The organism is Roseovarius arcticus, from assembly GCF_006125015.1.
GTDB lineage: Bacteria > Pseudomonadota > Alphaproteobacteria > Rhodobacterales > Rhodobacteraceae > Roseovarius > Roseovarius arcticus.
On sequence record NZ_SZZN01000001.1, the window covers coordinates 1,663,127 to 1,778,469 of the forward strand.

100 protein-coding genes, 1 tRNA gene and 13 pseudogenes (1 of these 114 cut by a window edge) are annotated in these 115,343 nt (G+C 57.1%); 58 read left to right on the top strand and 56 right to left on the bottom strand.

Annotated elements, in window-relative coordinates; all coding sequences use genetic code 11:
- Positions 1–12 precede the first annotated feature (12 nt).
- Complete coding sequence (locus tag MK6180000_RS07835) at positions 13–738, bottom strand: 50S ribosomal protein L21 (RefSeq protein ID WP_138934227.1); 726 nt, start codon at positions 736–738, stop codon at positions 13–15.
- A gap of 331 nt (positions 739–1,069) precedes the next feature.
- Between MK6180000_RS07835 and MK6180000_RS07840 the strand changes: the two genes are divergently transcribed.
- Both MK6180000_RS07840 and MK6180000_RS07845 read left to right on the top strand, forming a co-directional pair.
- Positions 1,070–1,159, top strand: a tRNA-Ser gene (locus MK6180000_RS07840).
- 145 nt (positions 1,160–1,304) lie between these two features.
- Positions 1,305–2,576, top strand: coding sequence for a DUF6538 domain-containing protein (locus tag MK6180000_RS07845; RefSeq protein ID WP_138934228.1), 1,272 nt, complete (start codon positions 1,305–1,307; stop codon positions 2,574–2,576).
- On the opposite strand, the gene MK6180000_RS07850 is transcribed toward MK6180000_RS07845, so the two are convergent.
- On the bottom strand, positions 2,516–2,830 hold the full coding sequence (locus tag MK6180000_RS07850) for a hypothetical protein (protein ID WP_138934229.1): 315 nt from the start codon (positions 2,828–2,830) through the stop codon (positions 2,516–2,518). The two genes, MK6180000_RS07845 and MK6180000_RS07850, sit on opposite strands and share 61 nt — an antisense overlap.
- Positions 2,831–3,180: 350 nt before the next feature.
- Between MK6180000_RS07850 and MK6180000_RS07855 the strand changes: the two genes are divergently transcribed.
- From MK6180000_RS07855 to MK6180000_RS07875, 5 genes and pseudogenes are all read left to right on the top strand, one after another.
- Positions 3,181–3,435, top strand: a complete 255-nt coding sequence (locus MK6180000_RS07855; RefSeq protein WP_138934230.1) for a hypothetical protein — start codon at positions 3,181–3,183, stop codon at positions 3,433–3,435.
- Positions 3,436–3,461: 26 nt separating this feature from the next.
- Positions 3,462–3,749, top strand: a complete 288-nt coding sequence (locus MK6180000_RS07860) for a hypothetical protein (protein ID WP_138934231.1) — start codon at positions 3,462–3,464, stop codon at positions 3,747–3,749.
- A gap of 187 nt (positions 3,750–3,936) precedes the next feature.
- Positions 3,937–4,598: pseudogene (locus MK6180000_RS07865) on the top strand (efflux RND transporter permease subunit); the annotation flags it as partial.
- Between the two features lie 192 nt (positions 4,599–4,790).
- Positions 4,791–5,856: pseudogene (locus MK6180000_RS07870) on the top strand (IS110 family RNA-guided transposase).
- 328 nt (positions 5,857–6,184) lie between these two features.
- A pseudogene (locus MK6180000_RS07875) lies at positions 6,185–6,571 on the top strand (IS5 family transposase); the annotation flags it as partial.
- A gap of 119 nt (positions 6,572–6,690) precedes the next feature.
- Here the strand turns inward: MK6180000_RS07875 and MK6180000_RS07880 are convergent.
- The gene (locus MK6180000_RS07880) at positions 6,691–7,638 is read right to left on the bottom strand and encodes a GlxA family transcriptional regulator (protein WP_138934232.1); all 948 of its coding nucleotides are present in this window, start codon (positions 7,636–7,638) and stop codon (positions 6,691–6,693) included.
- Positions 7,639–7,952: 314 nt separating this feature from the next.
- Here MK6180000_RS07880 and MK6180000_RS07885 point away from each other — a divergent pair, with 314 nt between their 5' ends.
- From MK6180000_RS07885 to MK6180000_RS07900, 4 genes are read left to right on the top strand one after another with little or no spacing between them, the layout of a single operon-like run.
- A complete protein-coding gene (locus tag MK6180000_RS07885; RefSeq protein ID WP_425466831.1) occupies positions 7,953–8,663 on the top strand; it encodes a GntR family transcriptional regulator in 711 nt (236 codons plus the stop codon).
- 7 nt (positions 8,664–8,670) lie between these two features.
- Positions 8,671–9,594 (top strand): dihydrodipicolinate synthase family protein, encoded by a 924-nt coding sequence (locus tag MK6180000_RS07890; protein WP_138934233.1) that lies wholly within the window; start codon positions 8,671–8,673, stop codon positions 9,592–9,594.
- Entirely contained in the window at positions 9,591–11,087 is a 1,497-nt protein-coding gene (locus tag MK6180000_RS07895; protein ID WP_138934234.1) for an aldehyde dehydrogenase, read from the top strand. The genes MK6180000_RS07890 and MK6180000_RS07895 overlap by 4 nt, the downstream gene beginning before the upstream one ends.
- Positions 11,084–12,424 carry an NAD(P)/FAD-dependent oxidoreductase gene (locus MK6180000_RS07900; protein ID WP_138934235.1) on the top strand — a complete coding sequence of 447 codons (1,341 nt, stop codon included), beginning with the start codon at positions 11,084–11,086 and terminating at the stop codon, positions 12,422–12,424. Before MK6180000_RS07895 ends, MK6180000_RS07900 begins: the two co-directional genes overlap by 4 nt.
- Positions 12,425–12,613: 189 nt before the next feature.
- Here MK6180000_RS07900 and MK6180000_RS07905 read toward each other — a convergent pair whose 3' ends face one another.
- Both MK6180000_RS07905 and MK6180000_RS07910 read right to left on the bottom strand, forming a co-directional pair.
- Entirely contained in the window at positions 12,614–14,170 is a 1,557-nt protein-coding gene (locus MK6180000_RS07905; protein WP_138934236.1) for a trimethylamine methyltransferase family protein, read from the bottom strand.
- 162 nt (positions 14,171–14,332) lie between these two features.
- Positions 14,333–14,686, bottom strand: a pseudogene (locus MK6180000_RS07910) (DDE-type integrase/transposase/recombinase); the annotation flags it as partial.
- Between MK6180000_RS07910 and MK6180000_RS07915 the strand changes: the two are divergent.
- Positions 14,645–15,616: a LysR family transcriptional regulator gene (locus MK6180000_RS07915; RefSeq protein WP_138934237.1), complete on the top strand. Its 972-nt coding sequence runs from the start codon at positions 14,645–14,647 to the stop codon at positions 15,614–15,616. The pseudogene MK6180000_RS07910 and the gene MK6180000_RS07915 overlap by 42 nt on opposite strands.
- Positions 15,617–15,626: 10 nt before the next feature.
- On the opposite strand, the gene MK6180000_RS07920 is transcribed toward MK6180000_RS07915, so the two are convergent.
- From MK6180000_RS07920 to MK6180000_RS07945, 6 genes are all read right to left on the bottom strand, one after another.
- The gene (locus tag MK6180000_RS07920; RefSeq protein ID WP_138936404.1) at positions 15,627–16,556 is read right to left on the bottom strand and encodes an aminotransferase class IV; all 930 of its coding nucleotides are present in this window, start codon (positions 16,554–16,556) and stop codon (positions 15,627–15,629) included.
- Position 16,557: 1 nt separating this feature from the next.
- Positions 16,558–17,247, bottom strand: coding sequence for a GntR family transcriptional regulator (locus MK6180000_RS07925; RefSeq protein WP_138934238.1), 690 nt, complete (start codon positions 17,245–17,247; stop codon positions 16,558–16,560).
- Between the two features lie 66 nt (positions 17,248–17,313).
- The gene (locus tag MK6180000_RS07930; RefSeq protein WP_246040461.1) at positions 17,314–18,165 is read right to left on the bottom strand and encodes a transporter substrate-binding domain-containing protein; all 852 of its coding nucleotides are present in this window, start codon (positions 18,163–18,165) and stop codon (positions 17,314–17,316) included.
- 32 nt (positions 18,166–18,197) lie between these two features.
- Positions 18,198–18,971, bottom strand: a complete 774-nt coding sequence (locus MK6180000_RS07935) for an amino acid ABC transporter ATP-binding protein (protein ID WP_138934239.1) — start codon at positions 18,969–18,971, stop codon at positions 18,198–18,200.
- A gap of 8 nt (positions 18,972–18,979) precedes the next feature.
- On the bottom strand, positions 18,980–19,645 hold the full coding sequence (locus tag MK6180000_RS07940; RefSeq protein ID WP_138934240.1) for an amino acid ABC transporter permease: 666 nt from the start codon (positions 19,643–19,645) through the stop codon (positions 18,980–18,982).
- Between the two features lie 10 nt (positions 19,646–19,655).
- The gene (locus MK6180000_RS07945) at positions 19,656–20,333 is read right to left on the bottom strand and encodes an amino acid ABC transporter permease (RefSeq protein ID WP_138934241.1); all 678 of its coding nucleotides are present in this window, start codon (positions 20,331–20,333) and stop codon (positions 19,656–19,658) included.
- 131 nt (positions 20,334–20,464) lie between these two features.
- Here MK6180000_RS07945 and betC point away from each other — a divergent pair, with 131 nt between their 5' ends.
- On the top strand, positions 20,465–21,973 hold the full coding sequence (gene betC / locus MK6180000_RS07950; RefSeq protein WP_138934242.1) for a choline-sulfatase: 1,509 nt from the start codon (positions 20,465–20,467) through the stop codon (positions 21,971–21,973).
- A gap of 261 nt (positions 21,974–22,234) precedes the next feature.
- A pseudogene (locus MK6180000_RS20605) lies at positions 22,235–22,636 on the top strand (IS21 family transposase); the annotation flags it as partial.
- A gap of 343 nt (positions 22,637–22,979) precedes the next feature.
- Here MK6180000_RS20605 and MK6180000_RS07960 read toward each other — a convergent pair.
- A complete protein-coding gene (locus MK6180000_RS07960) occupies positions 22,980–23,234 on the bottom strand; it encodes a helix-turn-helix domain-containing protein (protein ID WP_138934243.1) in 255 nt (84 codons plus the stop codon).
- Between the two features lie 102 nt (positions 23,235–23,336).
- Between MK6180000_RS07960 and MK6180000_RS07965 the strand changes: the two genes are divergently transcribed.
- The 3 genes from MK6180000_RS07965 to MK6180000_RS07975 all read left to right on the top strand — a co-directional run bounded on the left by MK6180000_RS07965 (position 23,337) and on the right by MK6180000_RS07975 (position 27,487).
- Positions 23,337–23,957 (top strand): hypothetical protein, encoded by a 621-nt coding sequence (locus MK6180000_RS07965; RefSeq protein WP_138934244.1) that lies wholly within the window; start codon positions 23,337–23,339, stop codon positions 23,955–23,957.
- 116 nt (positions 23,958–24,073) lie between these two features.
- Positions 24,074–25,096 (top strand): GIY-YIG nuclease family protein, encoded by a 1,023-nt coding sequence (locus MK6180000_RS07970; RefSeq protein WP_138934245.1) that lies wholly within the window; start codon positions 24,074–24,076, stop codon positions 25,094–25,096.
- 96 nt (positions 25,097–25,192) lie between these two features.
- Complete coding sequence (locus MK6180000_RS07975) at positions 25,193–27,487, top strand: AAA family ATPase (protein ID WP_138934246.1); 2,295 nt, start codon at positions 25,193–25,195, stop codon at positions 27,485–27,487.
- On the opposite strand, the gene MK6180000_RS07980 is transcribed toward MK6180000_RS07975, so the two are convergent.
- The 3 genes from MK6180000_RS07980 to MK6180000_RS07990 form a co-directional block, all read right to left on the bottom strand.
- Positions 27,484–27,702: a hypothetical protein gene (locus tag MK6180000_RS07980; protein ID WP_138934247.1), complete on the bottom strand. Its 219-nt coding sequence runs from the start codon at positions 27,700–27,702 to the stop codon at positions 27,484–27,486. The two genes, MK6180000_RS07975 and MK6180000_RS07980, sit on opposite strands and share 4 nt — an antisense overlap.
- Positions 27,703–27,967: 265 nt before the next feature.
- On the bottom strand, positions 27,968–28,357 hold the full coding sequence (locus MK6180000_RS07985; protein WP_138934248.1) for a hypothetical protein: 390 nt from the start codon (positions 28,355–28,357) through the stop codon (positions 27,968–27,970).
- A 77-nt stretch (positions 28,358–28,434) separates the two neighbouring features.
- Positions 28,435–28,650: a hypothetical protein gene (locus MK6180000_RS07990; protein ID WP_138934249.1), complete on the bottom strand. Its 216-nt coding sequence runs from the start codon at positions 28,648–28,650 to the stop codon at positions 28,435–28,437.
- 774 nt (positions 28,651–29,424) lie between these two features.
- Here MK6180000_RS07990 and MK6180000_RS07995 point away from each other — a divergent pair.
- A complete protein-coding gene (locus tag MK6180000_RS07995; protein ID WP_138934250.1) occupies positions 29,425–29,706 on the top strand; it encodes a hypothetical protein in 282 nt (93 codons plus the stop codon).
- Between the two features lie 642 nt (positions 29,707–30,348).
- Positions 30,349–31,479 carry a TauD/TfdA family dioxygenase gene (locus MK6180000_RS08000; RefSeq protein WP_138934251.1) on the top strand — a complete coding sequence of 377 codons (1,131 nt, stop codon included), beginning with the start codon at positions 30,349–30,351 and terminating at the stop codon, positions 31,477–31,479.
- A gap of 113 nt (positions 31,480–31,592) precedes the next feature.
- On the opposite strand, the gene MK6180000_RS08005 is transcribed toward MK6180000_RS08000, so the two are convergent.
- The 3 genes from MK6180000_RS08005 to MK6180000_RS08015 all read right to left on the bottom strand — a co-directional run bounded on the left by MK6180000_RS08005 (position 31,593) and on the right by MK6180000_RS08015 (position 34,116).
- Positions 31,593–32,753: an IS30 family transposase gene (locus MK6180000_RS08005; protein ID WP_138933174.1), complete on the bottom strand. Its 1,161-nt coding sequence runs from the start codon at positions 32,751–32,753 to the stop codon at positions 31,593–31,595.
- 144 nt (positions 32,754–32,897) lie between these two features.
- Positions 32,898–33,284 carry an ankyrin repeat domain-containing protein gene (locus MK6180000_RS08010; protein WP_138934252.1) on the bottom strand — a complete coding sequence of 129 codons (387 nt, stop codon included), beginning with the start codon at positions 33,282–33,284 and terminating at the stop codon, positions 32,898–32,900.
- A gap of 286 nt (positions 33,285–33,570) precedes the next feature.
- Positions 33,571–34,116, bottom strand: coding sequence for a YaeQ family protein (locus MK6180000_RS08015; RefSeq protein WP_138934253.1), 546 nt, complete (start codon positions 34,114–34,116; stop codon positions 33,571–33,573).
- 625 nt (positions 34,117–34,741) lie between these two features.
- Here MK6180000_RS08015 and MK6180000_RS08020 point away from each other — a divergent pair.
- Positions 34,742–35,092, top strand: a complete 351-nt coding sequence (locus MK6180000_RS08020; RefSeq protein ID WP_138934254.1) for a hypothetical protein — start codon at positions 34,742–34,744, stop codon at positions 35,090–35,092.
- A gap of 210 nt (positions 35,093–35,302) precedes the next feature.
- Positions 35,303–35,482 carry a hypothetical protein gene (locus tag MK6180000_RS08025; protein WP_138934255.1) on the top strand — a complete coding sequence of 60 codons (180 nt, stop codon included), beginning with the start codon at positions 35,303–35,305 and terminating at the stop codon, positions 35,480–35,482.
- A 256-nt stretch (positions 35,483–35,738) separates the two neighbouring features.
- On the opposite strand, the gene MK6180000_RS08030 is transcribed toward MK6180000_RS08025, so the two are convergent.
- Positions 35,739–36,185, bottom strand: a complete 447-nt coding sequence (locus tag MK6180000_RS08030) for an acyl-CoA thioesterase (RefSeq protein ID WP_212751887.1) — start codon at positions 36,183–36,185, stop codon at positions 35,739–35,741.
- A gap of 767 nt (positions 36,186–36,952) precedes the next feature.
- Positions 36,953–37,612 (bottom strand): rhomboid family intramembrane serine protease, encoded by a 660-nt coding sequence (locus tag MK6180000_RS08035; protein ID WP_138934256.1) that lies wholly within the window; start codon positions 37,610–37,612, stop codon positions 36,953–36,955.
- A 325-nt stretch (positions 37,613–37,937) separates the two neighbouring features.
- Between MK6180000_RS08035 and MK6180000_RS08040 the strand changes: the two genes are divergently transcribed.
- The 3 genes from MK6180000_RS08040 to MK6180000_RS08050 are packed head-to-tail and all read left to right on the top strand — an operon-like array spanning position 37,938 to position 43,444.
- Complete coding sequence (locus MK6180000_RS08040; RefSeq protein ID WP_212751888.1) at positions 37,938–38,702, top strand: Tll0287-like domain-containing protein; 765 nt, start codon at positions 37,938–37,940, stop codon at positions 38,700–38,702.
- A 46-nt stretch (positions 38,703–38,748) separates the two neighbouring features.
- Positions 38,749–41,913, top strand: a complete 3,165-nt coding sequence (locus MK6180000_RS08045; RefSeq protein ID WP_138934257.1) for a hybrid sensor histidine kinase/response regulator — start codon at positions 38,749–38,751, stop codon at positions 41,911–41,913.
- A 10-nt stretch (positions 41,914–41,923) separates the two neighbouring features.
- Complete coding sequence (locus MK6180000_RS08050; protein ID WP_138934258.1) at positions 41,924–43,444, top strand: response regulator; 1,521 nt, start codon at positions 41,924–41,926, stop codon at positions 43,442–43,444.
- A gap of 461 nt (positions 43,445–43,905) precedes the next feature.
- Here the strand turns inward: MK6180000_RS08050 and MK6180000_RS08055 are convergent, their stop codons facing one another.
- A complete protein-coding gene (locus MK6180000_RS08055) occupies positions 43,906–44,784 on the bottom strand; it encodes a DMT family transporter (RefSeq protein WP_138934259.1) in 879 nt (292 codons plus the stop codon).
- A gap of 132 nt (positions 44,785–44,916) precedes the next feature.
- On the opposite strand from MK6180000_RS08055, the pseudogene MK6180000_RS08060 reads away from it, so the two are divergent.
- Positions 44,917–45,054, top strand: a pseudogene (locus tag MK6180000_RS08060) (SDR family oxidoreductase); the annotation flags it as partial.
- An 802-nt stretch (positions 45,055–45,856) separates the two neighbouring features.
- Here the strand turns inward: MK6180000_RS08060 and MK6180000_RS08065 are convergent.
- Positions 45,857–46,168, bottom strand: a complete 312-nt coding sequence (locus tag MK6180000_RS08065; RefSeq protein WP_138934260.1) for a bacterioferritin-associated ferredoxin — start codon at positions 46,166–46,168, stop codon at positions 45,857–45,859.
- A gap of 168 nt (positions 46,169–46,336) precedes the next feature.
- On the opposite strand from MK6180000_RS08065, the gene MK6180000_RS08070 reads away from it, so the two are divergent.
- The gene (locus MK6180000_RS08070) at positions 46,337–47,425 is read left to right on the top strand and encodes an AI-2E family transporter (RefSeq protein ID WP_281284898.1); all 1,089 of its coding nucleotides are present in this window, start codon (positions 46,337–46,339) and stop codon (positions 47,423–47,425) included.
- Between the two features lie 122 nt (positions 47,426–47,547).
- Positions 47,548–47,769: an integrase core domain-containing protein gene (locus MK6180000_RS21005; protein WP_138936408.1), complete on the top strand. Its 222-nt coding sequence runs from the start codon at positions 47,548–47,550 to the stop codon at positions 47,767–47,769.
- Between the two features lie 220 nt (positions 47,770–47,989).
- Here MK6180000_RS21005 and MK6180000_RS20860 read toward each other — a convergent pair whose 3' ends face one another.
- From MK6180000_RS20860 to MK6180000_RS08095, 5 genes are all read right to left on the bottom strand, one after another.
- Positions 47,990–48,115: a hypothetical protein gene (locus MK6180000_RS20860; RefSeq protein ID WP_281284298.1), complete on the bottom strand. Its 126-nt coding sequence runs from the start codon at positions 48,113–48,115 to the stop codon at positions 47,990–47,992.
- A 36-nt stretch (positions 48,116–48,151) separates the two neighbouring features.
- A complete protein-coding gene (locus MK6180000_RS08080) occupies positions 48,152–51,331 on the bottom strand; it encodes an efflux RND transporter permease subunit (protein ID WP_138934262.1) in 3,180 nt (1,059 codons plus the stop codon).
- A complete protein-coding gene (locus MK6180000_RS08085; RefSeq protein WP_138934263.1) occupies positions 51,328–53,325 on the bottom strand; it encodes an efflux RND transporter periplasmic adaptor subunit in 1,998 nt (665 codons plus the stop codon). Before MK6180000_RS08085 ends, MK6180000_RS08080 begins: the two co-directional genes overlap by 4 nt.
- 1,139 nt (positions 53,326–54,464) lie before the next feature.
- Positions 54,465–54,755, bottom strand: a complete 291-nt coding sequence (locus MK6180000_RS08090) for an HdeA/HdeB family chaperone (RefSeq protein ID WP_138934264.1) — start codon at positions 54,753–54,755, stop codon at positions 54,465–54,467.
- Positions 54,756–55,103: 348 nt separating this feature from the next.
- Positions 55,104–55,757, bottom strand: a complete 654-nt coding sequence (locus tag MK6180000_RS08095; protein ID WP_246040462.1) for a cysteine hydrolase family protein — start codon at positions 55,755–55,757, stop codon at positions 55,104–55,106.
- A gap of 300 nt (positions 55,758–56,057) precedes the next feature.
- Here MK6180000_RS08095 and MK6180000_RS08100 point away from each other — a divergent pair, with 300 nt between their 5' ends.
- Both MK6180000_RS08100 and MK6180000_RS08110 read left to right on the top strand, forming a co-directional pair.
- Positions 56,058–56,978 (top strand): AraC family transcriptional regulator, encoded by a 921-nt coding sequence (locus tag MK6180000_RS08100; RefSeq protein ID WP_138934266.1) that lies wholly within the window; start codon positions 56,058–56,060, stop codon positions 56,976–56,978.
- 262 nt (positions 56,979–57,240) lie between these two features.
- Positions 57,241–57,594: an FCD domain-containing protein gene (locus MK6180000_RS08110; RefSeq protein WP_138934267.1), complete on the top strand. Its 354-nt coding sequence runs from the start codon at positions 57,241–57,243 to the stop codon at positions 57,592–57,594.
- A gap of 133 nt (positions 57,595–57,727) precedes the next feature.
- Here the strand turns inward: MK6180000_RS08110 and MK6180000_RS20610 are convergent.
- Positions 57,728–57,871, bottom strand: a pseudogene (locus tag MK6180000_RS20610) (integrase); the annotation flags it as partial.
- Between the two features lie 484 nt (positions 57,872–58,355).
- Here MK6180000_RS20610 and MK6180000_RS08120 point away from each other — a divergent pair.
- Positions 58,356–58,820 (top strand): GFA family protein, encoded by a 465-nt coding sequence (locus tag MK6180000_RS08120; protein WP_138934269.1) that lies wholly within the window; start codon positions 58,356–58,358, stop codon positions 58,818–58,820.
- Between the two features lie 172 nt (positions 58,821–58,992).
- Positions 58,993–59,624: pseudogene (locus tag MK6180000_RS08125) on the top strand (tyrosine-type recombinase/integrase).
- Positions 59,625–59,787: 163 nt separating this feature from the next.
- Here the strand turns inward: MK6180000_RS08125 and MK6180000_RS08130 are convergent.
- A complete protein-coding gene (locus MK6180000_RS08130; RefSeq protein ID WP_138934270.1) occupies positions 59,788–60,180 on the bottom strand; it encodes a response regulator in 393 nt (130 codons plus the stop codon).
- A 234-nt stretch (positions 60,181–60,414) separates the two neighbouring features.
- Positions 60,415–60,678 carry a PIN domain-containing protein gene (locus MK6180000_RS08135; protein ID WP_138934271.1) on the bottom strand — a complete coding sequence of 88 codons (264 nt, stop codon included), beginning with the start codon at positions 60,676–60,678 and terminating at the stop codon, positions 60,415–60,417.
- A 379-nt stretch (positions 60,679–61,057) separates the two neighbouring features.
- On the opposite strand from MK6180000_RS08135, the gene MK6180000_RS08140 reads away from it, so the two are divergent.
- Together MK6180000_RS08140 and MK6180000_RS08145 are read left to right on the top strand one after the other, a co-directional pair.
- Positions 61,058–62,617: an ABC transporter substrate-binding protein gene (locus MK6180000_RS08140; RefSeq protein WP_138934272.1), complete on the top strand. Its 1,560-nt coding sequence runs from the start codon at positions 61,058–61,060 to the stop codon at positions 62,615–62,617.
- 404 nt (positions 62,618–63,021) lie between these two features.
- Complete coding sequence (locus tag MK6180000_RS08145; RefSeq protein WP_138934273.1) at positions 63,022–63,441, top strand: antitoxin Xre/MbcA/ParS toxin-binding domain-containing protein; 420 nt, start codon at positions 63,022–63,024, stop codon at positions 63,439–63,441.
- A gap of 114 nt (positions 63,442–63,555) precedes the next feature.
- On the opposite strand, the gene MK6180000_RS20280 is transcribed toward MK6180000_RS08145, so the two are convergent.
- A complete protein-coding gene (locus MK6180000_RS20280; protein WP_171054576.1) occupies positions 63,556–63,693 on the bottom strand; it encodes a hypothetical protein in 138 nt (45 codons plus the stop codon).
- Positions 63,694–64,772: 1,079 nt separating this feature from the next.
- On the opposite strand from MK6180000_RS20280, the gene MK6180000_RS08150 reads away from it, so the two are divergent.
- From MK6180000_RS08150 to MK6180000_RS08160, 3 genes are all read left to right on the top strand, one after another.
- Entirely contained in the window at positions 64,773–65,741 is a 969-nt protein-coding gene (locus MK6180000_RS08150) for an ABC transporter substrate-binding protein (protein ID WP_138934274.1), read from the top strand.
- Between the two features lie 176 nt (positions 65,742–65,917).
- Complete coding sequence (locus tag MK6180000_RS08155) at positions 65,918–66,946, top strand: ABC transporter permease (protein ID WP_138934275.1); 1,029 nt, start codon at positions 65,918–65,920, stop codon at positions 66,944–66,946.
- A 10-nt stretch (positions 66,947–66,956) separates the two neighbouring features.
- Entirely contained in the window at positions 66,957–68,063 is a 1,107-nt protein-coding gene (locus MK6180000_RS08160) for a quaternary amine ABC transporter ATP-binding protein (RefSeq protein WP_138934276.1), read from the top strand.
- Between the two features lie 185 nt (positions 68,064–68,248).
- Here the strand turns inward: MK6180000_RS08160 and MK6180000_RS08165 are convergent, their stop codons facing one another.
- Entirely contained in the window at positions 68,249–69,022 is a 774-nt protein-coding gene (locus MK6180000_RS08165; protein WP_138934277.1) for a potassium channel family protein, read from the bottom strand.
- Between the two features lie 35 nt (positions 69,023–69,057).
- Between MK6180000_RS08165 and MK6180000_RS08170 the strand changes: the two genes are divergently transcribed.
- On the top strand, positions 69,058–69,576 hold the full coding sequence (locus MK6180000_RS08170) for a DUF2061 domain-containing protein (RefSeq protein WP_138934278.1): 519 nt from the start codon (positions 69,058–69,060) through the stop codon (positions 69,574–69,576).
- A 131-nt stretch (positions 69,577–69,707) separates the two neighbouring features.
- Here MK6180000_RS08170 and MK6180000_RS08175 read toward each other — a convergent pair whose 3' ends face one another.
- Complete coding sequence (locus MK6180000_RS08175) at positions 69,708–70,151, bottom strand: phasin family protein (RefSeq protein WP_138934279.1); 444 nt, start codon at positions 70,149–70,151, stop codon at positions 69,708–69,710.
- Between the two features lie 431 nt (positions 70,152–70,582).
- Here MK6180000_RS08175 and MK6180000_RS08180 point away from each other — a divergent pair, with 431 nt between their 5' ends.
- From MK6180000_RS08180 to MK6180000_RS08190, 3 genes are all read left to right on the top strand, one after another.
- Positions 70,583–70,900, top strand: coding sequence for an HPF/RaiA family ribosome-associated protein (locus MK6180000_RS08180; RefSeq protein ID WP_138934280.1), 318 nt, complete (start codon positions 70,583–70,585; stop codon positions 70,898–70,900).
- A gap of 83 nt (positions 70,901–70,983) precedes the next feature.
- A complete protein-coding gene (locus MK6180000_RS08185) occupies positions 70,984–71,331 on the top strand; it encodes a hypothetical protein (protein ID WP_138934281.1) in 348 nt (115 codons plus the stop codon).
- Positions 71,332–71,995: 664 nt separating this feature from the next.
- The gene (locus MK6180000_RS08190; RefSeq protein WP_138934282.1) at positions 71,996–73,030 is read left to right on the top strand and encodes an IS110 family RNA-guided transposase; all 1,035 of its coding nucleotides are present in this window, start codon (positions 71,996–71,998) and stop codon (positions 73,028–73,030) included.
- A gap of 112 nt (positions 73,031–73,142) precedes the next feature.
- Here MK6180000_RS08190 and MK6180000_RS08195 read toward each other — a convergent pair.
- Positions 73,143–74,307 (bottom strand): annotated as a pseudogene (locus MK6180000_RS08195) (IS3 family transposase).
- A 347-nt stretch (positions 74,308–74,654) separates the two neighbouring features.
- On the opposite strand from MK6180000_RS08195, the gene MK6180000_RS08200 reads away from it, so the two are divergent.
- The 3 genes and pseudogenes from MK6180000_RS08200 (at position 74,655) to istB (ending at position 77,514) form a co-directional block, all read left to right on the top strand.
- Positions 74,655–76,088, top strand: coding sequence for a sensor histidine kinase (locus MK6180000_RS08200; RefSeq protein ID WP_138934283.1), 1,434 nt, complete (start codon positions 74,655–74,657; stop codon positions 76,086–76,088).
- Between the two features lie 158 nt (positions 76,089–76,246).
- A pseudogene (locus tag MK6180000_RS08205) lies at positions 76,247–76,750 on the top strand (IS21 family transposase); the annotation flags it as partial.
- Positions 76,707–77,514: pseudogene (gene istB, locus MK6180000_RS08210) on the top strand (IS21-like element helper ATPase IstB). The pseudogenes MK6180000_RS08205 and istB, both read left to right, overlap by 44 nt.
- A gap of 159 nt (positions 77,515–77,673) precedes the next feature.
- Here istB and MK6180000_RS08215 read toward each other — a convergent pair.
- The 12 genes and pseudogenes from MK6180000_RS08215 to MK6180000_RS20630 form a co-directional block, all read right to left on the bottom strand.
- Complete coding sequence (locus tag MK6180000_RS08215; protein ID WP_138934284.1) at positions 77,674–78,276, bottom strand: ANTAR domain-containing response regulator; 603 nt, start codon at positions 78,274–78,276, stop codon at positions 77,674–77,676.
- A 3-nt stretch (positions 78,277–78,279) separates the two neighbouring features.
- On the bottom strand, positions 78,280–79,440 hold the full coding sequence (locus tag MK6180000_RS08220; RefSeq protein ID WP_138934285.1) for a transporter substrate-binding domain-containing protein: 1,161 nt from the start codon (positions 79,438–79,440) through the stop codon (positions 78,280–78,282).
- Between the two features lie 14 nt (positions 79,441–79,454).
- The gene (locus tag MK6180000_RS08225; protein ID WP_138934286.1) at positions 79,455–80,576 is read right to left on the bottom strand and encodes an AAA family ATPase; all 1,122 of its coding nucleotides are present in this window, start codon (positions 80,574–80,576) and stop codon (positions 79,455–79,457) included.
- A 75-nt stretch (positions 80,577–80,651) separates the two neighbouring features.
- The gene (locus tag MK6180000_RS08230) at positions 80,652–81,695 is read right to left on the bottom strand and encodes an aliphatic amidase (protein WP_138934287.1); all 1,044 of its coding nucleotides are present in this window, start codon (positions 81,693–81,695) and stop codon (positions 80,652–80,654) included.
- A gap of 51 nt (positions 81,696–81,746) precedes the next feature.
- Complete coding sequence (gene urtE, locus MK6180000_RS08235; protein ID WP_138934288.1) at positions 81,747–82,448, bottom strand: urea ABC transporter ATP-binding subunit UrtE; 702 nt, start codon at positions 82,446–82,448, stop codon at positions 81,747–81,749.
- 3 nt (positions 82,449–82,451) lie between these two features.
- Positions 82,452–83,180, bottom strand: a complete 729-nt coding sequence (locus MK6180000_RS08240) for an ABC transporter ATP-binding protein (RefSeq protein WP_138934289.1) — start codon at positions 83,178–83,180, stop codon at positions 82,452–82,454.
- 2 nt (positions 83,181–83,182) lie between these two features.
- Entirely contained in the window at positions 83,183–84,280 is a 1,098-nt protein-coding gene (gene urtC / locus MK6180000_RS08245) for an urea ABC transporter permease subunit UrtC (protein ID WP_138934290.1), read from the bottom strand.
- Between the two features lie 11 nt (positions 84,281–84,291).
- Positions 84,292–85,161, bottom strand: a complete 870-nt coding sequence (gene urtB / locus MK6180000_RS08250; protein WP_138934291.1) for an urea ABC transporter permease subunit UrtB — start codon at positions 85,159–85,161, stop codon at positions 84,292–84,294.
- Between the two features lie 86 nt (positions 85,162–85,247).
- The gene (locus MK6180000_RS08255) at positions 85,248–86,492 is read right to left on the bottom strand and encodes a transporter substrate-binding domain-containing protein (protein WP_138934292.1); all 1,245 of its coding nucleotides are present in this window, start codon (positions 86,490–86,492) and stop codon (positions 85,248–85,250) included.
- A gap of 468 nt (positions 86,493–86,960) precedes the next feature.
- Positions 86,961–87,167: a recombinase family protein gene (locus tag MK6180000_RS20620; RefSeq protein WP_246040463.1), complete on the bottom strand. Its 207-nt coding sequence runs from the start codon at positions 87,165–87,167 to the stop codon at positions 86,961–86,963.
- Positions 87,168–87,205: 38 nt separating this feature from the next.
- Entirely contained in the window at positions 87,206–87,475 is a 270-nt protein-coding gene (locus MK6180000_RS20625) for a recombinase family protein (protein ID WP_246040464.1), read from the bottom strand.
- 184 nt (positions 87,476–87,659) lie between these two features.
- A pseudogene (locus MK6180000_RS20630) lies at positions 87,660–87,755 on the bottom strand (IS6 family transposase); the annotation flags it as partial.
- A gap of 391 nt (positions 87,756–88,146) precedes the next feature.
- On the opposite strand from MK6180000_RS20630, the gene MK6180000_RS08270 reads away from it, so the two are divergent.
- Positions 88,147–90,108 (top strand): lysozyme inhibitor LprI family protein, encoded by a 1,962-nt coding sequence (locus MK6180000_RS08270; RefSeq protein WP_138934293.1) that lies wholly within the window; start codon positions 88,147–88,149, stop codon positions 90,106–90,108.
- Positions 90,109–90,605: 497 nt separating this feature from the next.
- Here the strand turns inward: MK6180000_RS08270 and MK6180000_RS20635 are convergent.
- Both MK6180000_RS20635 and MK6180000_RS08280 read right to left on the bottom strand, forming a co-directional pair.
- A pseudogene (locus tag MK6180000_RS20635) lies at positions 90,606–90,779 on the bottom strand (ATP-binding protein); the annotation flags it as partial.
- Between the two features lie 504 nt (positions 90,780–91,283).
- A complete protein-coding gene (locus MK6180000_RS08280; protein WP_138934295.1) occupies positions 91,284–92,642 on the bottom strand; it encodes a formimidoylglutamate deiminase in 1,359 nt (452 codons plus the stop codon).
- 85 nt (positions 92,643–92,727) lie between these two features.
- Here MK6180000_RS08280 and hutI point away from each other — a divergent pair, with 85 nt between their 5' ends.
- Genes hutI through hutU form a run of 4 tightly spaced genes read left to right on the top strand, consistent with a single transcriptional unit; the run spans position 92,728 to position 97,278 of the window.
- On the top strand, positions 92,728–93,939 hold the full coding sequence (hutI, locus tag MK6180000_RS08285; RefSeq protein WP_138934296.1) for an imidazolonepropionase: 1,212 nt from the start codon (positions 92,728–92,730) through the stop codon (positions 93,937–93,939).
- Positions 93,936–95,474 (top strand): histidine ammonia-lyase, encoded by a 1,539-nt coding sequence (hutH, locus tag MK6180000_RS08290; protein WP_138934297.1) that lies wholly within the window; start codon positions 93,936–93,938, stop codon positions 95,472–95,474. Before hutI ends, hutH begins: the two co-directional genes overlap by 4 nt.
- On the top strand, positions 95,471–95,614 hold the full coding sequence (locus MK6180000_RS20290) for a hypothetical protein (RefSeq protein WP_171054578.1): 144 nt from the start codon (positions 95,471–95,473) through the stop codon (positions 95,612–95,614). Before hutH ends, MK6180000_RS20290 begins: the two co-directional genes overlap by 4 nt.
- The gene (gene hutU, locus MK6180000_RS08295; RefSeq protein WP_138934298.1) at positions 95,611–97,278 is read left to right on the top strand and encodes a urocanate hydratase; all 1,668 of its coding nucleotides are present in this window, start codon (positions 95,611–95,613) and stop codon (positions 97,276–97,278) included. Before MK6180000_RS20290 ends, hutU begins: the two co-directional genes overlap by 4 nt.
- Before the next feature lie 46 nt (positions 97,279–97,324).
- On the opposite strand, the gene MK6180000_RS08300 is transcribed toward hutU, so the two are convergent.
- Complete coding sequence (locus MK6180000_RS08300; protein ID WP_138934299.1) at positions 97,325–98,014, bottom strand: histidine utilization transcriptional repressor HutC; 690 nt, start codon at positions 98,012–98,014, stop codon at positions 97,325–97,327.
- A gap of 594 nt (positions 98,015–98,608) precedes the next feature.
- Here MK6180000_RS08300 and MK6180000_RS08305 point away from each other — a divergent pair.
- From MK6180000_RS08305 to MK6180000_RS08320, 4 genes are all read left to right on the top strand, one after another.
- Positions 98,609–99,445 carry a transporter substrate-binding domain-containing protein gene (locus MK6180000_RS08305; RefSeq protein WP_138934300.1) on the top strand — a complete coding sequence of 279 codons (837 nt, stop codon included), beginning with the start codon at positions 98,609–98,611 and terminating at the stop codon, positions 99,443–99,445.
- A gap of 64 nt (positions 99,446–99,509) precedes the next feature.
- On the top strand, positions 99,510–100,292 hold the full coding sequence (locus tag MK6180000_RS08310; protein WP_171054579.1) for an amino acid ABC transporter ATP-binding protein: 783 nt from the start codon (positions 99,510–99,512) through the stop codon (positions 100,290–100,292).
- 11 nt (positions 100,293–100,303) lie between these two features.
- A complete protein-coding gene (locus MK6180000_RS08315; protein WP_171054580.1) occupies positions 100,304–101,074 on the top strand; it encodes an amino acid ABC transporter permease in 771 nt (256 codons plus the stop codon).
- 18 nt (positions 101,075–101,092) lie between these two features.
- Positions 101,093–101,437 carry a carboxymuconolactone decarboxylase family protein gene (locus MK6180000_RS08320; RefSeq protein ID WP_138934301.1) on the top strand — a complete coding sequence of 115 codons (345 nt, stop codon included), beginning with the start codon at positions 101,093–101,095 and terminating at the stop codon, positions 101,435–101,437.
- Between the two features lie 144 nt (positions 101,438–101,581).
- Here MK6180000_RS08320 and MK6180000_RS08325 read toward each other — a convergent pair whose 3' ends face one another.
- The 5 genes from MK6180000_RS08325 to MK6180000_RS08345 form a co-directional block, all read right to left on the bottom strand.
- Complete coding sequence (locus MK6180000_RS08325; RefSeq protein WP_138934302.1) at positions 101,582–102,412, bottom strand: 3-oxoadipate:acetyl-CoA acetyltransferase; 831 nt, start codon at positions 102,410–102,412, stop codon at positions 101,582–101,584.
- A 29-nt stretch (positions 102,413–102,441) separates the two neighbouring features.
- Positions 102,442–103,770, bottom strand: a complete 1,329-nt coding sequence (locus MK6180000_RS08330) for an aspartate aminotransferase family protein (RefSeq protein ID WP_138934303.1) — start codon at positions 103,768–103,770, stop codon at positions 102,442–102,444.
- A 5-nt stretch (positions 103,771–103,775) separates the two neighbouring features.
- Positions 103,776–104,207, bottom strand: a complete 432-nt coding sequence (locus tag MK6180000_RS08335) for a universal stress protein (RefSeq protein ID WP_138934304.1) — start codon at positions 104,205–104,207, stop codon at positions 103,776–103,778.
- Positions 104,208–104,218: 11 nt separating this feature from the next.
- On the bottom strand, positions 104,219–106,990 hold the full coding sequence (locus tag MK6180000_RS08340) for a TRAP transporter permease (protein WP_138934305.1): 2,772 nt from the start codon (positions 106,988–106,990) through the stop codon (positions 104,219–104,221).
- Positions 106,991–107,124: 134 nt separating this feature from the next.
- A complete protein-coding gene (locus MK6180000_RS08345) occupies positions 107,125–108,081 on the bottom strand; it encodes a TAXI family TRAP transporter solute-binding subunit (RefSeq protein ID WP_138934306.1) in 957 nt (318 codons plus the stop codon).
- Positions 108,082–108,550: 469 nt separating this feature from the next.
- Here MK6180000_RS08345 and MK6180000_RS08350 point away from each other — a divergent pair, with 469 nt between their 5' ends.
- Positions 108,551–109,486 carry a YihY/virulence factor BrkB family protein gene (locus tag MK6180000_RS08350; RefSeq protein ID WP_138934307.1) on the top strand — a complete coding sequence of 312 codons (936 nt, stop codon included), beginning with the start codon at positions 108,551–108,553 and terminating at the stop codon, positions 109,484–109,486.
- Positions 109,487–109,561: 75 nt separating this feature from the next.
- Here MK6180000_RS08350 and MK6180000_RS08355 read toward each other — a convergent pair whose 3' ends face one another.
- The gene (locus MK6180000_RS08355; protein WP_138934308.1) at positions 109,562–110,236 is read right to left on the bottom strand and encodes a hypothetical protein; all 675 of its coding nucleotides are present in this window, start codon (positions 110,234–110,236) and stop codon (positions 109,562–109,564) included.
- 264 nt (positions 110,237–110,500) lie between these two features.
- On the opposite strand from MK6180000_RS08355, the gene MK6180000_RS08360 reads away from it, so the two are divergent.
- From MK6180000_RS08360 to MK6180000_RS08380, 5 genes are all read left to right on the top strand, one after another.
- A complete protein-coding gene (locus MK6180000_RS08360) occupies positions 110,501–111,604 on the top strand; it encodes a patatin-like phospholipase family protein (protein WP_138934309.1) in 1,104 nt (367 codons plus the stop codon).
- Positions 111,605–111,616: 12 nt separating this feature from the next.
- A complete protein-coding gene (locus tag MK6180000_RS08365) occupies positions 111,617–112,369 on the top strand; it encodes an acetoacetate decarboxylase (protein WP_138934310.1) in 753 nt (250 codons plus the stop codon).
- Complete coding sequence (locus tag MK6180000_RS08370; protein ID WP_138934311.1) at positions 112,366–112,986, top strand: cytochrome b/b6 domain-containing protein; 621 nt, start codon at positions 112,366–112,368, stop codon at positions 112,984–112,986. The genes MK6180000_RS08365 and MK6180000_RS08370 overlap by 4 nt, the downstream gene beginning before the upstream one ends.
- Complete coding sequence (locus MK6180000_RS08375; protein WP_138934312.1) at positions 112,983–113,765, top strand: 3-hydroxybutyrate dehydrogenase; 783 nt, start codon at positions 112,983–112,985, stop codon at positions 113,763–113,765. The genes MK6180000_RS08370 and MK6180000_RS08375 overlap by 4 nt, the downstream gene beginning before the upstream one ends.
- Positions 113,766–114,104: 339 nt before the next feature.
- The gene (locus MK6180000_RS08380) at positions 114,105–114,782 is read left to right on the top strand and encodes a hypothetical protein (RefSeq protein WP_138934313.1); all 678 of its coding nucleotides are present in this window, start codon (positions 114,105–114,107) and stop codon (positions 114,780–114,782) included.
- A gap of 77 nt (positions 114,783–114,859) precedes the next feature.
- On the opposite strand, the gene MK6180000_RS08385 is transcribed toward MK6180000_RS08380, so the two are convergent.
- Positions 114,860–115,343: the 3' portion of a sensor histidine kinase gene (locus MK6180000_RS08385; protein ID WP_138934314.1), read on the bottom strand. It continues 893 nt past the right edge of the window; the window shows 484 of its 1,377 coding nt (coding positions 894–1,377); the start codon falls outside the window, past its right edge — the gene reads right to left on this strand; the stop codon is at positions 114,860–114,862.

Below are 115,343 nucleotides of genomic sequence, written 5' to 3' on the forward strand. Positions count from 1 at the left end.
GCGAGAAACACGTTAGCCTTTGGCCAATTCCTTGGCTTGATCAATCCAGCCTTCGCGCTCGATACGGCCTTTGAAGGACAACTTCTCGTCCATCTCGGCCACGTCGGCGTCGCTCCACTTGGCGATCTGGGCAAAGCTCGTAACACCGTTTTCGTGCAACTTCTTCTCCAGCGCGGGGCCAACGCCCGACAGCTTTTTCAGATCGTCGTCGCCGGATGCCTTTGCGGGCGCCGCCTTCTTAGGCGCGGCCTTCTTGGCGGGGGCTTTGGTCTCGGCCGATTTCTCTTCGGCTTCGCCTACCTTCACCCGCTTTTTCATTTCGGCTTGCTCGCCTTTATTCTTGGCGTACTGACCGTCCGAAACGACAGCCGAGCCAGAAACAGAACCTGCGCCGATTGCGGCCTTGACGCCAGACTTCTCCGCGCCCTCGCCCAAGATGTCGGTGATCCGAAGCAGCGTCAGCTGCTGGCGGTGACCCTTGGTCCGCTTAGAGCTGTGCTTGCGGCGACGCTTGACGAAGTGGATGACCTTGTCACCCTTGATCTGGTCAATGACCTCGGCCTGCACGCAGGCATCGCCGATTAGCGGTGCGCCAACAATGGGGCTGTCTCCGCCCAGCATCAGAATCTCGTTGAATTGGATTGTCTCGCCTGCCTCAGCGGCCAGCTTCTCGACACGCAGCATATCACCGGACTTGACCCGGTACTGCTTGCCTCCGGTTTTGAGAACCGCAAACATCTGTCTTTCCTTTACTTTTCCGCGTCCGCCGGTCCCCGATACGGGTGTTCGCGGCCTTGTGGCCACCTTGGACAGCGCGCCCTTGGGGCGTCATAGAATACAAACCATGCAGGGCTCACCCCTGCCGGGATGGGGGCTTATCGGGTGATCCACCTGCCAAGTCAAGCAGGTTTCGCCTGTTCTACGTCATCCGTGAGGCAATGTGGAAATCTGCTGACCGCAGGGTTTTTCCGCACGCAGCGTGAAAGCAGTACGATTTCATCCAGATTTTCCCAAAGGCCCCTTGCGAGCCCGTGAAAACCACTCTAACACCCGCCCACCAGACCCCCGCGGAGAGGTGCCGGAGTGGTCGAACGGGGCGGTCTCGAAAACCGTTGAGGGTGCAAGCCTTCCCAGGGTTCGAATCCCTGTCTCTCCGCCACTAATTTTCCCTTTATAAATTATTTTTACCTTATAACTCAGATAGTTAATCATATTTCTGACACTGACATCTACGCAGTTCTCTTGATGTGCTGAACATTTTGCCACACATTCTGCCACACAAGTTGGTCGGAAGGTGACGCAGAATGAAGCTTCAGAAACGCAACAACACCTATCATCTGCGTAAGCGTGTGCCCGCCCGATTTCAGTCGGTCGAAAGCCGCGCGTCTTTCTACGTGAGCCTCAAGACGGATTCGGAGACCTTGGCGCAGCAAAAGGCAGCCGCACTCTGGAACGAGCAGGTCGAGCTCTGGGAAGCTCGCCTGGCTGGGGATGACGTGGAGGTTTCGAGGCGCCATGCCTCGGCGCAGGCGATCGCGCTGAGTCGGGGATTTCGATATCTGCATGCGGCGGACGTCGCGGACTTGCCGCGGCGGGAGGTGCTGGCGCGGATCGATGCGATCCCTGATCACGAAGGCACACCAGACAAGGCAGTTGCAGCGGCTGTTTTGGGAAGCGTGCCCGCTCCCGTGATCACCGTGTCCCACGCGCTTGAGCTGTATTGGACTCTGGCGAAGGACAAAACGCTTGGCAAAAGCGAGGACCAGCTGCGCCGCTGGAAGAACCCGCGCAAGAAGGCGATCCAAAATTTTCTGGATGTCGTCGGGGACAAGCCGCTCGCGGAAATTACAGGGGACGATATGCTCGACTTTCGGGAATGGTGGTATGATGGGCTGGAAACGCGCGGTCTTACGGCGAACAGCGCCAATAAAGATTTTACGCATCTGGGCGATGTCCTAAAGACGGTCAATCGCATGAAACGCCTGAACTTGGCGCTGCCACTGTCGGGGCTAGCCTTCAGAGAGGGGGAGGCAAAGAAGCGGCCTCCGTTCTCGCGCTTGTGGATTGAAGAGCATCTTTTGCGCCCCGGCGCACTAACTGGCCTCAATGACGAGGCGCGGGCCATCCTGCTCGCCATGATCAACACAGGGTTGCGCCCGAGTGAACTTGCCGGGCTGACGCCCGAGGAGATCCGGCTTGATGCCAACACGCCGCATATCGCGCTCGCGCCACATGGGCGGCAACTCAAGACGAAGAGCTCGCGGCGGACCATCCCTCTGCTTGGCGTCTCGCTCGAAGCTATGCGTGCCCATCCAGACGGCTTCGCGCGCTATCGGGGAAGCTCGGCCAGCCTCAGTGCGACGATCAACAAATACTTGCGGGACAATGACCTGCTGGAGACGCCTGAGCATAGCCTCTACGGCCTGCGTCACAGCTTCGAAGACCGGATGTTGGCGGCTCGCATCGACGAGCGCATCCGGCGCGATTTGATGGGTCATTCTCTCCGGCGCGAACGCTACGGTGACGGCGGGTCGCTGGAGATGCTGAGCGCGTTGCTGGTGCCGGTGTCCCTCTGACGCAGGAGCGCACGGGCTCGGGCCTGCGCCGCCGTCTGACCGGATAGCGCTGTCGTCTCGATCTTGATCTCATGTTCGAGCCGCTCGAAGATGAGTGTGTAGCCGGGATCGTCGATCATCAGCTCCGCGACGACCTCGATCGCTGCATGAAGGCGTTCGAGGTCGCTCTTGGGCGCCGCGCGCGCACCAAATTGCCGAGACCCTTTCGAGGCGCCCGAGGAACTGGCTTGGATATGACATCTCGGATCGCGCAAACGCGTTACTCACTGGATGGTGAAAGTCTGAATTTTCGATAGCGAGGCGCGTGCCTGCTGTGAGATCCACATTAGCAGAGCAAGACTTCAAACAGATGGGGAAATTTGTGCTAACGGCAAGGAACCTGTGGAAAACTATGGAAATTACGAAGAAGTCACGTTTGACTTAACACGGTCAACACTCAGGATTGGGATGGCATCCTCAAGCGATTTCAAGCCAGCGTGCCGTGATCCGGATTAATCCGCCACATCTTTCGACATTCTATTCTTCTCTAAATTTCACATGCCAAGCCGGTCTGTCCGAGCCCGTGACGGTGGTCCCCATCACATGAGACCTTGCACGAGGAAAAATGCTGCATGACGACACGGTGAGCGATGTTACAATTGCTCAGGCAGAGCTTAAGCGCTTGGTCTTGGATGCGTTGCAGAACAACCTGATGGATCAGGATGCGCTCACCATCTTTTGTCAGGAATACGCCAAGGAAAAAAATCGCCTTCAGGCTGAGTCCTCCCTCAATCGCACCTCCTTGGAAAAGGAGCTGGCAACGACCAAGAAGGACCGCGCCAAGCTTGTTGGATGCGATCATAGCTGGGATTCCGGCTGAGCAAGTCAAAGACCGGATGCTGGCGCTTGATGCGCGACGCATCGAATTGGAAGGCAGTAGCGCGCGAGGCAACTCCCTCCCCCATCCGGATCCACCCAAGAATGGCGGATAGCTACAGGGAGAGGATCATCACCCTGATCGCACAGCTTCAAAACCCCGACGGAATGCTGGAGGCGAAGGAAGCGTTGCGCGGCCTGATTGACCGGATCGTGCTTCAGCGCTTACCGACGGGCGGCAAGCTGGGCATTCATTTGGAAGGAGCCCTCGCGGCGTTGCTAACCTCAGCTCAGGAACCAAACGCCAAAAAGGCCTGAGTGGAAAAACTCAAGCTTTTGAAGAATTAGTGTTGGTTGCGGGAGCTCGATTTGGACACTGTTTCACGAAACTCTGCGAAAGTCGCATCGCACGGTGACAGAATTGCGTAGGACAAAAACGATATCATAGTGCTCCGATATACCTCCTTCCTGACCCGAGGCTATGTTTCGCATGAACCAAATTCCCACCTGCGAGCCGAGCCCGCGCAGCGGCACCGTCACCCGCGTCGACCAACGACGCGTCATCACAATCGAGGCCAACGTCGCCCCCGGCGTGCTGGTCAATGATCAAGTGACGCAGGGGCAATCCACCATCAACACGATGGACCTGCCGGACGGCGTCGAGGCTGCCTTCGCGGGCGAGGCGCAAAATCAGACTGGATCGATGATCTTTCTGGTCGGGGCGTTTGCGACTGCGATCGTGCTGATGTTCATCATCCTCTCGATCCAATTCGACAATTTCTACCAAGCTTCCGTGGTGATGAGCGCCATCGTTCTCTCGGTGGCAGGCGTCCTTTTTGGCCTCATCGTCACGGGTCGCCCCTCCGGCGTGGTCATGGGCGGCATTGGAGTGATCGCGCTCGCCGGGATTGTCGTGAACAACAAAATTTTGTTGATCGACACCTACAACGATCTGCAAAAGTCCGGCTTGTCGCCGCTAGAATCCGCATGCGCACCGGCGCGCAGCGTCTGCGCCCGGTGGTGAGGACCTCGGTCACGACGGCGCTTGGCTTCATGCCAATGGTGATCGGCGTGAACCTCAATCTCTTCACCCGCGAGATCGTCTATGGTGCGCCGTCAACGCAATGGTGGACCGAGCTGAGCTCGGCCATCGCTGGGGGCCTCGTCGGCCCCGACCAGATCGAGTACTTCCTTGGCGTCACGATCGATCTGATAAACGTAATCGCCAAGCCGATAATAGGTCGCACCGGGATTCAGACCGTAGCGGGGCTTTGTTGATGTCGTGGATGCCCCTCCCGACGGCATCGGAATGTGCCATTGTGGTGAGTGTTAGAGCCATCACAAAAGGAAGGAGCATCCATGTCCGAAGTTACTATTATCGGTGTCGACCTGGCAAAGCGCGTTTTCCAGTTGCACGGTGCCCACAATGACGGGTCGGTCGCGTTTCGTAAGAAGCTTTCATGAGGTCAGGTTCTCACGTTCGTGTCGCAGCAGCCCAAATGCCTGATCGCCATGGAGGCGTGTGCGACGGCGCATGGCTGGGGTCGGGCGTTTGAAGCGCTGGGGCACGACGTGCGGTTAATCCCGCCGTCCTACGTAAAGCCTTTCGTAAAACGCCAGAAGAACGATGTGGCCGATGCAGAGGCCATCGTGGAAGCTGCATTGCGTCCAACAATGTATTACCCGGCAGGCGATGCACGCATCGCCGAGAGGGCGCTTTGTTGCAGTGAAGTCCGAAGATCAGCAGGCCCGCGCCATGCTGTTTCGCACGCGGCAGATGTTTGTTGGTCAGCGCACCCAGATGATCAACGCTTTGCGCGGCCACCTCGCCGAACACGGACTGGTCGCAGCCAGAGGGCCTGCCCATCTCAAGCAGCTCGTGGACGCACTCGCAGATAATGACACGGCGCTGCACATCGAGGTTCGTGAACTTGGCCGGATGTATCTGGAGCAGATTGAGGGAATGAATGCGCGTGTTGCAGAGCTTGACGCGAAGATGAGATGTGCCGCCAAGAAAGCGGACTTGGTGCGCCGCGCACAAACCATGCCGGGCGTAGGCCCTGTCACGTCGCTTGCGATCGAGACGTTTGCCCCTGACCTGGCCACCTTCCGGCGCGGTCGTGATTTTGCCGCGTGGCTGGGGCTTGTGCCGAAACAGCACTCGACGGGCGGCAAGGCTCGGCTCGGGAAGACCTCGAAGTTGGGACAGCGTGACATCCGCACCCTTCTGGTCTCTGGCGCCATGGCTGTTCTCCAGGCTGTGGAGCGGTTCAACACACCGAATAATGGCTGGCTGAAACGCCTGCTGACGCGCAAGCCACGCATGGTCGCCGCGATTGCGCTGGCCAACAAGATGGCGCGTGGCCTCTGGGCCATGATGACAAAACAAGAGGATTACCGGAATCCGGTAGCGACGATGGCATAGCGAAGATTGCGTGTCACGGCGTCCCGGTGAGTTGGGGGTGTGAGGAGGTCACTGAACAGTAAGGGCAAAGGATCGATCAGATCCGGGTCAGAGAAAGCAGCATTTGTGCAGGAGCCACCGAGCTCGGTTTGTTGATATGCCTCTGGTCCGCGCATCGCCAAACCGGCCCGCGGTCAAGATATCACCGCACACAGAGGCCTGATACATGACCGCACCCGATCACATGCTCGCGCCGTTCAAAAAATCACTTGCACCAATAGGGGCATCCATACATGCACAAATCCGATGAGGGATTCATCTGGTGGATCCAGCGTGGTAGCTGGTCGACATGAGCAGACCCACACCCCCAACCTACAAGACCCGGAACTGGCCTGCATATAACGAAGCGCTCAAGCGCCGTGGCTCGCTAACGATCTGGTTCGACCCCGAGATGAGCTGGGATGCCGCGCCATCAGGCCGGCGTGGCCGCCAGCAGACCTACAGCGATGCTGCGGTCCAGACATGCCTTACGATGAGGGTGCTGTTCGGCATGGCGCTGCGCCAGACGAACGGGTTCGTCGAGAGCCTGTTGCGTCTGACCGGTCTGACCTGGGCGGTGCCCGACTTCAGCACGCTATCGCGCCGCCAGAAGACGCTGTCCGTGAACATCCCGTATCGTGGCTCCAACGGCCGGCTGCACCTGCTGATCGACAGCACGGGCATCAAGGTCGAGGGTGGCATCAGGGCAGCTACAACGACTGGGCCTTCGCCTATCTGCCCGTGCAGAAGGATGCGGCCGAGTAGCGTTCAGTTCAAGTTCAGCCCGCCCCCGCTCGCGGAAGATCGACCGTCATATCAGGCGATCCTTCCGCGCTGCATGCTCGGCGTTGTTCCGAACGATTTGCGATACAGCCGGGAAAAATGCCCGATGCTTTGGAATCCGCTGGCGATCGCGATTTCGGAAATCGACATCTCTGTCTGCAGCAACAGGTTTCGCGCACGGTCAAGGCGAAGTTCCATATAGTAGCGGCTGGGGCTGGTGTTGAAATATCGCCCGAAGAGGCGCTCAAGCTGACGGGCTGAAATTCCCAGATCCTGCGCAATGTCCATCGGGGAGACCGGCTCTTCGAGCGCGCCGCGCATGATCTCTATTGCCCGAGCGACATGTGGGTTGCGCATGCCCCAACGGGATTGAAGCGAAATGCGCTGGTCAACCGACGCTTCGCGTGCCCCCGCATAGACCATCATGTCCGACACGGCGACCGACAAGTCATAGCCGTGGTCTTGGTCAATCAGATGCAGCAGCAAATCCGCCGTCGCAGTTCCTCCAGAGGCCGTGATATATTTTTCGTCCGCGACAAAGACGCTGCGGACCAGGGTGACATCCGGAAAGCGTTCGGCGAACGCATCGTGGTATTCCCAATGTATCGCGGCCTTCATCCCGTCGAGAAATCCGGCCTCCGCGAGAATCCAGGCACCAGAACACAGTGCCCCCAATTGAACGCCGACCGCGCGCGCTTTGCGGAGGCTGGTCAGCAGCGAGGGCGTGATGAGCTCCGTCATTCCGAGGCCAGGTATGACGAACAGGCGATCGCATTTAGGCAGATCGCTGAAGGCATGCTGCACGAGCGTCACGGAGCCGTTCGACGCGGTCGCCGAGCTACCGTCTTCGGACGCATACGACCACCGATAAAGATCCTCGCCGCTGATCATGTTGGCGATGCGCAACGGCTCGATTGCGCAGGCAAGCGTCAGATGCGTGTGATTCTCGACCAGCAGAAAGACGAAATGCTGCGCGCTCATACTGTGGACTCCCAGAAATTAAATGGCCTCATATTGATGACCGTGCGCTAGGCGAGAAAGGCTCGACGATGCGTGGGGTTGCTGTTGAAGACCGAGTATTCCCTTTATTAATTGGGCAATCTCGGGTGCAAGCGCATAGCACTGCACCCGCTCGGTTGGCGCCGGGCGCCCGTGCCGACAGTCCACGTATAGCAGTATTATATTGTATGTAGCAAAACTTTATGCAAATGTTATACAGTAAATGCTGCTGCCTTGGGAAGTGCGAGAACGATACCGGAGGCCGCCCAGGAGTAACCAAAGCAAAGGAGTGGGGTGTGTTGACCGATATTAAAAAGTCCAAGACGGCACTGATCGAGCATCTGCGCAGAGAGATCCTCTCGACCCGCATGGCGCCCGGCTCTGATGTGGACGAGGCTGTTTTGTCGGTGGAACTGTCGGTGTCGCGTACGCCACTGCGAGAGGTATTGCGCCAACTTGCGGGAGAAGGCTTCGTGGTGATGCGCGAAAACCGCTCGGCGCGCGTGGCCGACATGTCATTTGCGACGATACGGGATTTCTTTGTGGCCGCGCCGATGATCTATGGTGCCGTGCTGCGCCTCGCCGCAGAAAATGCCAAGGCCAATCAGATCGAGGCGCTGCGCGCGGCGCAAGATCGGTTTCGGCAATCGCTGCGCAACGGCACGGCGGTGGACCGCGCGCTGACCAATAACCGTTTTCACGAAATCACCGGAGAGATGGCCGACAACATTTATCTGCTGCCGTCCTTTCAGCGGCTGCTGATCGATCACGCGCGGATCGGCACGACCTTTTACCAACCACAATCGAACGGCATGGCCGAAAACTTGGATAAGGCCAGCCGCCAACATGACGAAATTATCGCAGCCATCGAGGCGCGCGACCCAGATCGCGCGGGGCAACTGGCGGACGAGCACTGGAGTCTGTCGCGCGGACAGATCGAGCTTTTCGTGATGCCAGCCAGCCTCGACCTACCCCTTGGGGCGCGCCCGAGGATGACAAACGGATGAGAGACACATGACCCCAATTTTCAAGTTTGACGGTATCTACACACCCGTCGTGACACCTTTTGCCGATGACTGCTCCGTCCGTTGGGACGCGCTGGAGGAGGTTATCGACTGGTTGATTGCCCAAGGGGTTCATGGCCTGATCTCGGGTGGCTCGACCGGCGAGAACTTCGCGCAAACCGTTGCCGAGCGGATAGAGATCGCGCAATTCACCGTCGAGAAGGCAAAGGGCCGTGTGCCTGTGGTGATCGGAACGGGGGCCATGCTGACTGGCGATTCTATCGCACTGGCGCGGGCCGCGCGCGACATGGGGGCGGATGCGATCCTGCTGGCCTCCCCGCCTTATTCGGTGCCGACGGACCGCGAGAACGCGCTGAACGCGCTGGCCATCGATAAGGCGGCGGACCTGCCGATCATGCTTTATAACTATCCACACCGGACCGGCACCATGATGGGCGAGGAGTTCCTGGACCGCGTCGGACGGTCACGGAATTTTTGCGGGATCAAGGAAAGCTCTGGCGATATCAATCGCGTGCATCTTTTGGCGCGGGACTATCCGCATATCCAACTGGGTTGCGGGATGGACGACCAAGCGCTGGAGTTTTTTGCCTGGGGGGCGCCCTTCTGGGTCTGTGGCGGGTCCAATTTTTTGCCGGCCGAACATGTTGCGCTCTATGAGGCCTGCGTGATCGAAAATGATTTTGTCCAAGGGCGGCGCATCATGTCAGCGCTGCTGCCGCTGATGAGTGTATTTGAACAAGGCGGCAAGTTCATTCAGACGATCAAGCATGGTGTGACGCTGAACGGCATCGACTGTTCAGTAGTGCGCCCACCGCTCAAGCCGCTGAATAAGGACGACAAACGCGCCTTGGAACAGGTTGTCCGGGTGCTGAAAGAAACGATTTCTGATATCCGCGCGGAGGGCACGAAATGAGCTTGCTGACAAAAGACGAGTACCAGGCCATCGCCGCCGGTCTGGATTTTCCCACGATGGCCTATATCGACGGCCGCTACCGCCCTGCGACCTCGGGTAAGACCTTCAGTTCGATCAACCCCGCGACGGGCAAGGAATTGGCGCAGGTCGCCGCCTGCGGGGCCGAGGACGTAGACTTTGCCGTGACCAAGGCGCGCGAGGCATTCGAGGATGGCCGCTGGTCCCGCCTGCACCCCTCGGACCGCAAGGACGTGCTGATCCGGTTGTGCAAGCTGATGACGCGAAACGCGCGCGAACTGGCCGTGATGGAAAGCCTCGACAGTGGCAAGACCATCTACGATTGCGAAACCGTGGACGTGCCCGAGACAATCCACTGCATCAAGTGGCACGCCGAGCTGATCGACAAGATCTACGATCAGGTGTCGCCCGCGTCCGATGACCACATCGCCATGATTGTGCGCGAGCCTATCGGAGTGGTCGGCCTTGTTCTGCCATGGAATTTCCCCCTGTTGATGATGGCATGGAAGATCGCGCCCGCCCTGGCGGCTGGATGCTCTGTCGTGCTGAAACCCGCGGAGGAGACATCGCTGACCGCGCTGCGCCTTGCAGAACTGGCCGCCGAGGCCGGCCTGCCGCGCGGCGTGTTGAATGTCTTGCCCGGCGGTGGTGTCGACGTGGGCGAGCCGATCGGGCGGCATATGGATATCGACATGGTGTCCTTCACCGGGTCGACCGTCACCGGCAAGCGATTCCTTGGCTACTCAGGCGAGTCGAATGCCAAGGAGATCGTTCTGGAGATGGGCGGCAAGAACCCTGCCATCGTGATGGACGACGCCGAGAACCTGGACCGCGTGGCGGCGCATGTGGTCAATGGTGCCTTTTGGAACATGGGCGAGAATTGCTCGGCCTCCTCCCGCCTGATCGTCCACAAGGACATCAAGGCCGATTTGCTGGAGCGGATCACTCATCATGCCAAGCAATGGAATGTCGGCGACCCGCTCGATCCTGAAATCCGCATGGGCGCGTTGGTGTCGAAGGCGCATTACAAAAAGGTGTGCGGCTATCTGGAGCAGGCAGACAAGATCATCTTTGGCGGAAAGGCTGAAAACGGCTTCGTCAAAGCGACGGTCGTCGAGGTGGCGGGCAACGATGTGGCGCTGGCCCGCGAAGAGATATTCGGCCCCGTCTTGTCGGTCATCACGGTGTCCAGCTTTGACGAGGCGATCCGCGTGGCGAACGACACCGATTACGGTCTCGCCGCCTCGCTGTTCACCGCTAATGCCAAGCGGGCCATCAGGGGCGCGCGCATGTTGCGCGCCGGAACGGTCACGATCAACAGCTTTGGCGAGGGCGATATAACCACACCTTTTGGCGGCTACAAGCAGTCGGGTTTTGGCGGGCGCGACAATTCGATCCATGCCCATGACCAGTACACCCAGCTCAAGACGATCTGGATCGATCTTGCCGATGACGAAGACGAGGCCGTCGATTGACCACTTACCGCGCCGCACGCTTGCCGGTGCAGCTGGGCCCTCCGGCTTGGAACGCCATCCTCGGGCCAGCGGCGGGTGGGCAAGAGCTGTGCGGGGACCGAACGGTAGATTTCGTCGTGATTGGCGCGGGCTTTGCGGGACTTTCGGCGGCGCGGCGGCTGACCCAACTGCAACCGGGCGCGCGCGTCGCGGTGCTGGAGGCTGGACGCGTCGCCGAAGGGGCCGCGGGCCGCAATTCCGGCTTCATGATCGATCTGCCCCACGATCTTCAATCTGAGGATTACGCGGGCGCCGGCAACGACTTGGCGATGATCGCGCTCAACCGCCAAGCTATTCGCTTTGCTGGGAAGGCCGTCGAGGAATACGGCATCGATCGAAACTATTTCCTCCCCGACGGCAAGGTGAACGGCGCAGTCAGCCCAGCGGCAGAGGACCATAATGCCAGCTACGCCAAGCACCTCGCGTCGCTTGGCGAAAGCTGCGAGATGCTGGATTCGCATTCTATGCAAGAGCTGACGGGATCGTCGCATTACCGTTCGGGCCTGTATTCGCCGGGCACGGTCATGCTGCAGCCGGCCGGTTATATCCGCGGACTGGCGGCGGGTTTGCGCAAGGTGGGCGTCGACATCTTTGAGAACGCACCTGTCACCCGATTTGATCGCGCCGGGCCAGACTGGCAGGTCCAAACGCCGCACGGCATCATCACGGCGCCGAGGATCATCCTGACGGTCAATGGCCACCTCGAGAGCTTTGGCTTTGAAAAGGGGCGATTGATGCAACTCTTTCTCTATGCGGTGATGACGACCGAGTTGGATGAGGGTGCCATGCGCAGGCTCGGGGGGCGATCCAGATGGGGGATCACACCGTCGGATCCCATGGGCACGACGGTGCGCCGGATCGACACCGGTCAGGGCGGCAACCGCATCATCATTCGCACCTGCGCAAGTCTGAGGCCAAACACGCGGCCAGTGGCCCGCGACCTCGCCCGCGCCTCCAGAACCATGCGCCGCAAATTCGATCAGCGCTTCCCGCAGATTGCTGGCTTGGCGATGGAGCATGCCTGGGCCGGGCATCTGTGCCTCAGCCTCAATGGGGTGTCGGTCACGCACAAACTGGATGAGGGTGTCTGGTCCGGCTGCGTCCAAAACGGCCTTGGAACAGCGCGCGGAACACTGACCGGTATTGCCGCAGCCGAGCTAGCCACCGGCGAGACAAGCAGCATCACCGAGCATTTCGGGGGCGAGGCAAGACCCATGCGTTTGCCACCACAGCCCTTCCAGCAGATCGGCGCGAATGCGGTGCTGCGCATGAAGGAATGGCGTGCGCGGGACGAATAGTCGCCGCCGCGCCTCTGGGCGGTTGTGTCTGCCTCAAGCGCTGCGCTCTAAAGCCAAGCGATTGCTCCAAGCATTCGGCGGCAAGAGTCCCAACAGTCAGTTTCTCCGGCAGCAGACCGATCAGAACCGTGCGAAACTCACAGCCGGGAATAGCAGCGGCCGGAGCGGGCACCGTTGGATAAGAGCAATTCAATAGTCTTGGTTCAGCGCCTCGGCTGCAGGTATCTCCCGCTCGCGCCGTGCGATGTAATCTAGCAGCGCCTCGTTCTTGGCCTGGTCCAGCGCTGGTTCCTCGTAATCGCCAAGCAGCTTGCGCGCATGTTCAAGGGCTCTTTGAGTGATTTCCTTTGACCCGTCGACCACCCATTGCTCGATCGAGTTGTTGTCGAAAAGCTCGGGCATGAAATAGGCCGTCTGAAAATTCTCCTGCGTGTGCGGATGACCAAGGTAATGGCCGCCGGGGCCGACCTCGGGGATGGCCGCCAGCGCCTCATCGAAATCATGCCATTTCGGCCCCTCGGCCATGCGATAAGCCATCGCGCATTGCTCGGCATCGACGACGAACTTGGCTACCGAGCAATGCATCCCTGCCTCGTTCCAGCCCGCCGAATGCCAGATGTAGTTGGCCCCCGCGTGCATCACGGCGGACAGCGTCGTCGCACTCTCATAGCCTGCCTGCGCGTCAAAGGTCTTGGCCCCGCCCAGCGTGTTCGATGTCCGCCAGGGAACATCGTAGAAGCGCGCCATCTGGCCGATCATGAAGTTCATGAGACTGATCTCGGGCGTGCCAGCCATCGGCGCCCCCGACCTCATCGAAACCGTCGACAGATAGTGCCCGTAGATCGCCGGCGCGCCTTTGCGGATCACCTGCGTATAGGCCAGCGCGCTCAGCGCCTCGGCGTTCAGCTGCGCGACCGTGGCCGGGACCGAGGCGGGTGTATTGGCCCCGCCCAGAACGAAAGGCGAGCATAGCACTGGCTGATTGCGGCGGCAGAACGCCCGCATTGCGCCCAGCATCGTCTCGTCCCAGACCAGCGGCGAGTTGCCGTTGCAATTGCCCGTCGTGACAGGATGGGTCTCCAGAAATTCCTCGCCAAAGAGGATCGCGCACATATCCATTACATCCTCGGCGTTCTTGGGGCTGGTGGTCATGCCCATGAACATCTTGTCCGAATGCTTAATCGAGGAATAGGTGATGCGCAGATGCCGCTGACTGATCGGGTGATCGTAGGGCTCCACGATATGGTGCGCGGTCGAGTGCAGGGCCGGGCTCATGTGGCTGAGCTTGTGAAACATGGCCAGATCGTCGAGTGTTGGATTCCGCCGCACATCATCGAGGTCTCGCAGATAGGGCGCGCCAGTCATTGGCACAAAAACCGAATGACGTCCGCCAAGCCGGACGTTATTCGCCGGATTCCGCGCATAATAGGTAAAGTCCGAGGGGATCGTCGAAATGAGCGATCGCACCAAGCCACGGTCAAGATACACCCGCTCCCCCACGACTTTCGCTCCAGCCTTTCGCCAATCTTCCAGCGCGATCGGATCGCGGAACACCACCCCTACATTTTCCAGAATATGCATGGAGGCGTTATCAATCTTGTCGACGTGATCGCCATCCATGACCTCGCACAGCGGAAGCCGGTTGGTCAGTCCCGGCAGCATCGCGAAATCGCGGGTGCTCCTTTGGATGCGGCGCGCGGAACGGCCGCCGGCGCGGGAACGGGTCTTGGGTTCATGAGCATTCATGGTTGGTCTCCTCGTTCACAGGATATTGGACGGGATCGCAGATTGAGATGCGGATGATTGCGAAAGATCGGTGCCGGAAACGACATGGGGCCGGCCAGACATCACCGACGATTGTGTCAGACGAATGCGAACTCGTCTCAGTTTTCCGGTATCGACAATCTGTTATGCCGCACAAAGGTCGCGCCACTCGGCAAGAGCGGCGGCACGGTTTAGCTTGAAATTTGACCGGCTGTAGAAGTTGCGCTCTTGGTTGAAATGGCTGAAGACATAGGCGTGAACGGCGACAAATTTCTGCAGACTTCGCATGCGCCGAAAGCGTAGCATGGCCCGTTCTCGTCGTCGGAACGGCAGGTAAGAATTCTCCGCCCTGTTGTTGAGCCAGCGGCTAGTTTCCTGTTCGTCGACGTTGCCAATGACCTTCATCGCCGCGCCGTAGGAACGCAGTTTGTCGGTGACGAGCATCTCAACCTTGCCATGGCGTTTCATGGTTTTCCTGAGGAATTTCAATGCGGCTTTGCTACATTCGAGGTCGCCACTAAATACCTGAGCTTTACCCAAGCAAGTAACGAGTTGCACATCACGCAAGCCGCCGTCAGTCAACAAATAAGGGGTTTGGAAAAGGCGTTGGGGGCGCCGTTGTTTGCGCGCAAACACAACAGCCTTGAATGGACAGCTGAAGGGCAGACGATTTTAGCGGCGGTCGGCGCGAGTCTTGACCAGATTTGTACCGCCATCGACACAATCGGGAATCCGGATGAAACGGCGCTGATCACTTGTTCGGGCACAAACGCGGCCGTTACCTATTGGCTGAAACCATTTGTGGATAAGTTTTCCGCAATGCATCCAGACATTCGTTTTGTACTTCTGGCTTCTGACGAAAATGATACCCTTCGCAATTTCGACGAGGTCGACCTATCGCTCATCTGCGGAAATGAACGCTGCGAAGTCGGAGAGATACAGTATTTTCTGTTTCCCGAAGTCATCGAACCGGTGTGCAGCCCTGACTACCAACGTACGCATGGTCCTTTTCCCGAGCCCGCCAGTTTGTTCAACGCCGAACTGCTGGAGTTGCATCGAAAACACTGGTCTCCGGAGGCGATTGGCTGGCTTCCCATCACAAGGCGTGACTGGTTCGAAGCACAGCATTGTGAGGCACCAACTGTACCACCCCGCATCATGAGTAACAGCTATCCTGTCCTAATCGAAGCAGCACTTGCTGGCGAAGGCGCGGTTTTGGGCCGGCAACATCTGGTGAGGTCACACATCTTAAGCGAGCGGCTCTGCACGTTGACAGACGCACCTTTGCGTGTGGATCGGGGCAATTACCTCAAAGTGAACAAGGCGTCATTGGATAGACCGTATGTTCAGAAGTTTGTTGACTTCATTCTAGCCGAAGTGAACGCAGAGCAACCGGGTGTTCATCCGCCCGTTGCGGAAAACACTTAACACCGCGCCTTCAAGTTGCGCCTGTATTTGCTCTGACCAGTTCTTTGTAGAGACCTTGCAGGTGCGCGGTTGTTGTTCGGTCGCCAGAGCCAATAGTTTTGCCGTCGATGGATGCGACAGGGGTCTGGGCACCGAATGTGCCTGTCAGAAACGCTTCATCAGCACCGTAGGCTTCGTAAAGCGAGAAGTTCTTTTCATAGACGGGAATGTCACTTCCCCGGCACAGATCGATGATCTTTTGGCGGGTAACGCCGTTCATGCAATAGTCGCCCGTTGATGTCCAAACTTCCCCTCTGCGCACGATGAAGAAATTGCATGCGTTGGTGGTGTTAACAAAACCATGCGGGTCCAGCATCAGACCCTCGTCAGCGCCAACTGCTTCAGCCTGTAGGCAGGCGATGATGCAATTGAGCTTTGAATGACTGTTCAGCTTGGCGTCTTGGCTCATCGGCAGGCCGCGCACCTGTGGCACAGTGGCCAATCTGATGCCGGCGCTTTGCAGGCTGTTGACAGGTTTGGAATGTTCCATAATCAAGACCAGCGTTGGCCCGCTGCGGCTCAGGCCCGGATGCTGAAACGGTTTGTCCTTGATCCCCCGCGTCAGCATGAGGCGGCAATGGACGTCATGGGTCATTCCATTGGCGGCGGCTGTTTTGCTCAGCGCGTGCAGAATTCCGGCTTTGTCCATGCCGACATCCAGCGAGACCGCTTTGCACGAGTTGAAGAAACGGTCCATATGTTCGTCGAAAAAGGCCCACTTTCCGTTGTAAAGCCGCATTCCTTCCCACATCCCGTCGCCCAGCATAAAGCCCGCATCATAGACAGAGACCTTTGCTTCGTCGCGGCGCACGATGTCGCCGTTGACATAAATCATGATGTCACGGTTGCGCGCGTCATCGGCAGCGTCATGGGTCGTATGGGAAGAATGCTGTTCAGTCATGTCACTTTTTCTTAGTTTTAGTTGCAGCTTGCTGGAAACCGACGCTTTTGATGATTTCTTCAAGGCCAAGTTTCATATGCTCGTCAACGTGCGCCAGCATCGCGGACAGGTCGGAGCCTTTGGCCAACTCGCAATACTCGATGTTTTCAGGCATGAACACGCCATGTGTGCCGAACTTCTGCTGATGGATCGACAGGTAAAGACGCACAAGCGGGGCAAAGTTTGTCCAGCTCGCTTGCAACAAGGTGTGACCCGACAATTCAAATACCCAGCTATGCAAGGCAATCTCGTGGTCTATGACCGTTGCCATGTCACCGTCATCGCGAGCAGCGGCCAATCGGGCAATGCGCAGATCAAGTTCAGCAAAATCTTCCTTGGTCCGCTTGGCCCATGCCTCGCGAAATGCGAACCGTTCAAGCGTTGAGCGCATCGAATACAATTCATGTAGTTCTTTGCTATCAGTAGGGCGCACGCGGATGCCCTTATAGACCTCTTTGACGATCAACCCCTCGTCTATCAGCTTTAGGACCGCCTCTCGAAGCGGTCCCCGACTGACATTTAGTTGCTCTGCCAAGGCCGTTTCCGTGAGGCGCTCACCGGGCTGAACCGTCCCGCCAACGATGAACGACCGCAATTGTTCTGCCACCTGACTGCTCAGTGTCCTATTGATAACGGGTGTAAGTGCAGTCATTTGGCAGGCTCATTCCTGTAATGTTGTCAGTGTGCTTATGGCGGGCCAAAACCCGCCATAGTTGGTTTATTGCTTAAACAGAAGCTCTCGCTGGATCGGGGGTGACTTGGCTGGGTCCAGGCCAAAATCGGCAAGAAATTCTTCATACCAACGCTGGGTTCTACCAGTCTCGTAATAGTAAAAGATCGTGTTATCCACCCAATCGCGGAAAGTCTTATCATCTTCGCGACGCACTGCTGCACTTGAAGGTGAGCTGAAAGCCGGTGTCGGAATGACAACCTGCCCGCGACCAAGTTTTTGCCAGGCGGACAGCAGCGGCGGATGGAATAACGACACGGCATCAACCCGCCCGGATTGGAATGCAGCAATGGCCGTGGCGTTGTCAGGGAAACGTTGGATATCGGCATTCGGAACATTTCGGGTCAAAAAATCATCCATCGAAGTTGCCTGTGGCACAGCAATCTTTATTTCCGGTTTGTCCAGAGCTTTCCAAGTTGAAGCATCCACGCCGTCATTCGCCAGCACGGCCAACGAAATATAGAGCAACGGTTGTTTCGGAAAATCGACAACCATTGCACGGGCGGGGGTCGCGTCCATCACGAACATGATGTCGATCTTGTCAGCCTCGAGCGCGGCAATCGCGGTTCCCCATGTCACTTCGACAGGTTCCAGTTCAACGCCCAGCGTTTCGGCCATGTTTTTTCCGATGCTTACACCCAGACCGCCGGTCCATTCACCCGAACGGGCATCCTTGGAATACCACGGTGGAGATTGGGTTACGCCTAGGCGCAATGTACCGCGATCCTGTATTGCGTCCCATGTTGATTCTGCCTGCGCACTGCTGCCCGCCGAGCAAGCGGCAATGACAACAGCAAGTGCGCCGACAATCTGTGTCATGCGTTTTGTAAGATTTTTCACAATTATCTCCCTTTGTTTTTGTGTTGGACTTCTTAGTGAGGCAGCTTGAACAACGAGTGTCCTTCGAGAAACTCCCGGACCCGCTGCGTGTCCGGTTCTTTCAAAATTTGCTGGGGGGCACCTTGTTCGAGGATTTGACCTTCGTGCAGGAACATCACGCGATTAGCGACGTGATAGGCAAAACCGAGTTCATGTGTGACGCACACCATGGTCATGCCTTCTTCGGCAAGTTGACGCATCGTCTTGAGGACTTCACCGACAAGTTCGGGGTCCAGTGCGGACGTTACTTCGTCAAACAGCATCACCTCCGGGTCCATTGCCAAAGCCCGTGCAATGGCAACCCGTTGCTTTTGCCCACCGGACAGACGCGAGGGGTATTCCGGTGCCTTTTCCGCCAGACCGACGCGCTCCAGTTGCTTCATTGCCTTCTCTTCGGCTTCTTGTTTCGACCGACGCAGAACTGTCATTTGCCCTTCCATGACATTCTGAAGCGTCGTCATGTGCGGAAACAGGTTAAAATGTTGAAACACCATGCCGATCCGCGTGCGAAGTTTACACAGGTCGCTCTCCCGGTAGGTTATTTTTCCGCTGCGTTCCGTCCCAACAAGATCGCCGCGCAGACTGATCCGCCCGTCGGTCGGTTCTTCCATGAAGTTGACACACCGCAAAAGCGTGCTTTTCCCCGATCCGCTGGACCCCAGAAGGACAACAGTTTCGCCTTCGAGGACATCCATATCAATGCCCTTGAGGACTTCGAGCGTGCCAAAGCTCTTGCGGAGATTTTCAACTTTTACAACAGTTTCCATTTCGCCTCTCAATCGCTTTTTCCAAGACGCCGCTCCAGCACATAGGTGGCCTGAACGATCGGGTAGAGAATGATAAAGAACATGATCGCGACAACCGTGTAGGATTCGATGGGGTTGTATTCGATCGATGCAATGAGCTTGGCTTGCTGCAGGGTCTCGACATAGGCGACCACCGAGGCGAGCGTTGACATCTTGAACACCTCGATGCCGCGGTTGGTTAGAGCCGGCAACATACGTTTGATTGCTTGCGGCAGGATCAGTCGCCGCATCGTTTGAATGTACGACATTCCAATGGCCTTGCCCGCTTCCCACTGGCCACCATCGATAGACTGGATCCCACCGCGAAATACTTCTGCCGAAAAAGCGATTGTGTTGAGTGAAATACCCAACGCGGCCGCGAGAAAGGGGCTGACTTCAAACGGGACAAGAACAGGCAAGGCGAAATAGAACCAGATGATCTGGACCAGAACGGGTGTGTTGCGAAACACTTCGACAAATGCAGTGGCGGGGTAGTGGACAAATGGATTACGGGAGTATCGCAGCATACCCATCAACAGCCCGCCAAGCAGGCCGGTCACAACGGTCACTGCGAACAGTTTCAGCGTGCCTTGCAAGCCTACAAAAAGAACATCCCAATAGGATAGAACAGTCAAGAAATCCCAGTTGTATTCCATGCAATCCTCCCTAGTGGACCGTTGAATCGCCACTGCGCGCCAGACGCTTTTCCAGCGCAATGGTGCCCTGCGAGAAGACAAAGATCAGAATGAAGTAGATGCCTGCGACGACTGTATAGACTTCGAGCGGCCGGAATGTTTTTTGCGCCAGCTCGTTCGCCTGAAACATCAGGTCGGCATAGGATACAGTCGACACGAGCGTTGTCGTCTTGACCAGTTCGATCGACCGCTCCGCAAAGGCAGGGATCATGCGCGTCACCGCTTGCGGCAAGATCACCCGCCGCAAGGTTTTTCCGCGGGTCATACCGATGGCTTTAGACGCCTCCCACTGACCCTTGTCGATTGAATTTATGCCGCCCCGGAACACTTCGGCAAAAAAAGCCGAGGACTGGATAGAGAACGTCACGACCGACGCTATGAATGGTGTCATCTGGATATCGATCAGGATTGGCAGAGCAAAAAAGAACCAGAAAAGCTGAACGAGCGGCGGTGTCGTTCGGAAGAACTCGATCACGAAAGTACAAGGGATAGACAGCGGCCGGATCCCCGATAGTCGCCCTAGTGCAAGCGCCAATCCGAGCGGAACACCAAAGAGCAACGCCAACCCCGCTACTTTTAGCGTGTTGACAAGTCCCAGCAGGAGAAAATCCATATCAGCGAATACCGCTAGAAAATTCCAGTCATGCACGCCGAGCCTCCCAAGCTGAATTTCCAGTTGGAACGATCTCTAATTGACTTTTTGTATATTGTCAACAATTGACGATAACTCTATGTTCTGGCAGATTGCTGAGATAACGTCATGTTCTAAAGGGGCCAGTGATGGACAAGCCGAATATCCTGTTTGTAATGGCAGATCAGATGTCAGCCAAAGCCCTGCCATTTTACGGGCACAAGGTTGTGCGTGCGTCCGCCCTCTCGAAGCTCGCCTCGCAAGGCGTGGTGTTTGAGAATGCGTATTGCAATTCGCCTCTGTGCGGGCCTTCCCGACTGTCGATGATGTCCGGTCTCTTGCCGTCCAAGGTTGGAGGTTATGACAACGCGCCGGAGTTTTCTGCGACGACGCCCACCTTTGCCCATTACCTGCGCCTGAACGGCTATCGCACCTGTCTGAGCGGCAAGATGCATTTTGCAGGCCCCGATCAGTTGCACGGCTACGAGGAGCGACTGACGACCGACATTTACCCGTCGGATTTTGGCTGGACGCCCAATTGGGCGGAACCTAAGGCAAAGGTGAAATTTCAGGACATGCAGAATGTTTTGGAAACCGGTCCTTGCCTGCGCTCGCTCCAGATCGACTATGATGATGATGTCGAAGTGCAGGCCGTTCGCTGGTTGTACGACCGGGCACGCGACAGCAAACCGCAGCCATTCATGCTAACGGTTTCTTTCACGTCCCCGCATGATCCCTATGTCGCGCGGCCGGAGTTCTGGAATTTATACACGGACGACGAGATTGACCTGCCCGAAGTTTCCGCACTTGATCCGGCCAGTCTGGATGCACACAGCGCCCGAATTTACGAGCATTATTCAATTGGTGCGGCGACGGTCACCGACAATCACATCCGCAACGCGCGGCATGGGTACTATGCGTCAATCGAATACATCGACGCAAAACTCGCTGCCTTGATGAATGTGCTGGAAGAAACCGGATTGTCGGACAACACGGTTGTTGTATTCGTCTCCGATCATGGCGACATGATGGGCGAACGCGGTATGTACTATAAGAAGTGCTTCTTCGAGTGGTCGGTGCGTGTCCCCATGATTGTTTGGGCGCCGAAGCGTTTTGCGCCGAACCGCGTGGAAACCCCCGTTTCACTGTTGGACATTCTTGCGACCTTCAATGATCTTGGGGGCGGGGGAACGGAGATTCTGGAAACTGATGGCACATCGCTGGTTCCGCTGTTGCGCGGGGAGCAATTGCCAGACCGGATCATTGCCGGAGAATTTCTGGCCGAAGGTGTATTTGAGCCGACCTTCATGTTGCGCGACAGCCGCTACAAACTGTTTTACAGTGAAATTGACCCGCCGCTGTTGTTTAACCTGGAGGCTGATCCTTTGGAGCTTAACAACCTTGCGCAAGATATATCAGTCAAGGGTGAACTGACCCGGCTGATGGCGAAGGCTGAGAGCCTTTGGGATGCGAGTGCGCTAAAGATTGATATTATTGCGGACCAAAACAAGCGACGTCTGATTGCAAAATCGCACCAGTTCGGGGTCCCCCCGGCGTGGGATTTTCAGCCCTACACGGATGCATCACAGCAATATGTCAGGGCCGGGCGCTGGACGGTTGAGGTGGAGGCCAAAGCGCATCTCAATCCAATAGAGTAGGTTGGCACTAGCAGTGTCCGTCGGCAGAGTTTTTGGGTCCAAGAGCGGCCCAGCAGCTTCCCTGGCGCGCCTAAAGGGGCCATATAATTGTTCAAAGTCTCGCAACAATGCTGAACCTGATCCCGGCGGGCTCGAAGGTGACCTTTGCTGTAGATTTCCACGCAGAGGTGAGCCGGATAGACGGATAATTTCCACTGAGATTTGAGCCCTGTGACCCTTCCCCCAGCGCGATGCGCAACGGGGAGCAGCGGAGTGATACACATGGGACTTTTGAACATTATCAGACGCATGTCTTTGCGGGAGAAGCTATCGATCCGCGAGATTGCGCGACGCACTGGCATATCGCGCGACACCATCACGAAGTATCTGACCGCAGGCACGATCGAGCCGCACTTCACGACACCGGAGCGTCAGAGTAAGCTCGATCCCTTCGCGGAGAAGCTGGCTGGATGGCTGAAGACGGAAGCGGGCAAGTCGCGCAAGCAACGGCGAACGCTGAAGCACTTGCATGCCGATCTGGTGGCGCTTGGTTTTATCGGTTCTTACAACCGGGTTGCGGCATTTGCCCGTGACTGGCGCGCCGATCGGCAGCGTGAGCAGCAGACAACGGGACGCGGCACTTTCGTGCCTCTGACCTTTCGCCCCGGGGCGCAATGGGCGTTCAAGAAACCCAATGCCAAGGACCCTTGGGGCATCCGCGTCACGCTTGGATCAACCTTCATGGCAACGCTGGGCCTCGGCGCGGCAAAGGCGCATCTGGATGATGTTCTCAACCGGCTAAGCATCCGCACCCGGCCTGAGGACTTCAACATGTCGCGCGTCGATTACTGGGTCGATATCTTGGCCCCGGCTGACTTCAAACTCGATCCGGAATTGTTTGTCATGCATTCCAGCACGAACCGGCGCGATCACATCGCCAATGCGGATATGCGGGTGCAGGGCAAATCGGCGCGCGTCACATCCGTCAAGCGACGTGAAGCACTGAAGGATGGCACTGTGTCGCGCATTATGCGGCGCCATCCATATTGCCTTGCAGTGCCACACCGGGAGCCTTCGCTATATCGCCCGTTGCGAGAAACTGAATTCCCTGCCCTTCGAGAGCTGAGCGCAGAGCGTCTGCAGAGCGCATCTGCATCCCGCCTTTGCCGCTTTCAAATCGGCTGATAGTTGCGGGGGCTACATCGGCCAATTCTGCCAATTCGCGTACGCCCAAACGCACAGCGTTTCTCGCCATTCTGAGTTGCACTGGCGTCAAAGTCATATCTCCGTACTGAAAAGTTGTTACATGGTGTTGACTATATCAGCACCTCGTGCTAAATACTTATCACAAGGTAACAACAACGCAAGACTTGGAGATAAGTTGATGACACAGGCAGCCGCATACACCCGCAAAGCAACTATGATTGCCGCTCGGGAGATCACCCGTAAGGCAAATTCTGCCCCCTCTGGCTTAAAGTTCGTCAGGAACTGTACTCTGAAGACCAGGCCCATTGCGTCCACAGAAGACCTTCACGCCCCCACCATCCTCTCCGTCCTTTTCTCCAAGCTCAACGGCGCGCTCGCCGTGGCGATCGAGGCGGAGCGCGATATCGCGGATATCAGCGTGTGGGATCCGGCAGTCGATGCCTGGCTGCGCGAAGCCGAGCGGGCTTGGGACGCAGTGCTGGATATGCGTCATGCGCTGCGTGCGGCCCCGGTGACCCGCAGCGACGACAAGGCGCTTTTAAGCATGGTTGGCATCGCCGATGCGGTCATGAGCGCCGAGACCATCAGCGCATTCGGGGTGGCGCATGACCGGCTGCGCGCTGCGACGTTTTTCCGCCAGCGTCTCGGGCGGGGCCATCTGCCGCACCCGATCAGCGCGCTGCTGGATCAATGCCATGCGCATCTGACGGCTGTCGCGCAGCTCGATCTCTATCAGCCAGTCTGCGATCCTGAGGATCTGCCCTACGGCTTGACCGAGGCATGGCCCGAGGCCTGCTAACCCCTCCCCACCAAACGCTTGTTTGATCGCCGCGCATCTGCGCGGCTCCCCTCCCCGCATCTTGCCGCCCCGCTCGGGTGCGGCCTCTCTCAACCTGTCTGCAAAGGATGTCCCCCATGACCAATATCAATACCAATAAGCCCCTCCACCTCCCCCGCCAGTCTCGTGACGTCGCCGCAACCGACTGGACGGATCAGCAGCGCCCTATCCCGGCAGCGTGGCACGCTTTTGCCAAGCGCAAGGGGTACCGGATCGACCGCCGGATCCGGGACCGGTCTCATGTCGCGCTCGAATGCCTCGCCTGCGGCGCACACACCGCGCATAAGGTCTATACGCTGCGCAGCGCCCAGCCCGCCTGCGGTGGCTGCCAGATGGCACAGCAGCGCGGCAATGCCGCCAAGGCTGGCTTCGTGCTCAAGGTCCGCGATGAGGCACATCGGCACTATGCAATCTACGAACTGCCTTGCGGCCACGAGGCGCGGCTGCAGCGGGGGCGGGTCGCAAAATTGGCGGCGGAAGGACCGGTGCCGGGCCGCGATGGCTATCACTGCGATATCTGTCATCTGGAACAGCTGCAGCAGACCGCCGCGGACTGGGGCTGGCGCGTGATCGGCGCGGATCCGGGCGGCAGCGCCAATTACCGGCTGCTGGAGCATGAGGCCTGCGGGCATCGCCAGCGCGTCGCCACCGCCAATCTGGACACCGGGCGGTTCAATTGCGGCGGCTGCGGCGAATGCTGGTCGGCGGCGCCGAGCGCGCTCTACCTCATGCGCTTCGGGGTGCCGGGGCTGGGCTGGTTCGTCAAGCTTGGCTACAGCCGCAATCCAGGCAGCCGCCTGCGCTATCAGCTGGGACTGCGGCGCGATGTCGAGGCCGAGCTGATCGACGAGGTGCCCATGCCGAGCGGCCAGGTGGCGCTGCGGATCGAGAAAGGCCTGCACCGGCAGCTGAAGGCAGACCACCCGGGCAAGGTGATCCCGCGCGCTGAGCTGGAGGGGTGGATCAACGTGACGTCGGAGATCTACGCGGCCGAGGCCGAGCCGATCATCCGGCGCCTGCTGGACGAGGTCGAGAGCCCGCGCTGGCCGCGGCAGGACACAGCCAAGCCCAAGCCCAAACCTCGCCGTCCGCGCCGCTGACGCCCCCTCACCCACTCCACCGTCTTCCAACGCCCAGTACCCCCGCGCCGTTCGGCGCGGGCCCAGCCTCCCTGCCCTCGACGAAAGGATATTGCCATGAGTTCCACATCCCCCACCTGGGCCCCTTTGGCCGCCACCGCCCTCACCCGCCTGCGCGCCGACTATGCCGAGCTTGCCGCAAACCGGCCCGGCTCCGGACGCCGTCCCTGGCAGCCAGAGGAGCCTGCCGCGCGCAAGATGTCTGATCGCAATCCCGAGCCACTCGGCTGGCGCGCCGCAGCGCCGCCAGCGACGCAGATCCCGAGTGATGCGCAAGGCGCCGTGCGCGCCGCCGGAGGCGATCCCTTGGCGGTGGAGGGTCAGAGCCGCAATCGCCCGGCCGTCCATGTGCCGACCACTGATCTGTCGCTGATGCTGCGTCTTTGCGCGACAATCGGCAGCGAAGACCGCCTCGACGCCATCCTGGCGCCGAGCGCCGTGACGTTGATCGAGATCGGGCCAGATACCGGCGGCCTGTCGCCCAGTGCGGTGCGCAGCATGCTCGAGACCGCGATCCTGCCGGACGCGGCGCTGGTCTGGACCGCCGCTTTGCTGAAAGATGCAGATCCGACCGTCGATGGCACCCCGGATCTCTGCGTTGTCGAGATCACAGCCGAGGACCCTGACAAGCTGCGCAACAAGGGCGCCGCGCTGCAAGCCGTGACGCGGGCGCTGGACGCGCCCTATCCCGTCCTGATCCTGGCCGAGACGCTGGCGCAATTACCAGAGGATCTGCGGCGTGCGCTGCCCGGCGCGCTGCCCCTTGCGCCGCTGTCGCGCGACATCCTGATGGCGATGATCGCAGTAACCCGCAGTGCGACGGGCAAGATCAATCCTGACCTCTTTGATGCCCTTCCCGAGGAGCGCGCTCTTGCGCGCCTGTCAGACGCCTCGGTGACGCTGGCCCTGCGGGCTGGCACCCCGCCTTGCATCGCCGCGCGGCTCGCAGAGATCACCCGGCAGACATCTGACCGGGGGCCCACGCTCGATGACATCGAGGGCTACGGCGAGGCCGAGGCAGCAGCGCGCCGCATGGTTGCGGATCTGGCGGGGTGGGCGGAGGGGGCCGTCGCCTGGTCCGACGTGCAGCGCTCGGTGCTCTTCTACGGCCCGCCCGGCACAGGTAAATCGCATCTGGCGCGCGCCATGGCTGGCAGTGCAGGCGCCCTGCTGGTGCGCGGCAGCTTCGCGACATGGCAAGCGCAGGGCACTCTGTCTCACATGCTGCGGGCAATGCGCGAGAGTTTCCATGAGGCGGCGGCGGCCCGGCCCTCGATCCTCGTGATCGACGAGATCGACGCCGTCGGTGACCGCGCCGATCCGGACCTCCATAACAGCAGTTACCGCCAGCAGGTCATCAACGGGTTTTTGGAGGCGCTCGACAGCCTCAAAGACATCGAAGGCGTGATGATCGTCGGCACCACCAACTATCCAGGGAAGATCGACGCCGCCGTGCTGCGGCCCGGCCGCATCGACGTCAAGGCGCAGGTGCCACTCCCAGGAGCGCGGGCGCTGGCGCGGATGCTCCGGGATGGTCTGGGTTCGGATATCCCCCTCGAGGAAATGGCGCGGCTGACCCGTGCCGCCACTGGCCAGAGCGCGGCGGATGTCGACGGCGCGCTGCGCCAGGCGCGCAGCGTTGCGCGCCATGACGGTCGCGCGGTTGCCGCGCGCGACGTGCTCACCGCGCTCAGCCCCGATGCGGAGAACCATAACCCCGCCCGGGAGCGCCGCATCGCGCTGCATGAATGCGGCCATGCGATTGTCGGCACCTGCCTTGGTCTTGGGAAGATCACGCGCGTGGTCCTGACGTCTCAGGGAGGTCAGGCCTGGATGGCCTATGCCACCGGCGAGCATCTGCTGGGCGATCTCGAGGCCGAGCTGACCTACTCTCTCGCAGGCCGTGCGGCGGAGCGCCTGATCCTTGGCAATGCCGCAGCTGGTGCAGGCGGCAACGCGATGTCAGATCTCGCCCACGCGACGCAGACCGCCACCGGCATCGACACCCGCATGGGCCTTGGCGCGGAAGGGCTGGTCTGGCTCGATACCTCCTCGGCCGCTTACTTGCGCGTGCCGCAGAACGCCGCCCGCATCCGGGCCCGCCTCGAGGCCGCCGAGGCTCGCGCAATGCGGATGCTTGAGACGCGCGAGGGCCTCCTGACCCGGATGGCGGATGATCTTCTCGAGGTGGGGCTCCTCGAGGGCGAGAGGCTGGAGGGATGGCTCGCGCGGGTCAACGAGAACGCCGCGCAAGATGTCGCAGATCACGCAGACGCGATGGCTCAGGCACGACCGGCAGAGGTCGAATTGCGGGAGACAGCAGTCGAACCAAGGCGCGCGATCACGCCTTAAACTCCAAGCGGCTCCTGAACCTCCCGAGGACTCCCCGGACCACTCTCAAAATCACCAAACGCTGGATCGAAACGGATCTGGAAAAAAAGCTCAACAATAACAGAGCAAAAAAAACGGAAAATTTCCGGATCCGGATCTGACGGGCTTTCTGGAGTGGAATAGTAGGATCGATTTTCGAGCTGAAAGTTGCGGAACGGATTGCGAAGATCGCGCATTCCAGGCGGCCAGCTTCACACCGAAATCTCCAGATAGGTTTTCGGATCTGCCAGAGAAGCTCCAAGCTGGCGTAGGGCCGGACTATGACCTGGTCATGGCGCAGAGGTTGCCCGGCGTGCCGAGCGAAGCCTACTTCGCGCAACTGGCTCAGTAATCGAGAGGGTTATCCCCGCAACATCCTCCCCCGTCTTGCCAATGCAATGTTAAGGGAGGGATAGAACAGACCGCCGAACGCGCCCCGCCCGACGGCGGCGCCCTGCCCTATTAGTATAGATGCGTCGCGCTCAGAATTTGGAGCTTCGTAGACTTGTCGCCGGGGCTGGGATTGTTGAACTTATCGCCGTCTTCGAGCCCCTTCTCGTAGACATAGCCTTGGCTCTTGTTCCTGCTCAGAACATGAACCTCCGTCACGCTTTCCAGCGGCATGTCCAGCAGCGGACCCAAGCAGAGCCCAGCAGTCAGAACCGCCAGATACATGACATCGGTTACGCGATCTTCATTCAGGGCGACGGTCATCTTGCAGCCGTCCATCAGGATCTCTGCGGGATCCCACATTTCCAGCAGCTCCAGAGCATCCTCTTTGGGTCCGGCTTGCGAGGTACCGGCCAGCGCAAGGATCAAAAGGATCGATGCGGCGGCGCTGAAGGCTCTCAATGCGTGGCCTCGGCTGGCGTGAACAGAGCCATTGATCCTGCGTCGGTGTAGAAGCGGATTTCGCTCGTGATGGGTCCCTAGTCGATCAGTGAGTATATAAGGCCGCCAATGGCTACGCAGATCGTACCAGTTAGGGCATCAATCTGGCGCTTATCGGAATTGACGACCGCAGTGATGATCTCGTCCAGCGCTTTCTCTGTGACGCATCCCGCATATGCGGAATTGACCTCGTCGGCCATGGCCGGGCTCGCCACCATGAGCACAACTGCGGCGCCTGTAAAAACTCTTTTCACGATCACCCTCCCTTGGAAACTCGTTACGCTAGGAAGTCTGACGTGCTTGACTTCACAATGCTATCGCGAGAGCAGTTTTCACTAAGAGCTGTTGTAGGACTGCAATGCAGATTTATCGACATTTCTTGAAGATAGCCTGAGCCCAATACAAGGTCTTGCGGAAACATGTTAACGAGAAAAATGCCCGCAATTTTGCCGCACGATCCTATGGAAAACCCCTATCAGCGCCAATGATGCAGGGGTAACCGCGTCCCGGCGTGTGACATCGCGCAGGCAACCATGAAAAGCGTCCTTAAAGGAGCGCGCTGACATCCGCGCCGGGTCGGCATAATGTGCCGAAATGACGAGATTATTCCGTACGGCCCATGAGCTTCCGGATCTCAAAATTCTGCATTTGGATTTCATTATTAGTTCGGTCCATAAGCAAAAAATCCCAAATACCTTTTGCGCATAGGCGGTAGCGATAATATTTTTATCGTTTCGCAACATAAACTTACAAAGATCAGCACCGGAAAAAGTTATTCCGATACGCGCCACTGCCCAAACACCGTCAGGGATATTATCCCGTTCGGCTCATCAGCAGTGAAAAATTACGTGAGGAATTTGCGAAAACGAGTTTCGAATTGTCGTCCAAATCGAAATATGAGAGTTCGAAGCGCGCGTCTCAGGCGGCGATAGCCCCTTGCGGCTAACGGATGTTACCTGCGCGATAATATGGACTCGGGAGTTAACAGTCTCATTATCGAGACCCCCAAAAGAAAGAAGAAGAGCCCCATGAACCAGTATGCGAAGAACGTCAACAGGCTCACGGAGTGCTTCACCAATAGAATGGCCTTCAATGGCCGCAAGCCCGTCCTCGCAGATTTAGTCGGACAGCTCTCCATCCGGGCCTCCACATTCTCCAAGAACATCGCGAACGTGGAGATCTCCTGTGTGCGGAACATTCTGAGGCATGCCGAATTCCGCGGCGGCAAACTTTGGCTCGGCAGGGACATCAACCATCATGATTGGATTTACTTCAACGACAGTCACATTGAGGTGCCCCTAGATTTGTAGACGGTTTGCTTGGTAATTTTGTCTCCGGGATTCACAGCGCGGCGTTTGGAAAGCGCCTGAGAGCCGCCTTCTCTATAATCTCGACAAGCTTGGATCTTTTGCCTGGCCGTTCACGATGGTCAGACTGGCCATGCCGGGCCTGGGAGCTTCCGGCCCACAAGAGACGTTCAGCGGGTCATGCCACGCCGCAGTGCAGCTTTCGCATTCCTGCCGTTCGTGCATCTTGCAGCATTTTCGATGGGCGGATGACGGCAGAGCGGGTCTCACCTGACTTTCGCTGCATCTGCTCCAATGTCTGGTTCCGGCGTTTGCAGCTTCGTGTCATATTTCGTTCATGAGATGGCTTAGGCGAGAGTTGCGAGGGGACCGAGTATAGCAGCCGGTGCATAGCATTTGAGCGCCAGCACGACGCCATAACTTGGTTGCGCTATCATCCGACTTCGCAATTCAAAATCAAACGGTTATTGCCGTTATTCAATTACCCCCCTATCAATCGCCTTATGAAGTTTGATGTTATGCACGTTTTGTCCGGAGGGCGCGCCACAGGGTCGCCTTACGGCAAGACACAGGAGTGGTGGCCACCGCCCTATACCTAATCCACGTCGACCATATCCACATAAAATCAAATGATTAGGTATCCCTATGACGGTAACGACCCTCGCGGTCCGCACTGACACGCTTGGCGTGACTTGGGCGGACGGCACGACTACACAATTTCTAACAATTTGGCTCCGCGACAATTGCCCCACTGGTTTACATCCAGACACCCATGAACGCTTGCTTGATTTGTTAGCAGTTGAAGAAACGCCAGTGCTGATTTCAGCGGCGCTCGAAGGCAATGCTGCCGTGCTTGAATATGCAGACGGCCATACAAGCCGCCTGCCGATTTCTTTGCTTACGGCGCATCGTCCAGGTCAGCCTGCGGCTGACGCAGGCGATGTCTCGGCGCAGCTTTGGCGCGCAGACCACGGCGCTGCAAACATTGCGCGTCATCCGGCGGCACCTATCCTTTCAGGTGATTTTGCGTTGAAGAACTGGATGCAGGACACTGCTGCTTGCGGTCTTACAATTATTGACCACCTGCAGGACCGCACCGACGCGGGCGTAGAGATCGCCGAACGGATCGGGTTTTTACGTGCCACAAACTTTGGCACCACTTTTGAGGTCGTTAACAAACCTGATCCAAACAACCTCGCTTACACGTCGGTTGCCTTGCCGCTGCACACTGACTTGCCCAATCAAGAGGTGCCTCCGGGTTACCAATTCTTGCACTGTTTGGCCAATGAGGCGACGGGCGGCGGATCGCTGTTTGCAGACGGATTTGCGATGGCAGAAGATCTAAGGAACGAAGACCCTGAAGCGTTCCGCCTGCTGTGCGACGTCGCCATTCCCTTCCGGTTTCATGATGATTGTGCGGATATCAGAATTCACAGGCCGGTCATCACGTTGGGGTCAAAAGGCGAAGTCATCGAGATCCGCTACAATGCGCATTTGGCGGGAATTTTCGATATGCCAGCCGAGATCATGCCCGCTTATTTTCGCGCCTACCGCGCGTACATGGCAAAAACGCGAGATCCAAAATACCGCCTTACCCTCAAATTAAAGGCAGGCGAGATGGTCGTCTTCGACAACAGGCGCGTTTTGCATGGCCGCGATTCCTTTGATCCATCCACCGGCTTTCGACATCTACATGGGTGCTATGTCGATCGCGGCGAATTCTTTTCGCGTCTGCGGCTTTTAGCGCGCAAGATCGACGTTGCTCTCGCATCGTAATTATGGAACCAAATGAAGACAGGTCATCCGATAGGGGTGACCCGTTTTTGCCTCTTTGACTACAAAAGGGGCCATTTGTTTGCGTGCAACAACGGTCAAAGAGGGCGGCGATCTCAACTGATCGACGCAACACACTCCGCAAACTTCTCCGCTGGGGTTTGGTATTGCAAGGTCTTGCGGGGGCGTTCGTTCAACTGCCTCGCGATTGCGCTGAGTTTTGCTTGAGAATGGACGGATAAGTCTGTTCCTCTTGGTAAATACTGCCTCAAAAGCCGGTTGGTATTTTCGTTTGATCCGCGTTGCCACGGTGACTGAGGGTCGCAAAAGTAGACGTCGACGTCAGTTGCCATGGTCAGGCGTGGGTGATCCGCCAGCTCTTTGCCGCGATCCCATGTCAGAGATTTGTAGAGTTCGCGGGGTAGTCTCTGAGCTGACTTGATGAGCCCTGAGATGACGCTTTCGGTGTCTTTGTTAGCGACTTTGACCAGCATGACATATCGTGACTGGCGCTCGACAAGCGTCGCAACATAGCTGTTCTTGGAGCCGCCAATCAAGTCACCTTCCCAGTGCCCCGGTACGGCACGATCCTCGACAGCTGCGGGCCTTTCACTGATCGATACAGCGTCTTTAATTTGACCAAGACCATTGCGTTTGAGGCTTGCGTGTCTGGAGCGGCGGACTGTGCGTTTGGCGCGCAAGTGCTCAAGCAACTCCTTCTTCAGCACGCCGCGCGCTTGAATATAAAGGCTTCGATAGATCGTCTCGTGTGACACCTGTTTGTGCGCCTCTCTCGGGAACGCGCGTTTGAGCCAGCCCGCAATCTGCTCGGGAGACCACTTACGCCGTAGCTTTGCTGATACTGCGTGGGCCAATGCTGGGTGGCAAGCCAGCTTACATATCTTTGGGCGCAGAGCACGGTTCCATGCCGCCTGATCTGATGCCGTCGCACGATAACCCGCAACGCCACCATTGCGCCGGACCTCCCGGCTGATCGTCGAGGGTGCGCGACCCAACTGGCGCGCGATCATACGAAGGGACTGCTTCATACTCAGACCGCGCGAGATCTCTTCGCGTTCCGAAAGACAAAGAGCAAACTTTCCGCGTATTCGATCTGGCGGGCGAATGCCTCCTGTCGGGGAAATCACTGAGAACACCGATGATGACTGACGGTCAAAAACCCGTCCAATCGATCTCATCGACTCGCCACGCTGCCAACGATCCCAGATATCCGCACGTTGCTCAGCCGAATAGTAAATCCTGGTACGATACTTCATTGCCAACACTCCATCTCTTCCTAAAGATTAAAGTGTTGCGTCCACCTGTTGAGACCACCGCTCAAAGCGGACCTTGGCAGCAATATGAACCAGAGTCTGCTGTGCGGGACTTTTCAGACCTCGGCATTGGAGAGGTAAAGAGCCTCACTGGTTGACAAAAAGCCGTCGGATGTCGCCACCCAATTCATCCGCAAGTTCTCGTGGTGACTGTCGAAACTCGGACACATGAGACATACCAGCTCCGGCCTTAAGTAGTGCTTCAATGGCAACCGAGTTCTGTTGTTTCACTGCAATGTGAAGCGGCGTTTCAGCCATATCACCGACTGCATTTATATCTGCCCCTGCTTCAATAAATTGTAATACAGCATAGGTATTTCCGCGCCACAGCATCACATGGAGCGGTGTTTCGCCATCGACGTCACGGCCGTCCAAAGTCACAGGCACTGAACCTAACTCTGCGGGGGAAAAAGTATCAGAGCATGAGGCTAAAAGTTCTTCTAGCGTCTCTCGAGTTTTCGACTTCTGGGGCATTTAGTGAAGTCCAATACGGTTGTTCCTACAGATCGAATAATACCAAGTTGCCAGCAAATAGCATTCGTAAATTTTGGTAGGTCTGGGCTCGAAGCAGACCTGCGGGGGCACGACGTGCATCCTGAGTGCTCCGCCCGCCTGATCGACATAAACGGCTCAATGCTGCCGTTGGTAACAGGAACCGGCGCTGCGGTACAGGTTGCCCGATGCGGCTATCGGCGGGCCACATCAGACTGAAGGCCACCAGCAAGCAACTCAGTCCGACTTTGCGGCGGGCACCGGTGAATTACGCAGCACTCTTCCATTTTTCGGGGGTAACATAAACGATGCTATCACCCACACTGACCATCACATCGCCGTCCTGAATATTGATCTGGAGCTTCATCGCGCGGCTTGCCAGTTTTCCCAGAGCGCCTGTGTCGGTCTCGGAAAAATTTATCACCTGAAGATTATCAAAACGGCTGGTGCTGTTTTTAATCTTATCCCACCACATCTCGGCTGTCCTGCCGCCATAGGGATAAACAATCACCTTGTCGGCTTTGCTACAGGATTGACGCATCACCTTCTCGCTTGGGAGTCCCAGGGCCACCCACACATCAAGCTCGCCGCTCAGGCTTTTCTGCCAAATGTCAGGCTCGTCATCCGTAGAAAGGCCCTTCGTCATTTCCAAGTGCTCATGGGCATTTAGCGCAAAAGCGACAATGCGGACCATCAGCCGTTCTTCCGTCTCTGAGGGATGCTTGGCAACTGTCAGTTTATGGGTTGCATAATAGTGACGATCCATGTCGGAGACTGAAAGTTCGACTTTATAAATGGTGGCATTTTGCGCCATAATTTGTCCCAAAACAATAGAATATTGGGATGCCTACTCCCTCTGGTGACCTTTGGAAAGCAGATACAAAGGGCACGGATAATGGGAGTTGATGAGGTGTTGCTAAGTTGTGTTACGCCACGGTGTAGGTTGGTTGGTCTTTATGAGGCGGACGGGCTCATGGCTGCGCCTGAAGCGGGGCAATACAAGTTCAGCATGGTGCATTTGGTTTTGAGCAATGCGGGAGAACCGTCTCCAAGCCATGGTTTCGGAGTGCTTCCGGTCTAGAGCGGCCATTCATGCTCTGACGCAATGCTGCATTGTAGCCCGTCAGAGCTGCCATTCGTAGATCCTGCAGCATTTTGTTGGATGAAATGTCGGTCAGCGGGACTTAATTTCCGTTCGCTAGATCGACCAATTGATCCACTGCCGAAGTGAAACTTTCCCAGAGTTGCCGTTCGTTTTGAGCAGCATCCTACCTTGGTTTCAGTTGCTGGGCGCATATAGAAAATTTGGTTTTCGCCGCGCTGCGCTGGCATGGCCTTTTGGAAACGCTGGTTAAACATGCAATCTCCTGCGGACTGTGTTACCCCGGTATCAAGTGCGCGATCCTGCGCATTCTTCCCAAATCAGATTGGTCTAAAATATGCAATTTCCCGAATGGATAAAACCTGCCCTCTTGGGTGTTGGAGCAGGAGCTATTGCTGTTTCAATTATTGGCTTTAATTGGGGTGGCTGGGTCACTGGTGGCACTGCGGCTGAAATGTCGAATGACGATTCCGCTGCGGCCGTCGTCGTTGCTTTAACGCCTTACTGCATTCGTAAATCTCGGAATGATCCGGGTGCCGTTGCGATATTGGCAGAACTAGAAGATGCCTCGTCTTATCAACGTCATACCGTTGTTGAGGACGCAGGATGGGCAACCCCGCTCGGCGCTGAAGAACCCAGTAGGGATCTTGCGGATGCCTGTGAGAATGCATTGAGCAACGACACATAAGCTTCCGTAGAACTGCGAAAGTAGGCGGGAATGAGCTTCGGTTTTTCCCGCCTACCTTCAACAAGACCGCCGGTCCTTTGGCGGCGACCATACCCGATTTCCTGTGCCGCAAGTCAGAAGATCCGTTCAGACTACACGACCAACAATTTCATCAATTCCTGCGTGTTAGCAGTGCGATCCTAGGAATACGTACATCAAGGATATTTGTTAATGAACAAGCTGGCAAAGACGACAGTATTTACAAACTCGAAGCCCGAAAAGGAAACGAAGCTGGACAAAACCACGCGTGCAGTGAAGGCAATCGCTGAAGAAGAAACGGAAGAACGCCAGATCAAAACCGCGCGCCTTCGTAAAGATCGGCTTGAGAAAGAGGAAGATACGCGTTTGTAGAGGACAGCGACAACGTCAGAAGTCGAACGGCTGAAACTATAGCAAACTTTCAGGCTAGACGCGGCTCACTATTCCCGTGTGCCCCACCTTGCACAACGACGCTACCGTGCATCGCGTCCGTTCGCACTAGCACTGAGCCGTGAAAGGCAAATTGCTTCTGTTACGAAATTATCTGAAATTTGGGCAAGGGAAAACTGGGCCTGCAATATGATCCCTGCGACAAGGCTCCAACAATGAATAAACGGGCAAACCAGTCTCAGTTTGGCATAAACCGACGAACGATGTCATAAGCGATCCTTTTAGGTCGCCGCGTCGCTGCATCGACGCAACACCATGAACTACGCACTTCAGCAACTATATCTTCACCGCGCTTAAAGATTGTTAAAAATGACGCCCGAGATCCCCGCGTTCCAGTCGCAGTGACCGCGATATCTACTTCGTCATTAAAAAATAATGGCTTATGGTAGACGATTTCATGCTTGAGAGCCACCCATAGAAGCCCTTCCTGTGTATCAACGGAAGATATGTGCTGCCAAAAACGGACAACGACTTCCTGCACCCAGCGGAGGTACACGGCATTGTTGACATGCCCCATGTCGTCAATATCGCTTGGTATGATCGCCACCCGATGCTCGAATGTTGGTGTCCCTGATTTAGGCATGCTGGTAAAGTAGGGCTGCTGGTAGCGCGATACAATGCACATCTGGATTGCTGAAGGAATTGTTTAGCAACACAAACATCAGAAATGACGGGAATTAAAAGTTGCCGATCAGGTTCGCTTCCAAGGCGTAGGTCTAAAACCTTCGTCGCTGTTAGCGATTAGAACGCAATTCATGATCTATATCGATAACTTATGGCCAGTGAGAATACTTCTCACGGCACGACCATAAGACTGTACTCCGCCCAATCAGTCTGAGACCTGCGGAGACTGAAAAAACAGAGCCAGAACGTCCACTTTCCCATCAACCAGCTGAATGGTTCCGACCTGCAGCGAACGTCCGGTCTCCGCCCGGTTTAGCAATTTGGAAGCCGTGCCTTCGGCGCACCGCTTTGCGCCTCGCCGTAGCACCGTGGCCTTGCCCCGAAACGCAGAGAGTGCCCCGAAGGGCACTAGCGCTTTGATCTTATTTAGTAAATTGTGTTGCGGGAGGGTGCAACCTCCGTCAATTGCCGATGATCAGTTGTTGACGTTCAAAATGCCACTGTTGAATAAAGTGGCCAACTAGCAGGCCGGGTACGATCTGACGGCCAGACGCCCGCGGAGCGAGCTTTTCGAGCTCGAAACAGCCGTCAGAGATGGTCGCGCGTGACAGTGTGAACGCCTCGCCCCGATGACGAAAGAGGACGGCACGTTGTTTCCCCCGTGCCACCCCGCACGAGGTGGCCTGTCGCATTCCAGTCTCGCCACTCCATGACCTGTGCTGACCCGAGGTGAAACGGCACCCCGGAATAGCCAGGTCCGCAGCTTCATCAACGCCGTGCGAAGCTTTGTCCCGAAAGCCAGCCGACGATCCACCCGCCGAGATGCGCCTGCCAGGCAAGACCGCCAGAGAGGATCACGAAAAGGGCGATATTGGCTGCAATCAGTCCCAAGATCGCCGTGAGGGTCGGCTGTAACGGTAGGCCCGCCCGTCGGCGCATCCGGAAATCCATCGCCTGCCACAGCCCGATCAGGCCAAATACCGCGCCCGACGACCCAATCATCGGCGCAGGGCTGGCCGACAGCAGCCCGAAACACGCCGCGCCCGCAACCGCCGACAGAAAAAGTATCAACAATGTCCGGGCTGCCCCGATTTGGTCCGAGATGAATTTCCCCAGCGACAAGAGCACGACGCTGTTCATCGCTAAATGGGCGAACCCGGCATGCAGGAAGGCATGGCTGATGAACATCAGGGCAGTCTGGCCGGGATAGATCGGCGGCACCGTCCCGGCAAAAACAGGCTGCCAGAACGCGCCGAAAGAAAAGGCGGTCCAGCGCAGGTTCTGCTCTCCGAAGACGCCCCAATCCGAAAGGCTGAGGATCAATTCTATCACTGTCATGACGCCCACGAGGCACCACAGGAAACCTGGCGCACCGGCCTGCGGCATAGTGCGGGTGGATCGGCGATCTCGTGGAGATGTAAATTTCATGATTGCGAGATAATCCTTCCAAGCATGGGGGCCAAGGTCGAACTGTCGGTTTAGGTCGCGAAACCATTTGGAGCCGACAGTGCTGTCTTGCGGGCAATGTTGCTCCACTAGATCAATTTCGCTAGCCCCGTGCTCCTGTCAGCTTCATGAGAATATCTTCGAGACATGTGGTTCATTGGAAATGCAAGTCAGCAAGGCACGGCTTCGTGGTGAAAATATAACCTTTGATTGACAACAGCGCATATTATCCATGATAAATTAAAATATTGTTTCGAAAATTTTACCACTGCCGTTGGTCTGCCTTCTTGCTGTTTAGGAGCAATAGGTGCTTTTAAAAATTGAAAATTTCGGTTTGGCAGCCTTTTTCTTGATGACGTTTCTGGGAGCTGTAACACTTTCCACACGAGCCCAGACAAGCGAGAAACAGGATCTGGAAACCGCTCTTCGTCTAGCGTCGCTTCTGCGTGAAGCGCGCGCGGTGATCGGGTCGCAGCAGGATGTGATCAACGACCCGAAAGGCGGCGACAAAGGCCTAACCGGTGATTTCGTGTTGGACATCGCCCGCGAACGCTACATCGAGGTCAATGAGGTTTCACCACTGTACGACGGACAGGATCCGCGTGAAGCGACATTGATCGCTGCGCAGATGACCGCGATCCGCGAGGTAATGGCGGACAACCAGACAACGATTAACAGCGAAGGCATCGCCTTCAAGGGTTTCGTGCCTGCGGTGTTCGCTCGTCTGGTTAATGAGCGCTTTTACCAGCTCGTCGGCGATCAGGCGGTCGTCAAGGTGACGGCCCCGCCGCATCTTGTGCGCAATCGCAAGGCGCTGCCGGACGAATGGGAGACGGGGATAATCACCGACCGGCTGGCATCCGAAGACTGGCCGAAAAACGATATTTTCGCCGCTGAAGCGGCGTTCGGCAATCAGTCGGCCTTTCGGGTCTTGGTTCCTGAATATTATAGCGAGGGATGCACCGCTTGCCACGGCGGGCCAAAGGGCGAGATCGACGTAACTGGCTATCCCAAAGAGGGGGGAAAGATCGGGGATCTTGGTGGTGTGATCAGCATCAGCCTACTGCGTTAACGACGGGCGCGGCACGGTCCGCGATTGGATGTAAGGAAGCTGCTGCATGAAAAGCCTGTCCATCCTTGCACGCATCGTTTTTCTGTCCGCCGTCCTTCTTGCGTTTCTCATTGCGACCAATGTGTTCTTGTCCACCCGGCTTGTTCGCAACTCAGAGGCAATTTCAGAAGGTTCGAAGGCGCTTGAGGTGTCGACCCACGCCAATGCCGCCAGCACCCATTTTGGCGACTTAAAATATTGGCTTTCGGATTTGTCGGTCAGCTTGTTAATGCGGTCAGAAAACAACGCCATGGCAGCGCGCACGGCGTTGGAGCAAGACCTAACGACCCTTGAACCTTTTGCGCCTAACCAAGTGGCGGTGATCCGCTCGGAGATTAACCCTTTTGTCGAGCAGGCGCTTTTGGCGGTTGAGGCCTATACCAACGATCAGCGCGTGCTGGGCAATTCCCTCGTCGCCAAAGGGCAGGCCCATATCACGAAAATCGACGCAGCGCTCGGCGCGCTGGTGGACGAGCTTGAAGAGCGGGCGGTGGCCAAGAGCGAAGCAGCCTTTGCCGAGGCAACAAGCGCGGTGAAACTCTCGACCAGCATTGTCGTTGCCGCCGCCCTTGTTGGTGCCGGGCTGACATTCTGGGTCGTCAGCTCCATTCGAAGGCCGCTACGTCGCCTCCTTTCGGCGATGGGCCAGATTACGTCGGGCAACCTCGCGGTAGACCTGCCGAAGGTCGGTCGCGATGAAATCGGCGCGATGACGCAAACGCTTTCGCTGTTCCGCGACAGTCTCGCAGAGCGCGAACGCTTGTCAGAGCTGCGCGAAGAGGCCGATGCCGAGGTGCTGCGCAGCAAGCAACAACTGACCGAGGCGATCGAGGCCATCAATGAAGGATTCGCCCTTTTTGATGCGGATGACCGGCTGGTGATTTGCAATCACCGCTACAAGGACATGTATGCCCGCATAGGTCTGGATATCGAACCGGGGCTGAGCTTTGACCGGATCACCGATCATGTCGCCCGGTCCAACATCGTCGACGTGGCGGATCCTGCGGAGTGGATTGAACAACGGATTGCACTGCACCGCAATCCGAACGGTCCTTTCGAGCAAAGCCGCACCGATGGATCCTGGATGCGGATCAGCGAACGACCCACCGCAGCAGGGGGCATTGTCGGTGTTTTTACAGACATCACCGGGGACAAGGTGCGCGAGGCGCAGCTAGAGGAGTTGGTCAATTCCCTTGAGGAAGCCCGCGATATCGCACTCAAATCGACCGTCGCAAAAAGCCAGTTCCTTGCCAATATGAGCCACGAGATCAGAACACCGATGAATGGTGTAATCGGCATGAGCAACTTGTTGATGGACACTGGACTGAACGCCGAGCAGATGGATTTCGCCCGCACTATCAACGACAGCGCCGAAAGCCTGCTGACGGTCATCAACGACATTCTGGATTACTCCAAGGTTGAGGCTGGCAAACTGGAGCTTGAACGCAACGCTTTCGATCTGCGGTATTGCGTCGAAAGTGCGCTTGATCTGGTCGCCATGACTGCGGGGCGCAAGAGGCTCGATCTGGCCTATTATCTCGAGCCGGCCACCCCCACGACTTTGGTAACCGACGCTACCCGCCTGCGCCAGGTTCTCCTGAACCTGCTTAACAACGCGATCAAGTTCACAGAAACGGGCGAGGTCATTCTGACTGTCGGCCCCAACCCTGAGGCCACACCGCAAGCTGGCATGTGCGACCTTTTATTCTCTGTGCGCGATACCGGCATCGGCATTCCGCCCGAACGACAGAATATCTTGTTCGAATCCTTCAGTCAGGTTGATGCCTCCACCACAAGGCGTTTTGGCGGGACCGGGCTTGGGCTAGCGATCAGTAAGAAGCTGGTCAACCTTATGGGCGGGCGGATCTGGCTCGAAAGCGAACCGGGCAAAGGGACCACCTTTCATTTCAGCTTGTCCGCCCCCATCGGCGAGGACGCCGACAATATCGACCTTAATCAAGCGCGCCCCGATCTGGATGGCAAGCGCGTGTTGATCGTCGACGACAATGCCACCAACCTCGATCTGCTGTCGCGGCAGATCAAGAGCTGGTCCATGCGTCCCATCGCCGTGGACAACCCCGACGCGGCGCTTGAGTTGGTGGCGCAGGGGCATAAATTTCATGTTGCGGTGCTAGACATGCACATGCCGGGAATGGACGGCCTCGGGCTGGCCCGGCGGTTGCGCGCAGATGCAGCCACGCATGACATGCCGCTGATCCTGCTCAGCTCGCTCGGGCAGGCAGGAGATCATGATCGCACCGCACTTGAGGCCGTCGGCTTTGCCGAGGTACTGTCAAAACCCGTCAAGCCTTCACCGCTGCTCAACGCCCTTGTCAGCCTGTTTGCCGGAAAACCAATGAGAGTGATTGAACCGATGCAGCACAAATCAGCGTCCTTTGATGTCACTATGGCGGAGCGGCTTCCGCTTCGTATTCTGCTGGCTGACGACAACGCCACCAACCAGAAACTAGGGCGCATGATTCTAAAACGCCTTGGATATACCTCCGACGTCGCGGGAAACGGCAAGGAGGTGCTCGAGGCTTTGGAACGGCAGACCTATGATGTTGTGCTGATGGACATCGAAATGCCGGAGATGGACGGGGTCGAGGCGACCCACCGGATCATCGCCGATTATCCCGCCGAGAGACGCCCGGCGATCATTGCCGTGACCGCCAACGCCATGGACGGTGACCGGGAACGGTTTTTCGAGGCAGGTATGAGCGGCTATGTCAGTAAACCAATCCGGGTCGAGGCCTTGGTCGACGCCCTAAAGGACTGTTGCGGCGCGGCCAAGGATGACGCGAGCGACGAGCCGCCAGGCGACACGGGCGAGTTTGATCCGGGCGCGCTTGAGATATTGCTGGAGACGATAGGCGGGGATCGCGAAGCACTTGATGAACTTGTGCTGAGCTTTCTCGACGAGGGGCCTGATTTGATCCTGCGGATCGGGGCGGCCGCCGAGGACAATGATACAGACGCGTTGCGCCAGGCCGCGCATACGCTCAAGTCGAGCGCGACTGATTTCGGAGCGGGTACGCTGTCGCAGCTTTGCCGTGAAATCGAAAACCTCTGCCGCGCCGGACATCTCGATCAGGCCCTGCCATTGGCCGCGCGCGTCCCGCAACTTTACGAGGCGGCAGAAACGCGGCTGCGGCAGCAACAGATACAGTGAAGTGGAACATATGAACGGTTCATCCCAACATCTTTCAGGCCGGGTGCTTGTGGTCGACGACCAGAAGACCAACCGGATGAAAATGGAATTCGCCGTTCAGAATCTTGGGTTCGCGGTTGAATCGGTCGCAGGTGGGATTGAATGTCTTGATGCGCTCAGGGAGCAGTCGTTTGATATCCTGCTGCTCGATATCGTCATGCCCGGGATGGACGGCTTCGAAGTGCTGCGCACCATAAAGGCCGATCCAACCTTGCGCGATATTCCAGTGATCGTCATTTCCTCGCTCGAAGAGATGGAAGACAGCGTCCGCGCCATCGAACTGGGGGCAGAGGATTTTCTGACCAAGCCGTTCAATCCGGTGCTTCTGAAGGCCCGGCTGGGTGCGGGGATCGAGCGCAAGCGGTTGCGCGACAAGGAACTTGAGTATCTCCAGCAGGTCGATCGACTGGCAGCCGCCTCGGGGGTGATCGAGCGCAAGGATTTCGACCCGTCCCGTCTGGACCTCAGCGATATCGCGAAGCGCGACGATCAGCTTGGGAATCTCACACGTGTGTTTCTCGGGATGGCCAGCGAGGTCTATCGCCGCGAACAGAACCTTCGCAACCAGATCAGCCTTCTCAAGGGCGGCTTTCTGCTGCTCCTGCTGGGAGCGTGCTGGGGGCTCGTGCCGTCGCTGTCGCGGATCATCATGGTGGACGGGCTGCATCCTCTGGGGGCAGTTTTCTGGACACTCTGGATCAGCGCCGGAATGATGCTGGCTGTCACGGTCATCACCGGGCGCTATCCGGGTACAAGCTGGCCTGAGATACGCCGCTACCTGCTGCTTGGCCTATTCGGGAATGCGTTGTCGCAGGTCTTTCTGCTCTGGGCAGCCTCAGAGGTGTCGGCGATGATTATCTCGATCATTCTGGCGGCTGAATCCTTCATGGTTTTCATCATCGCGGCGTCCTTCGGGTTTGAGGCGCCTAGCCTTAAACGCTTCATCGGCTTGTGTCTGGGACTGGCCTGCGTCGTGATAATTATGGTGCCCGGCAACGCGACCGGGGTCGTGGGTGGATGGGTCTGGATGCTGATCGCGCTCTTCGTGCCTTTCTGCTATGCGATCGAGGACATCATCGTTGCGGCCATACCCGACGACGAATGCGATTCCATCGCGTTGGCGACTGGAACAATCATCGCGGCCGCGCTTTTGATGACACCGTTGACCCTGCTGTCAGGTTCGTTCATTCCGCCAGCGTTCGCGTTTGCGGAATATGGTTGGGCATTCTTCCTGATCGCGGCGATCAGCACCTTCAGTACAATCCTGCTGATCTATACCATCCGCACGACCGGGGCAGTCTTTGCGAGCCAGGCCGGCTATGCCATGACCGCCGCAGGCATATTCTGGAGCGTGTTGCTGCTTGGTGAAAGTATGAGTGTTTGGGTCTGGGCGGCATTGGCTTGCCTCGTCTCGGGTCTGGCCTTGGTGATGCCCAAACAGGTGGAAGAGGCTGCCGAAATCAAACCGGGCGAGCGCATCTTCGAAACATGAAGGGTTTCGCAAACCTCAGCGCCAGCTTGAATGGTTTGCCTATCGCGGAGGCATTGGAAGTTAAGCATATGGGACGTCTTGTGTTTCGCGCGCCGCGGATGGCTGCTTCAGTTGTGTTCCATTCGCCGTATTGCGGGTGCAGCTGATCCACACTCTCCGCCCGCCGTGATCAATGCTACTCCCGGCCCTGACCGGTCATTGGCCGTTCCATAGAACGCTGCGCCCCAGCTTCTGCAAAGCAGACCTTCGTGCAACTTCCAGTATTTCATCCCTATGGTTGCCGCGATACGGAGCAAAACAGACGGCAAATTCCGCCAGCGCGGTGACTGCTTTTTAGGTAATTGCAATCGACCGCTCGGTGATTGATGCTACCTGACGAATGGGGTGTCGAATTCCACGCAAAGTGATCGGTGTCATTTCAACGAGATTTTCGAATTTGCTGCCTCGTTAATTTTTCGAGGTCATTTCAACTGCCGCTCACGAAATATTATAAAAAGCCCGCTTACTACGATGATGCCCGCGCCGACGAAGGTCGCCAAATCAGGCACATCTCGCCAGATGAGCCATCCCAGCAGTATGGCCCATAAGAGACCCGTATATTCATAATGCGCGACGACTGATGCCGAGGTGAAGCGGAAAGCTTGCGTTATCATCGTCATTCCCGCCGTGCCAAAGACGGCAATCCCGAGGAACATCCAGATGTCGTCGGGCCGAATCGGGACCCAGTAAAACGGGCTAAGGAGGCCGTTTATCAATGCACCCGCCCCGACCAAGTAAAGCATCACAGTCCAAGGGCTTTCGCGCGGGTCCACCCATCGCGACCCAATCATCAGCAGGGCGTAGAACAGTGCCGTGCCCACTGGGAATAATGCGACCAGTTGGAACGTCGCGCTTCCGGGACGAACGACAACCAATACTCCGATAAAACCGACGACAGCAGCCGACCATCGTCTCCAGCCCACGTGCTCCTTCAGCAAAATGCTTGAGAGTGCGATGATGAATATCGGGGCCGCAAATACCAAAGTCGTCGCCTCGGCTAGTCCGAGATGCCTCAGGCCAAGAAAGAACATGATGGCAGCGCAAGTCCAGATGATACCCCGTATCAGATGCGCCATGGGCCTATAGGACCAAAGCGCCGCCTTACCTCCCGTGCTAAACGCGATAAGCAATGCGGGGAGGAGCGCGATGGCATTGCGAATAAAAAGAATCTGAACCGGCGCGTAACTATCGGTCAGTGTCTTGGCTATGGCATCATTGACGCTAAGGCATGCGATGCCAGCACACATCAGCGCGATACCCCCGATGGATCGGGATGGCGCAATTTCCGTTAGTGCCCGCATGTTGTCATCCCTCTCCTCGTAGGCGAAATCAGCGAGATTGAAACCTATGTCAATCGGAACCGAATACTTGCGGCCACGGTGTATGGTGATCGTGGTCCAGCCCGACGCAATTCTTGGAGTGCGCCAACGGGGCGCGCGCGCATCCCGATGGGGCGCTATGGGAAAGCGAACAAGATGTCGTCGCGGACCTCATCGCTCGCGTCCGAGGGCGTTGCCTATATGACAGACCAGAACCTGCGGATCGACGGAGGGCTGACCCGTGCCGTCTGACGTTGCGTTCGCGGCGCCGTCGACGGGCGTGTCGCCTTCACGGTGAAATGGGTATCCAATCAGATAGAAGGCCCAGTCGCCTTTTACAGAAAATGGCTTTTCGGTCTCCTATGTCCTTGGCGTTCCAGCCGATGATAACCGCAGTGACATGCCGTCCAGTATTTTCAGGCGACACGGTGATGGTGAAGTTTGATAACATGTTCAATTTGCGGTTAATAATCGCTTTTCCTGAAGCGTTTGGCTGCGCCGACTGATACCTTTAGCCCGTTATACTGAGCGGGCGCGAGCGTAAGTCACGCTGACTTTAGCTTTGGCGTTGACTATAGCTTTGTCTGAGCAAGTCCGAGATCTTCAAAGGCAAACCAGTCTTTCTGCGTTTTACCTTTCGTATCTACCCAAGGGCATCTTGCCCGCTGACCTTTGGCATCCACTTCCACGATGGACATCGGATAACCGTACCGAGGATGGCGAACGGACAAGTTTATTCTGGCCACTTTCATGAGGCGTTCCTTGGATTGTTGGGGTGAATTTTTGTCTAGTGCATTTGACCTATAATGTACAACCAAAGCGCTAGGTGGCCCATTTAATTGCTTTTGGAAAATCCGAAGCCTGTAGAAATTTGCCGTTATTTACGCCTCCATCTACAATAACTTTAAACAGAAGCTCACCCTACTCCAGTAGAACCAATTCCAAGCTCAACTGCGCCCCGCTCCCGCCGAAAGGCATGGCTCCTGTGCAGAAAAGGAGACAGCGACATTTACCTTGCTTAGGTGGTTTCGCATTCATCCAACGATACGTATGTTTAAGCCTTCGGTTCGGATGACGACGCAAACGCCGCTGTAGCGATACACGTTGAAATGGGGCGCAAAGGAAAGTGGCTACGGTTGTAGCCTGCAGTTATGGGGTCGATGTCCGATTCCGCCAGCGCCGCCGCTATGCCCGCTCCCCAGTTGCGACCCTGGCACAAGCCCATGTCGGCGCGAACCCAAACCTTAACCGCAAAATTCTCGTGTGCGCCGTCCGTGATGGCGGTCTTAACCTCGGCCAGCGTTACATCCTCGCACCAGCAGACAACCTCATCGTCAACCAGAGGCAATGGAAAACGTTCGGGCATAGGATAAAACTGCGCTAACCATGACCAAAACCGATGATTGTGGAAGGTGGCTTAATGTTTGAACCTTTCACCATTCTAGGCGTTACGCTCTGATCTCCATCACACACATGCTCCGGAGGCTTTGCTGTGGACGACCTGCCATCCATTCGCCGTTCGCTACAGGTTTTGGTGCTCATAGCCTTGTTCGTGACGGCCTACTTCGCGAGGGACCTGATCCTGCCCATCGTCCTTGGTTTCCTTCTCGCGCTAACGCTCAGCCCTGTATCCCGCGGTTTACACCGCGCAGGAATGCCGCATGCGGCTTCGGGCTTCGTGCTGATAGCCGCGACAGCCGTTCTAGTTCTTGGGATCATTGGCGGATCGGCCGGAACTGTTGCCCTTTGGAGCGACGAAATCCCCAAGATGGGTGTTGAGATACAGCAAAAGCTGCGCGGCATGGCGGACGCCGTTGAAGAAGTTCGTGCCGCGACAGCCGAAGTTGAAAAGATCGGAAAGGAAGAAAACGGCGGCGAGACGTCGGAAGTGCAGGAAGTGGTGGTCAAAGCACCAACCCTGCTCAGCAGTGCTTTCAACACAGTGACACAGTTTGGCGCCACCCTCGCCGTTACCCTGATCCTTGCATTGTTCCTGCTGTCCTCTGGCGAATTGTTCTATCTCAAGCTGGTGCAGGCCATGCCAACAATGGCGGAAAAGAAACGCGCGCTCAGTACCGTCTACGATGTGGAGCGGCGCGTCTCACGGTATCTTTTAACGATTACTATCATCAACGCCTGTTTGGGGTTTGCCATTGGGATTTATTTAGCGGTGCTGGGACTGCCGAGCGCTTACATCTGGGGCATAGCAGCATTTTTGCTGAATTTTCTGCCCTATTTGGGCGGCTTCATCGGCGCAGTGCTGGTCGGCGCATTTTCAATCGTGACCTTCGACTCACTCGGCTATGCGTTGCTGGCGCCGCTGGGATATCAGATACTCACGGGGATCGAAGGCCAGCTGATAACGCCTTGGCTGGTGGGTCGGCGGCTAGAGTTGAACACCGTCGCGGTCTTTCTGACGGTGGTGTTCTGGGGTTGGCTCTGGGGAATACCCGGCGCACTTGTTGCCGTGCCGTTTTTAGTCGTGTTCAAGGTGGTCTGTGAAAACTTCGAAGCGCTAAACGTCATCGGTAACTTCCTGTCGGGCGAAGCCGTCAAACTTGAAGAAGCGGATGAGCCACATGGCTTAGATGCAGACAAAACGGTGCAGGGTGCAGATGTCTGACGTGATATCTTAGCGGTTGAAATAGCCGTGCTTGATAAGATAACTTTCTTAGATCATCAGAGCCGCGTCAGTGGTGAAGCCTTAACGAACGCGGGTCGGTAGGTTTGGTCCTTTAGGTATCGATCGGGGGGCGATACCTCGACAACATCTTCATCGAACGGCTGTGGCGGTCATTGAAGCAAGAGGCCGTCTACCTGCATGAATTACAGGACGGCTTCCAAGCCATAAGCGTGATCAGAGACTGGATCAGGTTCTACAACACCGGGCGGCCTCACACGGCCCTCGACAAACGGTCCCCCGACGACGCATTCTTCAACGCAGAACGAAACCAAATGGCGGCATGAAACCAACCAGATTGCGTCTTAGCTAAGCCGCAAACCTGTCCTAAAAAGCAGGACCACTTCACCGCCGCGTGTGCAAAGGCGGCTCCCCTCCAAGCCATGAAATGATGCCACCTCGGCGCTCACAGGTTCGGCAGCGTCCGCACTGGCGGAGTTATCGCGCAAGCGCTGGCACCGTGCCACAGGCGACACGTGAAAGCGCCCCGCTACGACAGCCACAGATTTATGGCCGGATACTCTGGACGTTGATGCCACAGATGTCGATGTCGCCATCGCCCGAACAGAGCCGCCCTACGACGGCAGGCCGCTGATAAACGAGATCGAGCAGCTCTATATCGACAGCATCCACACCTGGCATTCCTTCCAGTTTGGCGTTTGGTCCGCGTCATTCCGCCAAGATGGCAATTGTGCCCGGCTGGGCTGGGCGTAACACTTCGCGATTGACCCGCTTCAAGGCCAATCGTTTCCAGATCACAAAGATCGACGGGATCACGAATAGGGTCAGCATTGTCGCGGTTGCCATACCGCCCACCATGGGTGCTGCAATTCGTTGCATAATCTCCGAGCCGGTGCCTGTACCGTACATAATTGGGATCAAGCCCGCAAAAATTGTCGCAACGGTCATAATCTTGGGGCGTACGCGTAAAAGGGCCCCCTCAAATACGACCTCCTCGACATCGACACGGGTCATCGGCCTCGCCTCAAGCGTCGCCTGCCCCTTTCGCTTGTCCCAAGCAAGATTGAGATAGAGCAGCATGACGATAGCCGTCTCGACCGCCACACCCGCAAGCGCAATGAAGCCGACCAGCACGGCGACGGAGATGTCGAAACTGAGATACCACAGGAACCACACACCCCCGGCAAGCGCCACGGGAAGGGCGGCAAGGATGATCCCCACTTCAATCACGCGGTTGAACGCCAAGAACAGCATTAGCGTTATGATGAGCAGGGTCGCGGGGGCGACCAGTTTCAACCGCTCTTGCATCCGCTCAATATACTCGTACTGGCCCGACCATTTGATAGAATAGCCCGGCGGCAGCGTGACCTTATCGGCCACGAGCGCACGCGCCTCCGTCACGTATCCGCCCAGATCGCGCCCGGCGATGTCGATAAAGACAAAGCCTGTACGCCGCGCGTTTTCGGACCGGATCATTCCGGGGCCGTCGACGATCTTGATCTCGGCCAGCGCACCCAGCGGGATATGCGCCCCCGATGGTGTGACGACGGGCAAATCGCGCAACGTCTCGGGGCTATCCCGCCACTCCTGCGGATAGCGCATATTGATCGGATATCGTTCCAGCCCCTCGACGGATTCCGAAACCTGCATCCCGCCGATGGCGGTCTGGACCACCTCTTGGACGTCCCGCACACTCATCATGTAGCGGGCAGCCGCATCACGATCGGCGTTAATCTCGATAAAGCGCCCGCCGATGGGCCGCTCGGCGTAGGCCGAGGCGGTGCCGTCAATGCCAGCAACGATGCGCTCGACCTCAATACCGATCTCTTCGATCACTTTCAGGTCAGCGCCCGATATCTTGACGCCAACGGGCGTCTTGATGCCGGTCGCCAGCATGTCGATGCGGTTCTTGATCGGCTGGATCCAAACGTTGGTCACGCCGGGGATCTTCACCGCGCGGTCTAACTCGCCCCGGATAAGGTCCATCGTCATGCCCTCGCGCCAGTCTGCCTCAGGCTTTAGCTGGATCGTCGTTTCGATCATCGTCAGGGGCGCGGGGTCGGTCGCGGTGTCCGCGCGGCCCAGCTTGCCGTGGACTGTCAAAACCTCGGGGATGGTGGCGATCATCCGGTCGCTCTGTTGCAGAACCTCACGCGCTTTACCGATAGACACGCCCGGATAAAGCGTTGGCATATAAAGCAAATCACCCTCGTTCAACTCGGGCATGAACTCGCTCCCGATACGTTGGAGGGGCCACCACATGGACGCTACCAGCAGGCCTGCCAGAAGGGTCGTCGCCCAAGGCCACGCGACGGCAGCATCCAGAAATGGGCGGTAGACCCATATGATGACCCGGTTCAACGGGTTCTTTCGCTCAGGGATAATACGCCCCCGTACGAAGTATCCCATCAACACCGGGACCAGCGTGATCGACAGAATTGCCGCCGCCGCCATTGCGTAGGTCTTGGTGAAAGCCAGCGGTTTGAACAATCGACCTTCTTGGCTCTCCAACACAAATACGGGTAGAAAGCTGACGGTGATAATTGCGAGAGAATAGAACAACGCCGGTCCGACTTCGGAGGCGCATTCGCTGACGATCCGCCAACGGTTCTCGTTGGTCAGCTTCTCGTTTTCTAGCCTTCGATGCATCGCCTCAATCATTACGATGGCGGCATCGACCATCGCGCCGATGGCGATAGCAATACCGCCCAGCGACATGATGTTGGCATTCACGCCCTGCAGTTTCATGACGATGAATGCGGCAGAGATGCCCAGCGGCAAGGATACCAGTATCACCAGAGATGAACGGATGTGCAAAAGGAACGCGGCGCAAACCAGAATGACGACGATGAATTCCTCAGTCAGTTTCTTGCGCAGGTTGTCGATGGCACGTTCAATCACGCCCGCCCGGTTGTAGGTGGTCACGATCTCGACCCCCTCAGGCAGGCTGGTGCGCAACTCTTCGATACGCGCCTCAACGGCCTTGATTGTGGCCAGCGCGTTGCCACCCCAGCGCAGGATAACGACGCCGCCCACCGCGTCGCCCTCGCCGTTCAGTTCGCCCACACCGCGGCGCATCTCAGGGCCGAGGCGGATGTCGGCCACGTCCTCTAAAGTGACGGCCGCGCCGCGCGTATTCACCATCAGTGGCGCTTTGGCGAGGTCGGCCAACTCGTTGATGTAGCCAGTCGAGCGGACCATGAACTCGGCCTCGCCCATCTCGATCACGCTGCCACCCGTCTCGCGGTTTGCATCCTCAATCGCGCTGCGGATCTGGGCGAGCGTTACGTCGTAGGCGCGCAGTTTGTTCGGGTCGATCACGACCTGATATTGCTTGACCATGCCGCCGATCGTGGCGACCTCGGACACGCCCTCGACTGTTTGCAACTCATATTTCAAAAACCAGTCCTGCAACGTGCGCAGCTCAGACAGATCATGCCCGCCGGTCCGGTCGATAAGGGTATATTGATATATCCAGCCCACGCCCGTCGCATCCGGGCCCAGCTGCGGCGACACGTCCGCCGGCAGGTTTGCGGTGATCTGGCCCAGATATTCCAGCACGCGCGTGCGGGCCCAGTAGAGATCGGTGCCATCCTCGAAAACCACATAGACATAGCTGTCGCCAAAGAACGAAAATCCGCGCACGTCGGTCGCGCCGGGTACGGCCAGCATCGCGGTCGCAATGGGATAGGTAATTTGGTCCTCGACAACCTGAGGCGCCTGACCTGCATAGGGCGTACGCACGATGACCTGCACGTCCGACAGATCCGGGATAGCGTCCACCGGCGTTGCACGAATGGCCCAGACGCCAGCGACGCCCATCATGACTGCAAGCGCTAGGATAATGACGCGGTTCGCAATCGACGCCCGGATTATCGCGCGGATCATTGGGAGATCTCCTGGTCGTCTGCGATGCCGACAAGGGTCATCGAAAAGTCAGGGTTGCGCCGCAACATCAGAGTGACCTCTTGATCCTCAAGCAAGGCTGCGGCGTCCACTGACGGATCAATTGCGAAGTCCATCGTCATGCCGGGCATGCCGATGTCCGTCATCGGGCCGTGAGTGATGTTCGCCATCCCGGCAGCCGCGTCGATCGCGTTAATCGTGCCAGATACAGTGATGGGCGCGTCGACGCCCTCGCCCGCGGCGGCCGCGACTACAGACGCCCCTGCCCCCACATCATTCACCATGTCGTCGCCATTGCCCATGGCGTCGCTGCGAACGGCTACCACTGTGAACATACCGTCTTCGCCCTTGGCGAGATCGAATTCGACAGGCGTATCGAGCGGAACCGACGCGGGATCAAACCCCGCAACGTTCATGTCCATTTCCATCGCAGGCCAGCCGAGTTCCGGGATGGGCTCATGGTCAAAAGTCAATTGTCCGTCTGCTGTGACCGCGATGACCGTTCCCTTGCCTGTCGCGGCGATCCCGTCATCGCGGCCTATTGCGATTAATCCCAGCAGCCCGTCTGCACCGCGTGCGGCGCGAAAGGCGACCTGTTGCCCCGTCTTTAGCCCATCCAGTGCGACATCCGAGCGCACAGAAAATTGCGATGTCATTGCCGGCCAGTCCAGAGTTTCCAGAGCACCGTGACTGATCGTCGCAATCCGCGTGTCCGCGTCCAGCGCGACCAACTCGCCTATGCCGCTGGCTGGCACGTCATCGGTCGGCGCCATGCGCATAAGTCCTGCGCTCAGCGCGCTTTCGCTGTCGATCAGGAACTGCGCGGAGGCGACGACCTCCTCGCCCGGTGCGAGGCCCTGAACCACCTCGGTACGCCCACCCTCGCCAAATTCATCGCGCAGCCCCGTTGTGATAAGGCGCGGCTTGAAGGTGCCCTCCCCGGTTTTCAGGATGACACGCTCGGCGGTCCCAGTACGAATGATTGCCTCGGTGGGAACAGTTAGCGCGGTGCGCGTTTCGTTCGGGATCAGGCTGACCGCACCAAACATGTTGGGCCGCAAAAGCCCTTCGGAATTATCGAACTGCAAGCGGACAGGTAGGGTGCGGGTCTGGGCGTCAAGCTCGGGGTAAATGTAGTCGATTGTCCCCTCAAAGGTCCGCCCGCTTAAATGGTCGAATGTGGCGACGGCGCGCATGTCCTCAGTCAGGCGGGCGATGTCGCGCTCGAACACGTCGACGATCAGCCAAACGGCGCTGAGATCGGTCAGAGATGCGGCACGGGTTGCGGGTTGCAAAAACATCCCGTCTGCAGCCTCAAGTGAGATAATGACGCCATCCTGGGGCGCAAGCACCTCAATATTGCGCGCAAGCGTTCCGCTTGTCTCAATCCGCTTTATCTGCTGATCCGACATTCCTTGGCTCAGCAAGGCGTTACGCGCGGCATCAATGATCCGTTTATCACCGGCCTCTATTGCGCGAACCAAATCGCTACTCGACGATCCGATTGTGGGTGAGAACATCTCAAAGAGGATGTCGCCCTCTTTGACCGGATCACCAACAGCCCGCACGTTGAGCACCTCAATCCATCCCTCGACGCGGGTGTGAACATGGCTTGTCAGATGCTCATCATACCCGACGAAGCCGACGGTCTCGATCTGCCTTGATATCTCGGATGTCTTGGCGATGGCTGTGCGGACACCGATCGCGTTAATCTCGGCCGATGACAAAATCACTTCTGCCGCATCGGCAGACGGCTCCTCCCCCGCGTAGACCGGTATCAGGTCCATACCCATGGGCGATTTGCCCGGGATGGGTTGCCTGAAATTCGGGTCCATCGGAGCGACCCAATAGAGCACGTCCGGCCCCGCGGTTTCCGTTTTTTCCGCCGGGCTCAGATAAACCCTTTCCAGATAAATGCCGCCGGCTGCGCCTATAACAAGTGCCAGAACCGCAAGGGCCGAATATCGTCCGCTCATGTTGTACCTCAATCCCGACTACCGCAAAGGCGCCGTCTTCAATGAATAAATAATGCGCGCTCGCAGAAGACGGGCGCGCCAGATAATTATCAGACGCTTTGCGGGGGGCGGTCTTGGGTGGGTCCGGATAGGGACGGAAGTTTCGTCCCAGAATCGAAGCAGCGCTCTATGGGCAGCAGCGTGCTAACCGGAACGGGCATTGGCGCCTCGACAGACACATTGACGCTCCACATCGCTGGCATGCACTGCATGGCGGAGCCAAGTTCGCCCTTAGCATGAGAGAGCGCATGTGCCGTGCCCTGTGACTGGCCGGAGCGTATCGCGCAGTCGTCGGGGCAAGTTGCCTCGACTGAAATGTCGGTATGGCAATTCAACGAATTTGATGCGGCCGCGGGGAGTATCACCTGCAGCAAAAACATGAGGACAAGCAGCAGAACACCAGTTGGCCTCAAGGCCGCTTGAAGATCGAATTTTAGATGTAGTTCTGCCATACTGGTCGTGTGTCGATAAAATGCGTCACGGTCAATTCAGAAACTTGTGATCGTATCGCACTGAGCGGCTGACAAAACAGTGAACTTTCCGCCGACAAGCGCGATCAATTGAGTGGCGAAGCCTGTCTCTTCACCTCGAAAACGGGATTTTCTAAATGGAAAACTCAATCGCCTCCCGCATATTCGAAACAAACAAATAGTCTGATAGTTCCATCTTTAAAAGTTCAGCACTCAGGATCAGGCGGCTTTGTTCGCACATTGGACTTTCACCGTGAAATTTACGCGATGGTTTGGGGCGACCTGATCGGGCCGCCTGCCGACACCGCAAGACGGAGTGATGCGTCAGCCTCTCGCTTTGCGCTCTACTGTAGCATCAGCGTAGCACCAAGTATTGCGCCGAAAAGCTCTAACGCCCCTCGGGGCGATAGAGCTTTGATAGTTTTTGATAACTTTGGTTGCGGGAGGGTGCAGCCGCCGTCTCTTGACAGTTATTGACTGCTGACGTCCGCTTCATACTAGGGGTGGTGCGCCCCAATCGAGTGGTATCTCTGGCGACGCCGACATCAGTCTGATACCGTCAGAGACTACTGCAGAAAAATACCCATATGTAACTATGGTACTCAGGCCTACTATCAAAACTTAATAGAATTAATTACCCGCCCCTGGATGCATGGCATCGAGAGCCTCCATGAAATCCTTTTCGGAGTTACTTTGACAAATCTCAACGGTCCCTGCGTAGATTTTGTCAGCACCGGTCGCAGCTTCTCGTGCGGCTTCGCGTCCTCCTGCGGCTTCGCGCTCAACCATAACTCCCATTACGACGCCCTTTCTGCCGTCTTCACTCATCTCCAGAAATTCTCCGCAATTCATAGCCATTGCAGGGTGAGATAAAACGACAGAAACAGTTACGATCGCGGTGACTCGAATTAAGGCTCTCATAACAATCTCCTTTTCTATATTTGAATTTTTATGACTTTCAGCTATTTATAAATATCACATTACGAGAAATTCTTCATACCTTTCTTTGGCAATTATTACCCATCGTGAAGTTTACGTTTCTCAGTTTCACTTTTTTGTGCTTTGGAGCAGGTACAACAAGAAACGCCGTATAATCTTAAGCACCGAGTACACAAAAATTCTGTGGAAGATTAGTTCGGGCTTCGGTGATCTCCGCGATACGGATATTGATCTTTACTCCACCGACCTATGCAGAGATTCAAAACCCCATCGCCGTTTTGAACGGCTATGCTTGGGCGCCGCCAAAGGCGGGCGCCCATTCTTTTAACGTTAGGACGCCGCTTTGATGAGCTGAACGACCTGCTGCGTCGTCCACACGGCGTTGGCGATGTAGCGGAAGTTTGTCAGGGCCGCGAGGTAGCCGTCGCCCTCCGGCAAGATTGCAGCGGCTGTGGCATCTTTAATCACCGCAACCTCAAAGCCCTGTTCGATCAGCTCACGCATGTGCGATTCAGTGCATAGGTTGGCGGACATCCCCGACAAAATAACCTGATCAACACCGCGTTTGCGCAATTGCAAAGACAAATCATTGGTATCGTTGCCATAAACCTTGTGCGGCGAAGTGACGATGGTTTTACCGTCATTGATGTATTGCTTGTATTGCGGCATCCAGTCTGCACCAGAATTTTCAAACCCATCGAGATCAAGCGCGCCCGGACGATCGAACATGCCGATCTTGTGCATGAGTTTTTCCAACGCGCCTTCGAACTTCCAGCCGTGATCGGTAGGATAGTAGTAATGCGGCGAAACAGCGACAGTGATATTGGCGGCTTTAGCAGCCTGGAACAGCGTCTCGATATTGGCCACCGTGTTATGTTCGGTTACGGATTGGCCCACGACGCCCCATGCTACGCCGTCCTCGCTAAGGAAGTCGATCTGGGGATCTGTCACTACCAATGCAGCACGCGACAGGTCGAGTTTCATGTTCGAGGGGGGCAACGCCGGCTCGGCGGGGTCCGCGTAAGGGTCTGTGGCTTGTGCTGTGGCTGACCCGGCTGCCAAAGTCGCCGTTGCCGCTGCAGTGAGGGCCGCGCCCCCGCGCAAGGCATCACGGCGGGATATGTGGTTATGACCCGGGTCATTGCAAGTACACATCATTCTCTCCTAATCTGGTTGTGTCTGATCCAGATATGACGTGTGCAATGTATCTTTGCGTCCTGATTACGTGACATAGCCCAATTCAGGTGTGTCCATTCGTCCCCAAAAGCGGTGTATATCTTCAAAATGTCCTTTGAGCATATATTCAATGAATTAGAAATATCTGCCGAGCCGTTCGCGCTGTGTGAATTGCGGGGGGAATGTAATCTTGGCCTCGGACGTGCGTCCGCCACCACCCTGCATTACATCCTCTCTGGCGAAGGAGAGATTATTCTTCGTGGGCGTAGCCCTGTGCAGATCGCACGCGGATCGCTTGTTTTGGTTCCGGCGATGCAGAGCCATGGGTTGCGGAGCTTTGGTGAGACCACCGACCCAATACCAGCATGCCGCCCTGCTGAACTGAACTTGGCGCGGCATCTGGAAATCTCGGACGCCGCTGGAAATGGTCAATTAACTTCGCTGTGCGCCCATGCGACAATCGGTTTGCGTGGGGTCAGAGATGTCGTTGATCTCATACGTGAACCCATGGCAGAGCACGTCTCGACCGGTAGTCGGCTTGAGCAGCCCTTGGGCCGTCTGTTGGAGGAGGTGTGCAATCCCGGCCTCGGCAGCCGCGCCATGGTCCGCGCCATTCTACTGGAATGCATGATTGACATGCTGCGTTTGCGGCTTTCGGCTGAGGATGAATCGCTGTCTTGGATGGCCGCTCTGAAAGACCATAACATTTGGACGGCCCTTCGTTTGATGCTCGATCAGCCAGGGCGACCGCACACGGTCGAAACACTTGCCGATGCCGCTGGGATGAGCAGGTCAGTATTCGCGAAACGGTTTTCTGATGCCTGCGGCAGCGGCCCGATGGAGTTGCTGCGCGATTTGCGGGTAAGACGGGCCGGCATACTTCTGACCCAAACGGACGTCCCCGTAAAGCGAGTAGCCCAGATGGTCGGGTTTTCTAGCCGTAGCGCATTTTCACGTATGTTCGAAACAAAAACTGGGCAATCTCCGCGCAAATTCCGTAACCAGAACCAGTCTGAGCATCAGAGTTGAATTCAACACGGAGGCCTTTGATGGAGCCAGATCCCGCTTCATGTCCCGGCGGGCGGCCTGGTCACGGTGATGGGCCAGTCTGGGGTTGGGAAATCGACGCCGCTGGACGCCATTGGCGGACATCTGGCGCATGGGTTTCGTATGTCGGGTGCCGTGCGCAAAGACAGTTGTGGTATCTCCGTTGTCACCGATGAACTTCCTTGAAATCATGGAACTGCGTCTACAGCTTGAACCACGCGCCCTTGAACTCTAAGGCCCCCGATTGTCTGCAAGTGTGTTCACTGATCTGCGCAAGATCCTAGGCGACGAGACGTCCGACTGGAAACCCCTGGAAACCGCCGAGAAGCACTGGGCTTTTCATGACCTCCTCTATAGTCGTGCGGCGCGGCCCCGGTCAGCCGCAATTCTCCAGACGCTCAACGGACATCTTGTTCGCTACATGCTGCCGCTTTGGACAAGTGTTAACATCGGTGTCGATTGGCGATCGCATCACCTGCGACTTGTCGAACTTGTCGAAGCGGGTGCTTACAAAAATGCTTCAGAAGAGCTGAAGGCTGATCTTTTGCAGACAAAGTCTCGTGTGTTGGAAAATCTTGCAATTGATCCGGTTCATTGACCTTCTTGGCTGGTAGCTACTCGTTTTGGACCCATTTCGTTCTAATGCTACAGGGCTTTCCTGCCAACTGCCGCATTGACCGCCTAGGTCCGTCTTAAATTGGCGAACGGCTAGAACCGTCCACCAACTTGTTTCAATTATCGATACGCTCAGCGATGCTGAGTGCATCTTCGACTTTAACGCCGAGATAACCGACTGTGCTGTCTACTTTCGAGTGACCAAGCAGGAGTGGGACAGCGCGGAGATTGCCCGTCTTCCTGTAAATCTCCGCAGCTTGTGAATTCGACATCTGATCCTTGCTGCGGTCGGCATGAATGACCGGTTTTTTCCGCTGCACAACAGCAACTGATATCTCGCACAGGCGGTAGTTCTCACGCTGCGGGCGCGCATCCCGAAAAGACAATGGCAGGGTTGGACTCACAGCGGACATGCGGCGACGCGGCACGCGTCCTGATTGTCCCCGGCTATCTGATCGACGTGAGCGGCCCAGAGCCGACATCCAGCGCCCATTTCGGATGCTGCACTGCGGCCCGTCATTGCAGCCGTTCGTGCATTGCGCAGCATTTTGTCGCCCTAGTCGTCGGTATGCGGACGAAGCGGATGTCTGGGGCGCTTGCATCAACGTCTGCATTCGGGCAGCGTGCTAAGGTCGGTCAGTTTCGCATGACCCTGAAACCTTGGCGATGGACCGAGTGCATGCACTCAACTTAAGTGCTCTGGTTTCTTGGAAAGGTGACCAATAGATCAGATTGGAGAACAAAATGGTTGCCGAGGTTACGATGACTGGTGGCTGTATGTGCGGCGCAGTACGATACGCGACCAAAGGTGATCCCTTTATAGTTGGCCACTGTCACTGTGAGAGCTGTCGCAAGCACTGTGGCGCAGCGTTTGGGACACTGGTAGGCTTCAAAGTAGATCAGGTGGCGTTCAACGGTGATCAGCGTAGAATCTATGAATCTTCGCCGGACATCGGCAGGGCGTTTTGCGGTAAGTGCGGAACACCACTGACCTGGGAAGGCGATGGCGGGGATATCGGACATATTGTTGAAATTCACATCGGCACGTTCGACAATCCTCATGCTCTGGTGCCAACCAGGCATGCCTTTTACAATGAACGTCTGCCGTGGATCGACAAGGCTGATCAATTGCCGCGTTTTGAGGGCTTTCCTGACGACAGCCCCATTCTGCAGTACGGTCCGAGCAGCGGAAGTCTGTCCGAAGTTTAAGCGTCACCACGCATGTCCGCTTCTCGGGCAAAGAAGCCATCGGTTCTGTCTGCAGAATCCTATGCTTTGGGCTCAAACCGGACCTCGGATGCGGCGCAGCAATTCGTGATAGGATTCAGTGTCAACGTCGGGTTGTCGGTGTGGGTGGGAATGGCGGACGGGAGGAATTGTTATGCACACCCCGAACTTACCGGCCATTCGCGCCCTTCGCCCCGGCTGGAACAAGGGCCGTATCGTAGGCCAGAAACGACCGTTGAAACCCAAGCATGTCTGGGCGATCCGCGTCAGGCTTGAGTTGGCCGAGAACCATCGCGACCTTGCCCTGTTCAATATGGCCATCGACAGCAAATTGCGCGGCTGTGATCTTGTTCGCATGAAAGTCGTCGATGTGATGGCATCAGGACAGATCAAAGAACGAGCATCGGTCCGGCAAAGCAAAACTCAAAAACCGGTGCGGTTCGAGATTTCCGAAAGCACCCGCGCGTCGGTTGCAACGTGGATGGAGGACCGGCTGATGGTCGGGTCTGAATATCTTTGGCCGGGCCGTTTCCATGAGCGCCCTCATATCTCAACGCGCCAATATCCCCGGATCGTGCGCGACTGGGTCTCATCCATCGGGTTGGAAGTGACCGCCTATGGCACCCATTCAATCGGCGCACGAAGGTCACCCAGGTTTACAAAAAAACGGGCAACTTACGCGCGGTTCAGCTGCTGTTGGGGCATACAAAGATGGATAGCACCGTCAGATACCTGGGTGTCGAGCTTGAAGACGCTCTGGCAATTGCAGAAGCCATTGAAATCTAAGCCTCGTGGCCGTCCGTCAAGGACGGCCCAAAGCTGCCTTTGAACTAGCCTTCCGACGCCGCAGTGCAGCTTCCCCAGACCAGTCTTTCTTGCGTCGTGCAACATTCTCGGCGTTTGAAGCGTACAGCGCTATGCATGCTGGCATATGTCCATTCTGACGGTTCTAAGCTTCTTTGCAGAGACAACCCGCAACGCAAGCAACAAGTATTTCGGATTGTGAAGGCTTCGATACTATCGGTGCATCTATCCCCATGATCACTTGACCATCAACGGGAATGTTCCCCGTATGAAATACGAATGGGATAGAAAGAGTCGCTAGCTTTTTCGCAACGGCCTCGCAGGTATGATCCCCAAGATTGACGTCGAGAACGGCAGAATTGAGTGAGAGCCCCGTCGCGAGGGCACCAATAGCCTCCAGAGCTTTTGCAGACGTCGGAAATGGTCCAAGTACATCCGCACCTGCTTGTTCAAGCGACATCGTAACGTCGAGGCCTACGAGAGGCTCATCTTCGACCACCAAAATCAGGCAGCCATAGAGAGGTAACTTATCTGCCATTTGCGTTAGTCCGTCCCGCCGCCAAAATTCATGATGCCCAGTGTCACCTAGTCCAACCATTTGACTGGACAATTGTTTCCTTAAATATTGCGGACTATAAAACTCTATGCCACCGACAGGACAAAAACATTCATGTTGGTAGGGTCGGTTTGGGTTAGAAAGCAGATCTTTGGCTCAAGCCTAGAGCGCGGTGCGCGCGCCCAGGCGGGGCACCGACCTTGGTGGCCTTGGCAGTCAGTCCTGTTGCCACGGGTTAATCACCTCGACACCCATATCCCGAAAAGGCCGGACGTCCCGCGTGGCGACAGCGAAGCCTTTGGAAAGCGCAATGGCCGCGAGGGCCGCAAAGAGCCGTGTGCTGGAAAGATCGAAGGCGGCAATGCTACCCGCGAACAACCCATCGACAAAGGCGTCAATCAGCTTTTCTATAGCCACGCGTTTCTCGCCGGTATCGAGCAGCGCCGCGCCATATAGCAGTTTGGCCGTAGAACTAGGCAACAGTGAACTAACGCATGACGGCGTCAGAGGTGAAGCCTTAACGAAAGCGGGTCGGTAAGTTTGCCCTTTTCGGTGTCGATCAGGCCTAAAATTAGATTCGTGGCGTTCGCGCTCTCGGTTGTATTGGCTCATAAATCAACCTATACAAAGCCCACCTTCACAGAACTAAGATGCAAGCCCTTGGCCGTTGCAATCTGGCATTACGGCATAATAACCTCTGGGGCGCATCTCAGCCCGGCGGCTATTCTAGGCCGACGCAGAGGGCAGACCTTGACACCGCATTGCGCCCGGCTAACCGGGACAAAGGCGCCTCCGCCGAGACGCGTGCAGCGGGACGAGATCCAAGACCTTGAGAAAAATAATAAAAGGGAAGATACACATGTCGCTCATCACGAATGGTCGCCTCGACCGGCGCGGATTTCTGAAGACCACGGCTGCAAGCGGCATCGCCGCATCGCTGCCGCTGGGCGGCGCCATGGCCGCCACACCCAAACGCGGCGGGCATCTGCGCATCGGCAAAGGCCACGGCGCAACCACCGATACGCTGAACCCCGGCATGTTCGAAAACGGCTATACTATCGCGCTGACCTTCGCCAAAGATGGCCACCTGACCGAAGTGCTGGCCGACGGTTCGATCGGCCCCGAAATCGCCGAAAGCTGGGAGGCGTCCGAGGATGCCAAAATCTGGCGGTTCAAGATCCGCAAGGGCGTCACTTACCATTCGGGCAAGGCTGTAACTGTCCAAGACGTCGTCGCGTCGATCAACTTCCACCGCGCCGAAGGCACAACCTCGGCCGCCGGTCCGCTCATTGCCGCGATCCAAGATATCACCATCGAGGGCGACGATACCGTCATCTTTACGCTGGATGGTGGCGATGCAGACTTCCCATTTATCGTCAGCGATTACCACCTGTCCATCCTGCCTGCCACGGATGACGGCATCGACTGGAAATCCGGCGACGGCTGCGGCAGCTACAAGATCAAATCGTTCGACCCCGGCATATCGACATCGCTGGAGCGCAACGAAATCCATTGGCGCGACGACGTCGCATGGTTCGAAAGCATTGAACTGCTGGTCTTGACCGATCAGAACGCGCGCACCACGGCGCTGGTGTCGGGCGACGTCGACACTGTCGACAAGCTGGACCTCAAGACCATCGACCTGCTGTCGCGCTATCCCGACCTCGTCATCAGTTCGATCGCAGGGACGCAGCATTTTACCTTCGCCATGGATTCGCGACAGGCTCCCTATGCCGACAACAACGTGCGCCTCGCGATGAAATACGCGATCAACCGCGAGGAACTGGTCGAAAAGATCCTGTTCGGCTACGGCTCGGTCGGGAATGACATTCCAGTTGGCCAGAATCAGCAATTTTACAACACCGAACTGGAGCAGAAGACATACGACCCCGATAAGGCCAAGTTCTACCTGAAGGAGGCGGGCCTGGAGTCGCTTGACGTCAGCCTGTCAGCCGCGGACGCCGCCTTCGCCGGTGCGGTCAACGCTGCAACGCTTTACCAAAACTCAGCTAAGGATGCGGGCATCAACATCAATGTCGTGCGCGAGCCGAACGATGGCTATTGGTCCGACGTCTGGATGAAACAGCCATTCACAGCGGTCTATTGGGGCGGTCGCCCAGTTCAGGATCAGGCGTTTTCCATCGCCTTCACTTGCGGGGCGGAATGGAATGACGGCTTCTGGTGCAACGAGACGTTCGACGCATTGCTCAAAGAGGCCCGCGCCGAGCTGGATGAGGACAAGCGTCGTCAGCAGTATTTCGAGCTGCAGGAGATCGTCAGCACCCAAGGGTCCGTCGTCATCCCGATGTTCGCCAATTACGTCTATGCCACGACCAAAAAGATCGGGATGCCCAAAAAGGCTGCGTCGAACTGGGACATGGACGGCGAGCGTTGGGCCGAGCGCTGGTGGTTCGCTTAAAAAAAAACCGCTGAGCGCGCGGCTTACCGGCTATGCGCCCGGTGCTTAAATGAGATGCTGCCGAATCCCGAGTTCGGCAGCATTTTTTGGCACTTTAACCCTGAAGAATACCAAGAGGCTTGCGGCGGGCGCGATCTTTCTGGTGAAATTTGCAGACACCACCTTGTCGAAGCGCATACGAGGGCCAGCCTCGCCAGAGGCACGTTTGCCCGACGGCCAAAAAAGGATCGCTCCACGACATCGCTCGACGGTTTCTGCCAAACTAAAACTGGTTCGTCCGTTTCGCCATTGAAGGAGCCATGCTGCAGGGATCAAAAACGTACGGGCCTTTCGTTTCAAATAAATCCAATCAGTTGTGACACATTGACATTGCTGTTAGCCGCTCACTCAAAAGGGGATTAACAATGGATGGCAAGCTCACACGAGCAACCGAGGTCGAACGAGTATCAGAGCTCTTAGGACTACCTGAAGAAATCAATGATAGAGATTCTCTGATCGCCCAGGTTACAACAGGTCTTCCGACCAAATCCGTAGAGAAGATTTTAGAGGTAATGAACTCACAGCCAGTGCTAAACCTCATTCCTGAACGGGCCTTCCGGCGAGCGAAGGCCGGAAAAATCCCCCTAAGTCCCGACAGGAGTAAGGTCCTATATGATTTTGCGCGCGCATACGTGGCCGCAGACAAAACTCACAGTGGCAACGGTGCCCTGGTGATGCGGTTTCTTGAGAAGCCTAATCCAGATCTTGGAGGCGCGGCTCCAATGGCACTAGCAATTTCGAGCCCTGCCGGTGCTGACGCAGTGATTGAACTACTTAGTAGATAAGCTAACCAGCCTCACGTCGACGCACGTCCTTAAGTGTTTTTTTGTTCTGAGCGGCAATCAGATTGCGGACAGCATTTAAAGATGGGCTGATCCTGCGCTCACTTTACTGAACGCTCAGGCGGTGTCGGCCTGGTTCGCCTGCGTCCACAACCACTTGGCGAAGGCGCGCGAGGCGGCCGTCTGGCCCGTCTTTTCGGGCGGGATTAGGTAATATCCCTCCGCCAGCGGCGGCGCGTGATCAAACGGGCGCACTAATCGTCACCCGGCGATCATGTCAGCCACCAGTGTTTCATGCACCATGGCGATCCCGGCCCCCTCCAGCGCCACGTTGACGGCAATGCCAAAGGTCGAGCCGCGATTGACCTCTGCCCAGCGATCAAAAGGGCGCGCCTGCGACTTGAACCATGCGTCCCAAGTGCCCGTGTGGTTACTTTCAGGCTAAACCAACCTGTTTAAGGTCGCACCTCCCCTGCAGTCTAGTGATGCCGTGATCTTGCTCCCGTTTCATCGGTACTCAGGCGATTGCGGTCTGGACCGCTATGAAGTCGCGTGTTGAGCGTATTGGCAGCCTTAATACAGGAGGTATTGTAGTCCTTGAACCGCCCGGATCCAAACCAGTGCGGAGGCCCGTTTCCACGTAACCCGCCAGACAAAACCATCTGTCGGCGAGGATTCGGCAGTGTCAATCCAAAGCGCGGCCGCATTTTGGTTTCCACGAAGCCCATATTTGCAGCTTCAATTCAGCTAGATGAACTGCCCCGGGTTTGGCGAAGTTCATTTGATTCTCTTTATGCGACCATATTGATCGCTGCACACGGCGCAAACGAGTGGGATTCAGCCTCAACAGGCGGGGTACTCCCGATTGATCCAAGCAGCCGCCGGTATTTGAACCAATCCACCCATTCGAGCGTCACCATTTTCACAGCCGCCAGCTGTTCGCAAGGACCGCAACGTGGAATAACCTCGGTCCTTAAAGGCTTTTGATTGTTTCGACAAAGTCGTTTTCGGTCGGTAACGGCGCACGCTATCTTCGTGGCTGCTACATGGGTTGGGGTGCCACGTGGAGCGCTTAAGTCGCGACCGAACCCATCACTGACGACGAATTTCGAGAAACCAATGTGGATAACGGCCTCCGCTGGAAAAGTTCCTGTTTTTATTAAAAAAAACCCCGCCGTAGGTGTTGAACCTTCGGCGGTTTTTTGTTTGGTTGCCCACTTACCCGGCGACGGGAGGCAATTTGCGCCTGCCCCGCCTGACAGTGAGTGTCGATTGCGTCGCGTGATTGCGACGCTGACTTGCGGCCGGAGAACACCGAAAGAGGAGACAACGACATGAAAAAATATCTACTGGGAACCGCCATGGCCCTGACCCTGCCCGGCGCAGCGCTGGCCGCTGAGGAGTGCGGCGAGATTTCGATGGCCGAGATGAACTGGTCCTCGGCCAAGATTGTCGTCGCAACCTCGAAATTCCTGCTGGAGCAAGGCTATGGTTGTGATATCGCGGTTGTGCCGTCCGACACCACGCCTGCTGTTACCTCGCTGGCGGAAAACAACGAGCCGGACATCGTGCCGGAAATGTGGCCCAATTCGGCTGGTGATGTCTATGACAAGCTGAAAGAGGGTGGCGAGATTGTCGAACTGACCAGCGTGCTTGACCCGGGCGGCATCGAAGGCTGGTGGATCCCGTCCTACTTGGTCGAGGAGCACCCCGAGCTGAAGACGATAGATGGCGTTCTGGCGAACCCGGAACTGGTTGGCGGCATGTTCAACAACTGCCCCGACGGTTGGGGCTGCCGGATCGTCAGCGACAATCTGGCACGCGCCTTCGATCTGGAAGGCAACAAAATTGAAGTGTTCAACCACGGCTCGGGCGAGACGCTGGCGACCTCGATGGCCTCGGCCTATGAGAGCAAGGAGCCGTGGTTCGGCTACTATTGGGCGCCGACCACCCCGCTGGGCAAGTATGACATGGTGAGTGTTGATCTGGGCGAGCTCGATGAAGAGGCGCATGCCGCCAACCAGAACGCGAACACGCCCAATCCCAGGCCGTCAGCATTTCCAACGGCCCCGATCCTGACCATCGTGACGAAGGACTTCAACGAGGCGCACCCTGAAGAGGCGCAACTGATGTCCAACATTACCTTCAAAACCGACACGATGAGCACTCTTCTGGCGTGGCAGGACGAAAATAACGCGACTGCCGAAGAGGCCGCCGTCTACTACCTGAAAAACAACAAGGACGAGTGGAGCGCGTGGCTGAACGATGATGCCCGTGCAAACCTTTCCAAGCTGTTGAAGTAAAGCAACTTACTTAGGGGCGGTGCCACAAGGTGCCGCCCCTTTGTTTTGGAAGCCGATGACCTGACGCAAGCGCTTCTCTACCTGCGAAACGCTTTCGTGATTATCGGCAAAGTGATCCGGTGGCCCAATGCGGCCCAAAATGGACGAGGAGCCGGAATGGCCCCGGAAAGGATGTGATGGCGACCTATGATTTTCTGTTCGACAGTCTCGGCCTGCGCGGTTGGTGCGGCGAGGAGACCGGCGGTCTGTCGTCGATGGCTGACCTGCTCGGCGAAACCTCAGGGCAACAGGCGAGCGTTTCCGCTTGGGACACGCCATTTCCATCGCTTGACGCGCTCCATGACGCTTGCACCACGATCCCTCAGGCGCGCGCATTAACGCTGGGGCTGGAGCGCGGATTTCTGGGCATCAAGGACAGCCTGAAAATCGTCGTCGATCCTCTTACCCAGCCTCTGAGCTGGGCGCTGAACGATGCGCTTTGGGTGATGCAGGCAACGCCGTGGTGGATCATGATCCCCGCACTGATGCTGGTCGTCTGGTTTGTCAGCCGATCTTTCAAGCTTGTCGGACTGGTCGCCGCTGTATTTAGTTTTCTCGCCTTCGTCGATTACTATGATTACACGATGCAGACGCTGGCGATCATATTTGTCTGTGCCATAATATGCGTGATAATAGGCGTGCCCATAGGCATTGCCATGTCACGCAGCGACAAGGTACAGCGGGTGATGATCCCGATACTGGACATGCTGCAAACGTTGCCGCCCTTCGTCTATCTGATCCCGCTGATTTTCCTATTTTCAGTGACCGAGCCGAAGCTCTACGGAATCGCTATTATCCTTTATGCCATCGTGCCGGTGGTGCGCCTAACTGATCTAGGAATCCGGTTGGTCGATAAGGACGTGATCGAGGCCGCTGATGCATTTGGCATGACCAAGCGGCAAAAACTGTTGCGCGTGGAGATTCCGCTGGCGTTGCCCAACATCATGGCGGGCGTCAACCAGACCATCATGATGAGCCTCGCCATGGTCGTGATCGCATCGCTGGTCTCGGCCCCCGGTCTGGGTGTGCTGGTGCTGCGCGGTATTCGCAACCTTGAATTGGGTGTTGGCCTGTTGTCGGGTCTAGGGATCGTCCTGTTGGCCATCATTCTCGACCGTGTGACCAAGGCCGCGCTGGCGCGCATCAACACGCAGAATCCGAGTTGAGGGGATGGATATGTCTGAAGAAAACACACCCAAGATTTCGGTCCGCGGTCTTTACAAGATCTTCGGTGAGGAACCGCAAATCGCGTTGGCCCGCGTCAAGGACGGTATGGGCAAGACCGAGTTGCTGGCAGAGACAAACCATGTACTTGGCCTCAACGACATCAATGTCGACATGCCGCGCGGCAAGACGACGGTAATCATGGGGCTGTCGGGGTCGGGTAAATCGACGCTGATCCGCCACCTCAATCGCCTTATTGAACCAACGGCGGGCGAGGTGCTGGTTGATGGCGAAAACATTCTGACCTACGGTGAAAAACAGCTGCGCGATCTGCGCCAGCATCGCATGTCGATGGTGTTTCAGAAATTCGCACTGTTACCGCACCGCTCAGTTCTGGAGAATGCTGGGCTGGCGCCGTCGGTAAGCGGCAAAAGCCGCCGACAATATGCGGTTGAGGCAACCAAATGGCTGGATCGCGTCGGGCTGGAAGGACAAGGGAACCAATACCCTGCCCAGCTATCCGGCGGTATGCAGCAGCGCGTCGGCATCGCCCGAGCGCTGACCTCGAACAGTGATATCATGCTGATGGACGAGGCGTTCTCGGCGCTCGATCCACTGATCCGCACGGATATGCAGAACCTGCTGATCGACCTTCAGAGCGAGTTGCAAAAGACGGTCGTGTTCATCACCCACGATCTGGACGAGGCGTTGAAGCTGGCGGATCATTTGGTAATTCTTAAGGACGGTTTCGTTGTTCAGCAAGGCGAGCCGCAGGCGATTTTGCTAAACCCAAACGATCCCTACATCGAAGATTTCGTCGCCGATATCAATCGCGCCCGCGTCCTACGCGTCCGCTCTGTGATGGAAGAAACGGACGAAGTGGCGGACGAGGTAGCGGGGGACGTGGACCATGATGCCACGTTGGAGTCCTTGATCGCAGCATCGGGTGGCGACACGACGCTGCGCTACCGCGTGACGCAGGATGGTCGGCAAGTCGGCGTTTTGCACATGCGCGCGCTGGTGCGTGCGCTGGTTCCGTCTGGCGGCGCCGAAGGTGCGGCGTTGGCGCGGGGCCGATGCGTGAATACCGGCGGCCTGCCTCAGAACAGGAGCGCGTGAGAGCGTCCCATCTAATGAGTAACTTGGATTTGCCCTGCGCTTCCCGCGAGGAGCAGGGACGATGACAATTTTCGAGAATCCGCGCGAGGGCGTTAAAGTACAAGTCAACCGAGACGCGCAGTGAGAGGTCGGCGCTATGAAACGGGTCAATCGCCGACCACAGCACGGCGAAGCGAAGATCGAATTCAAGATGCGCCGCCCGTCTCGATTTTGAGTAGATGGCCGCAATGCTTACAGTGAACCGCGTCAGTGTCATGCCGATTAAGGGCACACTCGGGACAGGTGTGGCGCAGCTTACTGGGCTGGAAAACGGTCTGCGCCAGGCGCAGGAACAGGGCGACCCCAGCGACCATAATGACCACTGCCACGAGCCGTCCGGCGGTGCCGGTCAGCACGATGTCGCCGAAGCCGGTGGTGGTTAGCGTCGACACGGTGAAATAGAGCGCATCGACATAGCCGACGATGTCAGGGTTGTAATCGACCCGCAGCACGAAAACTAATGTACTCATGAAGAAGATGAAGACGCCGAGGTTCACCGAGCTAACGATGACATCTTCGTTGCGGCGAAAGAACGGCGTGTCGCGGCGCAGGTCGCGTAGGACGTGGTAGGAATGCAGCAGGCGCAGGGTCCTCAGCACCCTTAGAAAGCCGAAACTCTGCGACACCAAAGGCGCCAGCAAGAGAGACAGGATAACCACCACGTCCGTGACCGTATAAATTTGGCGCATCATCCGCGCTCGGTTGGGGGCGATCCACAGGCGTGAGAGAAAGTCGGTCAAGATAAGTGTGCCGATCGCAAGGTCAGCAGCAAGGATTCCCGGAGTTGGCTCACGCTGCACCGTGGCAATGAAAAACACAATGGTAGAGACGTCGAAGCCCATCAGGAGGTAGCGAAACATCGCCGCCTTCTTGCTGGTGCCCGTATACAGCAGGTTGACCTTCTTTTTAAGCTTTTCCATTGCTTCGCCCCCAGAATTCGGCCCAAACTGAGGCGATGGAAGAAACCCCGGAGATCAAGACCCCTCCAACTAAAGTATCGGCGAAACGTTCGGGCGCCAAGGCAGTATCCTGGCGCATCATCGGCACGTTCGACACGCTGGTGCTGTCGTGGCTGGTCATTACCTATATTGGCCCGCTATTCGGACATGAGGGCAACCACAGCGAAGCGCTAAGGGCCGCAACCTACATTGCCGTTACCGAAGTCATCACCAAGTTGGTACTCTACTTCCTTCACGAACGCGGTTGGGCGCGGATTAGATGGGGCGTGTCGGCCGCAGATAGCAAGCACAAGGAAAGCGGATGGCGCAGCACCAGCAAAACCGCCACTTGGCGTATCATTGCTTCGCTCGACACGACCGTGCTAGCGTGGATTTTCACTGGCAACCTTGGCACCGCCGTTTCCATCGGCGGCCTTGAGATCATCACCAAGCTAATCCTTTATTTCGTTCACGAGCGCGCCTGGTCACGAATTCAGTACGGCACGGGGAAGGAGCCGGAATCGCACGACACCTAACCCCAGATGGTGGCGCGCGCCGCCCAGCCGCTAACGTTGGCTGCATCATCGAACAGCAAAAAAGGCAGACCCCTGCGAGCCTGCCTTCGTGCCGTGCGCTCCCGATAGAAGCAGCTTCCATTGTCGCCTGGTTACTTGGTATCAGCAGTCTTCGTGGCAGAAGTGGTGTCCTTGCTGGCAGACTTGGCGGTCGAGGCTGCATTCTCGCCCAAATTCTTGCCGACCGCCGTCATTAGTTCCAGCGTATCCGCCTGGGCTTTCTTCGCGATTTCCGCGAAGGCAGTCATGTGCTCGGTGGCCGACTTGGAATATCCGGCGGCGAATTCTGTCATCGCCTGCATATAGTCTGCCGGTGCCGACTTGGCTTTCGAGACGTCCGACAGGCCTTTCAGCGTGTCCTGGGTCCACTGCTGAGAGATCGCTGTCGACTTTTCGACGGCGGTCTGAGCTACAGTGCTGATCTTCTCATTGAGCTCGGTGCTGGATTTGAACGCACCCTCGGCTGCGGAAGCATCAATCGGGAAGGCCGCCATTGCGTCTTTGAGCATTGCTGTCATGTCAGGTGTCTTGTTCATATTGAAATCCTTTCGGCTGGCGGGATCATTCCCGCTTGCTGCGTCTACACAAGACATGATTGCTGCGCCGCAGCATTTCAAGGGGCGTCATGCTGCAGCGCAGCAGTTTATTTGGTCAAACTCGCTCGGCCAGATGGCCCCCAAAGCCTGGGTTTGTGCATTTGAAATTGATACCGGCCATTTTCGGCGTTGCATATTTTTGCCAGATGGGCTCAGAGCCAACATGCGGCAGTGCAGAGCGAGCACTGCTCAATCCCTCAGCATATTCAATGGTCGGATGGCGGCTCTGCGCGACAACTCAAACATACGAAAGGTAGCTTTTCAAAGCGCTTGATCCAGAGCATTGCGTAACGTCGCCCGACCACATACAATTATAGCTTAGACCCATTTATCCCTTGCATTTGCGAGGGAATTTTCGAAGGGCATGCAAAATGCACATCGAAGTTAGTACGGACAACAACATCGACGGAAGTGAGGCCCTCGCAACCGTTATCAAGGGTTTGGTTCAGCAAGAACTGGCCCATCTCGACGAACATATCAGCAGAATTGAAGTCCATCTCAGTGATCCCAGCACTGGCACAACCGGCCACGAGGAAAAACACTGCATGTTGGAAGCAAGGCTCAAGGGACAACAACCCACGGTCGTCAAGCATGCGGATTTGACGTTGGAGCAGGCAACAAAGGGCGCAGCGAGCAAGATGAAAAGCTCGCTGGAGCGCACTCTTGGAAAACTGTCTGATCGTCACTGAAACATCTGGCAAAGGTTTCGTTTGGCAGCGATCCGTCTCCATCGCCAGAAGGCAAAACACCTCTAATTGAAAGATCATGCACTATGGCGGATGAAAGAGACATTTGGGCCCTTGAAGAACGGTTCTGGACGGAAGGCCTTGACAGCGCGCGGAACATGTCCGCGAAAGGCGCCGTTTTTGTTTTCCCATATCCAGTCGGAATTCTTCAGGGGGATGCTCTTTGGCGAGATGAGAAGGTCGCGCAGCGATGGCGGTCCGTCGTCTTTACGAAGCGCAGCTTCAATAAAGAAAAAGATGTTGCTGTTCTGGCCTATCACGTCTCTGCAGAGCGCGATGATACACCGATCTACGAGGCCCTCTGTACATCCTCATACCTTCAGGATGACGGGAAATGGCTGCGGATTGCGCACCAGCAAACCCCTGTACCCTGACACCTCAAGGGGCGCTGCACCGGACACTGGAGCTGCAGCGACTTAGCCGAGAGCGCGCGAGAACAGGCCGAGGCTAACCGCGACATGCAGCTAAGCCCCAGTTGGTGAAAGGCTCGACCAAAAGACGTCGGGCAGGCGGCTGGTCGCCCCTTGCCCCTGAATGTATCCGCATGGATGAGCCTCTTACCCGCTCAATCCGTCTTCATGCCTTCCACCACTATCGACGCGTACGCCTTTGCGACCTCGTCGCGGTATTTTTCGCTCACGTTATCAACCCAGCCGGCTTCAACAGTGTAACATTACTTGGCCAGTGTGTCGTGTGCTGTGGGGCTCCGATCCCCCTTGCGACGCTGCAGAGAAAACTGGCGTTTCAAACTCACGTGGATGTCGGCTTTCGACATACCAGCATGATCGGTTCGCACTTGCAGCGAACGTCCGCTCTCCGCCCTTGTGTCGAATGATGCGAACGGCCCAATGCTGCCGTTGGTCGTCATCGCGCGCTGCACTGCGGCTTCCTCAAACCGGACGTTGATCCAAAGCGCAGCATTTTTGGCGCCGCAAACGGCAGGCATGCGGACAAAGCATGGGTAATCGGGCTGACCATGATGAAGGGTCAGATTCTTGATATAGTTGCAGAGTATTTCTGCAATTTGAGGAGAACGAGATGGATTACTATGTTGGACTAGATGTTTCGCTGCGGAGTGTCGCGGTTTGCGTGATCAATGCTGATGGCAAGCTGATATTTGACCGCTCTGTTGCCTGCGAGATCGAAGACATCGTCGAATGTTTACGGGACGTACCGAGCACCGCCCTTCACATTGGCTTTGAAGCGGGGCCAATGTGCCAACATTTGTTTAGGGGCCTTCGCGCCGCTGGCTTTGATGTTGTTTGCATGGAAGCGCGCCAAGTGAATGCCGCGCTATCAGCGATGCGCAATAAAACCGACAAAACGGATGCTCGTGGGATTGCTCAAGTGCTGCGCTCCGGTTGGTTTAACCCAGTTTACATCAAGAGCCGTGAAGCCCATGCGCTTCGCGCACTTTTGAGTAGTCGCAAAGCGATCCAAAAGAAGTGTATTGATTTGGCCAACGAAGTCCGTGGATTGTTCAAAATATTTGGCATCCGACTTCCCTCTCGTGTCGAGCAAGGATCATTTGATGAACGGGTGCGACCCTTGGTCGAAGCGGACCCAGATTTGTCCCATGCTCTCCTGCCTTTGCTTGATGCCCGGGCCGTGCTTTACACAACGTACCGCGAGCTTGACAGGCGCGTAAAACAGGCGGCCAGCCGGGACGAGGCCTGCCTGCGCTTTATGGCCATTCCGGGCGTCGGACCAATTGCAGCACTGACCTTTCGGGCTGCCGTTGATGATCCATCGCGCTTTACCAGCTCGCGCACTGTGGCTGCCCATTTTGGGCTTACGCCACGGCGATACCAGTCTGGCGAAAAGGATAATCCCGGACGCATCTCCAAAGCTGGCGACTCTGACGTTCGAGCAACACTTTACAGCGCCGCAAACGCGATGATGATGCGATCCATTGCTAGATCAGAGATCAAGAGCTGGGGCCTGCGACTGATGCGTCGGAAAGGTCGCCGCCGTGCCGTTGTAGCGGTGGCGCGAAAGTTAGCAGTCATCATGCACCGAATATGGGCAGATGGCACCGAATTCCGTCATGAACCATTGAAGGGAGCAGCATGATCTGACCAAATCTTTTCAACGATCATAGGCGGGATCGTCCCTCACCGGACGAGGTCTGTGGAAGACGCCGAAAAAGCTTGGTGTGCCCCCATCGGGTGGTCCAGTTTAAATGTTAATGCATGGTCGGTCTCTGGTCTATCGGTACGATGCTTTTTGGTGCCGGTGGACGATAATCCAAGGCGCTGTGTGGCCTGACTGTGTTGTAGTGCCGGCGCCATCTTTCGATCAGGATCTGAACCTCGCGCAACGTGAAGAAGACCTCCCCGTTCAGCAGCTCGTCGCGGAAGCGGGAGTTGAAGCTCTCGCAGTATCCGTTTTCCCATGGTGAGCCTGGCGCGATGAAAGCGGTTTTCGCGCCAACTGCCCCGATCCAGGCACGCACTTTTTTTTGCGATAAATTCCGCGCCATTATCCGATCTGATATATTCTGGCGGCCCTCTCAGGATAAACAGATCGGTCAAGGCGTCGACCACGTCTGTTGAATTGAGCTTACGTTTAACTCTGATCACAAGCGCCTCCTTCGTGAACTCATCGATGATATTCAGTGTGCGGTAGACCCGCCCATCGTGTGTGCGATCTTGGACGAAGTCATACGACCAAACGTGGTTTGGGCGCTCAGGCCGCAGCCTCACGCAAGATCCGTCGTTCAGCCAGAGCCGCCCCTTCTTGGGTTGTTTTTGTGGAACTTTCAGCCCTTCGCGCCGCCAAATTCGCTCTACGCGCTTGTGATTCACATGCCATCCGCTGTTGTTCAACATCCCGGTGATCATGCGGTACCCCCTCTCGGCGATGCGAGCATCGCCTGCCGGGCAGCGCATAGCGTCCGAACTCTTCCGTCAGTGCAATGATGTCCTCGGTTAGCCGCGCTTCGTCCGGCAAGCCGCAAGGTTCCTTGCGCTGTGTCGAACGATGCTGCCCGAGTGTGCGGCAGACCCGGCGCTCAGATACGCCAAGGGTCTGCCGCACATGATCAATGCACCGACGGCGGCGGGAAGGGCTTAGAAGTTTCCCCGTGCGGCCTCAGTCAAGATCATCTTGTCCAGTGTCAGATCCGACACCGCACGCCTGAGCCGAGTATTCTCTGTTTCCAGCTCTTTAAGCCGCTTGAGCTGATTGCGGTTCATGCCGCCATATTCTTTGCGCCATCGATAATAAGTCTGAACCGTCACACCGATCTGACGCACCGCTTCCGCCGTCGACCGCCCTTGCCCTTGCAGCACTTCAACTTGCCGTAGCTTCAGCACAATATCTTCGGGCTTCTCTCGTTTGCCAGCCATCTCGTCGTCCTCCTGAAAACGGGATAATTCTATCCCAAAAGGTGGACCACTTCAGTGGGGGCATTCCAACCGAACCGGACCAACAATGACTGCGAAGAGAAGTGTGACCCGGATGAGAGACAACGATTCCTAAAAGACGGAAAACAAAAGATGAAATGAACTTGACCCAAACGCCCGATTAGAGAAGTGAGGTTTCGCTGAGGTTGTACCATCGGCCACCTTCAGCGTTTTGATGTGCTGACAGACCAGCAAATCCTCTCGTGGCTTCCACTTGGTTCAGAACACCCATAATAGTATAAGAAATTGACGTTTCGGTCTCACTCCGCGACGCAAGAGGCTAGATCACGATGACCGACGACTCTTCCACTGCACTGGCGACTATGAACCCAACCGAAATTGTTGCAACCCTGCGCGAAGGTCTCCTTGTCCTGACTGAAGACCTTACCGTCGAATTCGCCAGCGACAGATTTCTGAAAATGTTTCAGGTCGACCTCGATGAAACCGTGGGTCGTGCCCTTTCTGATCTGGGTGACGGCCAGTGGAATATTCCGACCATACTGGACCCATTAAACGCGATTGTCGCGCAGAACCTGACGTTCCAAGATGTCGAAATCGAACACCATTTTGATCATATCGGGCGTAAGGTGATGCGACTGAATGCGCGCAAGACAGTAAGGGCGGACAACAGCACAAAGCAAATTCTGCTGGCGATAGACGATGTAACTGAAGCCGCCGATTACTCCCGGGAACTTAGCCGCCAGCGGCTATTGGCGGAAAGCATCGTGGACACATTGCGTGAACCGCTCCTGGTTCTGGACGGTGACCTCCAGATCATTGCGGCGAGCCGTGCATTTTATTCGAAATTCGAGGTGGATGCGAGACAGGCAATTGGCAAAAATTTGACCAGTCTGGGGAATGGACAATGGGCAAATGCCGAACTGATCCGTCTTCTGAAAGATGTCGTTCCCGAACATTCGACGATAGAAGGCTATGAAATAACGCATGATTTTCCGCATATTGGCACACGAACGGTTATCCTGAACGCCCGTGAGATTTTCAGCGAGGGCAACAACACCAAGACCTTGCTACTGGCCATAGAGGACGTGACCGAACGGCGCCGCTTGGGAGCCGAGCGTGATCAGGCCCTCGACCGGTCCAATCAGCTTCTGGAAGAATTGAACCATCGGGTGATGAATTCTCTGTCGGTGATCGGCTCTGTCATCTCGATGGAAGGGCGAACTATGATCGACGATGCCTGCAAGGCGGCGTTCGTACGCATGCGCACCCGCATCGAAGCCATCGGAACCCTATATCACACCCTCTCGCGCTCGGCGGCGGTTGATAGCGTTAAGGCAAACGACTACCTGAGCGCAATTGTTCGCGATACGGTGACCGCGCTGGAAGTGTCGCCCGGAGCGATCACCCTTGATCTTTCGATCGACGATTTCTGGCTGTCCACGCGTATCGCCGTGCCCCTAGGACTGATCACTAACGAATTGGCGACAAACAGTCTGAAGTATGCTTACGAGGGGCGTGATACCGGAATACTCGGGTTGCGAGTTGTCACCGTCGAAGGTGGCTTCGAATTCACGATCTGGGATGATGGCCTAGGCATCGATGAAGACGCACATGTGGATTCCGGCCTTGGTCAGAAACTGGTTGAGGCGTTCGTTCAGCAATTGGGCGGCGCGATGGAGCGCATCAGCGGAAAGGGCGGAACAATACACACTCTGGCAATTCCGCATTCCACACTGCTCCAACTGCAAGCCAAACGCACATAGGCGACACTCGCCATGACGTAGAAAGCGAGCAGATTTAGGCGATGAGGCAGCATCCCAATGCTAAGATCCATCGCGCGAACCAATCCAACACGATGGCGAGGCAGTTAAAGTCTCGCCCTGCTGTCGGCTACATGAAACCCGACCGTCGTTGTGGCCTGAACCGCCCCGTCAGCCTGCGGGTCTACCCCGAACGTCTGGTGGTCGTTGCCGAGGGTCAGATCCTGTGCGAGCATGTGCGAGTGATCGAGCGCAGCCACCAATTGCCGCCACGGACGATCTACGACCGGCGGCATTATCTGGCGGTCCTCCAGCGCAAGCCAGGGGCATTACGCAACGGCGCGCCCTTTGCGGAATTCCCTCCGGCCTTCAAACAGCTGCAAGACCTCATGTTGCGCCGTCCCGGCGGTGATAGGGAAATGGTCGATATCCTGGCGCAGGTCCTGCATCACCATGAACAGGCGGTGATGGTCGCCGTGGAAATGGCGCTGGCCGAAGGTGTCGCCACAAAAACCCATGTGTTGAACCTTCTGCACCGTCTGATCGACGGAAAGACGATCGGTGGGCCCGACATCGATACGCCGCAGGCGCTGATACTTCAGCGCAAACCAATGGCAAACATTGAACGCTACGACGGCCTGCGTGCCCGAACCACCGGCCTTTGATGCCGCGGTGCCGATGCTCGCGCAGTTGTTGAAGGCTGAACTGGTTGAGCGGGAGGTGCGTTCCATCCGTTGCCCGGCAAGGCGCATGCAAACCATGCTGCCGAGAGGGGCCTACCATATGAAGGCCGCTCGCTTCCCGGCCTATAAGGACCTCTCGGGCTTCGACTTCGCGGCCAGTGAGATCAACGAGGCCACTGTAAGGCAGTTGCATCGCTGTGAGTTCATGGACGGCGCACAGAACGTTGTCCTGATCGGTGGCCCCGGCACCGGCAAAACCCATGTTGCCACCGCCCTCGGCGTGCAGGCTGTCGAGCATCACCGCCGCAAGGTCCGCTTCTTCTCGACCATCGAGCTCGTCAAAACGCTCGAACAGGAGAAGGCCAAAGGGAAAGCCGGGCAGCTGGCCGAAAGCCTCGTCCGCCTGGACCTCGTGATCTTGGACGAACTTGGCTACCTGCCGTTCAGCGCCTCAGGCGGCGCGTTACTCTTCCATCTGCTCAGCAAGCTTTATGAACGCACCAGCGTTGTCCTTCTCGGCAATTGCTGCGCATTCGCCTGCCAGGCAGCGCATCACCACGAACCTGAGCTTCAGCGAATGGGCCACGGTCTTCGGAGACCCCAAAATGACGACCGCACTCCTCGACCGCCTGACCCTCCGCTGCCACATCCTGGAGACCGGAAATGACAGCTTCCGCTTCAAAGCCAGTTCAGCCGCAGCGGCGCAGAAGCAGAGGGAGGACAATCATGCATTGACCAAAGCCTGACACCCGAAACGTAACTTAAAGGTGGCTCACTTCTCGATGGAAAACCCGGCTCACTTCCGCGTGGAAATCTACACTGAAGCGCAGGCACCCTAGCCTCACGGCGACCGGACGAGGGTCTCCGGGGCAGCTGACTCACATCTTTCGTGAAAACCCTGAAAGCTAAATATCGCCAATATTGCGCAATATACCATCGGCATTTATGATTGACTGGGCAATCTCGAACGTAGTGGTTCGCTTGGCCATCGCTTGCTTGCGGATCACTGCATAGGCTCCTTTTTCATCGATACTGTGGTGTCGCATCAGGATAAATTTCGCATCATTGATCTTTTGCAAATTGCCCAAACGGTCTCGCAATTTGGACAGATCTTTCTGAAATCTTATCTGCTCGGCCCAGTAACGCCTTGCCATCAGCATGCCGCTAAGAACACTTGCTGCGCGCACCGGTTTTGTTAGTAACGCATGGGCTCCAATCTCGAAAATCGAGTCCAGCGTCGAAGGGTTCTCATAGCCGATCACGGCAATCACCGTGGGCGGCTCGTGCCCACTGCTGTTTAAAAAGGACTTGATAACACTGGTTGGTTGATCTGTGACATCGATGAAAACGAGATCAAATTTCTTTTGCAGTACCTCGGGCAGCGGCCAAGCATTCTCAAAGTTGCAACCAATCCGATTGAGCTGCTGTAGCAGATCATCCGCGCTGCGGTCCCTCTGGTGAACAACCAGAGTATGAAGGTCCCTCAACTCCTGAATGAAATCACTCATGTATCATAGCGTTGTTTGGATCACCTTCTGTGTTCTAAACTTTCGGTCATGAATCTCAGGATACACCAAATAGGGATCCGGCTTGACCGAGCGGCGAAGTTTGTTCTCGATGACGAATTCGCCATTCACATCGACCCGTGCGATACGCGACTGAAGGTAGGTGTGATTGTTGTCAGGGTCGATCTTGATCTGCCCTTGCGGAGCATCAAACGTCAGGCCGAGTAATGCGTCGTGCAGACGCTCCGTATCCATCTCGCCAACATCTTCTAAAACGGCGGCGAACATGTGCATTTGACTGTACGCCGCCTCGCAACAGCTGGTCACGTCGCTCACAGTACCAAACTTCTCTTTGTATGCCTTCAAGAACTTGCGATTCGCAGGTGAACTTATGGTGCGAAAATATGGCGCGGCGGTTATATGTCCTACAGCAGCTTCCGGGCCGATCGCAGCTATTTCAGCCTCGTTAGTGGTGAGGCTGGCAATCGGACACATGCGACCGTCACCACCGGCCGCATGGTATGCACGATAAAAATCAATGCACATCTGCCCTACCACGGTCGAGAATATCGCATCAGGCTTCATATCCAGAATCTCACGAGCAATATCCGCAAATCCCTCCTCAGTTGTATCAAAACCAAGATAGCGCTCACCTAGAATTTCTCCACCGCCTTGGCGCAACACATTTCGCATCACACGGTTCGACTCGCGCGGATAGATATAGTCTGACCCCACGAAAAAGATGCGCTTGCCGAATGTGTTCATCAGATAATTTGCCAAAGGCACGCTATTCTGGTTGGGGGTCGCGCCACCATAGATGACGTTAGGCGAGTATTCGAAGCCTTCATACAAGGTAGGATAGAAAAACAGCGCATTTCGCCGCTCAACTATCGGCAACACCTCCTTGCGCGAGGACGACATGTAGCAGCCAAAAAGAGCGGTTATCTTATCGTCGACGATGAGCTTTTCAGCCATTTCGCCGTAGTTGGAAACGATTGAGCCCGGATTATAACTTACGGGTTTGATCATGCGCCCCCGCACACCGCCACGCGCGTTGATTTCATCAATAGCAAGTAGAGTGCCGTTAAGCTGTGATTGCTCGATAATCGCCGTCACGCCGGTCGTCGAAAAGAGCATTCCGATTTTCCAGCTCTCCTGACTGTTCACTGCATCTATCCCTTTCAAACATGCCCAAAGACAATTTTATCGTTGTGCAGGCCTGCGGTCAGCCTAACCAAGCCACCGCTACCGGGCATACCGAATTTATTACTCGGTTCCAGCAGAAATGTCGCCAATGGAAATTCCAAATGCCGCCTCATGGCACGTCTTAGTCCACGCGCGCCAAAGCGTTTGTCATATCCCTGCTCTGCCAGGTATCCCCGCACTGCATCGTTGATGCTAATGATGACATCATGCTTTCGCAACCTCCGGTTGAGGCTATCCATTTCGACATTAACAAGTTCCGGCATCGTCTCACGGCCAAGCCAGTTGAACGTGTCGATATGGTCGATGCGGTTCACAAATTCAGGTGGAAACCGCTCCAGCAGGCACTTCATCACGATATCATGTGCGCGCGTGCGTTTGTCCTTAGCCGGGCTTTTGAGCCTGGATAGTATTCCAAGCCGCCCTTCCTCCAATTCCATCAGTTCCCGCGCGCCAAGATTGGATGACATGAAGATTATCGCATTGCGGAACGAATAAGTTCGCTCACCCGACGCTACGGTCAGCAAGCCATTGTCGAACACGTTTAGCAGCGCCAGCACCACCTCGTTGCTGGCCTTTTCCAGTTCGTCCAGCAGCACAATACCTGGAAGGTTGCGGGTGCCTTCGATCTTTTCCGCGTCAAGGATAGTCGTACCCTCCTTGGAACCGACATAGCCCGGCGGCGCGCCGGTGAACGACGCGGCGTAATGCTCCTGCGCCAGCGTATTCATGTCGATCCGGCACATTGCATCCGCGTCGCCATAAAGTGCTCGCGCGACCGTGCGCACTGTTTCAGTCTTGCCGACGCCGGTGGGGCCGCAGAACAGAAGCGACGCGAGCGGCTTGCGCGGATCGCCGATGTCGGCCCGCACTACTTTCAAAATTTCCAAAACCTCCTCAATGGCGCTATCCTGCCCAATGATCGAGCTGCGCAACTCACGTTCGACTACATCCATGTCGAAGGAAAATCGCGAGTTCAGAATGCCGACCCCGGATGTCCCGTTCGAGTGGCTGATCTGACGGGTATTTTCATCCGACAGCGCACGGTTGGTCTGCGCCTCACGTTGGGTCGCTTGCATTCGGTCACTCAGAAACGGCATTTATTGTCCTCGGGAATTGTGTGCGTGAAAGCGCGGCGCGCAAACCGCGCCGCGCCAGAAGTTTGGGACTTTCCGTCAACCGGCCTCTTTTTCCTTTGCGCCAGTTGGTAGATTGCCAACCGGACATTGCGCCGTACCGACGGTCGAGCGAGTGATCTTATGAACATCCTCGCGAGTTTTTTCCGCGTCGTTGACCCAGTTGCGGTAGAACTCGAACGGGCAATCCGCCACACCCAGATCGCCGTCACCCGAAGCGTGGACGCCAGTATAGCCACGGTGCAGCAGCTTAAAGAGGTGGTTCTGCGACTGATCGTTCGCCCTCGCGTCGCGAATTTGGGACAACGACATCTGCGCGTATTGGATACCCATTTCCTCGGTCCCACATTCGCCCAGCGTTCGCCCATCAAAGCCAATTAACGACGAGTGTCCGAAGTAGCAGTACACCCCATCGAACCCTGCCGCGTTGGCAACGGCCACATAGCAGTTGTTGGCCCACGCCATCGCCTTGGACATCATTATCTGCTGTTCCTTGGCCGGGTACATGTAGCCCTGACAGCGCACTATCAGTTCGGCCCCCTTCATCGCGCAGTCGCGCCAAATTTCGGGATAGTTGCCGTCATCGCAGATTATCAGACTGATCTTCATCCCCTTAGGGCCTTCGGCTACGAAGGTCTCGCCACCCGGGCACCAACCCTCGATCGGGCACCAAGGAAGAATCTTGCGGTACTTCTGTACGATCTCGCCCTTGTTATTCATCAAGATTAGGGTGTTGTAGGGGTTCTTCTTAGGGTGATCCTCGTGGCGTTCTCCGGTGATTGAGAATACGCCCCAGACGTTGGCTTTGCGGCACGCACGGGCGAAAATCTCGGTCTCGTCGCCAGGAATGGTGGCGGCGGTCTCCATCATCTCGCCTGGATCGTACATGATCCCTTGGGTGCTGTACTCGGGGAAAACTACCAGATCCATTCCCGGCAGACCCTGTTTCATGCCGACGACCATCTCGGCGATCTTCTCGGCGTTTTCCATCACCTCTGCCTTGGTGTGCAGACGCGGCATCTTGTAGTTTACGACCGCGACGCCGACGGTATCGTCGCTGCTCGAAATATCTCCATGTCTCATGTCCTGTCCTTTCATATTGACGGGGTTGATTGTGGTAAATTGCCTGCGTTTTCAGAACGTCAGGTGTTGCTCCACGACGGAGTCTGTCAGCTCGGAAGAGGTGCCGCTGAGAACAACGCGCCCCTTGTCGAGCACGAGGAAGCGATCAGACGCAGCGCGCGCGAAGGGCACGTTCTGCTCGACCAGAATGATACCCAGCCCCCGCTCGCGGTTAAGCTGGATGATCGCATCCTCGATCTGTTTGACGATGTTTGGCTGAATGCCTTCAGTCGGCTCGTCCAGCATCAGGATCTTGGGATCCATCGCCAGAGCGCGCGCAATCGCCAGTTGTTGCTGCTGTCCTCCAGACAGGTCGCCGCCGCGGCGCGAAATGAAATCACTCAGCATAGGAAACATATCAAAGAGGTATTCAGGAATTTCGCGCCTGCCATCGGTGCGGGCAAAGGTGCCCATCAAAATATTCTCACGCACAGTGAAACGCGGAATGATCTCGCGCCCCTGGGGGATATAACCGATGCCGTGTTTGGCCCGCTGTGGCGTGCTACATTTCAGCAGATCGGCGCCGCCAAACTGCAAACCGCCTTGGCAACTATCGGTCAGGCCCATGATGCTTTTGAGCAGGGTCGTTTTGCCGACGCCGTTCCGGCCCAGAACCGATAGGAACTCACCCGGCTTCAGATCGAACGACACGCCCTGCAGGACGGGACTTTTGCCGTAGTAGGAATAGAGGTTGTTCGCGCTTAGATTTTCCATTGCTCAATGCCCCAAATATGCGGTCTTGACGGCCTCGTTTGCCTCGATCTCTTCTATCGAGCCTTCGGCCAGCTTGGCGCCTTGATTCATCACGATTATCCGGTCGGCGACGGTGCGAACGAAGGACATGTCATGCTCAACCACGATCAGCGTGTGATCGGCGCTGAGCGAGCGAAAAATCTTGGCAGTGCGGTCGGTCTCTTGAATGGTCATGCCTGCCGTCGGCTCGTCCATCAGGATCAGGCGGCTGCCCTGCGCGATCAGCATGGCTATCTCCAGCCATTGCGTCTCGCCGTGCGACAGGTTGCCCGCAGGCACGCCTGCCTTGTCGGTTAGCCCGACCAATTCGAGGATGTCCCGCATCTTGGTGCCACGTCGCACCGACGGATTGGTCAGCGCATGCCAGATGCCCGGCTTAACTGACTGGGCGACAGACAGATTTTCGGCGACCGTCAGCTCCTTGTAAACGGACGGCACCTGAAACTTACGCCCGACGCCGAGGCGCGCGCGTTCATACTCCAGCAGTTTTGATATCTCGACATCGTCCAACCTGACCGAGCCGCCGGTTGGCTGCGTCTTGCCGCAGATCAGGTCCAGCGTTGTGGACTTACCCGCGCCATTTGGCCCCAGTAGGCACAGGATTTCGCCCTGCTCCACATCGAAGCTCATCCCGTCCACGGCCCTTAGGCCACCGAACGTTACTTGCAGATCTCTAACTTGTAGCTGCGCCATGATCAGCTCTCCTGCTTTGAGTTGAGGGGGGCACCGGATTGCGCGGCGTCATCGCACGCAGATGTGCGGCGCAGAGCGCGGAATGTATCGACGATGACGCCGTAAATGCCGCGCGGCATGAACATGACCACTAGCAGGAACATCACGCCCAGCATCATGTGCCAGCCCTCGACGAACACGTCCGATAGGCGTCCCTCGGCGAGGTTGACCAGGATCGCCCCTACAGCTGCTGCCAGCACGGACTCGCGCCCTCCGACCGCACACCAGATTACGATGGCTAGGCTGAACGACACGCTCATGTAGGTTGGCGATGCAAACTCCAGCACCAGCGCGTAAAGCATGCCAGCCAGTCCAGCGAGACCCGCCGATATGCAGAATATGACCGTCTGATAATTGGCAACGTTGTAGCCGAAATAACGGGTGCGGTCCGGGTCTTCGCGTATGGCGCGCAGGATCAGGCCGAACTTGGAATGCGTCAGGTAGAGGCCGAACATTAACGCCACCATCAGACACGCCCCGACAAGGTAATAGAACGCCACGCTGTAGATATCGACGGTCCAACCAAACAGAACCAACGGCGCTAACCCCGTCAGTCCGTTCTGCCCGCCGGTGAAACCTTGCTGTTCAATCACAAGCAACTGGAATGCTACAAGAAAGGCCAGAGTGATGACGGCCACGAACACACCGGCGATCCGGGCTCGAAACATAAAGACCGCAATCAATCCACCCACCGCCGCCGGAACCAGAAGACCGGCCAGGAGCGTGAATGCGAACGAGTGAAACGGTACCCAAAGTATCGGGAGCGTATCGACGTTGTTCCAGCCCATGAAATCGGGCAGGCCGTCGCCACTGGCCTTTAGTTTTAGGTGCATCGCCATGGCGTAAGAGCCCATGCCGAATGTTGCCGCCTGCCCAAGATTGAGCAATCCAGCTGTGCCCCACGATAGCGCCAACGCCATCGACACGATCGCGAGGCTAAGGTAGCGCGAGAAGGTATTCAGCTCAAACGCGTCGTAGCCGAAAAAAGCGGGTACGCCAAAGAGGATCACCGCAGCGAACACGGCCAGCCCTATAATGTCGTATGAAAGTCGCGAATTCATCAAATTGCTCCTCAACGGCGTGTGTCAGAAGGGAAAAGGCCACGTGGACGGAAACGGATCAGGATTATGATGCCAGCCAGCACGGCGATCCGCCCGAGAGTGTCGTTGATCACGATCGAAAACAGTGCTGTCACTTCGCCAATCAGCATCGCAGCCGCGGCGGTGCCGACCAGACTGCCAAGGCCACCCACGATCACCACCAGAAATGCGTCTACAACCAGACCAGTGCCCATAGTAGGAATGGTGCTAAACAGCGGCGTGATAAGTGCGCCTGCGATACCTGCCAGACCTGCGCCGTAGGCGAACGTGACCGAGTAAACCTTCTTGGCCTCGATCCCGTAGCACTCTGAAATGCCGCGGTTCTGAATGACTGCGCGTAGCTTCATCCCGAATTCGGTCCGGGTCATTAGCAGCCAGGTGACCGCAACAATGAACAGCGAGAAAGCAATGACGAACAGGCGATAGTTAGACATCACCAGCGCACCTATTTCGACATTGCCCGACAACCATTGTGGCCCGCGCACGAATTTTGACTCTGCACCCACACCTAGCCGGATCGCCTGTTGAAGGATTATTCCGATGCCCCAAGTCGCGAGGATGGTATCGAGCGGCCGTGTGTATAGTCGCTGCACAATGACCTTTTCGATCACCCAGCCCGCCGCCGCCACCGCCAGAAAAACCAGCGGCAGCGCGGTGATCACACCCAGCCCGAGGTGCGTTTGCAAGGCCCAGGTGGCATAGGCACCCAGCATGACAAACTCACCATGTGCTAGATTGATCACGCCCATCGTGCCGTAGATGATGGCAAGACCTAGAGCGATGATCAGCAGAATTGAGGCAATGCTCAGCCCTGCGAAAGCCTGGTTAAAAACTACGTCCATAGGACAGCCCCCTCCGTCAGCCCGGCTCGGTACACGAGCCGGACTTTGTTGGTTGTTGAGGTTTCAGATAGCGAAAGTCGTCTGGATCAGGTCTTGACCAGACCCTCCCCGGTACAGTCCTGCCCCGGATATGCGGCGTAGGGCTTGGGTGAGATCCGCTCATCCGATTGCAGGATAACCTTTGCCTGCCCATCGGATTGCCATTGGCCGACCTTAGGCCATAGATGCGTGTGCAGATTTTCGTCGATCAGGATCTCGCCTTGCGGTGCCATCATAGTCATGCCTACCGCCGCATCGCGAATAGCAGTCGGGCTGATGTTTGCCGGATCGAGTTTGTCCAGCGCGGCCTTGAACTGATACACTTGAAAATAGGCGGCTTCGCTAACGAAGTGCGTGACCTCATCGGCCCCGAACCGCGCTTTGTAGTTCTCGACGAACGTCTCGTTTTCGGCCGATTGGTGCCCCATGAAGTACGGCGCGGACGAAAAGTGACCAGCCGCTGCTTCCCCGCCGATTGCCTTCACCTCGACTTCGGACCGGGTCAGGCTACAGACTGGCATCTTTTCGGGGTCGAGTTCAGCCGCGTGGTACTGACGGGCAAAGGCCACATCCGAGTCGCCCACGAGTGTCGTAAAAATCACGTCCGGCTCTTCGGCGCGAATTCGGTTGATGACTGAGCTAAAATCGGAATGGCCCATCGGGACGTATTCCTCATGCACGACCTCACCGCCAAGCTGCTCTAGCAGGATACGGCAGTAATTGTTTTCCTCTTTCGGATAAACGTAGTTATTCCCGATCATGTAAAATTTCTTGCCGAAATTCTCGACCAGCCATGGTAGCAGAATATCCTGCTGCTGGTTGGCCAGCGCGCCGCCGTACATGATATTCCGCGAGCATTCGCGCCCCTCGTATAGCGTCGGATACCAATAAAGGTTGTTGCGCTGCTCGGCGATTGGCAGGACTGCCTGACGGCTGGACGATGTGTATGAGCCAAAGACGCTAACACATTTGTCGCGGATCATCAGACGGCGCGCGCGGTCGGCATAGGTCGCCGGATCCGAGGCCGGGTCTTCGATAATCGGGCGCAACTGCTTGCCATGCACACCGCCTGCGGCGTTGATTTCTTCGATAGCCATTAGGGCCGCGTCATGTAGCGTGTGCTCCACAACAGCCACCGCTCCCGTCAGCGAGAACAATAGCCCCACCGGGATGTCATCCTCCGCTGCGTAAGCGCGCCTTGCGCCGCTGAGCAGAGCAGGCATTGACAGCCCACCGGCCAATCCCATGGTGCCTGCAGCACCTGCGCGTCCAAGAAAATCCCGTCTTCTCATTGTGTTACTCCCCATTTTTTTTGAACGAGCACATTTCGACTAAACGCAAAAAAATAGCCCCCGACCGCAGTTGAATCTGCGATTGGGAGCTACTTTGCTCGTAAATTTATGTGAGCTCGCAATTGAACTCGAAACAATCATTCACGAAAAGAAGATTCCATGCAAGATAATTATCCCATCTCGCGGCATTTATTGGCGGCATCGGCTGGCACCGCGTGTTCGGCGTCTAGCCTCCTAACGAGTTTTAGCGGGAGATCGCCCCTCCACACTCGCATCTCATTCTCTATGACAGCTCCATCAGTACGTTCAATTCTTCGCAGCAGATTCCTGACACTCAACACATGCTACATCCCACCGCGCCGTATAAGGTTGCCACGCCGGTTCAGTTCTCCGGCCATGGCGCGCAGCGTCTGATGACCCTGAGTGCGGACATCCATTTTTACACCGGTCAAATCGATGGCATGTGCTTTAGCGTTTACCTTGACGGTTGCGCGCAAAGCCGCGCCCCCCCTTGCCCGCAGCCAGCAGCGCCGCTGCGCCGTTGGGATTGCCGAGCTTCACACTGCACGCCTTCGCGGCCGCAAGGGCCTCTTTCGTCCGCCGGGAGTTCGCCTTGCGTGCATGCTGGGCCACGAGCGCCATGATACCGACAGTCAGATCATTCGCCTCGGGCATATCCACCGCTAGGAAGCGCACACCGCTGTCGCGCAATGTCAGAGGAAGACAGCGTTGCGGCTTAGCCGGTCGAGCTTGGCGATCACCAACGTAGCCCCCGTGAGCTTGCCCAGATGCAGGGCCTTAGTGAGTTCGAGGCGCGCATCCTTGCCACCACTTTCGACTTCCGTGAACCGGCCAATTGTGCGATGAAAACCAAAAATACCAAAACGCCAATCTGGAATCGCCGCCGCCCGAAGATGCTGTTTTCGGGGTCTTGTCAGACGAATGCGACCAGTCTCAGCAATGGCAGCAATGCTGTCCCTCATGTCGCGCAATGGCCGCGCCACTCGACGAGTGCGGCGGTTCGATTGGCCTTGAAGTTTTGGCGATCTCGCCATTGATCTTCACGAAGACCTCGTCCAAATGCCACTGCCAAGTCGAATAAGCACGCATCCGGCTAATCCGCTTCCTGCGGATTTCAGCGGCAAATACAGGGCCAAATCGGTTCTACCAGAAGCGGACAGTTTCGTGGCTGATCTCGATGCCACGCTCGTGCAGGAGATCCTCAACGTTTCGCAGAGATAGTGGAAACCGAATATACAGCATTTCCGTCAGCCGACTGATTTCGGGGCTGGTCTTTGAGTATCGAAACGGGGAGTGTTTTGTCATCCAGAAAGGCTACGAAACCGCCTCGCCCGCCTCAAGTCGATTTCCTCTGACAATGCAAAACGCCTTGTATTTACACGAATCGGTCACGGACATATCATCTTGACGCTACGGCAACCTCCGGCGTGAAGGAGCACTTGAGATGCGCAGTCTTTCCAAAGTTTCGCATAGGGCTGCCGCTATGTTCTTTGCCCTTTCGATTGGCCCTCCCAGTGCGAGCGCGCAAAATGATCCAGTCTGGTATTTTGCCGGCTCAGATGGAGTTCCATCGATCTTCTACGCTGATGCGGTGGGCGAGCAACTAACAGTTAGGTGCGGAAGAACCGGTGGCATGTCCAGTAAAGTAAGCCTGAACATCATCCTGCCCGACACACTTCAGACAAAGTGGAACGTAGACTCGCGGTTGATCTTCCTGAGATTCGAAACCAGTGCCAACGTGATTAACGGACATCGGCTGGAAACCATGTTTCGCCCCGGCCAGGAAGCTGAGGTTGAAATACTCGCGACCCCTCTGCCCGATTATGCTGTGGATGATCCCTCCGCCGAATTAACGTTTCGCGGAGATAGCTATGATGGCGAGGTTCTGGGCCGGATGAGTGCCCTTGGACTTCATGCTCCGATGACCACGCTCGTGCGCACTTGCAACGCCTATCAGGCCTCGCCCGGTGCGCCTTCGTTTTCGTGTCCTGGGACGCTTTTGATGAAATCCGGCGAACTCGACATCTGCGGGGACGCGGAGGTCGCAAGGCTCGATGGTGAGGCCTTGGAGCGTTATCTCGCTTTCACCGGAACGCTGACTCCGGACGAAAAGGAAAAGGCTTGGGCCCGCTATCGTTACTGGATCGACGCCCGGTTTGCTTGCAACAGGGATATGGCTTGCGCGTCAGCTGCGGCATGGGACTATCTCGAGGAATTGCCGCGCGATGAAACTCCCGCCGGACCCCTTGAGCCGGACAGTGCGGCACTTGAGACGCTCAGAACTGCCCAGGGGCTTGTGGCGGAGGCGGAACGCCATGGTATTCCCTTTCCCGAGCTGCGCGCCATTAAGGGGCGAACGGCCTACGTTACTCCAGATTGCGACTATTCTTGCGGGGCCAATGTCTTTGCGATTCACGACATTGGGCCAGATGAATCTGTCCCGCTGAATACAGCAACGGATCTCGAAGTTGTTGCCGAGATTGGTCCGGTGTATGGATCTGACGTCAAGCTCAATCACTTGCGGCTGGGATTTCCCCTTCCGCCGCGCTTCGCAGAAAGCGATGTGCCGGCCATCTCGCGGTCTATCGCGACCATCGATGCTGATGGGCGCGCAATGCAGACCTATTCAGATGCCCCCCGCAGTTGGGCCGATGAAGCCGCTGCCCGCCAAGAAAACACTGAATATCAGGAAAAACGCGCCAAGGCAGAGGAACGCGCGCGCCTTCAACGGCTTGCGACCCATTTCGCTGATGAGACCGCGCGGCGCGACCGTCTCGTTGCCGCGGGCCATGTCTATCGCGCGTCTGAGTTCTGGACCGATTTTTACTACCCTGATACGATCCGCGGTATTTTCGAAGGCGGGCGGCTCGCTCCGGACGCCCCTGCGTTGCGGTCTTTCGTCGGTGGATTTATCGTGGCCTTCAACCGCAACTGCGGCAATTTCATGCCCGCAGACGCTGTGCCATTCACCGAAACCGCGGTGACGCGTGTGGTTAATGGCCTCGGGTTCGAACTTAGCCGCTCCAGCCAAAGCCGCAGTTTCCGTGTGCAAAAAGAACTTGCCCCTTATTTCGCACGGCTGACAACGGAAGGGCCAACGCAAACGGAAATAACGGCGGTTCTTGGCACGGTCCAGGACCTCATGGCAGGGCGCATTGATTTGCAGGGCATGATCGCCCCGGTTGCGGGCAATGCTATTGACGCTCAGCGCATGGTGAATTCCCATTCTTGCCAGGGACCGGCCGTCCGGCAACTTCTGGACAACCTGGCAGCCAATGCCAACGGCACACCAACACCGCTTGAGGCGGGCTACACCATACCGGGCGCACCCTCTGAGACCGATCCGGCGCCAGACCCCAAGCGCGCCAGCAGCCTTGGAGATTCGTGCATGCGCGCCTCTGGCTATGCGTCCGATTCTACGAGCCTTTGCAGTTGCGTCAAAACCGAAGTCGCACCGCAGCTTGGCGCAACGGCGCGGGAACTTGCACTTGCGGACTACCGCCCGGCAGCCGTCGGCTGGTTCCACGGTGGGGCCGAAGCAGATACCGCAGCGGGCCGTGCTTTTCAGGCATGTGTGAGCCAACTTGCCCGCTGATGGGTGCCCCGGTTGCCGTCACCCGGATCGGCAGTATCGGAAACGGGGAGGATATTCGCGAAATGGACGCTTATGAACCTGCTAAACTACCTTTGATTTTTTGACTCCAGAGTGGAGTAGGTAAAGTTCGTTTTGGAAGTAAAGATTTCGGCGGCGCATCGCGGTGCGTCCCAGAATTGATGATTAATCAGAGCATCGGAACTGATGGGCCCGCTCGATGAGCGCATCTTCACCAATTGGCCGTCGCTCGTACTTTCCAGAAAAAGCATGGGTGCGGTGGCGGTCCGATTATTCATCTTTCTCGAAACCACCGCGCCGACAAATTCAAGATATTTGTCTTGGTCCTGAAATGTCAGTGTATGTGCCAGCCTTTAACCCGGAATATCGATGGGAATCTTTCGCTTCAAAGCCGGTTCAGCCGCAGTGGCCCAGAAGAAGAGGGAGAACAATCATGCATTGCCCAAGCCTGAAATCCGAAACATAATTTAAAGGTGGCTCACTTCTCGATAGAAAACCCGGCTCACTTCCGTGTGGAAATCTACAGCCTGAATGCCGAGGACGGTCGCAACATGTGATTTTCCGGTACCTGACGCTCCGATCAAGACCACATTTTCAGCCCCATCCGTGAGCTCGCAACGATGAAGTTGGCGCAAGAGGGCCTCGTTGATCAGTACTGAACCAGACGATAGGCAAGCCAGCTGTCCCAATACGGCTTCTATCAGGCGCCATCTAAATTTCAAAATTTGAACGATAGAATTTGCCACACAAAACGCCACACATCCGGCGAAAAGAAGCTGGGGGAGGTTTGCGTTAAGGCATTGTTTTCGTTATTGTTTGCCAATTTCCCTGAGGAGGCGTGTCGGACTGTCTCTCCGCCACGCTACGAAGTTGCTGTTTATACAAAGGGAATTGTGATGATGTCCAGCAAGCCGTTGTCCAGGATGGACCACACAAGAAGGGCCTGAGGACATCAGCCCGTCACGCCGTAGCACGTTGAAATGTAGCGCCAATCGTCCCACGCGTGGGCTCCTCGCGATTCATGTCCCGCCAAGAGTTCCCGCCGACAACGTGGCGCGCTTCGCCGTAGGCGACACCGCATTTTTCAATGAAACGGACGCGCAAATCAGTTTTGCCGAAGGTGATGCCGCACTCGAAATTTAGCTATCCCATCGGGATCAAAGCGATGCCATCAAACTGCGCATTGCGGATCGGTAGGCCGATACGATCTCATCGCGTTGGACGTGCCGCCCCGATTGCACCGCATGCCGCCCGGCAGACCAGACATCGGTCACAACATCGTCTTTCGACGCGAATGCGAGACCATCCAACAACTGATCCTGTCGCAGGGCACACAAGGACGGCGCAGCACTGTCGATCGCAACCAGATCGGCCCAGCCACCGACCAAGATTTCACCATTGCCACGCCCCAATGCCTGCGCGCCGCCTTTAGCCGCGCCTGTATAAAGTGTGTCGCCGACCGATCCCTCGCCGACCACCATCACATTGCGCGCAACGTCCCGCAGGCGCTGGGAATATTCCAACATGCGCAGCTCTTCTGTCAGGGAGATCAGCACGTTTGAATCGGACCCGATCCCGAATGCTCCACCAGCCTTTAGGTACGCGGGGCCATTGAACGGCCCGTCGCCCAGGTTGGCTTCGGTCACCGGGCATAGACCGGCAACTGCACCGGATTTCGCCATTTTACGTGTCTCACCCTCGGTCATGTGGGTCGCGTGGATAAGGCACCATTCGGGCGTTACGTTTGCATTGGCCAGCAGCCAATCGACGGGCCGCGCACCCAGCCAGCCCTCGATATCGGCCACCTCTTTGGGTTGCTCTGCGATGTGAATATGAACCGGCCCCGATCTATGCGCGTTTAGTACTTCCCGAAGGTCATCAGGCGACGTGGCCCGCAAAGAGTGCGGCGCAATCCCTACGCGGCAGTCGGCAGGCAGGTGCGCGACAGCAACCTTGGCCTGCGCCACCAGCTCGTTGAACCGATCAACTCTATTGCCGAACCGTCCCTGCCCGGTCTCAAGCGGCACGTGCCCGGCGCCGCCGTAGGTATATAGAACCGGCAGATGCGTCAGGCCGATCCCCGTTTTTGCTGCAGCGGCGGCGATACGGGCCGAAAGTTCGGCCAGATTATCGTAGGGGGTGCCACCCGGTTGATGATGCAGATAGTGAAACTCGCCCACGCTGGCATAGCCTGCTTCCTGCATTTCCAGAAAGACGAAGGCCGCAATCGCCTCGATATTCTCAGGCGTCAGGTGTTCGGTGAAACGATACATCAAATCGCGCCAGGTCCAGAAGCTGTCTTTGCCTGCCATTCTGTATTCGGTCATCCCCGCCATCGCCCGTTGGAAGCTATGGCTGTGCAGGTTCGCAAGCGCGGGCAATAACGTATCCACCGCGTCGTCCCCTTGCTGGGGATGTTGATCAATTGCTAGCTCAATGATCCGGCCATCCAGCACGTCCAAACGGACATTGCTGGCCCACCCTGTTGAAAGCTTGGCCTGTCTTGCAAAAATCATTTAGCGACCCTCTATTTTTATGTATAGACATATATCATACTTATACATACTATAAAAGTGCGTTTTTGGCTGTGGGGGAACACAAATGACTGGGGAAATTAGGGTATTCGTTGATCTGAATGCCGCAACCATGGACGAATCAAAGGCCCCTTATGGCATGATCGAGAACGCGGCCATTGCCGTGGTTGGCGATACGATTGCATGGGTGGGGAAAGCTCGCGATTTGCCTGAGATGTATAATGTGGTTGAGCCAGAAAGCCTCGGCGGCCGCGTGGTTACGCCCGGTCTCATCGATTGCCACACACATATTGTCCACGGCGGCGACCGTGCCGTTGAGTTCGAAATGCGTCTGAACGGGGCAAGCTACGAAGAGGTTGCGCGCGCAGGCGGCGGCATCGTCTCGACGGTCAAGGCCACCCGCGCCGCGACCCAAGACATGCTTCTCGCGGATGCGCTGTGCCGCGTGGACGTTATGATCGCCGAAGGTGTGACCAGCATTGAGATCAAGTCGGGCTATGGCCTTGATATAGAAACTGAGCTGCGCATGTTGCGCGTCGCCCGCGCTATCGGGGAAAGCCGCCCTATTCGGGTGAAAACCACTTTCCTTGGGGCCCACGCGACACCCGCCGAATACGCAGACCGGAATGATGCCTATATTGATGACGTTTGCATCCCTGCCCTTCGCGCTGCCCACGACGAGGGTTTGGTTGATGCGGTGGACGGATTCTGCGAAGGCATCGCGTTCCAGCCCGCCCAAATCGCCCGCGTGTTCGATGTGGCACGTGAACTTGGCCTTCCGGTCAAACTTCATGCAGAGCAGCTGTCCAACCTTGGGGGCGCGAAACTCGCGGCCAGTTACGGTGCCTTGTCAGCAGATCACATCGAGTATCTGGACGAAGACGGCGTCAAGGCAATGGCAGAGGCGGGAACCGTCGCTGTTATCCTGCCCGGCGCCTTCTATACTTTGCGCGAAACGCAGGCGCCTCCGATTGATCTATTGCGCAGGCATGGCGTCCCAATGGCGCTGGCGACGGACATCAACCCCGGCTCGTCCCCGCTCAATTCCCTGCTGCTGGCGCTCAATATGGGCTGCACCCTGTTTCGGATGACCCCAGAAGAGGCGTTGCGCGGTGCCACCCGAAACGCCGCCCGCGCCCTTGGCCTGACCGATACCGGACTAATCGCGGCGGGTATGCGCGCCGACATGGCCGTCTGGGACATCAAACACCCCGCCGAGCTGGCTTACCGCATTGGCTTCAACCCGCTGCATTCCCGCATCTTCGGAGGCACATCGTGACCAAACTTACCCTCACGCCCGGCGCTGTCACGCTGGACGATCTAGCCACGATTTTCTGGGATGAGGTATCGGTCCGCCTTGATCCCGCCTGCCACCCTGCGATTGAGCTGGCTCAGTCGCGCATTGCAAAGGCGGTCGCAGGGACCGAGGCCGTCTATGGCGTGAACACTGGGTTCGGCAAACTGGCCTCGGTCAAAATCGAATCCAAAGACACCGCGACGCTGCAGCGCAATCTGATCTTGTCCCATTGCTGCGGTGTCGGCCCCGCGATCCCTCGCCGCCATGCGCGCTTGCTGATGGCGCTCAAACTTCTCAGCCTTGGCCGCGGCGCATCGGGTGTGCGGCTTGAGATTGTGACCCTCATCGAAGGAATGCTGGACAAGGGCGTGACCCCGGTCATTCCCGCGCAAGGGTCTGTGGGCGCATCTGGTGATCTGGCCCCTCTTGCGCATATGGCGGCGGTCATGATGGGCCACGGCGAGGCGGAATTTGGCGGACAGGTCATGTCTGGCGACAAGGCCCTGAAGGCTGCGGGTCTGGTCGCGGTCGAGCTGGGCCCAAAGGAAGGGCTGGCGCTGATCAACGGCACGCAGTTTTCGACGGCCTTCGCGCTTGCGGGGCTCTTTGGCGCGTGGCGCAGCGCGCATTGCTCGCTCGTGACATCGGCCCTATCGACGGACGCCATCATGGGGTCCACAGCACCCTTGCAGCCGGAAATCCACACCCTGCGCGGCCACCCTGGCCAGATCGAGGCGGGTGCGACTATGCGGGCGCTTTTGGCAGGGTCTGAAATTCGCGACAGCCATATGCTGAATGACGCGCGGGTACAGGACCCCTATTGCATCCGATGCCAGCCACAGGTGACCGGGGCTGCAATGGACGTGCTGCGCATGGCCGCACGCACGCTCGAGGTCGAAGCGAACGCTGCGACAGACAATCCGCTTGTCCTGATCGAGGCGGATATGATCGTGTCGGGCGGCAATTTCCACGCCGAGCCGGTTGGCTTTGCCGCTGATATGATTGCGCTGGCGATTGCAGAGATCGGGGCCATTGCGCAGCGCCGTGTAGCGCTGATCGTCGATCCGGTTCTCAGCTTTAATTTGCCCCCGTTCCTGACCCCCAATCCGGGCCTGAACAGCGGCTATATGATTGCCGAGGTCACCACCGCCGCATTGATGAGCGAAAACAAACATCTGGCAAACCCCTGCGTCACCGACAGCACACCAACGTCGGCCAACCAGGAGGATCATGTCAGCATGGCCGCACATGGCGCGCGCCGGCTAAGCCAAATGAACGAAAACCTTCAGCGTATTTTGGGCGTGGAGCTTTTGTGCGCAGCGCAGGGCATTGATTTTCGCGCGCCTCTGACGACCAGCGACACGCTGCAGCGGGTCATAATTCGCGTTCGCAAGGACGTGGCCACACTGGGCGATGATCGCTACCTCGCGCCAGATCTGGAGCGTGCGGCCGTGATGATTGCCAGCGGCGATATCATATCGGCAGCTGGCATTCCCATGCCGGACCTGTCCGCATGAGGCCGGTAGAAATCCACCTCAGCGCCGAGGCAGCACCGTGGACCTATGACGATACGAACGCGGTGCGCCTGCGCGCTTGCCTCACAACTATCCTGACAAAACTGGCCACACTGGCCCCTACCCTGAAAGGCACATCATGAGCGATCCGCGCAAAAACACCCGTGACGTTTTTCCCGCCACCGGCACCGAGCTGACAGCCAAAAGCTGGCTAACCGAAGCGCCGCTGCGGATGCTGATGAACAACCTGCATCCTGACGTCGCCGAAAACCCGCATGAACTTGTGGTCTACGGCGGCATCGGACGGGCGGCGCGCACATGGAAGGACTATGATATGATCGTGGCCTCCCTGCGCGAGTTGGACGACGATCAAACGCTGCTCGTCCAGTCGGGCAAACCTGTTGGCGTCTTTCAAACCCACAAAGATGCTCCGCGCGTCTTGATCGCCAACTCCAACCTCGTGCCGCATTGGGCCACGTGGGATCATTTCAACGAATTGGATAAAAAAGGTCTGGCTATGTACGGCCAGATGACGGCGGGGTCCTGGATTTACATTGGCAGCCAAGGCATCGTTCAAGGCACCTATGAGACGTTCGTCGAGGCGGGCCGCCAACACTACGACGGCTCTCTCACAGGCAAATGGATCCTGACGGGCGGACTTGGCGGTATGGGGGGCGCGCAGCCGCTGGCGGCGGTTATGGCTGGCGCCTGCTGTCTCGCGGTGGAGTGTAACCCTGACAGCATCGATTTCCGCCTGCGCACGAAATACGTCGACGAAAAGGCCGAGACGCTGGACGAAGCCCTCGAGATGATCAATCGCTGGACCGCAGCGGGCGAGGCAAAATCTGTTGCTCTGCTGGGCAATGCGGCAGATGTGTTCCCCGAGCTGGTCAGGCGCGGCGTCTGTCCCAATATCGTCACGGATCAGACCTCGGCCCATGATCCGATTAATGGATACCTTCCGCAGGGCTGGACAATGGCGCAGTGGAAAGAAAAGCGCGAGAGTGCCCCAAAAGAAGTCGAAAAAGCTGCCCGGGCCAGCATGAAAGTGCAGGTCAAAGCGATGGTCGATTTCCATGCAGCTGGAATTCCCACGGTTGATTACGGCAACAATATTCGGCAGATGGCGCTCGAAGAGGGGCTGGAAAACGCGTTCGATTTCCCCGGCTTCGTGCCTGCCTATATTCGCCCTCTTTTTTGCCGGGGGATTGGTCCCTTTCGCTGGGCGGCACTGTCGGGCGATCCCGAAGACATCTACAAAACTGACGCCAAAGTGAAAGAGATCCTGTCCGAGGATACGCATCTGCACAATTGGCTGGATATGGCCCGCGAGCGGATCTCGTTTCAAGGATTGCCTGCGCGCATCTGTTGGGTCGGACTGGGCGTACGCCACAAGCTGGGCCTCGCCTTCAACGAAATGGTGCGCGCCGGAGAGTTGAGCGCGCCGATTGTCATCGGCCGCGATCATCTGGATTCCGGCTCTGTCGCCTCGCCCAACCGCGAAACCGAAGCCATGAAGGACGGCTCTGATGCGGTGTCAGACTGGCCGCTGCTGAACGCACTGCTTAACACTGCGTCGGGCGCGACGTGGGTATCATTGCATCACGGGGGCGGCGTCGGCATGGGGTTCTCGCAGCACTCTGGCATGGTCATCTGCTGTGACGGGACCGAGGACGCGGACCGCCGGATCGCGCGCGTTCTGTGGAATGATCCCGCCACGGGCGTAATGCGCCACGCCGATGCGGGCTATGAGGATGCGCTGGACTGCGCCCGCGAGAACGGCCTCAACCTGCCTGGCATTCTTTGACAATGGCTGTCACCGCCGCAGCCATGCGGCGGTGACAGCCAAATTTTCAATAGCGTGTCGTCAAACGGTATCCGGGGCGATACGAAAAGCGCACATAGGTAACAGCCTGCCCTTCCCACCATGTCGACCGTTCGATCGTAAAGACCGGTTCACCAACCGCGCAGGCCAAATAGTCGGCCAACCGTTGATCGGCCAATCCGGCCGACAGGCTGATTTCGACTTCTGAAAAAGGTATTGTAGCAAGCAGCCATTCGGTGGGCCCCGCGTGCGAAAAGTCCGCTTCCTCTGCCGTTGGAAGTGCTGTCAGGCTAATCCACCTATCCTCGTGTTCGTGGGGAACGCCGTCGGCATAATGCATACAATCTAGGTGCACGGCCTTGCCTTCGGCGGGCAATTTCAGCCGCGCACGCAGCCAATCCGGCGCGACCTCTACAGAGTCACTCACCAGCGAGTACCGATAAGTGGCACCCCTGCTTTCGATTTCGGCGCGAACGACGGGGATATCAAAGCGCGCTTGTCGTACAGGGCTCATCCGCACGCGGGTTCCTGCCTTGCGACGCCTTTCAATGAGACCTTCGTCAGCTAATTCGCGCATCGCCCGGTTAACTGTCGCCCGTGCGCAGCCATATGTTGCCGCCAGTTCCACCTCATTGGGAACCAGATCACCGGGTGCCCATTCGCCTTTGGTAATTTTAGACAGAATGTCGGATTTGACGTCTTTGTAGGTCGCCTTCATAGCTGATCAACTTTTGGATTATTAGACTTTTTACTCAGCATAAAAGGCTGACTCTGTCGCGCCCCGGGTCCGCAGCACTCCCTGTTTGCAAAACTCAACTAAGCTAAACGGCTCCATAGCTATGATTTGTTTGACGGCGCGCATCTGTTCCCGCCATCTTTCTATAAATCTAGACATAATGCAATACGTTAAGACAAAAGGGGTAAATCATGCCACATCCCCCAGCGCACTCAGATGCAGTGGCATCTGTGCCGTCAAATTCGTCTGCCTAATCCTGTCGATTGACACCTTTGAGACGCCATAAACGGGCCGGTATTTACATCCTGCTATGATCCTCAAGGTAGACCTTCAAACGCATTGGAAACACCATCTCACGATATCCCAAAGCCAAATTTTGGATTTAGCTATGAGAACATTGACCATCCCGGTGGGCAAACTACGTCCGTTCACAATTCGGTCCAAGGTTTGCTTTGTCTATGCTAGACGTGTGTCCGACTTAGTTTAGTACACTGCCAGAACCGACCCCATTATATTGCAAGACGGTGCAGACCGCCGACGCCCACAGATGCCACAAATTGGCCCAAGGAGTTTACAGTGCAGAAGCAAACAAGACGAACGGCCCTTCTGGGCCTTTTTGCAGTCCTGCTCGGGCTTGCTATTCCGGTCGGCGACACGGGTGCACAGGCCCAAGAGCAGGCGGGCAAATCACTGCTCTATGATATTCAGTCGCGCGGCACGCTGCGCGTTGGGATGACTGGCGACTATTATCCGATGACGTTCCGCAAACCGGGCGAGACTGACTTTGTTGGTCATCAGGTCGATGCAGCCCGCCAAATGGCGGAGGATCTGGGCGTGGAAGTGGAGTTTGTTACCACCGACTGGAAAACGATGATCACGGGGTTACAGGCGGGCCGCTACGACATCGCGATGAGCGGAACGTCCATGAGCCTGTCGCGTGCCAAGGTCGTGGCGATGAGCGATTCTTGGGGCATTAATGGCTTTGTTCCTGTAATCCTCAAAAAGAACGCGGATGAATATAGCAGCTGGAGCGACCTGAACGATCCCGCACGTACCGCGGGCGTCACCCTTGGCACCACGATGGAAGATTACATCCGCGCCGAACTGCCCGACGTCCAAATGCGCCGCGTCGAAAGCCCTGGCACCGGATGGCAAGAGGTATTGGCGGGCCGCTCCGATTACACCGTCACGACGCTAATTGAGGCGTCGGGACTGCAGGAACGCTATCCCGAACTGCAGATGATTTTTCCTGACCAGGCGCGTAGCGCATTACCTATGGCCTTCCTGACGCCAATCGAGGATCAGGTTTGGCTGAACTACGTCAATAGCTGGATATTCCTTAACAAGACTTCGGGCTATTTCGACCGCCTAAACGAGAAATGGGGCGTCGTCCTGCTGAAGCAGGCCGAGTGACGGCCATGCTGGGGGTGGCAACGTCCCCGGCTCGTACCGCACCGAAGGATCGGGACAGACCTACATGACAAATACCAGCGCTGACATAGGCGGCACTGCGTCCAAGACCGGTTTGCCGATTGTCCAAATGACCGGCGTCACCAAGCGGTTTGGTGATTACACCGCGTTGAATAATATCAACTTAAGCGTCCATGCAGGCGAAAAAGTAATCGTATGCGGGCCATCTGGGTCAGGAAAGTCGACACTGATCCGCTGTATCAATCACCTTGAGGTTCATGACGCGGGCCGGATCGTCGTGGACGGCATTGAGATGTCTGACGACACAAAAAACCTGACCGCAATCCGCAGCGAAGTCGGCATGGTGTTTCAGCAATTCAACCTCTTTCCGCACATGACCGTTCTGGACAATCTGGTGCTGGCGCCGATGCGTGTCCGCAATCTCAACCGCGCGGAGGCGGAGGCTGTCGCCCTGCCCCTTCTGGAACGGGTACGCATACCTGAACAGGCTCACAAATACCCCGCACAGCTATCGGGCGGCCAGCAACAGCGCGTCGCCATCGCACGCGCATTGTGCATGAAGCCCCGCATCCTGCTGTTCGATGAGCCGACATCAGCGCTTGACCCCGAGATGATAAGCGAGGTTCTGGACGTTATGGTGGAACTTGCGCACGAGGGAATGACAATGATCTGCGTCACGCATGAGATGGGCTTTGCCCGCAAGGTGGCCGACACGATGGTCTTTATGGACCGTGGCGAGATCGTGGAAAAGGCCCCGACGGCCCAATTCTTTGCCGCCCCTGAAAACGCGCGCACCCGCCTTTTCCTTGATCAGATACTGTCGCATTAAAGGACACAACGATGCCCCGCCGCTTGCGTCTTTTTCTAATGCTCAGCTTGGCCCTGCTGCTGCCAGCCTGTGCGGACAGCACCTACACTTGGGGCTGGTATGTCGTATCACCATTCGATTCTCGCGGGTGGACCAATCTGCAATTCTTGCTTGGCGGGCTGGGGTTCACGATTGCCGTCGCCCTCGTGGCTATCACCTTATCAGTCGTTCTAGGCCTTTTCTTGGCCCTGCCCGCCCTGTCGTCCAACCGCATCCTGTCCACACTATCCCGCAGCTGGATCGAGGTATTCCGGGCCATTCCGATGCTGGTGATGATCCTCTGGGTCTATTACGGAGTTCCGGTTGTGACCGGCTTGCAACTCAACGTGTTCGTGGCGGGCGTCATCGCGCTTGCCCTATGCGACAGCGCCTTTGAGGCTGAAATCTTCCGCGCCGGGCTACAATCCATCGAGGCGGGCCAGCGCGAGGCAGCAGATGCCCTTGGCCTTAGCTATCTGGACAAGCTGCGCTTTATCATCTTGCCACAGGCGGTGCGCCGCATCCTTCCGCCCTTGGGCAACCAGTTCATCTATATGCTGAAAACCTCGTCGCTTTTGTCAGTAATTGGGCTGTCCGAATTGACCCGGCGGGCCAATGAGCTTGTGGTCGTTGAGTACCGCCCGCTTGAAATCTATTCCTTTTTGGTGCTGGAATATCTGGTGCTGATCCTTATCGCGTCTTGGGGCGTGCGCAAACTGGAGCGCCGCATGGCCGTCAGCGACCGTGCCGCAGCGCGCATTTAATCTAAGGAGTTTGAGCATATGGACTGGCATCAATTCATGGATGACGCCGAAAAAGAAATCGGCACGCTGGGCCGCGAAATTCCCGACACAGCCAAGGGATATGGCCTGATGGGCAAAGCTGCCAAAACGGATGGCGCGCTGGACGAAAAAACAAAAGAATTCATCGCCTTGGGGATTTCCGTCACCACGCGCTGCCTTAGCTGCATTGGCTTTCACACCCGGTCATTGGTCCGGCTGGGCGCGACGCGTGAAGAGTTTTGTGAGGCGTTGGCAATGACCACGTACATGGGCGCAGGACCATCCTACACCTATAGCGCCAAGGCGCTGAGCGCATTCGACGCTTTCTCGGACAGCCCTAAATAACCGCCTGGGTTAGCGGGCGCGAACCCCCGGCCCGCCCAATGCCAATAGTGAAATTTCTCTCATCGACTGGATGGGTTGGCGGGTAGGCACAAGGTACGAAAGACGTGCAATCGCCTCATCATCGGAGTCGCACCCGTCGCAACCTCACTCAGACCGTAACTCCAGTATCGCGCGAGCCTCGTTGCAAGTGGCGACCGGTCGATCATACTTTTCGCATAGCTCCACTGCGCGCTGGACCAATACTGCGTTCGACGGTGCCAGTGTTTCGCCATTGAGGCGCATGTTGTCCTCAAGCCCAGTGCGCACATGTCCGCCAGCCTTAATAGCCCATTCGTTTAGCGTAATCTGATCCTTGCCCACCCCGGCCGCGCACCACTCTGCATCTGGCATAAGCCGGGTCACGGTCTCGCAGTAGAAGTCAAATACGCGTCGGTCCACCGGCATCGCGTTCTTCACCCCCATAACAAACTGGATGTAGACCTTGCCGAAGATACGGCCATCTGCATTCATCTTTGCTGCTTGAAAGATGTGGCTTAGATCGAACGCTTCGATTTCAGGTTTGACGTCATGCGTGCGCATTTCGGCCGCCAGCCAATCCACTAACTCCGGCGGGTTTTCGTAGACCCTTGTCGGGAAGTTGTTGGACCCTACCGAAAGCGATGCCATGTCTGGTTTAAGCGGCAGCATGCCACCGCGCGTCTGCCCCGCGCCTGACCTTCCGCCCGTAGAGAACTGGATGATCATGCCGGGGCAGTGTTTGCGCAGGCCTGCCTGAAGCGCCGCGAACTTTGCGGGGTCAGAGCTGGGCGTCTCATCCTGGTTGCGCACGTGAGCGTGGCAGATGGCGGCTCCGGCCTCATAGGCTTCATGCGCGCTTTCGATCTGCTCAGACACTGTGATGGGAACGGCCGGATTGTTGGCCTTTGTAGGGACGCTACCGGTGATTGCGACGCAAATGATGCAAGGTTTGGTCATGCTGTTATCCGATACAATGTCGCTAGCGACTATGCCGCGATTGCCCGATCTATTGCACCCGACAGCTTGTCTACCAGCTCGCCAATCTGGTCGTCCGAGATGATGAAGGGCGGAGCCAGCAATACGTGATCGCCCTGTTGCCCATCAATGGTGCCGGACATCGGGTAGCAAATCAATCCGGCGGCAAATGCCTCTTTCTTGATGCGCGCCGCCACGCCGCGGCTTGGATCGAATGTCGCTTTGGTCTCGCGGTCGGCGACCAGTTCGATCCCGCGAAAGAGGCCGCGCCCGCGAATATCACCGACATGGGCGTGCTGACCCAGCGCAGCTTGCAGCGCGGATTGGAGTTTCTGTCCCTGCGTTTGCACACGTCCCAGTAGGCCGCGATCCAGCACTTCGTCGAGCACAGCGTTGGCAGCGGTCGCGGCAAGCGCATGACCCATATATGTATGCCCATGTTGGAAAAAGCCTGAGCCGGACGCGATGGCATCATAAATAGCTGCCGTGGTCATCAAGGCACCGATCGGCTGGTAGCCGGCGCCAAGGCCCTTGGCGATCGTAATCATGTCTGGCGCCACATCGTCCTCAATGCAGGCAAACAGATGCCCGGTGCGGCCCATGCCGCACATCACCTCGTCCAAGATCATGAGCACGCCGTAGTAGTCACAAATCTCGCGGATACGCCGCAGGTAGCCGGGAACAGCGGGCACGGCGCCGAGGGTAGCGCCAACCACAGGCTCCGCGATGAACGCCATGACGGTGCCCGGTCCCAAACGCAGAATCTCGGTCTCTAATTCGTTCGCGACCCGCAGGCCATAAGCCTCGGGCGTCTCATCCTCGCGGCGATCGCGGTATTCGTAACAGGGGCTGACATGCGTCGTATCCGCCAGCAGCGGCGCAAATTGCGCCCGGCGCCATGCGTTGCCACCAGCGGCAAGCGCGCCCAGAGTATTACCGTGATAGCTTTGACGGCGTGCAATAACGCGGTGCCGCTCTGGCTGGCCAACTTCCAAAAAATACTGCCGGGCCAGTTTGATCGCGGCCTCGACGGCCTCGGACCCGCCTGACACCAGATACACCCGATCAATGCCATCTGGCGCGTTTGCCACCAGACGATCCGCCAGTCGCTCGGCGGGCTCAGACGTGAAAAATCCGGTATGCGCAAAGGCAAGTTGGTCGATCTGGGCATGAAGTGCGCTGCGCACGGCCTCGTTCGAATGGCCAAGACACGAAACCGCCGCCCCGCCCGAGCCGTCCAGATACCGCCGTCCTTCGGCGTCGATCAGATAGCAGCCCTCACCAGAGACTGCGGTTGGCAGAGTGCCCTTGGTTGACCGCCCAAAGATATGCCCGGCCATGAGATCTACGACCTGACAACCAGCACAGAGACCGGCGAGCGGCGCACGATCCGGTCGGCGTTCGATCCCACCAGAAATTCGCGCACGCGGTCGGGTTTGTGCGAGCCCATGACCACCAGATCACAGGCGGTCTGTTCGATCACGCGCAGGACCTTGCGGTGAATCTTACCGAATGCCAGATGCTGCTTCACGCTGATCTCGCTCGGGACGTGCTCTTGGACCAGCTTGTCGAGCGCTTTGCTGGCCGCCTCGACGGCCAGTTTTTCATAGTCCGGCGGAAAGAACCCATCCACCAATGGCGTGCCCATGTCAGGCACGACCGACATGACATGCAACTTGCCGCCAGAGGTGCGAACCAATTCGACGGCCGCTGGCAGCGCATGTTCCCATGATGCCTTTGCGTTCAGATCGAGGGTCAGAAGAACCGTATTAAACATCGTTTCTCTCCTCAGGCGTGTGCGGTTTTGCGTGGCGCGCCCGTATCGCGGCCCCGCTGCAAAAAGACGATCAGGCCCAGCAATAGGAGCGCTGGAATGAACATCAGGTATTTGCTGGGTTGCGGCACGGGTTTTAATACGCGCACCACCTCTTGGTCCCAGTCCAGCCCGGCCTCTGCCGCCGGACTGCCAAACGCCACGTCGTCAATGAACATCTTGCCTCCTTCGTCGCGGAAGGTCAGACCGGCGTTCTCCAGCTTTTCCTCGCCAGTGGCGCCTTCGGTGATCGGGACCAGCGCCACAAACTGAACTGGGTCGCCCAGATCGTTCAAGCCTGCCACACGCACTCGCAGCGTTTGTCCGATATCTGTATCGGCAGCGGCCTGCGTAATCGCTGCTGGCTCCTCCTCCAGATAAGGCGCGCTGACCATATCCATCCAGAATCCGGGACGGAACAGAGTGAACGCTATTAGCAGCAAGGCGATAGTTTCATAGAACCGATTTTTGGCCAGGAACCACCCTTGTGTCGCGGCGGCAAACAATAGCATCGCCACCGTCGCGACAATGAAGACAAAGATGCCCTGCACCATCGTCACGTTGATCAGCAGCAATTCGGTATTGAAGATGAACAGGAACGGCAGCGCCGCCGTGCGCAAGCTATAGAAGAACGCGATCACGCCGGTCTTGATAGGATCACCGCCCGAAACCGCAGCGGCGGCGAAAGAGGCAAGCCCCACAGGCGGCGTCACGTCGGCCATGATACCGAAGTAAAACACGAACAGGTGCACCGCAATCAGCGGCACGATCAGGCCGTTTTGCTGCCCCAGCGTCACGATGACGGGCGCCAAGAGTGCGGACACGACGATGTAGTTCGCCGTTGTCGGCAGGCCCATACCCAAGATCAACGACAAGATTGCCGTTAGGAACAGGATGGCAAGGATATTGCCGCCAGACAGGACTTCGACAACGTCGGCAAGGGCCGACCCGACGCCCGTCTGGCTGACCGCACCAACGATGATACCAGCAGTAGCCGTGGCAATGCCGATGCCGATCATGTTGCGGGCGCCAACCACCAGACCCTCTAGCAGATCGGTCGCCCCTTCCTTGACGCGCGCACCCATCTGGCCCTCACCGCGCATCATTGCCATTAGCGGACGCTGCGTAATGAGGATAAAGATCATATACATCGTCGCCCAAAACGCCGAGAGGCCCGGCGACAGGCGATCCACCATCAGCGCCCATACCAAGACGACGACGGGCAGGATAAAATGCAGACCCGACCGCACGGTTGGCCCGGGCAGTGGCAGCTTTGTCACCGCCGCGTTGGGATCATCCAGCTTTAGCGGCGCCTCTTTGGATGCGACATAGAGCAGCCCGACATAGGCCGCCGTCAGCACTGCAAAAATGATATAGGGTGCCGCAACGGGGAAGACGGGACGGATCCAGCCCATACCGTAATAAACAAGGAACGACAGCGCGCAAACGAACGCAACGCCGAAGACGAAACCGATCAGACGCTGGATGATCGGCTTGGGTTCATACGGGCGCGGCAGGCCCTCCATGCCAGCCTTCAACGCCTCCAGATGGACGATATAGACCAGCGCGATGTAGGAAATGACAGCAGGCAGAAACGCGTGCTTGACCACGTCGAAATAGGGGATGCCGACGTATTCGACCATCAGGAACGCAGCGGCGCCCATAACCGGCGGCATTATCTGACCGTTGACGGATGACGCCACCTCGACCGCGCCGGCCTTTTCCGAGCTGAAGCCGACCTTTTTCATCAACGGGATGGTAAACGTGCCGGTGGTCACGACGTTCGCGATGCTCGATCCCGAAATCAGGCCCGTCATGGCGGACGATACGACAGCGGCCTTGGCAGGCCCGCCCTTCATATGACCCATCAACGAAAAGGCGACCTGAATGAAGTAGTTGCCAGCACCCGCGCGATCCAGCAGCGAGCCGAAGAGCACGAACAGGAACACGAAACTTGTCGACACGCCCAACGCGATGCCAAAGACGCCCTCGGTCGTAATCCACTGGTGGTTTACGATTTCGGATAGGTTATTACCCTTGTGCGCGATGATGCTGGGCATCTGCGGGCCAAGGACGGTGTAGATCAAAAAGAGGCTGGCCACGATCATCAGGGCCGGCCCCAACGCGCGGCGCGTGGCCTCAAGCAGCAAGATAAGACCAATGACCGACACCACGAAATCCTGAGTAATCGGCGCGCCGACGCGGCCAGAAATATCGCGGTAGTAAACGAAAAGGTAAAGCGCAGCGGCGGCGCCGACGATGGCCAGCGCCCATTCCCACAGCGGCACCCGGTCCTTTGGGCTGCCGGCGATGACCGCAGCCACGACGGCCAAACCGACAACGGGGATCCACCATATAGACGTGCCGTCTTTTGAGCTGATGATGAACAGGTAACTCAGCAAGACAGGAATCACGATGCCAAGGCCCAGCTGGAACTTTGAGCGCGTCGCAGGGAATGCCGCAAAGGTCAGGAAAATCGCGAATGCAAGGTGGATCGAACGGCTTTCGGTGTCGTTAAAGACGCCCCAGCCGACGATGAACGGGATGGGCGACGCAATCCAAAGCTGAAATAACGACCACGCCAGCGCGATAAGCATCAGGAATGTGCCGACCGGGCCTGCGACATTGCGCCCGCCAGTGTCGGCGGATGCGACGAGTGCGTCCAGTTCGGATTGGTCCAGACCGCCGCGACCGGCCGCCTCGTTTTCAACGCGCGCAGCCTGATGCTGGTTCGGATCGTCGGTCATGTCTGTCCCCCGGTAACCCGCGCAGGGCGGGAAAGAAATTTTCTGAAATTATCGTCGGGTCGGCTCTGTCTGGGCAAAACTCATTGCCAGTGGCAGCCCTTGCGAGGCTGCCACCGTTATCAATCGGGCGAGGATTACATCCAGCCCATTTCTTTGTAATAGCGCTCTGCGCCCGGGTGCAGCGGCGCGGACAGGCCATCTTTGATCATCTGCTCTTCTGTCAGATCGGCAAAGGCAGGGTGAAGTTTCTTGAAGCGATCAAAGTTGTCGAACACAGCCTTGACCACCTGATAGACTGTCTCCTCATCCACGTCGGCAGAGGTCACGAACGTCGCCTTCACGCCGAACGTCTGCGTATCATCGGGCGAGCCCTCGTACATACCGCCCGGAATGGTGGCGGCGGCGTAGTAGGGATTATCCGCGATCAGCGCGTCGATCTCTGGTCCGGTGACCGGAACAAGGACAGTCTCGACAGTCGAGGCCGCTTCCTGAACGGACCCGTTCGGGTGACCGACCGTGTAGATGATTGCATCAACCTTGTTGTCGCCCAAGGCTGCTGCCTGCTCGGCTGGCTTCAGCTCTGACGCCAGCGCAAAATCGTCCATCGTCCAGCCCAGTGCATCCATTACGACTTGCATTGTCGCATACTGGCCAGAGCCGGGGTTGCCGATATTGACGCGTTTGCCCTTCAGGTCGGCAAACTCAGTGATGCCTGCGTCTGCGCGCGCAATCACAGTGAACGGCTCGGAGTGTACTGAAAAGACAGCACGTTCCTTGTCGAACTTGTTGCCCTCAAAGTCGGACGTTCCGTTATAGGCATGGTACTGCCAGTCGGACTGTGCGACGCCCATCGTCATGTCGCCTGCCATAATGGCGTTGATGTTCGCGATGGAACCACCTGTCGACGGCGCCGTGCATTTCAGGTTCGTCTCTGCCGTGGTGCGATTGACCAGACGGCAGATCGATTGGCCCACGACGAAGTAGACGCCGGTCTGGCCGCCGGTCCCGATCGTGATGAACTTCTCCTGAGCTTGCGCTGCGGTTCCTGCGACCATCGCGCCCACTAAGGCTATGTGTTTGAAAATCTTCACTTACTTCTCCCAGTTTATGATTTTATTCCCCCCTGCTCTGCAGCAGGTTGCGTCTCATTGCGGAGGTGATCCAGCGTTTCTCCCAACGCCTTCAATTGCTAAACCAGCCATTGTTCTCGGTTTCGATGCACGGTAACAATTTCAATTTGTTACTTAAATGCTCACCGATTAGTCTGACTCTCTCTCCAATTGTGTGAATGAGTATGATCTAGCGCAATAAACGTGTCAACGGAGCAGGCCGGCCCTGTAAAAGCTGCGATTTTCGCGAGATAGCGGATATTCCCTAGGCGGCTACCGTATTGCAATTTGCTACTTTCGCCTCTCGACAAAAAAACCCCGCAACGAGATGTTTCGCCAAATCCAGCCCATCACAGAGTTCCTTGTGGTGCTCTCAGCGCGGCCTAGATAACATTTCCTCAGCCCATGCATAGCGGAGCGTATGGGGATCGCAAATGGGCAAGGCCGAAGCATGAATTCCAAGGCAAGTCAGGATACGGCGCGCGACGTTGTCACGTCTCATGGGGTCCTTACCGAGAATCCCGAGGAATTGTTCCACGGCACAGGATGGCGCGTTGCGCGCGCGGTCTTGCGAGAGGCGTTATTGAGGCTGTGGAACGACGATGCGTTCGGACTGGCAGGCAACGTTGCCTTCCGCGCCTTGCTGGCGCTCTTTCCATTCTTGATTTTTACGAGTGCGCTGACTGCGTTTGTCGGGGATCGGTCGATGGCCAATGACCTCGTCGATTTCCTGATTGCAATCGTGCCCTCCCCCCTGATCGAGCCGATTGTATCAGAGATAGAGCAGGTGATGACCGTTCCGCGCGGCGGCGTCCTCAGCATCGGTATTTTGCTAACGATCTGGTTCGCAGTCGGCGGCGTTGATGGCGTGCGTGTCGGGCTGAATCGGGCCTATGGAATTCGCGAAACCCGGTCAATTTTGGTGATTTACGGCGTGCAGGTCGCGATGGTCATCCTCGCCAGTCTGGCCCTCGTCTTGGTCGGCTATCTCTTGGTTCTCGCGCCGCGCGCGGGATCGTGGCTGCACGATCTCATACCCGACTTTGATCCCGCGTCGGTTACGATCAGGTTGATCCGCTTTCCTGCGTCGGCAACGATCTTTATCGTCGCGCTTTTTGCGGCGCACGTTATCCTTCCAGCGCGCCGAACAATGTTTTCCAACATCTGGCCCGGCGTGGTTTTCACCGCCGTCGCATGGACGCTTCTTGCCACTGTCTTCTCGTACTACGTGCGGAGCTTTGGCACTTACGCCAGCTACTACGCCGGCCTGGCGGGGATCATAGCGGCCCTTTACTTCATGTACCTCGCGGCTCTCCTGCTGATCTTTGGGGGCGAGCTAAATCGCGCCCTGCGGATCAGGCGCCTTGCGCGCGCGCTGAGCGACTAAATTTATTCAGTCGCAGTGGCGCAGACGGCCAGTTGCCGTTTTTGCGGCATACCGAACCAGTGCCCGCTGCAAAACCTACCGGCAAAAATAGACGGCGCCCCCTACCCCGACCAGCGTTACCGCGCCAGTCGCGACAACTGCAGGCGCAGATAGCGCAGTACCAATCGAGGCTCCGGCCGTGCCCAGTGCACCAGAGATAAAACTACCGGTGCCTTTCATGATCAACGCGCCCGAGCTGTCCCTGATAATCTGCCCCACATCAGCCGTCAGCGCAGAACGCGCCGTCGTCATTGCAGTGCGGCTCGCGACATCAAGGCCGGTGCGTGCAATCGCCGTGGCTTCGTTCTTTGTGGTATTCACGCGCTCGCAGAATGTCTTTGGGTTCTTACAGATCAGATAGGCATTGCGGTCGCCTTCGGAGAACCCGGTATAGGTATCCACGGCCTTATCATAGACAAGGCAAAATGGCTTGCGTTCGGCATCGGTCAGGTCAGGCGTAAATTCCCTCAGCGTTAGATAGCCGGGGCAATCGACTTCTCCCCAACGCCCAAAGAGCCGTTCGCGGACTGATGTATTTCCCTTCATTTCCTTTTTCGGGATGATCTGACCGGTGTCGGTCTGTTCGTGCTTTGACACAGTATATTCGATCTGTCGCAGCTCCCCATTTAAGGAGGTTGTGCAACTGGCCGCCCACGCAGGGGCAAAGGCGACGCACTGGAATAAAAGGATCATGGATACGCGCAGTAACATCTCTAGCCTGTTCCTTTTGACAAACACGCAGAATGGTAGAAGGCCTGCCCGGCAGTGCATGATCTGCGGCTGTGCGATTGTCCATCGCCGCCCATAGCAATAAGCCCACCTGCGCTCAATTGTGATGCGGCTTATGCGGAATATCGCCCAAAAAGGGACGGCAACGCCGGGGAACCTGTCGAAATTGTAATCTTCAGGCAAACGCGGTGCACAGGTCGCTCCCTATTTCCTCAACAAGCCGATATTGCATGAAGGAGACTGGAGATGCCGAAATCTGAGCAGAACGTGCTGGTGCTACAGGGCGGCGGCGCGCTTGGCGCCTATCAGGCCGGCGCGTTTCAGAAGCTGTCCTCGGGCGGGTTCGACCCCCAATGGGTCGCTGGCATTTCGATTGGCTCAATAAATGCCGCAATCATCTGCGGCAATCCCCCCGAAACGCGCGTCCAGCAGCTTGAGACCCTATGGGAGACGATCAGTTCGTCGATCGCGTTCTCACCTTGGACATGCGGGCCTAACTCCCGTCAGGCCTTTGCAGAATTCGCGGCAGCCACTACCATGTCGTACGGCGTGCCGGGTTTTTTCCGGCCGCGCCTTCCGGGGGATTTCTGGCCATTTGGCCAGGTCCCTGCGGTTAGCCTTTACGACACATCGCCTCTTGTGGAGACTTTGGGCGAGCTGGTTGATTTCGACTACCTGAACGACAAAGGGCCACGCCTAAGCGTCGGCGCCGTTGACATCGAAACCGGGAATTTTGCCTATTTCGACAATCAAAAGATGCGCATAGACGTCCGGCACATTATGGCCAGCGGCGCATTGCCGCCCGGTTTCCCGCCAATCGAGATCGACGGGCGTTTCTATTGGGATGGCGGTTTGGTGTCCAACACGCCCCTTCAATATGTGATGGAGAACGCGGGTACCGATCCACTGTGCATTTTTCAAATCGATCTGTTCGATGCGCGTGGCGAGTTACCCACGGACCTTGCCGACGTACAACAGCGCGAAAAAGACATCAGATTTTCCAGCCGCACGCGTTTGACGACAGACAGATACAAACAATTGCACAACATTCACTCCGCGGCCGAGCGTCTTTCAGCCAAGCTTCCCATGGAGTTGCGGTCAGATCCCGATCTTGCATTCTTGCTTGCCGCTGGGCCGGAATGTCCGGTGGCGCTGGCGCATCTCATCCATCGCAAGGAAGGGTTTGAAAGCAACTCCAAAGATTACGAGTTTTCGCGCCTTTCAATGTCCGAGCATTGGACATCCGGCGAAGAGGACGTTCAGCGCACCCTGTCGCACAAGGCATGGAAATCTCGCAAGATCGGCAAAGATGGGCTGCAAATCTTTGACCTTGCTGTAACTGATAAATAGAGGAAGAGAGCCATGAAGACCGTTGATGTTCGCAAACAGGCATTTGCGATGCCGCTGACCAGCCCTTCCTATCCGCGAGGGCCCTACCGGTTCATCAATCGCGAATTTTTAACCATCACATATCGCACCGATATGGAGGCGCTTCGCCGGGTCGTGCCCGAGCCGCTGGAGATCCCTGAGCCTATCGTCAAATACGAATTCATCCGGATGCCGGATTCCACCGGCTTTGGGGATTATACCGAAAGCGGCCAAGTCATTCCCGTCACGCTGAACGGCGTGGCTGGCGGTTACGTCCATGCGATGTTTCTCAACGACGAGGCCCCGATCGCCGGCGGTCGCGAGATCTGGGGTTTTCCCAAAAAGCTGGCCGATCCGTCGCTGCGCGTCGAAAAGGACACGCTGGTCGGCGTGCTCGACGTCGGCTCCGTCCGGGTGGCGACCGGCACGATGGGCTACAAACACTGCACTTTGGATCATGCCAAGGTGCTGAATTCACTCGCTGCACCCAGCTTCCTGCTCAAGATCATTCCGCATGTCGATTGCACCCCGCGCATCTGCGAACTGGTCAGATACTATACGACCGACGTCACCATAAAAGGCGCTTGGGAAGGTCCGGCCGGACTGGAGCTGCATTCCCACGCGCTTGCCCCTGTCGCGGACCTGCCAGTACGCGAGGTGATATCGGCGGTGCATCTGTTGACCGATCTGACACTGGGACTGGGCGAAGTCGTCTACGATTATCTGGCTAAGGAAACCCAAGAATGAAACCTTCGACCAAGACTGACTACTCTGCTGGCACCCGCCTCTTTCATGCGTGCCTGGCACTTGCCGTGCTATCGCAGCTGGTGAGCAGCCAGTTCATGCAGGTCCCCCGTGAGGGCCGTCCCGGCAACTGGGTTTTTGAGGTTCACGAATATAGCGGGCTGTTCGCCATGACGATGGCACTGGGGTTGTGGATTGTCGTCATCACCCGCATCGGGGGTACTGATATGGGCCTCCTGCTGCCTTGGTTCAGCGCCGCCCGGCGCGCCGCGTTCTGGGCAGATACCAAGAGGCACTGGAAGATTGCCCGCACCTTTCGTCTGCCGACATACCGGCAGGACAGCCCATTCGCTGCGGCCATTCACGGGCTCGGGCTGCTGCTGATCACCGCGATGGCCGCGACCGGAACGCTCTACTGGCTGGCTGGTGTCGCGGGCTATCAGGACAGGCTGGCCGTCTCGCTTGCGATCGATCTGCATGGCTTCATGGCAAACCTCGTCTGGGCCTACCTGATCGGCCATGCCGGAATGGCGCTGATCCATCACTTCACAGGCGGGCAGACCTTGCGCGTCATGTGGTCAACATCCCCTCCCACCTCAGTAAAGGAACCAAGCAAATGAACCTCAAGGATAAAGTCTGCATCATCACGGGCGCTGCCAGCGGCATCGGCCATGGCATTGCGGAGCGTTTTATCGCGGATGGCGCCAAGGTTGTCATCGCCGATCTGAAACTGGATGCGGCGCAGGATGCCGCAGACAAGCTGACCAAGAAAGGCCCCGGCAAGGCGATGGCGGTCGAGATGAACGTGACTGACGAGGACCAGGTCAACAAGGGCGTCGCTGCGGTGATCAAGGCGTGGGGCCAGATCGACGTTCTCGTCTCGAACGCTGGCATCCAGATCGTGCATCCAATACAGGATTTCCCCTTCAGCGAGTGGAAAAAACTGCTGTCGATCCACCTCGACGGCGCGTTTCTGACGACCAAGGCCTGCCTGCCGCATATGTACAAGGCTGGGTCAGGCTCGGTCATCTTCATGGGCTCGGTCCACTCAAAAGAGGCCTCACCGCTGAAATCGGCATATGTCACGGCCAAGCACGGTCTGCTGGGGCTCGCGCGCGTGATTTCCAAGGAAGGCGCGAAACATGGCGTGCGCGCCAATGTGATCTGCCCCGGCTTCGTCAAGACACCGCTGGTGGAGAAGCAGATTCCCGAGCAGGCCAAGGATCTGGGCATCTCCGAAGAGGAGGTCGTCAACAAGGTCATGCTGGGCGAGACCGTCGATCAGGAATTCACCACGATCGAAGATGTCGCCGAGGTTGCGCATCTCTTTGCCGCCTTCCCCACCAATGCCCTCACCGGACAGTCGCTGGTCGTTAGCCATGGCTGGTACATGAACTAAATGCACTGGGGGATCGCCGTGGCGAACATGGACAAGAGCGATCCCCCGACGCAATGTTGCAGAGCATCGGAGCGAGCTAGCCTTAGCGGTTGGAAAATCAGCTACGGCTCACGCAAGCGCCAACACCAGACCGCCGCACGCGCCTCTAGGCGTAGTAATCTGGCCCGGCTTACAGCCAGCCACCCAGCGTTGATGTGCCAATTATGATCGGGCCTCTCCCATGATCTTACTAACTTTGCGGGCATGTAAGCTTCGCACAAACTGCCTGCAAGCGCCCTCCCGTAGGTATGGACATGTAGCAGGAATTGCCTGCTCTGATCTCATACATTGGAGACTCACATGAAAACGCTTTCTCGCACTTCGACACTTCTGATGGCATCGGCTCTGGTATCGGCAATGACGGCAAGCGCCGGGTTTGCCGACTCTGCAGCCTACGACACCCTGAACGAAACCTTGAACCGCGAGTTGACCGCAGTTGGCGTCGCGGACGCCAATATCGGGCAGCTTACGCATGATCAGATCGGCCAGCTGTCAGCGGTCTTCTCTGAAAAAAGTGATCCCACTGTCCAAAAGGAAGAGGCGGAAAAGATCATCAGCGGGTCTGCAACAAGGCCCGTAAGCCGTGACCAGATGGTAGCCGGTGTTCGCGAAAATGTTGGCGCCGATCTGAAGGCCGCAGGTATCAATGATGTGGACCCTGCATCGCTGAGCCTTGGGACTGTCGAAAAACTGTCCAAAGTCTTCTCGACGGTGGATGAGCCTTCGCAACACGAGGCTGCGATGGCTGTGCTGAATGACGCCCCCCATAGCGCCCCAATGATGAATAGCGTTGCTGATTTTCCGTCCAAGGAGGCGATGGAAAAGGTCGTTATGAAAGATATGGAGAGCATCGGCGTCGAAGAGGCGCATCCGGGCGAGCTAACCGTCGACCAACTCTCGCAGATATCTAAGGTCTTTCAGGACGAACGAGATCAAGGCGCACGCGCCGAGCAAGTCAAAAAGATCCTTGCTGAGTAGACCAGCGTTGATCGGTGGCGGCAGGGTTTCCTGCCGCTGCCCCTCGCACCATAAAGCTCAGCTTTTCCGCGTCTGCATCATTGCGAAAACGTGACAGACACGCGAAGTCCGGGATTATTGTCCGCCAACGTTATATCCGCTTGGTGGCGCGCTGCTATGGCACTGACCAGTGCCAGACCTAGGCCGCTACCGGGCTTTCTTCGGCTGGGATCGAGACGGTAAAACGGCTCAAACACGGCGGCGCGGGCCGCCTCTGGAATGCCTGGACCACGATCAGCGATAGTCAGGCGGGCCCTCTCCGCGCCGCGATCAAGCGACAGCCGGATTTCGTTCCCCTCCCCGCCATGTTTCAATGCATTCTCCAGCAGATTAACGACCAGTTGTTGCAGCATGGCGCTATCGCCCATGACCGTCATGGTGTCCCCCGCAGCACGATCATAAATCAGCGTCTGGCCCTGATCCTCAGCTATCAGTTGATAAGTTTCGGCCAAATCATCCACCAGCCCGCGCAGATCGACCTTGGCAAACTTCACGCCATCGGCGCCCGACTCTATCCGTGCG

Excerpts from the sequence above, each read along its gene's own strand:
- MK6180000_RS07935 (WP_138934239.1), bottom strand. The coding sequence starts at position 18,971 with ATGGAAACTGTTGTAAAAGTTGAAAATCTCCGCAAGAGCTTTGGCACG.
- MK6180000_RS08150 (WP_138934274.1), top strand. The coding sequence starts at position 64,773 with ATGAAAAAATATCTACTGGGAACCGCCATGGCCCTGACCCTGCCCGGC.
- MK6180000_RS07975 (WP_138934246.1), top strand. The coding sequence starts at position 25,193 with ATGAGTTCCACATCCCCCACCTGGGCCCCTTTGGCCGCCACCGCCCTC.
- MK6180000_RS08355 (WP_138934308.1), bottom strand. The coding sequence starts at position 110,236 with ATGTTACTGCGCGTATCCATGATCCTTTTATTCCAGTGCGTCGCCTTT.
- MK6180000_RS08365 (WP_138934310.1), top strand. The coding sequence starts at position 111,617 with ATGAAGACCGTTGATGTTCGCAAACAGGCATTTGCGATGCCGCTGACC.
- MK6180000_RS08325 (WP_138934302.1), bottom strand. The coding sequence starts at position 102,412 with ATGACCAAACCTTGCATCATTTGCGTCGCAATCACCGGTAGCGTCCCT.
- MK6180000_RS08230 (WP_138934287.1), bottom strand. The coding sequence starts at position 81,695 with ATGAGACATGGAGATATTTCGAGCAGCGACGATACCGTCGGCGTCGCG.
- MK6180000_RS08375 (WP_138934312.1), top strand. The coding sequence starts at position 112,983 with ATGAACCTCAAGGATAAAGTCTGCATCATCACGGGCGCTGCCAGCGGC.
- MK6180000_RS08050 (WP_138934258.1), top strand. The coding sequence starts at position 41,924 with ATGAACGGTTCATCCCAACATCTTTCAGGCCGGGTGCTTGTGGTCGAC.
- MK6180000_RS08270 (WP_138934293.1), top strand. The coding sequence starts at position 88,147 with ATGTCCAGTAAAGTAAGCCTGAACATCATCCTGCCCGACACACTTCAG.
- MK6180000_RS08090 (WP_138934264.1), bottom strand. The coding sequence starts at position 54,755 with ATGAGAGCCTTAATTCGAGTCACCGCGATCGTAACTGTTTCTGTCGTT.
- MK6180000_RS08120 (WP_138934269.1), top strand. The coding sequence starts at position 58,356 with ATGGTTGCCGAGGTTACGATGACTGGTGGCTGTATGTGCGGCGCAGTA.
- hutU (WP_138934298.1), top strand. The coding sequence starts at position 95,611 with ATGAGCGATCCGCGCAAAAACACCCGTGACGTTTTTCCCGCCACCGGC.
- MK6180000_RS07890 (WP_138934233.1), top strand. The coding sequence starts at position 8,671 with ATGACCCCAATTTTCAAGTTTGACGGTATCTACACACCCGTCGTGACA.
- MK6180000_RS08015 (WP_138934253.1), bottom strand. The coding sequence starts at position 34,116 with ATGGCGCAAAATGCCACCATTTATAAAGTCGAACTTTCAGTCTCCGAC.
- MK6180000_RS08095 (WP_246040462.1), bottom strand. The coding sequence starts at position 55,757 with ATGAAACTCGACCTGTCGCGTGCTGCATTGGTAGTGACAGATCCCCAG.
- MK6180000_RS08085 (WP_138934263.1), bottom strand. The coding sequence starts at position 53,325 with ATGAGCGGACGATATTCGGCCCTTGCGGTTCTGGCACTTGTTATAGGC.
- MK6180000_RS08165 (WP_138934277.1), bottom strand. The coding sequence starts at position 69,022 with ATGGAAAAGCTTAAAAAGAAGGTCAACCTGCTGTATACGGGCACCAGC.
- MK6180000_RS08310 (WP_171054579.1), top strand. The coding sequence starts at position 99,510 with ATGACAAATACCAGCGCTGACATAGGCGGCACTGCGTCCAAGACCGGT.
- hutI (WP_138934296.1), top strand. The coding sequence starts at position 92,728 with ATGACTGGGGAAATTAGGGTATTCGTTGATCTGAATGCCGCAACCATG.
- MK6180000_RS08360 (WP_138934309.1), top strand. The coding sequence starts at position 110,501 with ATGCCGAAATCTGAGCAGAACGTGCTGGTGCTACAGGGCGGCGGCGCG.
- MK6180000_RS08020 (WP_138934254.1), top strand. The coding sequence starts at position 34,742 with ATGCAATTTCCCGAATGGATAAAACCTGCCCTCTTGGGTGTTGGAGCA.
- MK6180000_RS08225 (WP_138934286.1), bottom strand. The coding sequence starts at position 80,576 with ATGCCGTTTCTGAGTGACCGAATGCAAGCGACCCAACGTGAGGCGCAG.
- urtE (WP_138934288.1), bottom strand. The coding sequence starts at position 82,448 with ATGGAAAATCTAAGCGCGAACAACCTCTATTCCTACTACGGCAAAAGT.
- MK6180000_RS08005 (WP_138933174.1), bottom strand. The coding sequence starts at position 32,753 with ATGAAGTATCGTACCAGGATTTACTATTCGGCTGAGCAACGTGCGGAT.
- MK6180000_RS07915 (WP_138934237.1), top strand. The coding sequence starts at position 14,645 with ATGGCGTTTCATGGTTTTCCTGAGGAATTTCAATGCGGCTTTGCTACA.
- MK6180000_RS08170 (WP_138934278.1), top strand. The coding sequence starts at position 69,058 with ATGGAAGAAACCCCGGAGATCAAGACCCCTCCAACTAAAGTATCGGCG.
- MK6180000_RS08315 (WP_171054580.1), top strand. The coding sequence starts at position 100,304 with ATGCCCCGCCGCTTGCGTCTTTTTCTAATGCTCAGCTTGGCCCTGCTG.
- betC (WP_138934242.1), top strand. The coding sequence starts at position 20,465 with ATGGACAAGCCGAATATCCTGTTTGTAATGGCAGATCAGATGTCAGCC.
- MK6180000_RS08130 (WP_138934270.1), bottom strand. The coding sequence starts at position 60,180 with ATGGCAGATAAGTTACCTCTCTATGGCTGCCTGATTTTGGTGGTCGAA.
- MK6180000_RS08000 (WP_138934251.1), top strand. The coding sequence starts at position 30,349 with ATGACGGTAACGACCCTCGCGGTCCGCACTGACACGCTTGGCGTGACT.
- urtB (WP_138934291.1), bottom strand. The coding sequence starts at position 85,161 with ATGGACGTAGTTTTTAACCAGGCTTTCGCAGGGCTGAGCATTGCCTCA.
- MK6180000_RS07895 (WP_138934234.1), top strand. The coding sequence starts at position 9,591 with ATGAGCTTGCTGACAAAAGACGAGTACCAGGCCATCGCCGCCGGTCTG.
- MK6180000_RS07965 (WP_138934244.1), top strand. The coding sequence starts at position 23,337 with ATGACACAGGCAGCCGCATACACCCGCAAAGCAACTATGATTGCCGCT.
- urtC (WP_138934290.1), bottom strand. The coding sequence starts at position 84,280 with ATGAATTCGCGACTTTCATACGACATTATAGGGCTGGCCGTGTTCGCT.
- MK6180000_RS08045 (WP_138934257.1), top strand. The coding sequence starts at position 38,749 with ATGAAAAGCCTGTCCATCCTTGCACGCATCGTTTTTCTGTCCGCCGTC.
- MK6180000_RS07970 (WP_138934245.1), top strand. The coding sequence starts at position 24,074 with ATGACCAATATCAATACCAATAAGCCCCTCCACCTCCCCCGCCAGTCT.
- MK6180000_RS08100 (WP_138934266.1), top strand. The coding sequence starts at position 56,058 with ATGTCCTTTGAGCATATATTCAATGAATTAGAAATATCTGCCGAGCCG.
- MK6180000_RS07995 (WP_138934250.1), top strand. The coding sequence starts at position 29,425 with ATGAACCAGTATGCGAAGAACGTCAACAGGCTCACGGAGTGCTTCACC.
- MK6180000_RS08155 (WP_138934275.1), top strand. The coding sequence starts at position 65,918 with ATGGCGACCTATGATTTTCTGTTCGACAGTCTCGGCCTGCGCGGTTGG.
- MK6180000_RS08200 (WP_138934283.1), top strand. The coding sequence starts at position 74,655 with ATGACCGACGACTCTTCCACTGCACTGGCGACTATGAACCCAACCGAA.
- MK6180000_RS08340 (WP_138934305.1), bottom strand. The coding sequence starts at position 106,990 with ATGACCGACGATCCGAACCAGCATCAGGCTGCGCGCGTTGAAAACGAG.
- MK6180000_RS08370 (WP_138934311.1), top strand. The coding sequence starts at position 112,366 with ATGAAACCTTCGACCAAGACTGACTACTCTGCTGGCACCCGCCTCTTT.
- MK6180000_RS20620 (WP_246040463.1), bottom strand. The coding sequence starts at position 87,167 with ATGCCCGAGGCGAATGATCTGACTGTCGGTATCATGGCGCTCGTGGCC.
- MK6180000_RS08030 (WP_212751887.1), bottom strand. The coding sequence starts at position 36,185 with ATGTGCATTGTATCGCGCTACCAGCAGCCCTACTTTACCAGCATGCCT.
- MK6180000_RS20625 (WP_246040464.1), bottom strand. The coding sequence starts at position 87,475 with ATGAGGGACAGCATTGCTGCCATTGCTGAGACTGGTCGCATTCGTCTG.
- MK6180000_RS07845 (WP_138934228.1), top strand. The coding sequence starts at position 1,305 with ATGAAGCTTCAGAAACGCAACAACACCTATCATCTGCGTAAGCGTGTG.
- MK6180000_RS07905 (WP_138934236.1), bottom strand. The coding sequence starts at position 14,170 with ATGAATGCTCATGAACCCAAGACCCGTTCCCGCGCCGGCGGCCGTTCC.
- MK6180000_RS08350 (WP_138934307.1), top strand. The coding sequence starts at position 108,551 with ATGAATTCCAAGGCAAGTCAGGATACGGCGCGCGACGTTGTCACGTCT.
- MK6180000_RS08035 (WP_138934256.1), bottom strand. The coding sequence starts at position 37,612 with ATGAAATTTACATCTCCACGAGATCGCCGATCCACCCGCACTATGCCG.
- MK6180000_RS08240 (WP_138934289.1), bottom strand. The coding sequence starts at position 83,180 with ATGGCGCAGCTACAAGTTAGAGATCTGCAAGTAACGTTCGGTGGCCTA.
- MK6180000_RS08140 (WP_138934272.1), top strand. The coding sequence starts at position 61,058 with ATGTCGCTCATCACGAATGGTCGCCTCGACCGGCGCGGATTTCTGAAG.
- MK6180000_RS08215 (WP_138934284.1), bottom strand. The coding sequence starts at position 78,276 with ATGAGTGATTTCATTCAGGAGTTGAGGGACCTTCATACTCTGGTTGTT.
- MK6180000_RS08280 (WP_138934295.1), bottom strand. The coding sequence starts at position 92,642 with ATGATTTTTGCAAGACAGGCCAAGCTTTCAACAGGGTGGGCCAGCAAT.
- MK6180000_RS20290 (WP_171054578.1), top strand. The coding sequence starts at position 95,471 with ATGAGGCCGGTAGAAATCCACCTCAGCGCCGAGGCAGCACCGTGGACC.
- MK6180000_RS07855 (WP_138934230.1), top strand. The coding sequence starts at position 3,181 with ATGCTGCATGACGACACGGTGAGCGATGTTACAATTGCTCAGGCAGAG.
- MK6180000_RS07835 (WP_138934227.1), bottom strand. The coding sequence starts at position 738 with ATGTTTGCGGTTCTCAAAACCGGAGGCAAGCAGTACCGGGTCAAGTCC.
- MK6180000_RS07925 (WP_138934238.1), bottom strand. The coding sequence starts at position 17,247 with ATGACTGCACTTACACCCGTTATCAATAGGACACTGAGCAGTCAGGTG.
- MK6180000_RS07920 (WP_138936404.1), bottom strand. The coding sequence starts at position 16,556 with ATGACTGAACAGCATTCTTCCCATACGACCCATGACGCTGCCGATGAC.
- MK6180000_RS08320 (WP_138934301.1), top strand. The coding sequence starts at position 101,093 with ATGGACTGGCATCAATTCATGGATGACGCCGAAAAAGAAATCGGCACG.
- MK6180000_RS08025 (WP_138934255.1), top strand. The coding sequence starts at position 35,303 with ATGAACAAGCTGGCAAAGACGACAGTATTTACAAACTCGAAGCCCGAA.
- MK6180000_RS07980 (WP_138934247.1), bottom strand. The coding sequence starts at position 27,702 with ATGCGCGATCTTCGCAATCCGTTCCGCAACTTTCAGCTCGAAAATCGA.
- MK6180000_RS07960 (WP_138934243.1), bottom strand. The coding sequence starts at position 23,234 with ATGACTTTGACGCCAGTGCAACTCAGAATGGCGAGAAACGCTGTGCGT.
- MK6180000_RS08175 (WP_138934279.1), bottom strand. The coding sequence starts at position 70,151 with ATGAACAAGACACCTGACATGACAGCAATGCTCAAAGACGCAATGGCG.
- MK6180000_RS08160 (WP_138934276.1), top strand. The coding sequence starts at position 66,957 with ATGTCTGAAGAAAACACACCCAAGATTTCGGTCCGCGGTCTTTACAAG.
- MK6180000_RS08380 (WP_138934313.1), top strand. The coding sequence starts at position 114,105 with ATGAAAACGCTTTCTCGCACTTCGACACTTCTGATGGCATCGGCTCTG.
- MK6180000_RS08080 (WP_138934262.1), bottom strand. The coding sequence starts at position 51,331 with ATGATCCGCGCGATAATCCGGGCGTCGATTGCGAACCGCGTCATTATC.
- MK6180000_RS08190 (WP_138934282.1), top strand. The coding sequence starts at position 71,996 with ATGGATTACTATGTTGGACTAGATGTTTCGCTGCGGAGTGTCGCGGTT.
- MK6180000_RS08055 (WP_138934259.1), bottom strand. The coding sequence starts at position 44,784 with ATGCGGGCACTAACGGAAATTGCGCCATCCCGATCCATCGGGGGTATC.
- MK6180000_RS07940 (WP_138934240.1), bottom strand. The coding sequence starts at position 19,645 with ATGGAATACAACTGGGATTTCTTGACTGTTCTATCCTATTGGGATGTT.
- MK6180000_RS08335 (WP_138934304.1), bottom strand. The coding sequence starts at position 104,207 with ATGTTTAATACGGTTCTTCTGACCCTCGATCTGAACGCAAAGGCATCA.
- MK6180000_RS08065 (WP_138934260.1), bottom strand. The coding sequence starts at position 46,168 with ATGCCCGAACGTTTTCCATTGCCTCTGGTTGACGATGAGGTTGTCTGC.
- MK6180000_RS08300 (WP_138934299.1), bottom strand. The coding sequence starts at position 98,014 with ATGAAGGCGACCTACAAAGACGTCAAATCCGACATTCTGTCTAAAATT.
- MK6180000_RS08185 (WP_138934281.1), top strand. The coding sequence starts at position 70,984 with ATGGCGGATGAAAGAGACATTTGGGCCCTTGAAGAACGGTTCTGGACG.
- MK6180000_RS08180 (WP_138934280.1), top strand. The coding sequence starts at position 70,583 with ATGCACATCGAAGTTAGTACGGACAACAACATCGACGGAAGTGAGGCC.
- MK6180000_RS08255 (WP_138934292.1), bottom strand. The coding sequence starts at position 86,492 with ATGAGAAGACGGGATTTTCTTGGACGCGCAGGTGCTGCAGGCACCATG.
- MK6180000_RS07880 (WP_138934232.1), bottom strand. The coding sequence starts at position 7,638 with ATGAGCGCGCAGCATTTCGTCTTTCTGCTGGTCGAGAATCACACGCAT.
- MK6180000_RS08010 (WP_138934252.1), bottom strand. The coding sequence starts at position 33,284 with ATGCCCCAGAAGTCGAAAACTCGAGAGACGCTAGAAGAACTTTTAGCC.
- MK6180000_RS08145 (WP_138934273.1), top strand. The coding sequence starts at position 63,022 with ATGGATGGCAAGCTCACACGAGCAACCGAGGTCGAACGAGTATCAGAG.
- MK6180000_RS08330 (WP_138934303.1), bottom strand. The coding sequence starts at position 103,770 with ATGGCCGGGCATATCTTTGGGCGGTCAACCAAGGGCACTCTGCCAACC.